Raw genomic sequence first — 95,441 nt, 5'->3', positions numbered from 1 at the left:
GGAGAAGGATTCGAACCTTCGAAGGCAGAGCCGTCAGATTTACAGTCTGATCCCTTTGGCCGCTCGGGAACCCCTCCCCAAGTGCGAGGCGCATACTATCAGATCCAGAGGCTTTGTGAACCCCTTGATGAGGCATCTGGCAGTAAAAAATGACTGTTCGTCGATTTTTTGATACATCCAGCTCAAAATTCAAGCTTATCAGCAAGTTGTGCGCTGCTTTTCTGCACAAAACAGCATCCGTGCAAGTTGGCGATCGCGCTGAAGAGAAGGGAAATAGCAGAAGACCGCCAGCGTCGGCGGTCTTCCCGGGCATCACATCTAGCGCTGGAACGGGTAGACCGAACCCAGTTTCAGGATCTGGGTCAGCTCGTCCAGTGCGCTGCGGGACTCCTGCACCAGTGCCGGATCCCTCAGATCGTCGAGGGTCAGGCGGTCGCGGTAGTGGCGATCGACCCAGCCATCGAGGCGGGCAAACTGGCTGTCGTTGATAAGGCAGGCCGGATTGACCGCAGCGAGTTCCTGATCGTTCATGGCAACCCGCAGTCGCAGGCAGGCCGGGCCGCCGCCATTGCGCATGCTCTGTTTCACATCCATATAGTGGACCGCCTTGATCGGGGTCTCCTGCGTCAGCAGCTTGCCAAGATAGGCCGACACCGCCGGATTGTCGCGGCACTCGGTGGGGGCGATGATGGCCATCTCACCGCTCGGCAGGGTGAGGATCTGGGTGTTGAACAGGTAGGATTTCACCGCATCCAGCACGGATACCTCGGCAGTTGGCACTTCGATAAAGTGCAAATCCCTCTCGCCAAACTTGCCGCGGATTTCAGTCAGCACCGCTTCGGTGTTGAGGAACGCTTGCTGGTGGAAGAAGAGCACGTTCTGGTTACCCACCGCGATCACGTCGTTGTGGAATACCCCCTGATCGATCACCTCTGGGTTTTGCTGAATAAACACCACGCTCTCCTCGCCAAGGCCATGCAGGCGGGCGATGGCCTGGCTTGCCTCCAGAGTCTGGCGGGCCGGATAGCGCTTCGGCGCCGGGCGGGAGTAGTCAAAAGCGCTGCGGCCATAGACAAACAGCTCGACCCCCGCCTCGCCATAGGCACGGCAGAGGCGGGTGTGGTTGGCCGCCCCCTCGTCGCCGAAGTGGTCATTCTCCGGCAGATGGAGGTGGTGGCTGAAGTGGCGATCATTGTTGAACACGGCTCGCAGGATGCGACCTGTGACGTCGGGCTCCAGGGAGCGGTGAAACTTGTTGGTCAGGTTGGCGGGGGTGAAGTGAATGCGGCCATCCTGGGTATCGGCACTGGGGGAGACGGTGGCGGCGTTGGCAGTCCACATGCTGGAAGCCGAATAGCAGGCAGCCAGTACGGCGGGAGCCTGTTTGGCGGCCTGTTCCAGCACCCGGGCATCGTTGCCGGTGAAGCCGAGGCGGCGCAGGGTGGCAAGATCGGGGCGCTCTTGTGGCGCCAGTACACCCTGGGTCATGCCAAGCTCGGTCAGCGCCTTCATCTTGCGCAGCCCCTGTTTGGCGGCCTCTTTCGGATTGGAGGCTTCCTGGGCATTGCTCTGGGAGGCAACGTTGCCGTAGGAGAGGCCTGCATAGTTATGAGTCGGGCCGACCAGACCGTCGAAATTGACCTCGAAGTGCTTCATTGAGTACATCCTTTCGATTTTTATGATGGGTAGCGGTTCCTTCCGCGCACAATGCGTCGGGGTTGGGCCATTATAAAGAGATTTTATGTTTTTGTAACAAGCTGGTAACCAGCAGACGTTTTTATGTCGTTTCAGATATAAAAAGAGGGGCGGTATGGCAGAAAATTGAAAAAGCGGTTGCGTCCGGCCTGTTGCCTTCGCATTAATAAATAAAGAAGCAATAAAAGAAGCCGTGTGGTTCGGGCTGGTCAGGCAAATTTGCTCACAAGATTGCTTTTTCGCGCCAAATCTCTTATACAGCCCCACAAAACCGCACACCAACCCCGTCGGGTGCAATGAGGATAATAGTTACAGCATGGGCAAATCACTGGTCATAGTGGAGTCTCCGGCCAAGGCCAAGACGATCAACAAATATCTGGGCAAGGACTACGTGGTGAAATCCAGCGTTGGTCATGTTCGCGATCTGCCCACCAGCGGCAGCGCCAGCACCGAGCCCAAGAAACCCGTCATTCGCGGCATCAAGTTGAGCGAAGCTGAAAAGGCAGCCAAGGATCGCAAGGCCCTGTTTGCCCGGATGGGTATCAATCCGACCGCTGGCTGGCAGGCTAACTACCAGATTTTGCCCGGCAAGGAGAAGGTGGTCAGCGAGTTGCAAAGTCTGGCCGAGAAAGCCGACACCATCTATCTCGCAACCGACTTGGATAGAGAAGGAGAGGCGATCGCCTGGCACCTGCGCGAGATCATTGGTGGCGACGACAGCCGCTACAAGCGCGTGGTGTTCAACGAGATCACCAAGAGCGCCATCAAGGAGGCGTTCGCCCAGCCGTCCGAACTCAATATTGACCGCGTTAATGCCCAGCAGGCTCGTCGTTTCCTCGACCGAGTGGTGGGTTATATGGTCTCTCCACTGCTGTGGAAGAAGCTGGCGCGCGGTCTTTCCGCCGGTCGAGTGCAATCCGTTGCGGTGCGTCTTATCGTCGATAAAGAGCGCGAAATCAAGGCGTTCGTACCGGTCGAGTTCTGGGATCTCAATGCCGACCTGCTGACTGCCGACAAGAGCGATCTGCGGATGGAAGTGGTCAGCCGCAACGGGGCTGACTTCAAGCCGGTGACCCAAGCCGAGACCTTTGCCGCTGTCGCAGCCCTGGAAGGGGTCGACTACAAGGTCGTTAACCGGGAAGACAAGCCGACCGGCTCCAAGCCGTCCGCGCCGTTTATCACCTCCACCCTGCAGCAGGCGGCCTCTACCCGTCTGAGCTTCGGGGTCAAGAAGACCATGATGATGGCCCAGCGTCTCTATGAAGCGGGTTACATCACCTATATGCGTACCGACTCCACCAACCTCAGCAAAGAGGCGGTTGAAGCGGTGCGTGAATATATCGGCGAGCAGTATGGCGCGGCCTATCTGCCAGCCGAGCCGAATCTGTATGGCGCCAAGGCCAATGCCCAGGAAGCGCACGAAGCGATCCGTCCCTCCAACGTACAGGTGACTGCTGAGATGCTGGAAGGGATGGAGCCGGATGCCATGCGTCTGTACGATCTCATCTGGCGTCAGTTCGTTGCCTGCCAGATGACCCCCGCTCAGTACGACTCTTCCACCCTGACCGTCAAGGCGGGTGAGTTCGAGCTCAAGGCCCGTGGTCGTACCCTGCGCTTCGCCGGTTGGACCAAGGCGCTGCCGCCGATGGGTCGCAAGGGTGAAGATAGCCAGCTGCCTGCGGTCACCGTGGGCGAGGTGCTGAAACTGGTCAAGCTGGATCCGCGCCAGCACTTTACCAAGCCGCCTGCCCGTTTTACCGAAGCTGCGCTGGTGCGCGAGCTGGAAAAACGCGGCATCGGCCGTCCCTCTACCTACGCCTCCATCATCTCCACCATCGTTGATCGTGGTTATGTGCGGGTCGAGAGCCGCCGTTTCTTCGCCGAGAAGATGGGTGAGATCGTCACCGATCGTCTGGTGGAGAACTTCGTCGAGCTGATGAACTACGAGTTCACCGCCAAGATGGAAGACAAGCTCGATGGCATCGCTGAAGGGAGCCTGGAGTGGAAGAAGGTGCTGGACAGCTTCTACGCCGAGTTTACCCAGGAGCTGGAGAAGGCCGACAAGGCGCCCGAAGAGGGCGGCATGCGTGCCAACCAGATGGTGATGACCGACATCGACTGCCCGGATTGTGGCCGCAAGATGGGTATTCGTACCGCCACCACCGGCGTCTTCCTCGGCTGCTCCGGCTATGCACTGCCGCCGAAAGAGCGCTGCAAGAAGACCATCAACCTGGTCTCTGCCGATGAGTTTGTCTCCGCCACTGACGGCGAAGAGGCGGAAACCGAGGCGCTGCGTGCCAAGCACCGTTGCGGTGTCTGTGGCACAGCGATGGATGCCTACATCATCGATGACAGCCGCAAGCTGCACGTCTGTGGTCGCAACCCGGACTGCGATGGCTACGAAATCGAGAAGGGCCAGTTCAAGCTCAAGGGCTACGAAGGGCCGAGTATCGAGTGCGACCGCTGCGGCAGCGAGATGCAGCTCAAGAACGGCCGTTTCGGCAAGTACATGGGCTGCACCAACGAGACCTGCAAGAACACCCGCAAGATCCTGAAAAACGGCGACATCGCGCCGCCGAAGGAGGATCCGGTGCCGCTGCCGGAGCTCAAGTGCACCCAGTCCGATGCACACTTCGTGCTGCGTGACGGTGCTGCCGGTCTGTTTCTGGCGGCCAGCAACTTCCCCAAATCCCGCGAGACCCGCGCACCGCTGGTGGAAGAGCTCAAGCGCTTCAAGGATCGCATCTCCGCCAAGCACAAGTATCTGGCCGGTGCCCCGCTCACCGATCCGGACGGCAACCCCGCCATCGTGCGCTTCAGTCGCAAGACCAAGGAGCAGTACGTGATGAGCGAGGTCAACGGCAAGGCGACCGGTTGGACCGCTCACTACGACAACGGTACCTGGCAAGAGAGTTTGCCAAAGGCTAAAAAAGCCTGATGAAAAGAGGCCCCGACAAGGGGCCTCTTTGCTTATGGATAGCGGTATACTGAGACAGCTGCAAGGAGTGCAGCTGTCGTCAATCGCGAAGTAGACAAGGAGGTTGAGATGGAGATTAACGAGATCCGGCCGGGCATGAGCTGCATGACCCGTGAAGGAGCGGCCTATGTGCTGGAAGTGGACCGACAGAGCTTGCTGGTGCTGCTGCAGCGCGCGGATGAGACCATACCGGTGCAGGTGCGCAGCGACGAGATCCTGGCGCCGCTGGAGTGATCCGTCTGTGATCCCCTCAAAACGGCAGTAGAAAAAGCAGCTCGGCCAGATCGGGCTGCCATTGCCACTCCTTCATTCTGACCCGCCCACCGATCACCACGACCCCTTCTTGCTGCAGGCGTCCCGTCTGTTCGGCAAAGCCTGGCGATCCTTTCGGTAACGAGATAGTGCCCGCTGCGCTCAGCACCCGATGCCACGGCAGTACCTTGTCGGTTTCCCGCAGCACCTTGCCCACCAGTCTTGCCCGTCCGGGCAGCCCGGCCAGATCGGCCACCTGACCATAACTGACCACTCGGCCTGCCGGGATCAGGGCGATGATCGCTTCGATACGGGCCGTTTTGTTCAATGGGGATGGACTTGGTTCAATGCTCATAGACCCGATTCGTCAAAAACAACAGAAGCGCCATTGTGGCGCTTCTGTCATGGGGCTGGCAATGATTCAGCCGAAGGTCTGGCTAAGCCCCTTCAGTTGCTTGGCCCGTTCCAGCAGAGCCTGACTTGAGTGGTCGACATCCAGCATCTTCTGACTGTTGGCGTGGGAGTACTCGGAGATCTGGTGGATGCTGCGGCTGATCTCCTCTACTACCGCTTGTTGCTGCTCAGCAGCGGTGGCGATCTGGGTGGAGTGTTCGGTGACCAGCTCTATCTCTGCCAGCACGGTATGGAGGCTGCTGGCGCCCTGGCGGGTCATCTCGGCACATGCGCGGGTCTGTTGCAGGTTCTCTTGCATCATCCCCTTCCAGCGTCCCAGAGTGTGCTGGATCTGCTTGATGCTGCCCTGGATCTGCTCGGTCGCCTTGTGGGTGCGGGTCGACAGGGTACGCACCTCGTCGGCCACCACTGCAAAACCACGGCCCTGCTCCCCGGCGCGAGCGGCTTCGATGGCCGCGTTGAGGGCCAGCAGGTTAGTCTGCTCGGCGATGCCCTGGATCTCGCCCATCACACTGCCAATCCGTTCGGATTCACTGGCGAGCTCTACCGCCGAGTTGAACGCCAGCTCTGCCTGTTTGGCGAGCTGTTCGATCTGCTGCTCGGTCTGGTTCAACTGCTGGTTGGTTTGTTCACAACGATTGCGAGCTTCGTTGACCTGACCGTTGGAGTCCTGAATGTTGCGGGCGATCTCGTGAGCTGTGTTGGCCATCTGAGTCATAGCCGTAGCCATCTGCTGGGTCTGGGCATCTTGCTCGTTGATATCGAGACAGGCTTGATGAGAGGCCTGCTTCAGATTGATGGCCAGGGTTTGCAGAGGTGCCGTGGCATCGTTGATCCGTCCCAACACGGTTCGGATGCGGGCTTGAAGCATCTTGATATGAAAATCGGCAATGGCGCCGGGGTTGTCACCGGAGTAGACCAGCCGGGTCAGACTGTCATATTCACGGCCCAGCTGCTGCAGATAGTGGGGCAGGGCAAAGAGCTCGCGCCAGTAGGCTCCGCCAATAAGCAACAGGGGCAGCAGCATCAGCAGGACGGTCATGGCCCCTTGGCTGGCGAAGGTCCAGCCCATCAGGCCGAGCAGCAGCAGGGTAATGGCCGGGGTGCGTACTTTGGCAAGAGAGGGTAGGTTGCTGCTGTTGCCGCGCTCTGCCTTGAGCAGGGCTTGGTAGGTCTGAGCGGCGATGCGCTTGAATTGGGGCTCGGGTTTGCAGCGTACCGACTGGTAGCCGCTGATCCTGTTGCCTTCATAGATGGGGGTCACATAGGCATCTACCCAGTAGTAACGACCATCCTTGCAGCGATTCTTGACGATGCCGCGCCAGGGTTTGCCCTCCTTGAGGCGGGCCCAGAGATCGGCGAAGGCGGCCTTGGGCATGTCGGGGTGGCGTACCAGATTGTGGTTGTGACCGACCAGCTCGTCGGTGCTATAGCCGGCGATGGTGCAAAAAGCCGGATTGGCATAAGTGATCACCCCGCGCAGGTCAGTGGTGGAGACCAGTTGTACGTCGGCAGGAAACTCCACTTCTCTATCCAGGGTATGGACGTCTCTGCGGGCCATAGGAATACGCTCCGATGCTCTTGTTGACAATGTTGTCGTTGTTATTGTGGCAGATCTGGAGGTGGCCGCAGGCTCGCGCCAGCAGGCGCCAGACCATTTTCATAGGGGGCTGAATTTTGCCAATAATGGCGGATGAATGGTAGGGGGTTGTGAGATTTTGTTGGCTAATTGTAAAAAAGGCGGCCAATTGGCCGCCAAAGTAGAGACAACATTACCTCTGTGGCATCCGGTAGCACACCTGCAACTGATCGAGGATCTGCAGCTGGCCCGGCAGGCGGGCGGCGAAGTGCTCCCAGCCCTTGTGGGCGGGCTCGCTCCAGGCCACCTCGGCCGTGGCCAGCATGCGCGGGAACAACATGTAGTCGAGACGATCGCGGCTGGTGATCAATTCTGACCACAAGGGGCTCAGTACCCCGAGGATGTTATCGTTGGCATGGAAATCGGCTGGCGCAGGATCGCAAGCATAGACCTGCTCCAGATTGAGGGTTCCCGCCCAGTAGAGGCCGGGTTCATGAATATCGGCGCTCCAGGCGAGATCGAGATAGAGGAACTGGGCGGGCGCCATCACCACCGGATAGCCGGCCGCGGCGGCGTCCAGCCCCGCCTGGAAGCTGGTCCAGGCACAGACGGCAGCTTTGTGGCTCACCTTGTCGCCATGCAGGATCTCCTCCCAGCCGATCATCTGTTTGCCTCTGGCGGCCAGATAGCGCTGGCAGTGGCGCAGCAGATGGCCCTGCAGCTCGCGGCAGTCGGCGTAGCCCTGCTCGACCATCAGCTGCTGGCAGGCGGGGCTGTCGGTCCAGACCCCGGTCGGCACCTCGTCACCCCCCATGTGGATCTGCGGGCCGGGGAAGAGCTCGCACACCTCGTCCAGCACGGCCTCCAGGAAGCGGTAGGTGCCGGGCAGGGCGGGGTTGAGCACGTTGTCATCGAAATGCTGAACCGAGCGGTAGCGGGAGTGATCCGCCGTTTCGATCAGCAACTCGGGCAGCGCCTTGATGGCGGCGTGGCAGTGGCCCGGAATGTCGATCTCGGGAATGACGGTGATGCCGAGCTCACTGGCATAGCTCACCAGCTCCTTCATCTCGCTCTGGGTGTAGTAGCCGCCATAGGGTTCGGCACCGCCGCTGAGCTGGGGGTCGATCGCCAGATTATGGCCGCGCCAGGCACCCACGTCGGTCAATGCCGGGAAGGCCTTTATCTCGAGTCGCCACCCCTCGTCATCGGTCAGGTGCCAGTGGAAGCGGTTGAACTTGTAGAGGCTCATCAGTTTGAGCAGACGCTTGATGGTTGCCGGAGTGTGGAAGTGGCGGGCGCAGTCGAGAAAAATGCCGCGAAAACCAAAGCGTGGGGCATCCTCCAGCGTGATGCAGGGCAGGCTCTCCCCATGTTGCAGATACCACTGAGCCAGCGTGACCAGCCCATGACGCCAGCCCGCTTCGTCGGCGGCGGCAATCAGCACCTCCTGCGGCGTGATGGTGAGTTGGTAGGCTTCGGGGGCCAGTTTGGCCTCGGTCAGCCGGATTTCAGCGTCGTGATCCTGCTCCAGTGCCAGCGACGTCAGCTCGTTGAAGTGGGCCAGCAGCTTCGGCACATCGTGAGGGGCGCTGACATGAGCCCGCTCGGCCAGCCGGAAGTTCCCCTCCAGCAGTACCAGATGGGCCGGTTGCGGCACTATACCGGGCAGGGACTCGACATCCGGCAGATCGGGGCGGGTTACCGGCGGGTTCTCCAGTCCGAGATCCTGCGCCGCCAGCGTCACCGGTAGCAGCTGGGCACCTGTGGTCGCCTCCGGCAAGCTGAGAAATAAGCCCTGCGGCATGTCGGAGAGCTTCTTGATGGGCGTCTGGCGGCAGCAAAAGCGCAGCTCGCAGCTGCCAGTGTTTGGGACAATCACCTTGTAGCTGCCGCTCTGGCGCTCCAGCTCGCCCCCTTGCAAGGAGTCGGGGTCGATATGGCGAGCCAGACAGAAGTGCAGCTTCCACCGGGTATCCGGCATGCGGGAGAGGGTGAAAGTGAACCAGACATCCTCGCCGTCACGTCGGGCGACCTGGGTGTGGATCAGGGGTGTAGACATGGAAAATCCTCTGATTGGGCAAACAGGATGGCGCCATCGAGCGCATCTGCCTGGGGGGGGATCAGGTTGAGCTGGCCGAGACGGGGGGCAAGGCGTGTGCCAATCCCCCCCAGCAGGGCGATCTGTCTGGCACCGAGCTGGGTCATCCCCTCCAGCAGGATCCGCAGTTGTTCGCAGGTTTCGTCCAGCAGCTGATTGGCGAGCTCGTCGCCATCGCTGGCGGCATCGAATACCCAGGGGGCAAAGTGGCCATAGTCCGCTGGAATGGCGCGGGTGGCCCAGCGTACCACCTCGGCCTGATCCCGCTTGAAGCGATCCATCAAGCGGATGGCGAGGGTGCTGGGGGGCAGAATGCCATCATGGCAGAGCAGGGATTGCTGGATGGCGCGCAGCCCCAGCCAGGCGCCGCTGCCTATGTCCGAAATGGGGAAGCCGCGGCCGGAGCAGGTGCGGATCTGCCCCTCCTGATAGACCAGCCCCACCGAGCCGGTACCGGCGATGAGGATGGCCCCCTCACGGCCGCCAAAGGCGCCGAGGCAGGCACCGAAGGCATCGGAGGTGAGCCTGACGCTGGCAAAGGGGAAGGGCATCTCGAGCAGGGCGTGATAGCAGTCGGCCAGCTCGGCGGAGGCGAGCGCCAGCCCAACCCCCATCTGCTGTTCACTCTCGATAGCGATCCCGGCGGCAAGGCGGGCGCTGGCGATGGCGGCCAGCACATTGGCGTGGGCATGGGGGATGCCCAGCTCCAGATTGGATCCGGCTGCGCGCCCCTCTCCGAGCAGCTTGCCCGCCCGATCCCGAATGCGGGCGCGGGTGTGGGTGCCCCCGCCGTCGACCCCGACCCAGAACTCAATCATGGCGACCTCCCTGCTCATGTCGATCACTCTGCGCACTCTGCCAGCTGATGGCCAGGGCAAACCAGGCTGCGTGGGGGATCCACTGCTCGCCCCAGCGCCAGTTCTGATCCAGCCGATCCTTGTACTCCTCCGGAATAAAGGCCACCTCATTTTCGTCATCGAATCCGGCGGTGATGCCGTTGCAGATCCCCCCCTGCGCATTGGGATACCCGGCGGTATAGGCGGGGTTGTTGATGCCGTGGCCCGCCAGCATGCAGGCGTTGAAGGGGTTTTGCCCGAGGATCCAGTCGAGTTGGCGCTGGCCATAAGTGAGCAGCGGCTGGCTCTGGCGGGGGAAGTGGCGGGCGCCAGCAAAGGCCATGGTCGCCAGAGAGGCGAGGCGGGCATTCTCCCCCTGCCACCAGTAACCGGATTCGTTGTTGTGGGGCATAAAGAAGCTGACGCGCGGCGCTTCATCCACCCCTTTGACATATTGGCGGGCGAGGGAGAAGGGGTTGCCCGCGCGGGCGCAGAGCGCCAGCTCGGCGGCCAGCGCCTGCTCCACTACGGTTTGTACCCTGGCCTTGTATTCCTGATCCGGCTCTACGCCCAGATATTCCAGCAGCGCCAGCACCGGCAGGCCCGCCTCGGCGGCGTGATAGTAGGGGCGCGAGCCATCCTCGTTGGCCGACCAGTAGTGACCCAGCTCAGGATGAGGGCGCTGGCGGGCACAGAGCTTGCTGGCACGGACTCTCGCTTCATTCAGCCACTCGTTGCCGAAGGTGCGGGTCAGCTCTACCGCTGCCAGCAGGGCGCAGTAGTCGTCGATGATGTTCTCGACCCCGTCATCAAGGTAGGCAAGGTTGTGTTCGCACAGATGCAGGTAGCCGCGTTTGGCGGCCTCGGCATAGCGGCTGGCATCGAAGTCGCCGCTGACGCTCTCGCGGGCGGCGCGGGCCAGCGCGGCGATGGCCATGCCGCCCCCCTGGCGAAAACCCGCCTGCCAGTTGGCAGACTTGAGCCCCTGCTGGGTGGCATAGGCGCATAGCTCGCGCTGCTCCGGGTCCTTGCTCCACTTGTCGAACAGGGTCATGTAGAAGAAGCCCGACTCATCCTGCATCCGGCAGAGGAAATCGGCGCCGTGCAGCGCCTCGTCATTGAGCCGCTTGCAGAGGTTCACCCCGTCGATATCGCGGCGCGGGGCCAGCAGTTCGCGGCATTTGAGCAGAGCCCACACCACCATGGGGGTCTGCTGGGGGTTGAGGTAGTTGGCGTAGGAGAGGTGGCTCAGGTACTTGCTCATGTCGCCGCTGGCATCGAACCAGCCGCCGTGCACATCTTTGTGCTGGTCGGTGCCAAACAGGCGGGCGTTGCGGTCGGCCCGATCGAATATGCCGCTGGCACGCTGCCCCTTGAAGTAGTGGATGACATCGGAGAGGCAGCGGCTGGCCAGCAGATCCTGGCCGATGGCAAAGCGGGTCGAGCGGACAATGCCTTGGGCAGTGATCGCCTCCAGCCGATAGTCGCCGGGCTCCTTGAAGGCGGAGAAGTCGGCACGCCAGTAAGCGCGCCCTTGCCAGCCTGGGACGCTGCCAGCCGGTTGCAGCGGGGTTTCAAACAGGATCTGGCCATCATCGAGGCGTTGCAGCCTGACATAGCCGCCGAGATCAGGGGCGGGGGAGGTTTGCAACAGGGCGATCTTGTGTCCGTCGCACTCGTAGCCCACCTGATTGATCAAGAGTTCCATCAAGGTATTACTCCTGTGGTTCACCGCCGGGCGGTGAGGCACATCACGGGGCTGTGGCCGCCCCGTATCGAGGCATGGCCGGACAGGGTTGTCCGGCCGATCTAAGTCTCACCTTCACTCGTAGAGATAGCAGCGCACGAAGTGGTTGTCGGCAAGCCTGGTGATGGGGGGCAGCGCCTCCTTGCAGCGGGGCATCGCCTGATTGCAGCGCCCGGCAAAGGGGCAACCGCAGGATTCCGGCGTCCAGAGCGGGATCTCCCCCTTGCGGCCCCCCTCCAGCTCGGCGTGGATACTCTTCTCGGGGTCGGGCACAGCCGAGATGAGCAGCTGGGTGTAGGGGTGCTGCGGGTGGTGCAGGATCTCATCCACCTCGCCCCACTCCACCATGTGTCCCACATACATGACTGCCAGATCTTCCGCCACATAGCGGGCGGTGGCGATGTCGTGGGTGATGTAGAGCATGGAGACGCCGAGCTCGTTCTTCATCTGCTCCATCAAGTTGAGGATGCCGATGCGAATGGAGACGTCGAGCATGGAGGTGGGTTCGTCCGCCAGCACCACTTCCGCCTCCACCGCCAGATTGCGGGCGATGTTGACCCGCTGGCGCTGGCCGCCGGAGAGCTGGTGCGGATACTTGGCCGCGGTCGCCTTGGCAGGAGTCAGGCCGACCTTCTCCAGCAGGGCGTAGACCATGTCGGGCAGCTCTTTCTTGTCGATCACCTTGCTGTGCAGCAGCAGGGGGCGGGCGATGTGGTGATAGATGGTGTGGGTCGGGTTGAGCGAACCGAACGGATCTTGCCACACCATCTGCACGCTCTGGCGATAGTCCAGCAGGGCGGTGCCCTTGTTGAACTCCTCCAGATCGTGGCCGCGATAGAGAATGCGCCCGGCACTGAGCTTGTACATCTTGGCGATGATCTTGGCGATGGTGCTCTTGCCGGAGCCCGACTCCCCGACCACCGCCAGGGCGCGGCCCCGGTGCAGGTTGAAGGTGATGTCGGAGAGCGCCCGCATCTTGCCACTCTTGATGGCATTGGAGTTGATGGGGAAGTCCTTGTAGAGGTGCTGGACTTCGATGATGGGTGCATCGGTTTTGGCGATTTGCATGACAGACATCCTTAACAGCCAGCGGCCTTGTCCAGATAGATCACGGAATCTTGTTGCAGCCCCTGCTCTTCATAGAGGTGGCAGGCGGTCTGTTGCCCGGGGCGGATCTCGGCCAATCTGGTGTACTCCTGACGGCAGCGATCGTGCACCTTGCCGCAGCGGGCCTGAAAGCGGCAGCCGACCGGCACCTCCAGCAGGTTGAGTGGTGTGCCCGGGATCCCCTCCAGCACCTTCTTCGGCCCGTGCAGGGGCGGGAAGGAGTTGCCGAGCCCTCTGGTATAGGGGTGCAGCGGCGCGGTCAGGATCGCCTTGGAAGGAGCCACCTCCACCAGTTCACCGGCATACATGATGCCGATGCGATCGCAGAACTCCACCATCAGGGAGAGGTCGTGGGTGATGAACAGGATGGAGAAGTTGAACTTCTCTTTCAGGGCATAGACCTTCTGCAGGATCTCCCGCTGCACCACCACATCGAGCGCCGTGGTCGGCTCATCCATGATGAGCAGCTCGGGGTTGAGCGCCATGGCGATGGCAATCACCAGCCGCTGACGCATGCCGCCGGAGAACTGGTGCGGGTAATCCTTGAGCCGGCTCGGGTGGATATCGACGATGGTGAGCAACTCCTGCGCGCGCTTGATCGCCTCGTAACGGGTCATGCCGGGGTTGTGGGCCAGCAGCACGTCGCAGAACTGCTCCTCCATCCGCAGCACAGGGTTCAGGGCGTTCATGGCGGACTGGAACACCACCGACACCTGTTGCCAGCGGTAGGAGCGCAGCCGCTCGTCGTTGTAGTGGAGGATGTTCTCCCCCTTGAACAGGATCTCGCCGCCGCTGATGTAGGCGGGCGGCTTGTGCAGCCGGGCCACCGAGAAGGCGACGGTGGATTTGCCGCAGCCCGACTCACCAGCGAGACCGAAGATCTCGCCCTGTCTGATATCGAAGCTCACCGAGTTGACGGCGCGCACGTCGCCATTTTCGGTGATGTAGTCAACGCAAAGATTGCGTACTGACAGCAGGGGATGCTTGTTCATGCTGTCTTCTCCTGTGCGGCAGAGAGTGGTGTTGCGACCGGGGTGGCAAGTTTCTTCCAGCGGCTCAACCCTTTGTGGGAGCGCAGCTGCGGGTTGGCAATCTCGTCGATGGCGAAGTTGAGCAGAGCCAGACCGGCACCCAGGGTGGCGATGGCAAAGCAGGGAGCCAGGATCTCCCACCAGGCGCCGACCAGAATGGCGCTGGAGGTCTGGGCGTTGTAGAGCATGATGCCCCAGCTCACCACGGTCGGGTCGCCAAGCCCCAGGAACTCCAGCGTCGCTTCGGTGACGATGGCGTAGATGATGGAACCGATAAAGCTCACCCCGATGATGGAGATGAGGTTGGGCAGGATCTCCACCAGAATGATGCGCCAGGCCGGCTCCCCCAGCACTTCGGCGGCGATGACGAACTCCTTCTCGCGCAGCGCCAGGGTCTGGGCCCGGATGACCCGCGCGCCATAGGCCCACGAGGTCAACCCTATTATCACGGCAATCACCGCCGGTGACGCCTCCCCGATAAAGCTCGCCAGCACCAGTAGCAAGGGGAGGTTGGGTATCACCAGCACCACGTTCATCAGGAAGGTGAGGCACTCGTCCACCAGACCACCGAAGTAACCGGCGGTGATGCCGATGGCGACGGCCAGGGTGCAAACCAGCAGGCCTGCGCTGAAGCCCACCAGCAGCGAAATACGGGCGCCGTTGGTGAACTGGGCCCAGATGTCGTGGCCCATGCGGGTGGAACCCATCACGAACTCGGCACTGGGCGGCTGGTGCGGGCGAGCCACCCGTTTGGTCGGCTCGTTGCTGGCCAGAATGGGGGCAAAGAGGGCCATCAGTACGAAGGCAACCACGATGGCGAGGCCACAGGCAGCCTTCTTGTTGCCCAGCAGGATTTTGAGGATTGTGGGCATACGCATCTTGTTGTCCGGTAACAGAATTTTGAGCATGGTCGGCATACGCATCTTATTTGCCTCCTGTACGCAGACGGGGATCCAGGAAGACGTAGAGCACGTCGGCCAGGAAGTTGAAGCTGAGCATGGTGATGGTCATGATGAGCAGCTGCCCCTGAATGAGCGGGTAGTCGCGGGCCAGAATGCCCTGATAGAGGGTCAGGCCCAAGCCGGGATAGTTGAAGATAACTTCGGTGATGAGAGAGCCACCGATGACGAAGCCGAGCGCCATGGAGAGGGCGGTGACGCTGGGCAGAATGGCGTTGCGGGCGCCGTAGTTGAAGATCACCCGGTTGCTGGAGAGCCCCTTGGCCTTGGCCATGGTGATGTAATCCTCACCGAGCAGGTTGATCATGTTGTTGCGCATGGTGATGAGAAAGCCCCCCACCTGTACCACGGCCAGGGTCAGCACCGGCATGATGGCGTGGGTCATGATGCTCTTGATGTGCTCCCAGCCCCAGTCAGCCTTGATCTCCGGGCTGTAGGCGTAGCCGATGGGCAGCCATTCGAGGCTGACCCCGAACAGGAACAGGGCGAGCAGGGAGACCACCACCGGCGGAATGGCCTGCATCACCAGGGTGAGCGGGGAGAGAATGCTGTCCATCCGGCCGCCGCGATACCAGGCGGCGAAGATGCCGACGATGGAACCGATGGAGAAGCTCAGGATGGTGGAGGTGCCGACCAGAAACAGGGTCCAGCCGATGGCACGGCCCAGCACGTCAGAGACCTGCTGCGGGTAGAAGCGCACCGAGGTGCCGAGATCCCAGGTGAAGACACTCTTCACATAGGTGAGAAACTGGGTGCCGATGGGGCCGTCGACAAAGCCGAAGGTGGCTTTGAGGGCTTCCAGGGCGGCGGGTTCCATCATGGCGCCAGCGCGGGCAAACATCACGGAGACAGGATCCCCTGGCATGGCACGGGGTAACAGGAAGTTGATGGTGGCGGCTACCAGAAAGGCAACCAGATAGAAGGAAAAGCGTCTCAGTATGAATCCCATGATAGTACCTTTTACTGCAAGTCTGCCCCGCGTCGGGTATAGCTACCCCAACCCCGGCAAAGTCGGGCAAGAAGGGGATTAACGGGGAAGATGGCCCCCCGCAGGGGGCCGGGATTGTTTAGCTGTTTGGCTTGAGGGACAACACGTGCAGCAGACGCTCAGGGGTGTCCGGGTGGAGCTGAGGTTTGGCTACCGGGTTATCAGCACTGAACCAGCCGTTGAAGCGCTTGGTGCTGTACTCGTACCAGGTCGGGTTGTTGAAGACCGGAATGATGGTCTGGTTGGCACCGACACGATCCTGGATGGCGAACATGATCTCCTTCTGCTTGGCCGCATCGGCGGTCTGGGTGAAGTCATCGATCAGCTTGTCGAGCTCGGGGTCCTTGTAACGGGGCGCAGCGAAGCGGTTGCCACGGTCACCCATGTTGCGGGAGTGGAACGCGGTCTCGAAGTACTTGTGCGGGTTGGCACCGGCAAAGTAACCCTGCAGGGCGACATCGAAGTCACCGGTGATCAGGTTCTCGGTCCAGACGGTCGCTTCCGGGGTGGCGGTCTTGGCGTTCAGGCCCAGCGCCTGCAGCCCTTCTACACCGATCTGTACTGTGTTGACCCAGTCGGTCCAGCCGTTCGGTACCAGTACCTTGAACTCGATCTTTTTGCAGCTCGGGGTGTCGAGGAACTTGTCGCCGTCACAATCCTTGTAGCCTGCCTCTTTCAGCAGGGCCTTGGCCCCTTCCAGATCGAACTTGTTGTACTTGCCGTACTTCTTGTCCACTTCCGGGTTGTTCCAGGAGTCAAAGGCTTTGCCCAGACCTGACGGGTACTCGTTGACGGTGGGGTAGCCGTAGCCCGCGATATCCACCATGGACTGGCGGTCCATCGCCATGGAGAAGGCGCGGCGGAAGTTGATGTCGTTGAAGGCTTCGTTATTGCCCGGGTTCTTGGTCTGGAAGTTGACGTTGAACGCCACGGTACCGGAGGCCGGGAACCAGTATTTGTTGTTCTTCGGATCGTTGCCGACGTAGAGGCGTTCGATATCCGGCACGAAGGAGCCGAACCAGTCGATGTCACCCTTCATGACAGCCGCCAGCACCTGGTCGTTGGTGGCCATCTGCGGCATGCGGATACAGTCGATAGCGAGGTTGGCGTTATCCCAATAGTGCGGGTTGCGGCACTGGGTGTAGAGCTGGGCGGAGAAGTTGTCCACTTCGGTGAAGGGGCCAGTACCAACCGGCTTGTCGTTGGTGAAGGCAACCGGATCTTTCACCGATTTCCACTGATGCTCCGGCACTATGGGTACCAGCACCAGATCATTCACCACGTTGGTGTTGACCTCGGTCAGGTCGAATTTGACCTTGTTGGGGGCCAGCTTCTCGACGCTCTTGATCTGGGTCCAGATTGAGCGCTCATCCAGCGCCTTGTTGGCCTTGACCAGATTGAAAGAGAAGATGATGTCATCGGCATCAAAGGCTTCGCCGTCAGACCACTTCACGCCGTCACGCAGATCGAAGGTGACGGATTTCAGGTCATCGCTGAACGCATAGTTGGTGGCCAGACGATAGACGGGTTTGCCCCCTTGCATATCGTTGAAGATCACCAGCGGCTCATAGATGAAGTGACGGGTGGTGTGCAGCAAGCCCGCTTGCAGGAAGGGGTTGAAGTTCTTGACCCAGGCGGTTTCCTGCTGTGCGACCATGGTCAACACGGTTTTGTTTTCTGCGGCCATGGCGTTACCGGCGGCACCGGCAAGCATCATGGTTCCCAGCATTACAGCGGTAGAGATTTTGGATACTTTGGCAAGCATATGTTTTCCTTTCTTATTTTTTGGCATTCCCGAGGGTTCGCCTTGTTTTGTGTGAGCACCGGTTTCGCATGCTGATGAAATCGGCCCTCTGTGTTGGTCAGGTGTCTAACCTTTGTCGTTCTGTTTTCCAACGCCCTAAGCAAACCAGAATTAACAGGAAAACAACAACTATTGATTTCGTTGTTTTCGTAAAAATTGACGGTGTTACGTCAATCTCGTCAAAATCGATTTTTATCTTTTTAAAATCATAGCTTTTCGTTATTTGCTTTCGCGTAAAAAGTGGCTGTGAAAATGGCGTGTATGACAAATTTGTGAATTGGATCCGCTCTCGGTTTCGGGGTCGTGCGGGGCTTTGTTTTGCATAAAAAGAAACCAGATTGCCAATTGTGATCCGGCGCCCGTTTAGGGCGCCGTGTCACGGCTTGCGGTTGGCGAGTTGACGCAGGGTCTGGGCGCTGTGCTGTAACTGCTGGCGCTGGTGGTCATTGAGCGGGCAGTGGCCCAGCACATACTCGGTGGTGGCCACGACCGTCTTCCAGCGTGGCGACTTGGGCAGGGTGTCCAGACTCAGGTATTTGTCGAGGGTGCGGGTCTGCGGGCTGGATCTGTCCATATAGACCCGCCACAGCTTGCTCTTCTCCGCCAGCACGATTTTGCCCTTGCCGGTCCCCTGCTGCCAGGCATCCAGGGTGAGCTGCATGGTCTCTACCAGCGCCCGACGCAGCGGCTCGTCATCCTGCTGGCGAATGAGGTCGTCGGCCAGCGAACGGAACTCGCCACCCAGGCGGCTCAGCTCGCCCAGCAGCTGTTCATCTTCGATGATGGCTTGCCGCGAGAGGTTCTTGAGGGCGTTCTCCAGCGCCATTACCCGGTTCTCATCCTGACGCAGCTCGGTACTCAGAGTGAGGGCGAAAGCGGCCTGTCCTCCGAGTGCGATGGGCAGGGCACGGGCGTTGAGCACATCTTTTTGCCCGGCCACCAGAAACTCCAGATTGTGTTCCCGCTCGCTGGCAAGGTCGGGCCACTGCTGTTGCAGCGGGGTGGCGAGCCACTCATTGAGGGGCTGCCCCTCCATGGCTTCCGGCTCCTGCCCCAGCAGGCGTGCCATCACCCGGGAGGCAAACAGCACTGTGCCCTGCTCGTCGATAAAGATCATGGGGTCGGCCCCTTCGCCGAGCAGGGCCAGCAGGCGCTGCTGATCCTGATGCAGTCGTTCCTGCAGGGTGAGGCGATGTTCGATCTCCTGCTTCAATAGCCGGTTCTCTACCAGCGAGGCGCGTCCGGCCTTGGCCTCCAGCAGTGCCTTGACCCGGGCAAACAGCTCTTCTTTGCAGAAGGGTTTGACCAGATAGTCGTTGGCTCCGGCCCCGAAGCCCTCCTCGATATCCTTGGGCTGGTTGAGGGCGGTGAGCAGCAGCACCGGCAGCATATCTTTCGGGTGTTGCTGGCGCAGGCGACGGCAGACGTCAAAACCGGAAAGGGTCGGCATCATCACATCGAGCAGGATGAGGTCCACCTGCACCTCGGCCAGCTTGGCCAGCGCATCGTGGCCGTCACTGCTGGGCAGGATGCGGTAGCCGCAGGGCTGCAGCAGATGGCGCAGGATGTGCAGGTTGATGGGCTCGTCATCCACCACCAGAATGAGCGGAGCATCCTCGGGGGGAGGGGGCAGATCGTCGCTCTCCCAGTTCGGCAGGATCAGCGGTTGCTGGCGCACCAGCTGATGCTCGATCTGGCGGCTGTCGAGAGTCAGATTGGCCGCTTTGCCGGTGGCAAGGGGCAGGGTAAAGGCGAAGGTCGAGCCAACGCTCGGCTCGCTCTCGACAAACAGCTCGCCCCCCATCAGGTGCACCAGCTGGCGGGTGATGGAGAGACCAAGGCCGGCCCCCTGCTTGCTTACCTCCGGGCTCATCTGCACCAGCGGCTCGAAGATGTGTTCCAGATGATCGGGGGCAATGCCGATGCCGGTGTCGGTGACCTTGATGCGCAGGAAGTTGTTCTCGACGATGGCACTGAGCACCACCTTGCCCTGCGGCGTGTACTTGATGGCGTTACCCACCAGGTTGTAGAGCACCTGTTCGAGTCGTTGCTCGTCGGCCAGCACCGGCGGTAGTTCGGCCGGGCTGATATCCACCAGGGTGAGGGGTTTGGCCTGCACCAGATGCTGGCAGAGGTCCAGCACCAGCCGGATAACCCCCTTGGATGAGACGGGCTGGGAGTGGATCTCCAGCTGGCCGTAGCGCATCTGGTGGTAGTCCAGCAGATCGTCAACCAGACGGGCCAGGCCGTCTGCACTCTTGATGATGAGGCCGAGCTGCTTTTGCTGCCCTTCGGTCAAATCCTGCTGGCTGGCGAGCATCGACTCGGCCATCCCCTTGATGCCGTGAATGGGGGTACGCAGCTCGTGGGAGGTGTTGGCCAGCAGTTCATCCTTGAGCTTGTCCGCTTGCTGCAGGCTGAGGTTCTGCTTGTGGGTCAGCTTGACCTGCTGTTGCAGCTCCTGGGTCTGCTGTTCGATCAGTTCGATCTTGTCCTTCACCGAGCGCTGCATATGGCGAAACGCCTCGGCCAGCCGGTCGATATCATCGCCGGTGCGCTCGATGGCGATGGGGTGATCCAGCGCGCCGTCGGCCACCTGCTCGGCCGCTTCGGTCAGGGAGCGCAGCGGCGCCGTGATGGAGTGAGAGAGCCAGCGGGAGAAGAGGATCAGCAGCAGCACCGAGCCCGCGCCCAGCACAATCACCAGAGTCTCCAGCTGGCGGATCGGGGCATAGGCTTCCCGGGTGGAGATCTCGGCGATAAAGGCCCACTCGGTATCGAACACCTTTACCTGGGTGTAGGCGGCCAGCACCTCGTCATCCTGATAGGAGTGGAACAGCCCGACCCCCTGCTCGCCGGAGAGCGTCTTGGTGATGAGGGGCGTTTGCAGCGGCCGGAAGTTGGGGCTGAAGCTGTTCTCGACGCTGAACTCCGGCGCCAGCCAGGCATCGGCGCGCATCCGCTTGTCGGGGCCGATCAGGATGGTCTCGCCGGTCTCGCCCAGCCCCTCCCGCTCCGCCATGATCTGGTTGAGCTTGTCCGGCAGCAGCTCGAAAATCACCACACCGCGCACATAGTCGTACTGCATCACGGGGGCTGCCATGTAGGCGACCACCTGCCCGGTCAGCTCGTTGCGGCCAAAATCGGTGAACTCGAAGATCTGCTGCGGTTTCTGGCCGCCATCAAGGCGGCGTTTGATCTTGGCGAAGGTCTGGCCCAAGCCACTGCCCTGGTAGGGGCCGGAGAGCAGATTGGTGGCAAAGTTAGGGTGCTTGGTGACCGAATAGACCACATCACCGTTAAGGTCCACCAGAAAGATGTCGCTGTAGTTGGACTTGCGCACCATGTCGGCATAGCCGCGATGAAAACGCTGGTGCACCCGGCCATACATCTCGTCGGCGAGGATAAGCGCCGTGATGGAGGGTTCGATCTCTACCTGACTGTCCGGTTTGCGCAGTTGATCCCAGGAGCCGGGCAGATAGCGGGCCTGGGCGCGGCTGCGGGCCTCCTGCGGCGTGGTGCCCAGCTTCTCGAAGGCGCCGGTAAAGCCATAGAAACGGCCGATACTGTTGCCGGCAAAATCCTGCTGGGAGAAGTTGATGATCTGCTCTTTGAGGTTGTTGAAGTAATCCTCGAGCTGACTCTTCTTGATATTACGAACGGAGACCAGATGGTTGGAGGTCTGGGTGGTGAGATCCTTGCCGTGGCTGTATAGGAAGAAGAGGGTGATGACCAAAAAGGGCACCATGCCCAACATGAAAAAAGCCAGCATTAACTGCGGCCTGAGCCCACGAAGCGTGAAGATCCATTTCATCTTGTGATTTTCAATTGAGAATCCGGTTATTAAGCCGCTCAAGTCTCGAACGAAAGCGTAATCATTTCAACGACTTTATCCCAAATTCGCTTGGTGGGTCACAGCTGGCTGGAGAAAAATGCAGCAAGGCGTTTAAACCCTGAGCAAACAGTCTGCATCAAGGCTTAAATTGCGAAAAAGGGGTTGTGCTGGCGCTCGTGGTACGTATAATGCGCCTCGTTGTCAGGCAACTGGCACGAAAGCAGTAACGCGGGAATAGCTCAGTTGGTAGAGCACGACCTTGCCAAGGTCGGGGTCGCGAGTTCGAGTCTCGTTTCCCGCTCCAATTTTCCATCGCACCAACGATGGAACTCAATTTCAAGACAATCAGTCTTGTCAGCATGGCGCGTTAGCAAAGCGGTTATGCAGCGGATTGCAAATCCGTTTAGTCCGGTTCGACTCCGGAACGTGCCTCCATATTCTCTCTGTTTATCTCAATCACCACTCTTCGAGTCTGAGCCTTGGTCAGTATCCTTGCTGTACCAGTAACTGTTCGCAGCCAGCCTGTTTCCACTCGCGCTCGAGATAGTGGCTCACATCCGCCATTTTTTGCCCCCGATATTGAAACTGCACCTCGGCACTGTGCTGGTTGAGATCCGCAATCCGTTGCTTCAGTGTGCCGCATTGCCACAGGCTGACCGTGGGCACGCCCCGTTCGGCCAGCACGATGGCATCTTCCCGATTCAGTTGCCACTCCTCCAGTTGTGCCCGTGTCAGGGCAACCATCAGCACCAGCAGTGCCACTTCCGGCAGTTTCATGCGTGTCTCCCTACTGCATGTTTTTCCCCTGATAACTGTGGCAAAGCGCACGATTTTTGCAAGTTTGTTAACTGTTGGTTAATGACGTAACCCGTTTTCAGTATTTCCCGTTTTTCACCATTTTTTTATAAAAAAATGCGTTGGTGATGTAGTAATCCTACATGGAGTGGGGTAATCTTTGCTCAGTGGTCTTACCAGTAAGGAGTTACATCATGTTTCATCCCTTTTCCCTGACTCAGATTATTCTTCGTCGCATTTATGTATTGCTGGTGGGCATTCTGGCTTTCCCCGTGATGCTGTTTCGCAGCGATCGTGCCCGCTTCTACAGCTATTTGCACCGGATCTGGAACAAAACCAGCACCAAACCGGTGTGGCTCAAAATGAGCGAGCGTGGCGAGCGGATCTTCTACTAAACCCCATTCGCACCATGTGCAAAAAGAGACAGCCAAAGCTGTCTCTTTTTTTATCTGCTTGCCGCAACTCCTGGTCCCCATTTGTTTGTTGTTTGTTTCTTGCAAGTTGCATCCAGCCCTGCCTGTTGGCGGTGCTTTTTTATGTCTGACGCATCTCTTTTGATGGAAGCAGTGAAGAAGATTAACGGGATGAAAGCATCAAACGGCACTCTTTTTTGTTCATAAAATGGTGGTCGGCAAGAAATTTTCAATGATGAAATAGCTGTTTAAAATCAATTGATTGAGTGTTTGCCTTTGGGTTTTTTAACTCTTTTGGTGTTTTTTTTTGAAAGGGAATATCCCGTTTGCCGGTTCTATTGCAGGTACCCGGTTGCGACAAATCGGGGATATCAGCAACATCCAACGACATCAAAAGGAACATGAACATGAATGTTAAAAAAAGCACTGCTATCGCCTCCGCCATGACCGGTCTGCTGGCGCTGGGCGCCCAATTTATCGCGGCGCCAGCCATGGCTGCCGATGAAAAGGAGAAGTGCTACGGCGTGGTCAAGGCCAGCAAAAATGACTGTGCGACCAAGAGCAGCTCCTGCGCCGGTACCGCCAAGGAAGATGCTCAGGGTGATGCCTTTGTGGTGATGCCCAAAGGGCTGTGCGAGAAGCTGGTCGGCGGTTCGCTGCAACCCAAGTAAGAGACATCGGGCAGGGGATGGCCAATGGGTCGCTCCCTGCATCTTCTCTGGTTGGCGAAAGCGAGTCTTGCGATGAACCCTTTGATTGGTATCGGATTACGCACTCCCCATTACGATGAGATCCGGCAAACCCTGCCGGCAGTCGGTTGGCTGGAGGTGCATAGTGAAAATTACTTCGAACGGCACAGCCAGGGTTTTCAGGTGCTCGCCGAGCTGGCGCAACACTACCCCGTCAGTCTTCACGGCGTTGGCATGTCCCTCGGTTCTGCCGATCCGCTCGATCCGCACCATCTGCAGCAGTTGTCGACACTGGCTGCGGCGATCAAACCGGTACGGATCTCCGAACATCTCAGCTGGGGCAGCATTGGCGGGCGTTACTTCAACGATCTGCTGCCGGTGCCCTATAACCGCGCCTCTCTGCGCAACATGAGCGACAAGATCCAGCAGGTACAACAGACCCTGGGTTGCCGCATGTTGATTGAAAATCCCTCCTCCTATCTGCAACTGCCCGGGGAGATGAGCGAGTGGGAATTTCTGGCCGAGCTGCAGCAGCGCAGCGAGTGCGGCATCCTGCTCGATCTCAACAATCTCTATGTCAGTGCCTTTAACCACGGTTTCTCTTGCGATGAGTATCTGGCGGCGATCGATCTCGCCACCGTCGGGGAGATCCATCTGGCCGGTTATACCGAGAAGCTGCTGCCGGAAGGCTCCCTCTATATCGATACCCACAGCGCCCCTGTGGTGGAGCCGGTCTGGGAACTCTATCGCCAGATCTGCCGCAAGCAGGCCATTCCCACCCTGATTGAGTGGGACCTCGAGATCCCGCCGCTGCCGGTCTTGCTGGCAGAGGCGGCGAAGGCCGGCGCCATTCTGGATGAGGCGCGTGCCATGAGTGCACCACGGGAGGTGGCCCATGGCTGAACTGGCACAGCTGCAACAGCACTTTGCCGATGGTCTGCTGGGGGCGCCTGACGCCATTTCCCCTCACATCAGCTCCCGGCTCTTTTCTGCCGAATCTGTGCTGCAGGTCTATCGCAACCACTTCATCCTGAGCCTTGGCGAGGTGCTGGCGAGCAGTTATCCCGCCGTCAAGGCTATGGTCGGGGATGACTTTTTTGCAGCGGCGGCCCGTGGCTTCGTATTGGCCGAGCCGCTCAGGGAAGGGAGCGTCATGCATTATGGCGCCGGATTTGGCCAATGGTTGGCCCGCTTGCCGACTACAACCGGGCTGCCCTGGCTGGAGGCGCTGGCTCAGTTCGAATGGCAGCTTGAGCGTGCCAGTCTGCTGCCGCTGGAATCACGCTGCTGGCCAGCCGAGCGTCTGGCCGCATTATCGCCGCAACAATGGGAGCGGCTGCGGCTGTTGCCAGCCACGGATCTGCTGCTGGTTGCCAGCGATTATCCGGTGCTGGCCCTGTGGCAGATGGCGCTGCACTGTGGTGAAGCGGTGGAGGTGCTTGATGCCCCCGTCTGGTTGGCACTGAAGAAACAGCCGGATTGCCGGGTTGCCCCCTTGCCCCTGACGGCGGGTGAGTGGGCGCTGCTACAGGATTGTCTCGCTGGTACGGCGCTGGTCGATCTGCTTGCGGCCGACCCTGCGGCCAGTGAACATCTCACTCGCCTGATAACCCTTGGTCTGCTGGTGGATATGGAGGTAATGCCATGATGGCAAACAAATGGCTGGCGCTGGCCAGCTCGAGTGGTGATTTGCCGCGTTGGAGCAGTGCTGGTGTGCTGTTGTTGGCGCGGCTTTGGGTCGCCTCGGTTTTTATCACTTCAGGCTGGCTCAAGCTGACGGCGTGGGATTCCACCCTCTATCTGTTTGAATCCGAGTATCAGGTGCCCCTGCTGCCCTGGTTGTGGGCTGCTTATCTGGGTACGGCGACCGAGCTGCTGTTGCCGCTCTTCCTGCTGGCGGGGCTTTTTACTCGCCCGGCCGCCTTGCTGCTGTTTGGCTTCAATATCATGGCGGTGATCTCCTACCCGACCCTCTGGGCGGGTGGCTTTTACGATCACCAGCTGTGGGGCTGGATGCTGCTGATCCTTATCATCTGGGGCGGCGGTGTGCTGAGCCTGGATCACTGGCTGACACGTCGCAGCCATTGATTTATCAGTGATTTCCCCAATGACAAAGAGCGCCACAAGGCGCTCTTTGTCATAATGACGGCCGGCGAAATTTCCCATGAGAGAAAAGGAGCAGCCAATGATCATTCGTCAGGCAAGGGCCGCAGATATTCCCACACTGGTGGCGCTGCGCATGGAGCTGTTTTGTGAGGTCGGTGAGTTGGTGACGCCACAGGCAGACCCGGCCTTGTGGCAGGCCACCCTTGACTACTTTACCCGGGCGATGAGTGAAGAGAGGGCTCTATCCTGGCTGGCTGAGGCCGATACGCAGGAGGGCGGCAAACAGATCGTGGCGGCAGGGACGCTGGCATTGTTTGAACGGCCGCCCTATCCCGGCAATCTGGCGGGGATGGAGGGGTATCTGCTCAACATGTATACGCGGACACAATGGCGCCAGCAGGGGATCGCCACGGCGCTGCTCGATGCCATAACGGCCTTTGCCAGATCGCGTCAGCTGGGAAAGGTGTGGCTCCATGCCAGCGAGCAGGGGCGTCCACTCTATGAGCGGATCGGCTTTGTCGCCAATCCGGCCTATCTGGAGTGGGATCTGGCACCTTAATCGATGGGACCCCGTTATCCCTCTGCTTTCTCGTCTAAAGTTCATGCAGATGTGATGTAGTTGTAAACAGGTAACAGAGGGGCAGGGCAAGATGTTCAACTTCAAACTCAAAGCGGAATTACAAGCGTGTCAAATGCAGTTGGCCCAGGCCCAGGCATTTATTGATGCAGTAAAAGTCGGTGTCGCTACCATCAGTTTCACACCAAGTGGCGAGATCCTCGAGGCGAACCCGCTGTTTCTGAGTGTGGTGGGCTATAGCGAGCAGGAGGTGATTGGTAAACACCACCGGATCTTTTGTGATGCCCACTACGCCCAGTCATCCTCCTATGCCCAGTTTTGGGAACAGTTGCGTCAGGGGCATTCCCACAGTGGCATCTACCAGCGCATTGACAAACATGGCAGGGAGTTGTGGCTGGAGGCTACCTACTTCCCGGTCAAGGTTGAGGGCAAGGTGGTCAGGGTCGTCAAGATAGCCTCCGATATCACCGAGAGTTATCAGCAGTTGAGTCGTCAGAAAGCGATCATCTCGGCACTCGATCGGGCACTCGCCATTATCGAGTTCACCCCCAAGGGGGAGATTGTGACGGCCAATCAGAATTTCCTCTCCTGCGTCGGTTACTCCCTTTCGCAGCTCAAGGGGCAGCATCACAGGCTGTTTTGCGATGAGAGCTTCTATCACGAGCAACCTCACTTCTGGGACGATCTGGCCCACGGCCAGCTCAAGTCGGGGCTGTTCAGTCGTCGTGACAGCCACGGCAACGAGATCTGGCTGGAGGCTACCTACAACCCCATCAAGGATGAGAGCGGCAAGGTGGTCAAGGTGATCAAGTTTGCCAGTGAGGTGACAGAGCGGATCAAGCGCGCCCAGGCAGTGAGCGAGGCGGCCAACATAGCCCAGACCATTTCGCAGGAGACCACCCGCTTTGCCGAAACCGGGTCTGAACTGCTGGCGGCATCGGTTGCCATCTCCAGCGCCATTTCCGAACAGGTGAGCCGCACTTCCGGTCTGATTGGCCAGCTCAATGAGCAGTCGAAAAGCATTGAAGCCATCGTATCGACCATCAGCAGTATTGCCGAGCAGACCAATCTGCTGGCCCTTAACGCCGCCATTGAGGCAGCCCGGGCCGGCGATCAGGGGCGCGGTTTTGCGGTGGTGGCCGACGAAGTACGTCAGCTGGCTGCGCGCACCTCCCTCTCGACCGGCGAGATCGCCAGCGTGGTTCAGAAAAACCGCGAACTGACGGCCCAGATCACCGGCAACATCAATGAGGTGGCCACCAGTGCCCAGCGTGGCAAGGAGCAGATCGGCGAGGTGAGTGGCGTGATGTCACAGATAGAGCAGGGCGCCATCAATGTGACCGAGACAGTCTCCAATCTGGCCATCGGCTCCTGACGGTTATTGGTTGTTGAACGAGGCACCGAATGGATGATTATTCCATCGGTGCTTATTTATTGCTCACTTGGCACGCCAATCTGAACTCTTCCTGTATCACCCCGCCATTGTGAATTGTCCTCTTCTGGCCCCTTGATTAGGCTTGCCGCCTCATTTATTTCAGAGTAGGAACAGAACACGATGGCATTACAACAGAAGGGGCGGGCAATGGCCCTGCTGGTTATGGTCGCGAGCATGGGTCTGGGCGGCTGTATGGGGCAGATGGGGCTTTCTGGCATGGTCACCAAGGGCAACCTGAGCGTGGTGGATAACCGCTACGCTCGTGCCGGGGTCTTTATGCTGCTCGCCCCTGTCTACGGTCTGGCCGCGACCGCTGACCTGTTCGTCTTCAATACCATTGAGTTCTGGTCTGGCAAGAACCCCATCACCGGCAAATCTCCGGCTGTGGTGGACATGAAGGCCAATCCGGTGATCAAGGTGAACCAGCATCTGGATCCGGCCCTCAAGACGGTGCCGCTGGCCATGCTGCCACAAGGGGTGCGTGAGGTAGAGATCAGCTACCCGGACGAGCATACCGCCCAGATGGAGGTGCACTATCTGGATGGCCGCCGCAGCATGATGCGTGGCGAGAAGCGTGGCGAGTTGATGGATATCTACTTCGATGGCCGCTTTGTCTCTACCCTGAGCCGTGCGGAGCTGGAGCAGATGAGCGAGAACGCCCGCACGGCGGCCTGATCATCAGTGCCTATGCCGACAGGAACGCCCCGCCACTGCGGGGCGTTTTGCATTGGGTTTAGTCCGGCTGCTTGCGATGGGGCGGGGTGAGGATCAGCCCCAGCAGGCGGCGCAGGTGGGTGAGCTGTTCGGTCAGCTGGACGTTGAGCCAGAGGTAACCATTGATGGCTGCCTCTGCGTTGGGCGGCAGCGATACCTGGGTTGCTACCTCGTGCAGGCGGGCGATGGCGGCATCCGCGCCACGCCCGTCACCGGTTTGCATCATCAGGGCAAGCTGGTTGATCGCCTCCTCGGTGGCCAGATGGCAGGCTTGCAGCGCAGCCGTGCTCTGCATCAGAAAGTGGCTCTCCCGATCGTTCCAGTAGGTGTTGGCCAGCATCTCAAGAGTGCAGAGGGTGTTGCGCATGGTGACCTGCACCGCATCAAACAGGGCGACGCTGTGGCGTGTCTCCTTGGCTGCAGGTGCCAGCAGGGCCCGCAGTTTGCCGGTCTGTGCCAACAGCTGGGAGAGATTGTGTTTGAGCCGCGGGCGCTCCAGCACATTGGGGGAGAGGTGAGTGTGATAGAGCCGCCCCGACTGCTGCAGGATTTGGTGCAACTGCAGGCGCCAGTGGCTATAGGCCCGCTGGGGATAGATGCTGCAAAAGAGCAGCGCCAGCAGGGAGCCCAGTATCACGTCGGCACTGCGCCACAGCGCCGTCTCTATATCCCCCGGCATGGCCCCCATGGTGACTCCCAGGGTGATGCCGATCAGCAGCCCCACATAGGGGCGCTTGCCGAGGGCCAGATAGCCGCAGAGGAACATGATGCAGCCGCACCAGATCAGGGTAAGCGGTAGCGAGTAGATCTCGAGATAAAGCGCCACGACCCCGCAACTGGCGCCGAAGATGGTGCCCACCACCCGCTGCAGGGCGCGGGAGAGCACATTGCCCCAGAACGAGATGGGGCCCATCACCACCACCAAGGTTATCAGCGGCCAGGTGCTCTCCGGCAGTTTCAGCTCGCGGGTCAGCAGAAAGGTGAGCATAAAGGCGAGCGCAATGCGCAGGCCATGGACGATCCGGTAGCGGCCATAGACCAGCAGATCGAGTCGGGAGAGGGGGGCATCAAGACGCACGGTCTGCCTCCTATCAGGTGGGGGACGGGGCGCCGTGCATCCGGCCAACGCCCCGTCGGGATTTAGGCCAGTCGTCCCTGCAGGGGGTGGATCCAGACCCGCTCGCCAACGGCGATCCCGGGTTGATCCGGTACGATTTCAATCAGGCAGTTGGCATCGGCCATGGAGCTGAGAATGCCGGAGCCCTGTGGCCCTGTGGTGCGCACCCTCAGCTGGCCATTACGGTCCTGATGGAAGATGCCGCGCAGAAACTCGGTGCGCCCCGGGCGGCTCTTCATCTTCTCGTCTGCCAGTGCCGAGAGGCGCAGCGGCTGCCACCGCTTGCCTTGCAAGAGGGCGATGGCGGGCTCGACAAACTGCAGCACGCAGATCATCGCCGCCACCGGATTGCCCGGCAGGCCGAAGAAGGGGGTCTGCCCCAGCTTGCCAAAGGCGAGCGGGCGGCCCGGCCGCATCTGGATGCGCCAGAAATCGATCTGGCCGAGCTCCGCCAGCACCAGCTTGATAAAGTCGGCGTTGCCCACCGAGACCCCGCCGGAGCTCAGCACCAGATCGGCGCTGGCGGCGGCCTGCTCAAGCTGCTGGCGCAGGATGGTCTTGTCATCGGGAATGATGCCAAGGTCCATCACCTCGCAACCGGCGGCGCGGATAAGGGCCATCAGGGTAAAGCGGTTGCTGTCGAAGATATGGCCGGGGGCGAGCTGCTCGCCCGGCGCCTGCACCTCGTCGCCGGTACTGAACAGCGCCACTTTCAGCGGGGTGCGCACCGTGAGACAGGCTTGACCGAGTGATGCCGCCAGCCCCAGCTGGGGGGCACCAAGCCAGGTCCCGGCCGGGATGGCGACCGCACCCTTGGCGAGATCTTCCCCGGCGAGGCGCACATTCTGTCCCGCCCGGATCGGGGCGGTGACCGTGACCCACTCCCCTTCAATCAGCGTCTCTTCCCGCATCACCACAGTATCTACCCCGGGTGGCAGCGGAGCGCCGGTCATGATCTGCACCGCCTGACCGGCCAGCACAGGCTCGTGGCGCTGCTGGCCCGCCAGCACTTCCCCCACCAGTTGCCAGCGACCGGCGGCGAGATCGTCGCTGCGAAGGCCAATGCCATCCATCGCCGAGTTGGCGTGGGGCGGCACATTGATGGGGCTTATCAGATCGGCGGCCAGCACGGCGCCGTGGCACTGGGCCAGCGGTTTGTCGCTGCAGGCCGTGTTCGGGGTGAGGGCCGCCAGAATGGCATTGCGGGCCGCCTCGACCGAGAGAAAGCCCTTGCCCGCCTCCGGCTCCTTGCTCTGGCAGCCGTCAAGCCAGCGGCAGACGAAGTCGGCGATAGCCGCCAGATCGTTGATATCGAGTCGGGGCAGGCTTGTCTGCTGTTGTTCGCCACTCTGTTGGGGCTGATCGCTGGCCAGCGCGATGATGTCGCCGTCTTCGGGGAAGAGCAGCGGCTTGCCAATTTCGGCGCGGTGCAGCTCGATTTTCGGGAAGTGTTCGTGCTTGAACCCCTCTACCAGCAGCAGGTCGAGTTCACTCTGATCAAAGCTTGCCAGCAGCTGGCGAAAGTCGGCTTCGGCCAGTTCCGTCTCAATGATACGGGCATGACGACGACGGGAGGCGACCATCATCTGCTTGGCACCCGCCTTGCGCAGGCGATAGCTGTCTTTGCCCGGCTGGTCGATATCAAAGTCGTGGTGGGCGTGCTTGAGCACCCCGATGCGCAGGCCACGATCCACCAGCAGGGGGATCAACTGCTCCAGCAAGGTGGTCTTGCCGGTGCCGCTCCAGGCGGCGAAGCCTAGCAGGGGAAGAGTGGGGGCCGGGGTCATGAGGTGACTCCTTGTTGGGGGTCGATAGCCGGGGCAAGCAGACGGGCCTCGTAGGCGGCCAGTTCGGCAGGGCTATTGAGATTGATAAAGGCATCCGGCTGATCGGCAAAGCTCACCACCGCCATATTGTGGCGGGCAAACCAGATATCGATTTTGCGCTCTCCCTCTGCCAGCGCGGCGGTGAGGGAGGGGAGCAGGGATTTGTGCAGCAGGGCTACCACGGGTTGCAGCCAGTCGCCATCGTGGGCAACTACCAGCTCGGTATCCGGGGTCAGGGCGGCGCGAAAGCGGCTCATCAGATCCAGCGGCAGGGCGGGGCCATCGCAGGGGACAAACAGCACCCAGTCGTGACGGGCGGCAGCAAGACCTGCTTGCATGCCCGCCAGCGGGCCGAGATAGTCGTTGTTGTCATCGCTGATGACCTGGGCCAGCGCCTGATAGCGGGCCTGACTGCGGTTGGCGTTGATCAGCACCTCATCCACCTGGGGGCGCAGGCGCGCCAGAACGTGGTCGATAAGAGGGCGTCCCGCCAGTGCTACCCATCCCTTGTCTTCGCCCCCCATCCGGGTGGCGCGGCCTCCTGCCAGGATCACTGCTGATACGGCAACGGGATCAGAGTGGCTGTCGCTTTTTGAAGTCATGTCGCTCGATGATTTTTAAAGGGGTCGTCTCTTGCAGCTGGCCACGGGCGAGGGTCCATTGCCGCTCGCACAGGTCGGTCAGGGCGTTGCTCTGGTGGCTGATGACGACCAGGCCGCTGCCATGTTCCCGCAGATCTTGCGCCAATGCGGCCATCAGGGCAACCGAATGTGTGTCCAGATTGGCGGTGGGTTCATCCATCAGCAGAAAGGCCGGTTGCAGCGCCCAGGCGCGGGCCATTGCCAGCCGTTGCCGTTCGCCACCCGAGAGAATGCTGATGTGCTCCCGCGCCAGCCCCTCCAGCTCGACCCGGCGTAGCGCCTCGAACACCCGGATCTCGCTGCCGAGCTGTTTATCGAGCGCCCAGGCCACGTTGTCGTGAACTGTGCGATCGAACAGATAGGGGGTCTGGTGCAGATAGGTGACCCGGCCCGGCCCCAGATCCCGCTTGAGCAGCCGGTTGAGCCGCTGCTGCCAGCGTCCCGGCAGATTGGTGTGGCCGCGGGTGGGGGCCAGCAGCCCCGCCAGGATCTTGAGCAAAGTGGTCTTGCCTACCCCGTTGGCTCCGTGCAGCCAGATGGCATCCCCCGGTGCGATGGCGAGCCGGTCAATCTCGAACAGCTGGCGCTCGCCAAAGCGCATCGTCAGCTGGTGGGCGGTCAGGGCCATGGGGTACTCCTGTTGGTACACAGTGGGGGCATGGTCAGTTCTTCAGATAGCTGTGGCCGCGACAGGCCGTCAGCAGCAGGTTGAGCAAGAGGGCGAGGGTGAGCAGCACTATGCCGAGCGCCACCCCTTGGGTGAAGGCCCCTTTCTGGGTCTCCAGCGCGATGGCGGTGGGGATATTGCGGGTAAAGTGCAGGATATTGCCCCCCACCATCATGGAGCAGCCCACCTCTGTGACGATGCGGCTGAAGGCGCCGATGATGGCGGCCAGCAGACCAAAACGGCACTCGTGCATCAGGCCGATCAGCGCCTTGGGCCAGGAGACCCCCAGGGTCAGGGCGGTCTCCCAGGCGCGCCGGTCACTCTGGACAAACGCCGCATGAGCCATGGTGGCGATCACCGGAAAGGCGATCAGCATCTGCCCCACCACCATCGCCTGCTGGGTAAAAAGCAGCTTCCAGTCGCCAAAGGGGCCGGCCCGCGACAGCAGCATATAGAGCAAGAGGCCAATCACCACGGTCGGCACCGATTGCAGGGTATTGATGCAGGAGAGCCAGAGCCAGCGGCCGGGCAGCGGCAGATAGGCCAGGGCAAAGCCCAGCAGCAAGGCGGGCAGCAGCACCAACAGCAGGGCGATGCAGGAGACGGAGAAGGAGACCCCCACCACCTGCCACAGTTCGGTGTCACCACTGAACAGCAGGGCGAGAGCCGCCAATGTCGTGTCGATCAATGTCGGCATCAGACCTCTCTCTCATCGTGCAGGGCGAGGGCCGTCAATACGGTCGTGTCGAGCAGGGTCGGCATCAGGCGCCTCCCTCAGCGAACCGGGGGAGGGCCATCAAGGTCATCGCAGGGGTTGCCATTATTTCCCGTTGGCATCCGCTACAAACAGCGCCTGACCCGCCACCTTGAAGTCGCCGATCAGCTTCTGGCCATGCTCGGAGATCAGCCAGTTCTTCAGGGTGCGGGCCCCTTCGGTGTTGAGATCCGGGTAGCGCTTGGGGTTGACCAGGATCACCTGATAGGGGTTGAACAGGCGCTTGTCACCCTCCAGCAGTACGGCGAGATCCAGCTTGCTCTGGTAGGCGAGCCAGGTGCCGCGGTCGGTCAGGGTGTAGGCACCCAGCTCCGAGGCCATGGTCAGGGTCGGGCCCATCCCCTGGCCGATGGATTTGTAACCGGCAAACTCGGGTTTGACGTCAGCCGCCTGCCACAGGGTCTTCTCCTTGATGTGGGTACCGGACTCGTCACCGCGGGAGATAAAGGTCTGGCCCTGCTCCTTGATGGCTTGCAGCCCCTTGGCCGCGTCGTGCAGTTTGCCGAGACCCGCCGGATCTTTGGCCGGGCCGACGATGACGAAGTCGTTGTACATCAGGTGTACCGGCTCGATGCCAAAGCCCGCATCGACGAACTTCTTCTCGGCAGAGGGGGCGTGGGTCATCACCAGATCCGCGTCGCCGTTTTCGCCCATCTTCAGGCTCTGGCCGGTACCAGCCGCCATTACCTGCACCGGATAACCAGTCTCCTTGGTGAACTGGGGCAGCAGCCAGCCCAGCAGACCGGACTGCTCGGTGCTGGTGGTGGTGGCGAGGCGGATCGGCGCTTTTGTGGCATTAGTATCCGCTTCGGCGTGGGCAGCACCGGCGATCAGCAGGCTGGTGGCGAGGGAGAGGGCAAAACGTTTGAGGCTGGTTTTTATCGTCATCGTGATGCAACTTTTTCAGGGTGGCTGAGGAGAGGGCAAGAGTAAGCAAGCAGGGTGCCAAACCGTTCCTTTGCCGCTGCATTCACGGTTTGCCGTTTAAAAACAGAAGCTTATTAGAATCAATTAGGTGAGCTTGTTATCGCTTTTAATAATTGGTGTTGGTGCTTTTGATACGGTAAGGACAAAATGTCCCACTAAGGTTCCGGTTATCGGGACATTCACCGACCGTACGTGCATCCGAGGTACTTTTTTCCATGACACTCCCTCCCAGCCGCTGGTCTGCCCTCTCCCTGCTTATCGTTGACGATGAGCCCGGCATGCGCAGCTTTCTGGCCAAGGCGCTGGCCAAGCGTTTTGCCCAGATTGAGACTGCCGCCAGTGTGGAGGAGGCGGAAGCCCTGCGCTGCCGCCTTCACTTTGACCTTATCATCGCCGACATCCGGCTGCCGGGGCGCTCCGGTATCGAGTGGCACGAAGCCATCGACCCGGCCACCCGCCGCAGCGACATCATCTTCATGACCGGTTTTGGCGATATGGAGACCGCCCTCAAGGCGCTGCGCCTCGGCGCCAGCGACTTTATCCTCAAGCCCTTCAACCTCGATCAAATGGTGCAGGCGGTGGACAGAGTCATCGAGCGCCGCCAGATGGAGCGGGAGAACCTGCTGCTGCGCCGGGAGGTGAGCAAGCTCTTCCCGCCCACCCTGATCGGCGACAGTGCCAAGACCCGCGAGCTCAAGACGCTCATCGCCAGAGTGGCTCCCTCCAACGCCGCCGTGCTGGTGGAGGGGGAGTCCGGCACCGGCAAGGAGCTGGTGGCCCGCGCCCTGCATCAACTCTCTGGCCGGATGGGGGCCTTTGTGCCCCTCAACTGCGCCTCCATCGCGCCGGAGCTGCTGGAAAGCGAGCTGTTCGGCCATGTGCAGGGGGCCTTTACCGGCGCCCGCAAGGGGCGTGACGGCCTGTTTCGGGTCGCCCATCAGGGCACCCTGTTTCTCGACGAGATCGGCGAGATGCCGCTCGCCATGCAGGCCTCCCTGCTGCGGGCACTGGAGCAGAAGGCCATCCGCCCGGTCGGTGCCGAGCGCGAATTGGCGGTGGATGTGCGCATCGTCGCCGCCACCAACCGCAACCTCAAGGAAGAGGTGGAGGCGGGCCGCTTTCGCGAAGATCTCTTCTATCGCCTCAACGTGGTGGCGCTGCCGGTCGCCCCGTTGCGGGAGCGGATCGACGATATCCCCGCGCTGGTACACCACTTCACCCGCCAGCTCACCGCCGAGATGGGGATGGGTTCCTTGAGCTGGACCCACGAGGATGTGGTGGCGATGCAGGCCTACCCCTGGCCCGGCAACGTGCGGGAGCTGCGCAACCTCATCGAGCGCTGCCTGCTGCTGGGCAAGCCCCCGGCGGATTACTGGCAGAGCAGCAAGCCTGCCGAACAGGGGACGAGCGAGGAGGGTTATCCGCTGGCGTGGCCGCTGGCGGAGGTGGAAAAAGCCCACATCCTGCAGGTGGTGGCGAGCCATGATGGCAACAAGTCTGCCGCCTCCCGGGTGCTCGGGGTGGCGCGCAAGACGCTGGATCGCAAATTCAAAGAGTGGGCCATCGAATGAGGAAGGCTGATCGGATGGGGTGGCGATGAAACTGACCCTGCTCTCCCGCTGCATGCGCGCCCTGTTGCCCCGTTGCGTGCGCACCAAGGTGCGCTGGCGCCTGCTGCTGCTCACCTCGGTACCCATCATGCTCACCCTGGTGGGCATGATTGCGCTCACCCTCTACTGGACCCTCACCTACAGCTGGCAGAACCTGCTCACCACGGTGCGCAGCGATCTCGGGGTGGCCCATCACGCCATCACGGTGCAGCAGCAGCGCCAGACCGAGCATCTCGAGCATCTGCGCGATGCCTGGGCCTTTCAGCTGCGGCTGCGGGAATCGCCGGATCAGCTGCATGACTGGGTGATGCCGCTGGCGGCCAACTATGGTCTCGATTTTCTGCGCTTGCGCCGTGGCCCCGAGCTGGATCAGCTGACGGCGCAGGAGCGCGCCGCCCTCACGGCCGGGCGCAGCGTCAGCCACTTCGTGGTCTGGTCGCAGCAGGAGATGCTCGCCCTCTCCCCGCAACTGGCCAAGCGGGCCGTGTTGTGGCAGCGGGATGGCACCAAAGCGGTGGAGAACCGGGGGCTGATCAGCCTGTCACTGACCCCTGTGATGGGTCGCGACGGCTCCCTTTGGGCCGTGCTGGAGGGGGGCGAGCTTGTCAACGGCAGCACCCGGCTGGTGGATGAGCTCAAGGGGCAGGTGTTTGCCAAAAACACCCTGCCGGATGGCAGCGTTGGCACAGTTACCCTGTTTCTCGACGATCTTAGGGTGAGCACCAACGTACCGGTCAGCAGTAGCCGTCAGGTGGGCCGGGCGGTGGGCACCCGGGTCTCGCCACCGGTGCGCGAGCAGGTACTGGGGCGGGGGGAGATGTGGGTTGACCGCGCCTTCGTTCACGACGCTTGGTATGTTTCGGGCTACGAGCCGCTTTTGGGCGCCAGGGGCGAGCGGATCGGCATGCTCTATGTGGGCTTTCTCGAGTGGCCCATTATCCGCACCTACCTCACCAATCTGGTGGAGCTGGGCTCCGGCGTGGTGCTGCTGTTACTGCTCTCCGGCCTGCTGGTCTATCGCGGCGCACGGGATCTCTTCTCCCCCATCGAGCGGATGCACAAGGTGGTGCGGCAGGTGCAGGCCGGGGAGTCGGCTCGCATCGGCCCGCTGGCGCTCGACCCTGACCACGAGCTGGCCCAGCTCGGTCGCCAGTTTGACGCCATGCTGGACAGGCAAGAGGCGCATCAGCAGCAGATGGCCCGTAGCGCCGATGAGCTGGAGCAGAAGGTGGCCGAGCGCACCCAAAGTCTCGAGCTCAAGACTGCCGAGCTGGAAGATCATATCCATATGCTGACCGAGGCGCGCCAGCAGCTGCTTATCAGCGAGAAGCTGGCGGCCCTTGGCGAGCTCTCCGCCGGGGTTGCCCACGAGATCAACAACCCCCTGGCGGTGATCCTCGGCAATGTGGAGCTGATGAAGCTGGAGCTGGGGGAGGCGGCCGAGCCGGTCAGCGAGGAGCTGGCGCTGGTGTTGGCCCAGATCGAGCGCATCCGCGCCATCACCCGCAGCCTGCTGCAATACTCTCGCCCCGGCGACTATGAGACGGCGCCGGTGTGGCAGCACCTCAATCCCATCATCGAGGAGAGCCTGACCCTGGTGCGCTCCGCCCTGCGTCAGCAGCAGGTGGAGCTGGTGGCCGATCTCAGGGCCCAGCAGCCCATCGAGGCGGATCGCCAGCAGCTGCTGCAGGTGCTGATCAACCTCTTGGTCAACGCCAGCCACGCGCTGGGGGAGCAGGGGGAGATCCGGGTCGAGAGCCGCGACTGGGTCGATGAACTGGGTCAGCTGCGCGGGGCCGAGGTGCGGGTGATCGACAACGGCAGCGGCATCGAGGCGGCCATTATCGACAAGATCTTCGACCCCTTCTTCACCACCCGCGCCACCGGCACCGGGCTGGGGCTGGCTCTGAGTCACCGCATCATCAGTCGCTGGGGCGGCGAGCTGCTGGTGGACTCCACCCCGGGGCAGGGGAGCTGCTTTACCGTGCGGCTGCGCAGCCACGCCCTGCTGCCCAGCGGCAGCGAGCCCGCGAAACTGGAAGGGTGGCGCATCGCCCTCAATGCCGAAGGGCGTGAGACAAGCGATTGATGCTGCTTAAAAAAGGCCCGTTACAAAAACAGCCCGTCAACATGGTTGGCGGGCTGTTTTGTCTGTGGGTGAGGGTTCTTTACTGCGGGCTCCACACCAGCTTGCCGCTCTGGCTCAGGTCATAGCCGCCGAGGCGGGCCGCCAGTTCGCGCCCCTCGGGGGATTGCAGCCAGCCGATCAGCTGTTGCAGCAGGGTGCGAAAGAAGACCCCCTGCGGCATCACCAGATCGAAGCACTCCTGCGACAAGGGCATAAAGCCGAGGCCAAACTCAGTGGCGGTGCTCTGGGCGCCGGGCCCCACATCCGCATCGCCACGGCTGATGGCGGCGGCCAGCTCCCGTTCGCTGTTGACCTCGAGAGTGCGCTCCAGCCGTGTCAGCGACTCCCCTTGCGTTTGCAGCCACTCCTGCAGGGCGCGCTGGCTGCCGGCGCCTTCCTGACGCATGGCCCAGCGCCAGTCGAGTGCCTCTTTCGCCTCTTTGGGTTGCAACCCCTGCCGCAGCACCAGCCCCTGCACCCGCCGAAATCCATGAACGATCACCCATTGCCGGTGGCCCTGATACTGCTGCACCAGCGCCGGGTGGCGCAGGTGGGCCTCCTCGGCCTGCCCCCAGTGGATGGCGCAGAGATCCACATGGCCGCGTGCCAGCATCGCCAGCCCCTGCCGGGTGCCGCACGGGGTGTAGCCCACCAGTGCCTGGGTGCCGAGCTGCCGGGCCAAGCGGCTGCTGGCGTAGTGCAGCAGCACGTCGTCCGAGCCTGCCAGCAGCAGCCGGTCGTTCATCACCCCCTCGTGGCAGCTGCCGAGCAGCCAGCGATCGAGCAGGGAGCGGGGAAACAGCCACTTGCCGGTCGCCTTGGTGGCGGGGATGCGCGCCTCGTTGGCGAGCTGGTAGACCTTCTTCTCGTTGAGATCGAGATACTCCGCCACCTGCTTCACGTTCATAAATTCGTTCATGGCTTAGTCCCGCATCCCGCGACCGGTCGAACCGGGCGCCAGCACCGGCGGCTTCTCGTCCAGCACCATATGGTCGTGGCCGCTGAATACCTCGAAATGGCGCCCCTTGGCGCGGGCAATCATGGTGATGCCGAGCTGGCGGGCCAGATCCAGCCCCATCTGGGTTACGCCGGAGCGCGACAGCAGCACAGGAATGCCCATCTGCGCCACCTTGATCACCATCTCCGAGGTGAGTCGCCCGGTGGTGTAGAAAATCTTGTCGTGGCCACTCTCGCCGCGCATCCATAGCTCGCCCGCCAGGGTATCCACCGCATTGTGGCGCCCCACATCTTCGACAAAGGAGAGGATTTCGCTGCCGCGACAGATGGCGCAGCCATGCACAGCACCCGCCATCTTGTAGGTTTCGTTATGGGCCGACAGGGCTTTCAGCAGGGCGTAGAGGGTGCTCTGTTTAAGCTCGGGCGCCGCCAAGACCACCCCTTCGAGCTTCTTCATCACGCTGCCATACATGGTGCCCTGACCGCAGCCGGAGGTGACCGTCTTCTTCTCCAGTGACTTGTCGAGATCTTCGGCCTGCTGACTGCTCACCACGGCGGCGGCCTCGCTCTCCCAGTCGACGATGACCGACTCGATGGCCGCAATATCCTCGATAAAGCCCTGATTTTTCAAATAGCCCAGCACCAGTGCCTCGGGGCGGGCCCCCAGCGTCATCAGGGTTACTATCTCCTTCCAGTTGAGGTAGACAGTCAGTGGCCGCTCACAGGCGATTTGGCGGGTGTTCATTGTGCCCTGTTCATCCATCACCTCGACGGCCATGGTGAGCTGGGCGGCAGCATTGCTTTTGATAAAGGTCGGTGTCATGGGCCCCTCGCGACCGGTTGCCGGGATCTAAGGGGAGGGATACAGCAAGTTTTGTTCCAGATTAGTAGAATACGTTGTAAAGTCAGGGTGTATATGCTCGCTAATGATATTGAATGATGTTCAAAGAGGTATTATGGAGTTGATATATAACATCATCAAAGAAAACCCTGATTATTTTACTTGGGTTTTTTGCTTGATTAATGTTCTTTGGGGTTTGTTTATGTATTTTAATAAACAGAGCCATGAAAAAGCCATAGAGAAAATCAAACATGGCTTTTCTTTAGATATTGAGAGAAGAAGGGCTGTCTTTGAGTTAAAAGTAAATCAATATGAAATGTATGTCTCTCGCCTTGATGATTTCGGGAGAAAGTTCCAAGTTAATATGCGAGAGGTTATGGAACCTGTATATAATAAATACTTCAAAGATTACTTAGATGCTTCTCTCTCTGAAAACAAAGATAAAGAACGAGAGGTTATATGTTGGCTTAACTCCAAAATATCAGAGGTTATGCGCTCTGGCGCAGATGATTTATTGATGTTATATGCAGAATCCAACAAGCTTAAATTAACTGCTTCTGACGAAATGCTTGCAACTTTCTCCAGATTAGAAGCTTTGACAAAAGCTACAGTAGATAAGTCACATGAGTTCATGTCAAATTTCTTAGATATCATCATAAACAAAAATAATGATTTGGCTATAAAGCTTCAGAGTGAACTATCAGAATTGGCAATAGAAACACAATCGACATCTAAAGAGTTAATGAGTCAGATGCGCAAAGAATTACAGAGCATATAAGTTAGGTTGTCTATGATCTAAGTTTAATCACCGAAAAAGAGATGTCTACATTACGAATTTATATCTTGTATGATAGGTTTAATCGTAGGTTGGTGCTGAACGAAGTGAAGCCCAACGTTTACCGCGAACACCTTATCAAGGCAATAATCTGATAATTCAGCGTTATTCGATTATTGCCATTCCCTCGATCAGATACACAGGCTGATTGGTTTTACTCCGCATGTTGGGCTTCGCTGCGCTCTGCACCAACCTACGCCCGCGCCAACCCATACTCCGCATGACAGGCCAACCCGCATTAAAGCCTCCATCCACCACCAAACCTGCCTTGGCCCCACTCTTGCTATGTCTTATCCCATTAATGGCTGTGGCCGCCATAAATCTCCTGCTCTGATCTGCCTCGAACAGGGTGGATCACGGGGGAGGGCGGCCCGGCAGAGACCTTCTGATGGGAGCCGTGACAGTGCAAGACACCACCAATACCTTGCCCCCGCAGCGCTGGCTGCAACTGGAGTTAAAGGCCATCGACAGCCAGGTTGGCCGCTGGCAGAGCCGCCGTTTCGAGATTGCGGCGCTTCATCCCGCCGAGCCCGAGGCTGCAGGTGCCTTGCCCCTTACCCTGTTTCGCGATGAGCGGGGGGATTATCGCTTCAATTTGAGCTCCGGCTCGCCCCGCCTCTTTGTCACCGGAAGCCGCGTGGACAATGGCTTTGTGGCCGATGGCCTGACCCTGAGCCAGACCGTGGCCGCCGCCTATATGGATGGCGAGCGGCAGGTGCTCTCCTGCCCGCTGCCCGAGGCGCTGCAAGCCTGGGTGGAGGCCTTTATCGGCCGCCACGGCGAGCTGCTGGAGGCCCGCCGCAAGGGCAAAAAGGGCAAGGGACGGGCGCAGGATCAGCTGGGCCTCGATACGGCTGTAGCGACATCAAGAGATACGTTAGATCAAGCCAGCTGCGGCGCCGTTAAAGCCACCGGCCCCGATGGCCGCGAGCGTGGCAGCGACAGCGGAAATCGTACCCATGAGTGAGTTCCTTAAGCGTTGGTCGTCTCGCAAGAGTGAGGCGCGCAAGCATCAGGTATTGCAGCCACGGGAAGAGGTTATCCCCGAGGCAGTTGCCGCCCCTATCGAAGACAGCAGCGAAGCTGAAACTCCAGATACATCGCTGGATAGCCCCGTAGTCAGCACTGACAAGGGGAGCAGTGAACCGCGTGCCATTGAGGGGGCCGAGAGTGGCGAACCGCCGCTAACAACAGCCCCGCAGGGCAAGGCCAAACTCCCCGACAAGGAGGCGCTGCGGGCCATGTTTCGCAGCCACAAGCCGGATGGGCTCGACGACTACACCCAGGATTTCAGCCAGCCCGAATTGTTGCCTGCGGCCCTGACCGCCGGGCTGCGCAACTGGCTGGTGGATCAGGTGATCGCCCCGGAGAACGAATCGGCCAATCCGGCCAGCGGGTCTGCTGAACCGGTGGCGCTTGCCAGCGAACCTGCCGCCGAGCCGCACGAGCTGGCTGATAACCATTCTCAAACCCACACCGACGATCGGGACATTTTGGTTTCCTGCGGTGGACAAAATGTCCCAACCAAAGGTGGGGGAATGGCACCCTCAGGATCCTGACTCCCTGTCAGTCACTTTTTTTCCGGGGGAGTTGGCTCGCCTCTTGCTCTCTCGGCTTACCAACAAGCGCCCATCCCATGAGGTGGCGCGCACAGGAGCGTATGTGAGCACTGAACAAACATTGCCAAATCTGAGCCCAAATCTGGCCCCAAATCTAGCCCGCGAGGCGGGGGCGGCCGCGTATAACGCGCGCGCTCGCGCCTATGCGCTGCAGCATACGGTCAAGACCGACAACCTGATCCCGGCCACTGTCTCCTACCAGAGTCAGGGGCGCTTGTTGCTGGTCGGCCCGGAGGATCGCATTCGCCGCGCCGCCAGCCTGCTGCCCGCCGGGGTGAAGCCCATTCTGCTGGTGAGCGAATCGGTTCACGATGCCGAGGCGGCCGATCTCGAAACCATTTTCGATGCCACCGCATCCCTCGCGGCCCTGACCCTCCGCGAACCGAGCCTGACAGGGTATCTCGGGCAGTTCCAGCTCACCGGCCTTAACGGACAGGGCGAGCGGGTTAATCTGGCGGCGCTTTGCTTCCCACAACAAGGCTTTCCACAACAAGCGGCTGCTGTCAGTGAACAGCCACGCGAACCGCGCTTTGATCTGGTGGCCGATCTGGGCCGCGTCCCGCTCTTTGCGCTGGAGCGCCCGCCGGTCGGTTATCTGCATCTCTTTGATGACCAAGGGCTGGCCGAACGGCTTGCCGAGATCTGCGCACTGACCGGCATCTTCGACAAACCGCGCTATTTTCGTCTCGACCCCGAGGCCTGCGCCTTTACCGCCCGCGGCGTGCCCGGTTGCAGCCGCTGCCTCGATGTCTGCCCGACCGATGCCCTCAAGCCCATCAATGGTCGCATCCAGATCGATCCCCATCTCTGTCAGGGCTTTGGCAGCTGTGCCTCTGCCTGTCCGACCGGGGCGATTGCCTATCACCAGCCCGATGCCAACACCAGCGGCGACTACCTGCTGCGCTTGCTCAAGCACTACCGAGAGGCGGGCGGCGAAGCGCCGCAGCTGCTGATCGCCGGTGAAAACGAGCGCGAATGGGTGGAAGCCGAACTCACCCGCCTGCCCGCCAACTGGCTGCCAGTCTGGGTGGAGGAGAGCGCGAGTTTAGGCATCGAGAGCTGGTTCGCCGCACTCGCCTATGGCGCCAGTGCGGTGCGCATTGCGCTCGGCGACGATGCCCCCGAAAGCGTCCGTGCGCTGGTTGAGCGGGAGCTGGCGAGCGCCGCCGTGCTGCTGGCGGGCGCCGGCCTTGCTGCCGATCGCATTGCTCTGTTTGACGCAGATGCTGGTGAGCCTGTTTCCGGCCAGTCGGCCGTTGCCCTGCTGGACAAGCCGCTCAAGGGGGACAAGCGGGAGAACCTGTTTGCTGCCTTCGATGCCCTCTGGCAGGCCAATGACGGGAGCCGCGAGCCGCTGGCAGTGCCTCATGGCGCTCCATACGGCAGTGTGGAACTCAAAGAGTCTGACTGCACCCTCTGCATGGGTTGCGTGGCGGTCTGCCCGAGTCGCGCCCTGCATGCGGTGGGTCATGCCCCCGGCCTCAACTTTATCGAGCAGGATTGTATCCAGTGCGGCATGTGCGAAAAGGCGTGCCCTGAGCAGGCCATCGTGCTGGTGCCCCGCTTGCAGCCTGTGCCCGAGGCGCGCCGCGCGGTGCAGAGCCTCAAGGCCGAAGAGGCCGCCTGCTGCATTCGCTGCTCCAAGCCGTTCGCGCCGGCCTCGATGATCCGCCGCATCCAGCAAAAACTGGCCGGTCACTCCCACTTCCAGAACGAGGCCGCCCAGCGGCTGCTGATGTGTGAGGACTGTCGGGTCAAGGATGTGTTTGCGGCGCTGGCGGCGGATCCCGTCTCCCAGCTCAAGGTATGAGGGGCCAGTGATGAGTGAACAACATAACGAAAAGGCCGGCGAACTGACCATGACCGAACTGGAACAGAGCAGCGCCGATCTCTACGCCCTGCTGGCAAGCCTCTGGCGCGCCGCTCCCCGTGGCGAACAGCTCGCCTGGCTGCAAGGGTTGCAGGCTATGCCGGGCCCCTTTGCCAGAGGGCTGGGGTTGGTGCAGCTGGCGGCCAGCAGCCACCACGAAAACGAGCTTGCCGAGGAGTATCAGGATCTCTTTATCGGGCTGGGGCGCGGGGAGATCGTGCCGTTTGCCTCCTGGTATCTCACCGGCTCATTGATGGAGCTGCCGCTGGCGGTGCTGCGCGCAGATCTGCAGTCCCTCGGCTTCGAGCGCCAGAGCGGAGTGTGCGAGCCGGAAGATCATCTCGCCGCCCTCTGTGAGGTGATGGCGGTGTTGATTGCCGAGCAGCACCCGGATCGCAACCGCTTCTATGAACGCCACCTTGCCCCCTGGGTACTCGCCTGCTGCCGCGATCAGCAACAGGCGAAAGGGGGCAGCTTCTACCGGGCGGTCGGCGCCCTTGCCGAAGATTTCTTCAAGCTGGAAAACGAATTGCGCCTGCCGTTTGGCGCCTGCGTGGTGCCGGGCTGAATGCCCCGAACCACCCACAACAAAACGAACAGACGAGATATCCCATTGGACGCGAAGCTGGCGCGCAGGCGCCGGACATTACAAAAACAGAGGTCACAAGAATGAGCGATGAACAGCTGAAAGACCCGTCCCGCCGCAATCTGATCAAGGGAGTTGGCGTGGTCGCCACCATAGGCGTATTGGCCGGTGCCACCGGTCGGGTGGTGGGCAAAGAGGTGCTGACCCACGACACCAAGCCTGATCAGGGCTATCGGGAGACCCCCCATGTTCACGACTTTTATCGCACCCTGCGCGGCACCGACTGAGCCGGATCAGTGAAGGAGAACTCATGAAACTGACAAAACGTGCCGAGCAGCCCCAGGCGGGCGAGCAGGGCAATCAGGCCATTCGCGGTCAGGGGCTGACCCGTCGCGCCTTTATGGTCAACTCCGGCCTGGTGGCCGGTGGCGCCGTGGCCGCCGGTTGGCTGGCACCAGCCATGATGCAGCGGGCCGAGGCCAAAACCGTGGCGGCCGAGGTGCCGGTCGAGGTGAAGCGCACCATCTGTTCCCACTGCTCGGTGGGCTGCGGTGTCTATGCCGAGGTACAAAACGGCGTCTGGACCGGTCAGGAGCCTGCCTTTGATCACCCCTTCAACCTTGGCGGTCACTGTGCCAAGGGGGCGGCTCTGCGCGAGCACGGTCACGGCGAGCGTCGCCTCAAGTATCCGATGAAGCTGGTGGGCGGCAAGTGGCAGCGCATCAGCTGGGATCAGGCCATCGAAGAGGTGGGCAATGAAGTGCTGCGCCTGCGCAAGGAGTCCGGCCCCGACAGCGTCTACTGGCTTGGCTCCGCCAAGCACTCCAACGAGCAGGCCTACCTGTTTCGCAAGATGGCGTCGCTTTGGGGCACCAACAACGTGGATCATCAGGCGCGGATCTGCCACTCCACCACGGTCGCTGGCGTAGCCAACACCTGGGGCTACGGCGCCATGACCAACAGCCTGAACGACATGCACAACAGCAAGTCGATCATGTTTATCGGCTCCAACCCGGCGGAGGCCCACCCGGTCGCCATGCAGCACATCCTGCTGGCGAAAGAGCGCAACGGCTGCAAGATTTTGGTGGTCGACCCGCGCCGCACCCGCACCGCCGCCAAGGCGGACATGTATCTCTCATTGCGTCCGGGCACCGACGTCGCCTTTATCTGGGGCATGCTCTGGCACATCTTCAAGAACGGCTGGGAAGACAAAGAGTTCATCCGCACCCGCGTCTACGGCATGGACGAGGTGCAAAAAGAGGTGGCGCGCTGGACTCCGGCCGAAGTGGAGCGGGTGACCGGCCTCAACGAACAGCAGGTCTATGGCGCGGCCAAACTGCTGGCCGACAACCGCCCCGGCTGCGTGGTCTGGTGCATGGGTGGCACCCAGCACACCACCGGCAACAACAACACCCGCGCTTACTGCATCCTCGAACTGGCCCTCGGTAACGTGGGCAAGAGCGGGGCGGGCACCAACATCTTCCGCGGTCACGACAACGTGCAGGGCGCCACCGACTTTGGCGTCACCTCCGATTCCCTGCCCGGTTACTACGGGCTGGAAGAGGGCTCCTGGAAGCACTGGGCCCGGGTGTGGGACGTCGATTACGAGTGGATCAAGGCCCGCTTTGACAACAAGTCCTACAACGGCAAGCTGCCGATGAACAACAACGGCATTCCGGTCTCCCGCTGGGTGGACGGGGTGCTGGAGAACGCCGATCTGATCGAGCAGGGCTCCAACATCCGCGCCATGTTCTACTGGGGCCATGCGGTCAACTCCCAGACTCGCGGCCCGGAAATGAAGAAGGCGATGCAAAAGCTCGACATGATGGTGATTGTCGACCCGTATCCCACCGTCGCCTCGGTGATGAACGATCGCACCGACGGCGTCTACCTGCTGCCGGCCACCACCCAGTTCGAGACCTATGGTTCCGTCACCGCCACCAACCGCTCCATGCAGTGGCGTGACAAGGTGATAGAACCCCTGTTCGAATCCAAGGTCGACCACGAGATCATGTATCTGCTGAGCAAGAAGCTCGGTTTTGCCGACCAGCTGTTCAAGCACATCAAGGTAGAGAACAACCAGCCGCTCTTGGAAGACATCACCCGCGAATACAACCGCGGCATGTGGAGTGTGGGCTACACCGGCCAGAGCCCGGAGCGGCTCAAGGCGCACCAGCAGAACTGGCACACCTTCCACAAGACCAACCTCAAGGCCGAGGGCGGCCCGGTCAGCGGTGAAGTGTACGGTCTGCCGTGGCCCTGCTGGGGCACCCCGGAGATGAAACATCCCGGCAGCCATATCCTCTACGACACCAGCATTCCGGTCTCGGAAGGGGGCGGCGGTTTCCGCGCCCGCTTCGGCATCGAGTATCAGGGCGTCTCGCTGCTCGCCGAAGACTCCTGGCCGAAAGGGTGCGAGGTGGAAGACGGTTATCCCGAGATCACTGCCGACCTGATGAAACAGCTCGGCTGGTGGGATGAGCTGACCGAGGCCGAGAAGAAGGAGGCCGAGGGCAAGAACTGGAAGACCGATCTCTCCGGCGGTATCCAGCGGGTCGCCATCAAGCACGGCTTCGTCCCCTACGGTAACGCCAAGGCACGCTGCGTGGTGTGGACCTTCCCGGATCAGGTGCCCAAGCACCGCGAGCCGCTCTACACCCCGCGCCGGGATCTGCTGGCCGATTACGCCACCTGGCCTGATTCGAAGAGCCTGTGGCGCCTGCCGACCCAGTACGCCTCGGTGCAGGAGAAGGATGTCAGCAAGGAGTTCCCGATCATCCTCACCTCCGGCCGTCTGGTGGAGTACGAGGGGGGCGGTGACGAGACTCGCTCCAACCCCTGGCTCGCCGAGTTGCAGCAGGAGATGTTCGTCGAGATGAGCCCGGCGGATGCCAACGACGTCGGCGTGCGCGACGGTCAGGATGTGTGGGTCGAGGGGCCGGAAGGGGGCCGGGTCAAGGTGAAGGCGCTGGTGACCCCAAGGGTCAAGGCGGGGCTCGCCTTTATGCCGTTCCACTTCGGCGGCCACTTCGAGGGCAAGGATCTGCGATCCAAATATCCGGAAGGGTCTGACCCCTATGTGCTGGGGGAATCGGTCAACATAGTCACCACCTATGGTTATGACCCGGTCACCCAGATGCAGGAGACCAAGGTCACCCTGTGCCGTTTTCGCAAAGTAGGAGCCTGATCCCATGGCCAGAATGAAATTCATGTGTGACACCAAGCGCTGCATCGAGTGCAACGGCTGTGTGACGGCGTGCAAGAACGAGAACGATGATGCCCTGGAGTGGGGCATCCAGCGCCGCCGGGTAGTGACCCTCAACGACGGCCTGCCGGGGGAGACCTCTATCTCGGTGGCCTGCATGCACTGCACAGATGCCCCCTGCATGGCGGTCTGCCCGGCCGACTGCTTCTATCACACCGACGACGGCATAGTGCTGCACAACAAGGATCTCTGCATCGGTTGCGGCTACTGCCTATTTGCCTGCCCGTTCGGGGCACCCCAGTTCCCGAAAACCGCTGCCTTTGGCGATCGGGGCAAGATGGACAAGTGCACCTTCTGTGCCGGCGGCCCGGAAGAGGATCACAGCGAAGCGGAGCGCCAGAAGTACGGTGCCAACCGCATCGCCGAGGGCAAGCTGCCCATGTGTGCCGAGCTCTGCTCCACCAAGGCACTGCTGGCAGGGGATGCGCAGGTCATCTCCGACATCTTCCGCGAGCGGGTTGCCTATCGCGGTGCCAAGGACGCGGCTTGGGGTAATGGCGATGAGCTGTTCCACGATGCCAGCAAGCTGAACAAGCAGGGAGGGGTGGCATGAAAACCTGGCTAATGGCCCTGTTTGCTGCCCTGCTGCTGGTGAGTACCGCAAGTTTCGCCGATGCCGAGAAAGAGGCGGTCGGCTTTGCCGGCGCCGATTACTGGCGGGCGGTGAAGGATGGGCAGGAGGGGGTGACCACCTCCCGCTCGCCGGAGCACGGGGTGCTGATCTCGGTGCCGGGCCAGCTCTGGTTCGAGGTGAAGACCAAGTGGGTGTCGCCGCTCGGCGCCATCGCCATTTTCGGGTCGCTCGCCATGTGTGGCCTGATGTATCTGGTGGTGGGGCAGACCAAGCTCTCCAAACCGCGTACCGGGCGCAAGCTCAAGCGCTGGAGCAGGCTGGATCGGGCGCTGCACTGGACCACGGCGGCCATGTTTCTGACCCTGTCCGGGTCGGGGCTGGCCATCATCTACGGCAAGTACTTCATCAAGCCGGTGGTGAGCCTCGGGGTGTGGGAGAACTGGATCTGGTTTGCCAAGGTGTTCCACAACTACGTGGGGCCGCTCTTCTTCCTCTGCCTGATGGGGGTGCTCATCAAGTGGTTCCGCCACAACATTGTCAACATGGTGGATGTGCAGTGGTTCATGAAGTTTGGCGGCATGCTCGGCAAGCACAAGGGGAGTCACCCCTCGGCGGGCTTCTCCAACGGCGGCGAGAAGGCGATCTTCTGGTTGCTCATCTGGTTTGGCGGCATTGTGGTGGCGACCGGGTTGTTCCTCGACTTCCCAATCTTCGGCCAGCTGCGCCGCCAGATGGAGTGGGCCAGCTTCATCCATATCGTAGGCGCCTTGATCCTTATCTGCGGCTTTATTTTCCATATCTACATGGGCCTGTTCCAGTTGGAAGGGGCGCTGGAGGGGATGGTGACCGGCGAGGTGGACGAGACCTGGGCCAAGGAGCACCACGACCTCTGGTATGAAGAGGTGAAGCACACCCTCGATGAGCCCAAGTAGGGCAAATCAAGCTGATGGTCGACAAAGAGTAAAAGAGAAGGGGCGCAGCGGCGCCCCTTTTGATGGGGGGTCGATGGTGATGGCAAATTGATTGAGCGATACCGCAAACGGCGATGGTTTTTTGGGCCACCTTGAGCAACAGTAACAGGGGTTCCATTCACACAAGGGATGACAAATGATGAGAAAAGCATGGCTGGCAGCGGTATGTGCATCTGCGCTCTTCGGTGGTATTGCGGGCGTGGTGCAGGCGGCTGACGGGATCAAGACCCAGCAGGTGCAGTTCAAGAAGGGGGAGTCAGGGGCAACCATCAACGGCACCATTCAAGGTAGTCAAACCCTCGATTACAAGCTGACGGCCAACAAGGGCCAGAGCATGGTGGTGATCCTGACCGGCAAGCCCTACTTCAATATTCTGCCGCCGGGCAGCAAGGGGGAGGCGATGTTTATCGGCTCTCGTGACGGGAACAACTTTGAGGCAACCCTGCCCGCCAAGGGCACTTATACCATTCGGGTCTACCAGATGGGGGCGGCCGAGAGCAGCAAGGCCAAGACACCGTTCAAGCTGGAGGTGGGCATCAGCGGCTAATGCCAGCAGCTGACAAGCATCACAGAGGTGGCGGCCACAAAGGGCCGCCACCGTTGTTTTATCCCCTCTGTTTTTGCCTCGCCAAGGTTAATAGTCCCCCCGGGAAAGCCGTTCGAAGTAGCGCTGATAACGTCCGCTGGCGATGGCCTGCTGCAACTGCTGATTGAACTGATCCCGCAGTTTGGCTGAATCCGGCATCTTGCGCGGGAACATCACGAAGCTGTCGTTGCGCAGAAAAGGGGTCTGACTGTGGGTGATGAGTGCCGCGCTGGCGGGGTCGAGCTGGCTCTGCAACTCGGCCAAACCGACTCGCAGCTCTTGCGGATAGAGGTCGATCCGCCCGCGCAGCAGCTTGCCGAAATTCTGTTTCACGTCGGTGACTTTCTGTTGGGTTACCTTGCCATCGGCCACCATCTTGTCCAGCTCGGGCCCGTAGCTATAGGCGATATCGCCCCCCAACCGCATGCCGATGATCTGCTCAAGGCGCTCGGCTTGCAGTTGCCGTGATTTGAGGGAGAAGAAGACAAACTGCTCCTGCAGCACCGCTTCGCTGAACAGAAAATCCAGCTCCCGCTCCGGTTTGTGCATCCAGACGGCGGTGGCGTCGTAGAGCTGGCTGTTGGCCGCCAGCGAATAGACCCGGCCCCAGGGGGCGAAGTGGAACTTCACCTCATAGCCCGCCTCCTTGAACAGATCGCTGATGAGGTGGGCCACTGGCCCGTGCTGTTTTGACTGCTCGGAGACGAAAGGGGGCCATTCACCCACGATGATGTTGAGTATCCGGCCCGGTGCGGCGAGAGCCGACTGGCAGGTCAGAAACAACCACAGAGCAAGCAGCGGGATCAGGCGCATGGCTGAAAGAAGGGGACGCAGGCTGGCAGAGGCGAGGGCATCAGATCACTCCCGGCTGTGATGCGGTGAAAGGGGCTGGGTTGCCCGCAATGCTAACATGAGTCTCATTCCTTGCCGTGGATATTTGTCTCGCCGGGGTCGCCGGGCGCCTATTTTGGCCGCAGGGTATGCCCAAGCTCACAAAACCGATCGAGTAAACGTCATATGATTGATTTCATTATGAGTCTTGCTCTCCTGCCGAACGGCAATTTCACGTAAATCAAAGAGAATGACTATGGCTACCGGACAATATCTGCTGTGGAAAGATGCACAGGGACAGGATTTTCGCCCCGTTGCACTGACCGGCACTGATCTGCTTAACAATCGATACCTCAACAAGGGCACGGCCTTCACCGAACAGGAGCGGGCCGATTTTGATCTCGATGGTTTGCTGCCGCCTCAGGTGCAAACTTTTGAAGCCCAGCTCGAGCGAGTGTATGAGGGGTTCAAAAGCGCTTGCAGCGATATCGAGAAGTACCAGAACCTGCGTGCCCTGCAGGATCGCAATGAGACTCTCTTTTATGCCCTGTTGTCACGCCATGTGGAGGAGATGACTCCCTACATCTATACCCCGACCGTGGGCAAGGCGTGTCAGGAGTTCAGCCACCGCTTCCAGAAGCCGCGCGGCCTCTACATCACCCCGGACAACGTGGATGACATGGGCAGTCAGGCCCGCCACTTCGATGCCAAATCGATCCGCATCATAGTCGTCACCGACAGCCAGGGCATTCTGGGGATCGGCGACCAGGGTGTTGGCGGCATGGGCATCCCCATCGGCAAGCTGGCGCTCTATACCCTGGGTGCCGGTATTCACCCCGCCTGCTGCATGCCCATCGCGCTGGATGTGGGCACCGACAACCAGAAACTGCTCGATGACCCCATGTATCTGGGCCGCCCCCATAAGCGCATTCGCGGCAAGGAGTACGAAGAGTTCATCGACAAGTTCGTGCAGGGGGTCAAGCGCCACTTCCCCAATGCCGTGCTGCAGTGGGAAGACTTCAGCAAATCCAATGCCTTCAACAATCTGGCCCGCTACCAGCAGTCACTGCCGTCATTCAACGATGATATTCAGGGCACCGGTGCCGTGGTGCTGGCCGGTATCATAGGCGCGGTCAAGGTCAAGGGGGAGACCCTGGGCCAGCAGAACTATCTGGTCTACGGCGCTGGCGCCGGCGGGGTTGGTGTCGCGGATCAGATCTGCGCGGGGATGATCCGCGAGGGGATGGATCCGCAGGCGGCCCGCGATCGCATCTACATTCTGGATACCCAGGGGCTGGTGTGCGACAACCGGGACGGGCTCGACGAGTACAAGCGTCGCTACGCCAAGCCGGGTCTGCTGCTGGCGGGTTGGGATACCGAGGTGCCCGGCAAGGCCAATCTGGCCGATGTGCTGCGTCATGTGCCCATTACCGTGCTGCTGGGTACCAGCGGCTCGGGCGGTGCCTTCCAGGAAGAGCACATCCAGCTGATGCTGCAGCATTGCGAGCGCCCCATGGTGTTCCCGCTCTCCAACCCCACCGCCAACTGTGAAGCGCTGCCGGAAGATATCTACCGTTGGAGCAATGGCAAAGCCATTGTTGCGACTGGCAGCCCGTTCAAGGATGTGAGCTACGAGGGGCAGGAGTTCCGAGTCGGGCAGGGCAATAACGTCTTTATCTTCCCCGGTGTAGGTCTGGCGGCCATCGTCAGCCAGATCCGCGAGATCACACCCGATATCTTCACCACCGCCGCCTTTGCGCTGGCCGAGTGCGTAAGCGAAGAGGATCTGGCTAAAGGGGCCGTCTATCCCCGCATTCGCGAGCTGCGCAGCATCTCGGTGCATGTGGCTACCGCCGTGCTCAAGGATATCGTGCGCCGGGATCCGTCCCACCCGTTGATCGGTCAGGATCTGCAGCAGCATATCCTCAACCACATGTGGGAGCCGGTTTACCTGCCCTATCGTCGGGTATAACCGTGTATTCACCGCCCGGATAACGGATCGGTAAAGATGACAAGGGGGTAGCGCTGCTACCCCCTTTCGTTTACCCCGTGGCATTCACTAAGTTCGCAATGGTCGCCAGTGCCCTTGCTGATTGCGACAGGCGGTATCCTGCCACTGCTGGCTCGCCTTGCCGATATAGAGTTGCTCGCGATAGTCGCGACACCACTCCCCGCTGGTATGGCGGAAGGTGCGTAGCGGGGTGACGCTACCCGAGTGACGGTTGGCTGGATTGAACCAGGTGAGGCTCTGCCCTTTGGTGCGGGTTTCCAGCGCCTTGGCGAGGGCCTGATTGGCCAGTTGAACATCTGCCTTATCCATCTGATGGTAAAGCGGCGGGGTGTCGACCGTGGCGCAGCCAGTGAGGCCGAGCAGGAAGAGTGGTAACAGATTGCGCATCATGGTTGCCCCTGTTGGCGAAAACCGTTGTTGAGCAGCGCCCGCTCCTGCTCATCGGTAAGCACTTCCTGGCGATCATCGACCGAGCCGTCACCTCTTAGTTTGTTGCCGTTGGCATCGACAGCATCCATACCGTTGTCATCGACCGTGCCATCACCTCTTAGTTTGTTGCCGTTGGCATCGACGGCATCTACGCCGTTGTCATCGACCGTGCCGTTACCTCTGAGCTTGTTGCCATTGGCATCGACGGCATCCACGCCGTTGTCATCGATGGTGCCATCACCTCTGAGCTTGTTGCCATTGGCATCGACCGCATCCACACCGTTGTCATCGACTGTGCCATCGCCTCTGAGCTTGTTGCCATTGGCATCGACGGCATCTACGCCGTTGTCATCAACGCCATTGCCAAACCCGCGGCCACCCCCATGGCGTTCTCCCCCTGCATGTTTTTCTCCACCAGCATGCCGTTCACCTCCACCATGCTGCTCTCCGCCGGCATGCTCGCCTTGGCCGCCACTGTCATCGTTGCCCCCATCGCTGTCGCTGCCACCGCTGCTGTTGCTGCCACCGTCGTTGTCGCTGCCACCGCTGCTGTCGCTGCCACCGCCGCTGTCGCTGCCACCGTCGCTGTCGCTGCCTCCGCCGTTGTTGCTGCCTCCACCACTGCTGCCCCCGCTGCCACCATCGCCATCTTTGTTGTGAACGATCAGCTCATTGGCGATGTAGCTGTGGCTGCCATCGAGCAGCAGATTGAAGAGTGCGGTAGTGGGAGATGCCTCGATCCAGCAGAGTGACTCAACCAGCAGTAATTCCGGCTGGGGTTGCAGGGCCAGATTGCCCGTCACCATGGCAGGTGCCGGGCGACACATTATCTGCATGCCGGTAAATAGCGGCAGCACCGCCAGTTGCGGGTTTTCGGTTCGGGTCATGGCCGGTGAGATGGCCGCCCAGCCCCGGGTGGTCAGCAGAGGGTGCTCTGCGGTAAAGAACGGGGGCAGATTATTGATCCCGTAGAGTCTGCGCTTGCCCAGTATGACCCGTTCGACCGCCAGGATCCGGTTACTGCCGCCGTGCTGATCCAGCACCCGTTCACCGACCCGCAGCGTCTCTATGGGACGGGTGGAACCATCGGCCATCGTGATGCGAGTGCCGGCGATAAAGCAGGACTTGGCATAGGCCTGATTCATTTGCCACTCATTGTGGGCGAAATCATAACTGAACGGGTTCGCAAACAGGGCGAGTGCGATGGCCGAGCCAATAAGCAATCTGCGCTGGCTGGCCTTGAATGAGGGCTGTGACATGGGGACTCCTTGTCCATCTTGATTCACAGGATCCAGTATAGAGCGCCCCCAAGCGGCGGCATTTTTGACTATGAACACAATAAACATGATGGAAAAACGATTGGCGTTCGTCACAATAATGCGTAAAATCGCATACTCGATGCTTGTAGCAACGAATCCCGCCTAAAAAGCCAGTTTCATGCCCTTCCCAAGCAGTAAAAGGTAACAAGTGACGCATTTGTGTTCATTTTGTGCCTTGGAAAAGTCTTGTGATAACTGAAAAGTGATAAATATCCCCATCAGTTATCAAAAAATTAAGGACATCCATGTTTTCCTTAGTCAAGCAAAGTGTCGCCGGGCTGCAAATCCTGTTTGTCGCCTTCGGTGCCATGGTTCTGGTGCCCCTGCTCACCGGACTGAACCCCTCCATGGCCCTGCTTGGCGCCGGTGTGGGCACCCTGTTGTTCCAGCTCTGCACCCGCCGCCAGGTACCGATTTTCCTCGGTTCCAGCTTTGCCTTTATCGCTCCCATCATCTACGCCACCCAGACCTGGGGATTGCCATCCACCATGTTTGGCCTGTTTGCCGCCGGTTTCATGTATTTCATTCTGGCTGCGCTGATCCGGGCAAAAGGGATGGGTTTTGTGCACAAATTGCTGCCCCCGGTGGTGATTGGCCCGGTGATCATGGTGATCGGTCTTTCTGTGGCGCAGGTTGCCTGCAACATGGCGATGGGCCGCGCCGGTAGTGAGCAGGTGGTTCCTGCGGGGACTGCGCTGACGCTGGCCGGTATCTCGCTGGCGGTCACCCTGATTGCAGCTGTGTTCTGCAAGGGGTGGATCAAGCTGATCCCCATCCTGTGCGGCGTGATTGCCGGTTATGTCTCGGCGGTCTTCATGGGCCAGGTGAGTTTCGATGGCATGGTGAACGCCCCCTGGTTGGCGCTGCCCCACTTCGAAACCCCGGAGATCAACTGGGCTGCTGCGTTGTTCATGTTGCCGGTAGCCATCGCCCCCTGTATCGAGCATATCGGTGGCGTGTTGGCGATTGGTGGCGTGACTGGCAAGGATTACACCAAGGATCCGGGTTTGCACCGTACGCTGGCCGGTGACGGCATCGGCGTCTGCTTCGCCGGTTTCATCGGTGGCCCACCCGTGACCACCTACGCCGAAGTGACCGGTGCCGTGATGATCACTCGCAACTTCAATCCGGTCACCATGACCTGGGCTGCGGTGTTTGCCATCATTCTGGCCTTCTTCGGCAAGTTCAATGCGTTGCTCACCTCCATCCCGATGCCGGTGATGGGCGGTATCATGCTGCTGCTGTTCGGATCCATCGCCGCCATCGGTCTCAAGACGCTGGTGGAATCCAAGGTGGATCTGGGGCTATCACGCAATATCGCCATCGTCGCCGTGACTCTGACCGTCGGTGTCGGTGCGCTGGAGATGAAGATTGGCGACTTCGCGCTGGCCGGTGTTGGCCTGGCCTCTGTTGCCGCCATCCTGCTCAACCTGATCCTGCCTGCGCACTCCGAAGAAGGTGTGATGGACGCGGCCAAGGACTGAGTTTCACCAGACGTTGATTGTTGATTTGGAGAAGGCCACCTTGCGGTGGCCTTCTCATTTTCGGGTATCTAGCGCCACTTTTCGGCTCGGCGGAGCTCATCTGGAATCTAATTTGGAAGCAGATGAGGGGGTTAGCATTCTCATTTGACGTATCTCTTTTCGTGACCTTAGCTAAAGGACAGGTTTGGCTCTGAGGTCTCCTCGAGCAGTATGGGAAAATGGATGTTGGCGTTTTCTATCATTTCTCTCCCAGACCCCTGTCATAAAACGATGCGCTTTTTCTTTGCCACGGCGCTGTTGTATGGCAGAGGCTTATCCGCCCCACTCCACACTCCCCTCATGCTGCCCTGGCATGTTTCCTCCTCGATTTGTTGTGAGCCTCCCTCGCCGGTTGCGTTTCGTTGCGCAAAGGCAAAATCCGGATCTGTTTGCTGCTGCACATGGGTGGGCGGCGAGCCGTGAAAGCCGGCATGACCCCAGTGGGTCAGACGTGCACCGCCATCGGTAACGGCGGATGTTCAGGGATGAATGGCAAGCAAAGCGAGGTTGCAATGAACTATCAACTGCTGTGGAAAAGTGCAATTTTTTCAGTCTCTTCCATGATGGCGATAAGCGCGGTTCAGGCTGCGCCACTGAACGTGATGACCGAGGATTACCCGCCATTCAACATGCAGGGGGAGGGGGGCAAGATTGTCGGGCTGTCGACCGAGGTGGTCGAAGAGCTGTTCAAGCGTGCCGGGGTCGAATACAAGCTGACCCTGATGCCCTGGAAACGGGCGTACGAAGATACCCTTGGCACCCCCAATACCGCCCTCTACTCCACGACCCGCACTCCGGAGCGGGAAGCACTGTTCAAGTGGGTCGGGCCGCTGGTCAATAACAACTGGGTGTTTTTCTCCAGTTCGACCGCCAATATCACGGTCAAGTCGCTGGAAGATGCCAAGCAGTATTCGGTGGGTGGCTATAACGGTGATGCGGCCGCCGAATATCTCAAGGCCCAGGGATTTGCCAAGTTGCAGCTGGCGGCCAACGATACCGCCAACGTGAAGAAACTGGAGGCGGGCCGCATCGATCTTTGGGCAACCGGCCAGTATCTGGCGCCTTATCTGGCCAGCAAGGAGAAGGTGACCTCACCCAAGCCGGTCTTCGTGTTCAAGGAAACCCAGATGAGCTTGGCGTTTAACAAGGACACGCCCGATGAGCTCATCACCAAGCTCAACGAGATCCTCGCTGCCATGAAGGCGGATGGCACCATCGACAAGATCAATGCCAAGTACCAGTAACAGTACCAATAGCAAGTGCCGCTCAATGGCACTGCGCCGGCTGCCGTAAAACCGGGAGGAAACCATGGATTGGAAAAGTCTGACGTTCAGGATTGCCGTGTTGACCTCCCTGTCGGTGAGTCTGCTACTGGTGTTGTTTGGCGCTTACAACTACAACGCGGTCAGGGCGGAGAGCTACAGCAAACAGAGTGCGCTGGTCGAACAGGCCATCGGCCGGCTGCAGCTCTCCCTGCCCGGCCCGCTGTGGAATTATGAATCGGCCTTCATCGAGGCATCGCTCAAGTCCGAGCTGGCGGCCGATATCCTGAGTGCTTTGCTGGTGGTCAACAAGGACAAGCTGGTAGCCGGGTTTGCCCGTGACTCGGCGGGGGACATTGCCCCCGTGACAGCCATGCCTGCCGATGTGTCTGCCTACGGAGGGTATGATCTGGTCTATGACGACAGCGGTCAGAAAAACACAGTGGCCCGATTGCTGGTGCAAACCAGTGATGCCGCCATTCAGGCCCAACTGCGCCAGCAGTTGATCACCACCGTCTGGCAGATCCTGGTGCTCGATCTCTGCATCATCGCCCTGTTGATGGTGCTGATTCATCGCAATGTGCTCAGGCCGCTTCATCAGATGAATCAGGCGGTGTTCGATCTGGCCAAAGGAGAGGGGGATCTGACCCGGCGTCTGAAGATCAGCCGTCAGGATGAGATGGGCGCGCTGGCCACCAACATCAATCACTTTATTGCCAAGCTTCAGGAGATGGTGGCCGAAATCAACGAGCTCTCTGCTGGCGTGCTGCAGACCGCGGAACGTTGTGACACCCTTGCGGCGGATACTCGGGGCGCCAGTGATGCCCAGCAACTGGAGCTGGATCAGGTCGCGACTGCCATTACCGAGATGAGCCAGGCGGTGCAGGAGGTGGCAGGTAATGCAGTGAAGACTGCTACGGCGACCGATGAGGCCAACCTTTATGTCGAGCAGGGCTACAATCTGGCCGGTCATGCCAATCAGGCGATTCATCAGCTGGTGGGAGAGGTGGAACGGGTGGCGGGGCTGATGCGCTCCCTCTCTACCGAGAGCAGCAGCATCGGCAATATTATCGAAGTGATCAATGGTATTGCCGAGCAGACCAATCTGCTGGCGCTCAATGCCGCCATCGAGGCGGCGAGGGCTGGGGATCAGGGGCGCGGTTTTGCGGTGGTGGCCGATGAAGTGCGAACCCTCTCGGGGCGCACTCGTCAGTCGACCGAAGAGATCAGTGCCAGCATCAAACGGCTGCAACAGGCGACCCAGAATGTCGGTGCCGGGATGCAGTTGAGCCAGGAGCAGGCCTCTCGTGCGGGAGCCGAAGCCGCCGATGTACAGGTATCGGTGGAGAAAATTAAAAACCAGGTCAGTCTGATCCGCGAGATGAACATGTATATTGCCCAAGCCTCGGAAGAGCAACACTCGGTAGCAGAGGCGGTGAGCCATAGCGTGAACCGGATTGCCACCCTTAATAGCGAGAGCGCGGCCAGGGTGGTGCAAGTGGCTGAAGCCAGCAGCGATTTGCGCCAGCTCTCCGGTCAGCTCGATACCCTGCTCAAGCTGTTTCGGGTCTAGAGAGCACATACGCCCTGCGGGGGATCCTCGGTGCGAGCGGTGGTCGCGATCACGCGCGCAACGGGGGTCGTGGTGTTCTCATATTCTGCCATGCAATCCCGGATCGATATTTTCCCTTTACGGGCCCATGCATGACAGTCTGGAGAGCTGTTGTCTACTCACGACACAGCTTGCACCAGGGACCGGTGAGCTCGCAGTACCCGGTCTCGTCGCCATGCTGCCAGCCAAGCCGATGATAGAAGGCCACGGCCGCCGTATTGCGGGTTGCCACCTTGAGTGATGCCGTGCGGGGATTATTTGCCAGACCATGTTCGAGCAGCGCTCGCCCAATCCCCTGACCATGCCAGTCGCTCGCAACGTACAAATGATGCACAAAGTGATCGGGTTGCCATACGGCGATAAATCCGCAGAGCGTCCCCCCTCGCTCAGCCACCCATATCTCTTCTCCCCGGGTCTGCTCGATAAAGTCATCCAGGTGAAACAGGGAGGGGTCTACCCAGTGAAAGGTTTGTCTGCGGCCTTGTAAAAACAGCTTGGCCAGCGGGGTGATATCACGTTCTTCCATGCGCCTGATCATCATGCTCTCCCAAGGGCGGTCACTGTTCCCTGTTGCACGCGGGCAAGGTTATCTGGGGCAAATGACAAGGGTGTGATTAAGGGCTGTCCAATACATTTGTCATGGGGCTATACTGCCGAAGTCCCCTGTATGGATGGCGTGAGGATTGTTGATTTATGGACAATAAACAGATTGAAGGCAACATTTTTGTTCCGGCTCATATCGATGACGTGTGGCACGCCTGGACGACAGAGAGTGGTCTGCGCAGTTTTCTGGCTCCCGAGTGTTTGATGGTAGCCGAACCGAATGGCCCCTTCGAAATCTACTTCAGGCCGGATGCTCCACTGGGTGAACGGGGCAGTGAAGGGTGCAGGGTCATGGCCGTCATGCCCTATGATTTGCTCAGCTTTAGCTGGAATTTTCCGCCCAGTCTGCCCCATATTCGTCAGCAGAAGACTCAGGTTTGTCTGCGCTTTGTGCCGGAAGGGCAGGGCACTCGCCTCTACTTCCTGCAAACCGGTTGGGCCAATGATCCTGACTGGAATCAGGGGTATGCCTACTTTAGGGAAGAGTGGCTGGAGACCAGCCTGCCACGGCTGCAGTACCGCTTTACCCACGGCCCCATCGACTGGAACAACCCGCCCGACAAGGCACAGCTGAAGGCGTTGTCCCAGTAGTTTCGGGGCACAGAGATAAAAAAAAACCGGCCAAAAGGCCGGTTGAAACAGTTCAGGCTTCGCAATGTCCCCCTCACCTAACTGCTTGTATCGGCTTAATAAACTGTAGTAGACATGACCAGATTTGACCACTGCGCTATTTAACTAGCCCGTGGTCACGTATGGTCATGCATGGTCACAACAATGGTCACAGCCATGACCAGAAATGTGACCCATCACAATTTCCCGACCAGCGCGGCGGCCTCCTGATTCCCTGCATTGATGTAGGTTCGGGTCTGCTGCAAGCTGGCATGGCCCATCAGTTCCGCCAGTATCCGCAGGTCTCCCCCCTCATTGGCTAGTAGTGTCCCGAAGGTATGCCGCAGCACATGGGGCCGTGCCTCGAACCCGAGCTTGGCCGCTACCCGCTTCATCTGCTTGCGTAGCGCAGTCGCGTCCTTGTGCCAGCGGTTCCCTTGGCCATTGCGCCAAAGCGCACCAGAGACGCTACCGTGCTGCTTAATCTCTTCCTGTACCTTCGGATGCACCGGCACCCAGCGTTCGCGCCAAAGCGTCTCGCTGCCCTTCCTGTGGCGTAAGCGGCACATCAACGCCGTGCCCATCTGCTTGAGGTCATCCACCTCTACCAGTCGGGCCTCGCAATACCGTGCGCCGGTATAGACCATGAAGGTCGCAATGGCCCTGGCTTCATCCGTCAGCCCCTCCAACAGCTTGGCCAGTTCAGGCTTGGTCAGAAATTCGGCGCAGTGCTTGCCTTCGGTCGGCACCTTGATCCCCTTGGGCGCGAGGTCAAACTCACGGCACCCGTACAGGTAGACCGTGCGGGCCTGCCTGCACATCCGCGCCTTGGTTGCTTGGGCCATCCCGACCAGTCCCTTGGCGTAGTCATCCATCGTCCGCTGGTTCACATCAACCAAACGAAACTGGCCCCAAAAAGGGGCCAGCTTCGAGACGATATGAGTGGTCGATCTTGACCGTTCCTTATCGGATAGGTAGCAAAGGGCGGCGTCCTTCATGGTCGCCAACTCTTTGCCATCAATCTTCTTCGTCTTCATGTCCAGCACCTCTTCCCTTACTTGGCCGGTACAACACGTTATGTGGGTCTGCATCCTTGGCTAGGTGAGCGAACTCTTCACCCCAGTTCTTCGGCAACCCACCACTGATCTCGACATACACATTGTCAGCCACGCTACCGATGGCACGGCGGGCCTTGAATATCAGGTCGGATCGGTTGTCCACGCCCCACTTGGTGCGGATAGCCTTGGCTTGAGTCTTGATTGTATTAATCGAGACCCCGATCCGTTGAGCCATCTGGTCGTAGTTAAATCCTTCAATAAATAATTGAAGGATAACGTGTTGGCGTGGAGTCAGGTCGCTGAGTTCTCGTAGCGATTCATTGTCGTGCGATGGTGCAATACCAAATGATGCAAGTTGCAGTTGTAATTCAGCGAGGTTCGATTTAAGCGATTCGATTACATCAAGTGTCTTCTGATGTTCGTTTTGTAAGTTATTAAACTTCTTTTCCAAAATGCGGTTCTGTAGCTCCAGGCCTTGAAACTGATGCAAGATCCGCTCAATCTCTAAACTATCCATATTAATCTCCATTTGCCTTGCGAGCCGCGAGTCTAGCCTCGCACTCACTCTCCACTTGGCTGATAGCATCCTCGATTTTCACGCCTGACTTCACCCGCTGGGCGACAAGCACCCACCAGTTTGGGTTCTTAACGAGACTTTTTCTGTGTGCAGGAGCCATCCTAATCCAGTTCAACCTAATCCTATATGCCGGTCTAGCTTTCATATGGTTGTCTCCACTGCACCAGTTCTGCTCGGGGAATGGCGAGGGTATGATGTTTTTAGCACTTCATTGACAACAAAAAGGACTGTTTTTTCTATCTGCCCGATTGAGCCTGATGTTACATCATAATGGGTACATCCTTTAACACTTGTTGAACCAAAGCCGAAAGTGATCACCTTGATACCAAGGGTGGACACATTAGCTAGGGTGTTATGAGTACAGGAATTCAATAAGTTAGAAAGTGCCCCACGCGCATATGGAATGCCATCACATAACATTAAAAGTATCTTGCGCTTCTGCTTACACTTCCCAATCTGATTGGCCGCAAACTCAATAGCGCGGTTGTCGATGTTATTGGCTCCGTACACACCCACTAAATAGGGCAACCTTTCGATCACATCTCGGGCGTTTCTGATCCTCACCCCGAACCCTAGCAAATTAAACATCACCAACGGGTCGGATGAGATATACCCTGGGGCACTCGTCAACGCGCAGCCGAGGCCGTACACCTCGTCCGCATTGAGTGTGTGCCCCAGCCGGTAACGCTCATACGCCTTGATGGCCAGCCTCTCAACCACCTTGCCCGAGCGCCCGCCCTTCAACTTCCGTCCGGTCTGGTCGGCGTTCTGGAACTTGAAGCAGGACAGTTGGGGGTGGCGTTTGTCGTTGGCAAATGCGAACACCTGATCCACATCGGCCTTTGGGTAGAGGGTGTAGTTGTGCAGGGCCATGGTGGTGTGACCCAGGATCGACAGTGGCACACCCAGCGAGTCGAGCGCATCACCCAACATCAGCGCCGTCTTGGTGGCCCACTCAATCCGTTCGCCCCTCATGCTGGAACTCATATCAATCAGCAGGGTGACGGCGGTATCAAGCTCGGGGTCTTTGGTGCGCTGCCGGTAAACGTCATCCTCGCCTTGGTAGGCCCGCACCAAGTCGTTGGCATCGAGCAAGCCATGGACACGGCCACCCAGCCAGCGGCTGTCATCAACGCCTATCAGCGCACGTTTGAGGATGCTCTTGGCATGGGAACCCATCGGACTGATAGCGACCTTCTCCTTGGCCGAGAAGGCTACGCCGCAGATGTGGGCGTCATCGTGCTTGTACTCGAACAGCTGGAGGTTGAACTTGGGCAAGCCCACCTCACGGCTGGCCATGCCGCTCAGGATGGCCGCCTCGTCAATGAGCGGCGCTTGCTGTTCTCCTTGGCCACCAGACGCCCCGCCATCCTCTTGGCCCTCGTCACCTTCTCCGTCCTCACCAAGGCCCTTGGGCTGCCCTTCCTGCCCATCCTCGCCCTCGTCCTTGTCATCCCCTTCGCTTGGCTCCTGCTCGGGCTCAGGCGCTTTCTGTGGCTCCGGCTCAATTTTGAGCCGCTCACACAGTTCGTCAACGAGCGCCGCTATCTCTTGGGTACTCTTGGCCGCCATCGAGCGGGTCGCAAACTCGCTGGCCAGTGGCCGGTAGTGCTCCGGTATCATGGCAACCAGCTCCCGCTGTACGTCACCACCGTGGCCCATCATCTGCGAGGCCGTCCACTTGACCGCCCCGAAGATCAGCCGCCCCCAGTCGAGCAGATGCGGCGGCACCTTGGCCAGTGCATCAAGCTGGAGTTGCGCCGACACATGACGCATGGCGTTCAAGCTACTCCACGCCCCAGGGTACTGCTGCTGGTAGGCCGCCTCGATCCGTGGGTCTTCCAGATAGTTGATCTGGTCGGCCTTGGTCTTGTCGTGTTGCCGGAAAAACTCAAAGTCAGTAAACAGCGAGTGCGCAGTCTCATGGTCGGTATAGCCACGCATCATCGCTACCTTGTCGTCACTTACCTTGCCCGCAGCTATCTCGGGCAGGCGGATCAGGGAGCCGTCATTCCACGCCTCACTCCCTGCAAACTCTACGCGCACCTGCGATCTGCCCAACACGCGGGCTATCGCGTTGCACTCAATTACCAGATCGGTCGAGTTCATTTTCATATCTCCATGACATAAAAAAGGGGGCCGCCTTGGCCCCCGTTGCTACCGCTCGGTTACATTCGTTTCGCCTTACCAATGGAACGGGTGTAGTACCCGTCCCCCCAGTCGAAGGATGACCGGCCACACGGGCAGGTTAGAAATGTCGCTTTAACCCATCACATCCTCCTTAGATGCTTAACCGTTGTGCGATGCCCGTCATCTTGACGCGCTCATGTGCAGGCATGGCATTGAAGACCACCAACTCCATGGCCTCCCATACTCCGTCCTGCGGCAACACGCCTGCATGTCGTGACATGAACATCATCCGGTTGGCCATCGTGACCAACTGACGGTACGAGATCGGAGTGAGCACCTCACGCCTGCCGAACGCTTCCCGATGCTCCTTGGCATACAGGCACAGCTTCTCGCAGATGTGGGTAGGCAGGCTGGTCTCACGCTCCAGCAAGGCCGCCTCCTTGGGCCACTCCATGTATTCAAACTCGATGAAGGTCTGGAACCGGTTGAGGAATGCGGCGGACTGCTCACGCGCCCCTCGGTACAGGCCGACATCATCACCTTGGCCACAGGTATTCGCTGCGGCCACTATCCAGCACTGCGGATGCACCGGTACACGGCGACCGTTATCACCGGTCAGCACCAGTTCATCCCCCTCCAGCACCGCCTGCATGACGTAGGCGAGGTCGGGCCGGATGAAGTCCAGTTCATCGAGCAGCACTACCCCAACGTGCGGGAGAGCACGGGGCAGCACACCCTCAATGAACCGGCTCACGGTCGTGCCGCCATCGTTGAGCAACTCGGTCTTGCCAACGAGGTCAGCACGGGTCATTTCCGAATCGAAGTTGATCCGCACCAGCGGCAAGCTGCACCGTGCGCAGATCTCCCTGATAGCCGCCGTCTTTCCGGTGCCGGTATGACCGAACAGCCATGAGCGAAAGCCCATAGCCATGGCGGTCAAGACATCGTGAAAGACGGGGGTGACTTCGTAGAAGGGATTGATCTGGGGGACGGAGTGCGGGGCTTGGTCAGCCCATTCAATGGTGGGTATCGGGACACGTAGCGTGGTATCGAACATGTCCTTGGCCAGACGGTAACGCAGCATACCCTTGCACCCGTCTATCTCCACCGCCACCCCAGCGCCCAAGTCCTCCTTGGGCTTCTGCTTCACACCGATGAACTCGAAGAACGAGTCACGGTCGCCAGCGTCTGGGGCTTTGGGCTTGCCGGTGAACATCATGCAAGCTGCCAGCGAGGCGAGATCCTGCTGGCTTATCGGTGTCTCCAGCCCGTGGGCAACCATCCAGTTGGACGCCAAATGAGCCAGCTCCTGCCACGATTTGTTGACGTGCTTGCTGGCTTCAATGATTAACGAGGCGACTGCGGCTGGTTCTTTTTTTGATTCATTTGAGGTTGTCATGCGGCTTTCCTCACATCCGTAAATGATCCGACCAATGTTGAAAACTCTTTGACCGTTTGAAAGGCAACAAAAATGACTTAGGGTATCGTCAATTACCGGACACACCCGTAACAGGCATATCAAGCAGGCTTAACACGGCGCGGGCACCATCCTTGATACTGCTGCCGTTCTTAATCATCTTGGCCCCCAACATCACGTTGCCCTGCCAACCGAACCAACCCTTGTCCCAGTCGGCTTTACGCAGGTGAGTGAGCCCGTTCAACCCCTCCTGTTCCATCAGCACCTTGGCTACCCAGACCAGCACCATCAGGCCCACGGCAGTGCCGAGCACCGAGCCTTCACGCAGCTTGGCCACGTTATCCCCTGAACCGGCTGCGGTTGTGACCGGCACCCGCTTCATGATCAACGCCCAGATCTTGAGGGCTTCAACCTTGTCCTCGGCGCTCCACGCTTCACCATCACGCTTGTTCATCAGCACGTTGTTGGCATCAATGAGCGTCTTGAACGGGTACAGGTACTCACTGCGGCCACCACAGGTGGTGCGCTCGAAGTCGATAAGCCCAGGGAACACGGCGTTGGCCACGGCCCGAGCCACTTGGCTGCCATCCTTGCGGTGGTTGTAGAGGTTGTTGATCGAGGCGTTCGGCTTGACCGCCTTGCTGTTGAGGTCAGAGAACAGCTGCTGCCGTTCGTCCAAGGTGAGGCCGGTATACAACTGGATGATTACTGACTCACCCGCAAGCGCGGCATCAGCCTCCACCTTGTTGACGATGGCACTCGCCCGATGTTGGCCATCAGCCAGCAAGATCTTGGCTCCCATGTCGATGGCGAGTGTGCCCATGTGGTCGCCGGTAAACTCGGCCTTACCCTCGACACACCCAGTCAGGGCTGGCAGGGCGTATCCTGCTTGGCCCATGTAGTCCACAAGGTCAGTCACCCGAGACTTGTTCACTTCACGTTGGGCTCGCTCGATAGCGGCAAAGCCGGTCTGGATCTGCAACAGACGGGCGAGTACCCGATAGGGCATGGTCACGGCGTAGTAAGCACGGCCACCCTGCAACCCACGCAAGGCGGGCACGTTGAATACCCACTCGTCCCCCTTGGCCTCCGCCTCCTTCGGGGCGTTCGCTTCGCTCACCCCCTCAGTCGGCTGCGTAAGTGCGCCCACTGCCTCCATAAAGCTCTTGGATTGCAGCTCGTCCAACTGACCCAGGGCGGTGTGCTTGGCTTGCCCCTTGAACACCAAGAGGTTCGCCTTGACGGTGGACAGCACGGCGTCATAGCCCTTCTGCGCCACTTCCTGCTTGAGGTGGTCGATGTCCTCGTTCAGCAGGTTCGACAGGTGCATACGCAAGCTCTGCTCGGTGGTGCGTCCTGTCACCGAGCCAAAGCAAACGTGCTCACTCGCCGTTCGGCTCCACCCCATGACATCCTTGGTGGCACCCCGACCGGTCAGTCTGACCTTGGCCTTGTTGAAGTCCTTGAGGATCTCGAACAGGTCGGTGATGTTGGCGTACAGGGTGGTTTCTACTTTTGCGTTCATAGCATTCTCCAGATGTGAAAAGGGCCAGTCCCCAAAGGAACCGGCCCCATTAAGAGGGCCGACCGGATTGGTCAGCCCAAGATTTTAAGAGACCCTTTAGGGTCTCTTTTTTGCGCGAATGAAGCGTGAGAAAGTTAATGAGAAGGAGTCAGAGAAAACCAAGGGGTATCTTTCAGACGTTCTGATGTGAAGCAGCTCTTGTGAGTGGTCTTGATTGTCGATGGGAGTGAGAAAAATACCTCACGATCTCATTCGCCACCCACACGCCCTTGTGGAACACAACGCCGTTGCCGATCATGCGATAGGCATCGCTGTCGGGTGCGTCAAAGGTGAAGAAGTCAGGCAGCCCCATCAACCTTGCGTACTCACGAACCGTGTAAGGACGCGGCTTGCGGGTCACTGGGTCTATCACCAGTCGTGTGCCCTTGTCCTTGGCATAGTGGGCTAGGCAGGTGGGTGCGATGTCACCCTTAAAGGGGTCGCTGATGATTGGCTTGTCACGGTACTGCCCGTTGAGGCGGGCATAGACCGAGGGCGGGATGACTATCTCGGGGTCACGTTCTAACAGAGACATCAGGCTTGGCACCTTGCCCTTGTCGGGGGCGTTCCATGTGAACGGGCGGCGACTGCCCATGATGATCAGCCGGTCACGGCGTTGGGGAACCATGTGCTCGGCCCGCACTGGGTTGAACGTGGTCACGTAGTAGTCCGGCAACTGGGTCATTGCTTCCATGACCACCGGAAACTTGGTCATCCCAGGTACGTTCTCGACCACGTACACCTCGGGCCGCATCAACGCAATGTGGCGGAAGAAGTGGAGGAACAAGTCGTCACCCGTGCGGGTGCCCTTGATGTCGGCAATGTTGCTGTACTTGGTACAGGGGTAGGTGCCGATGATGACATCCGCCTCACCTTGGCCAGTCACACACAGCTGGGTCACGTCCACGTTCTCAACGTGGTCGCCCAAGTTGGCAGCCTGCACCTTGCAGGCCAGCGGATCTAACTCGAACGAGCGGGCGATGGGCAGGCCACCGAAGATAAGGCCGGTGTCCATAAGGCCCGCGCCTGAGAAGTATGAGTGAACAGTTGGTTTGAACATGATGTTTCTCCGTAAAACAAAAAGCCCCTCATGTGAGGGGCGTTGGGGGTAGTGACCATATTCCCGAGGCTGGGAAAATGGTTAGTGGTTGATGACGGGGGCGCTGGCGATGGTCTCTTTGAACTTGGCCAGCCCGACCCGTTGGACAACGAGGTCTAACGCATACTGCGCCGCTTGCTTGGGGCTCACCCGCTTGTGTCGGAAGTGGTAGAGCAGCTGGTACTTGGCGCTGTTCACGTTGGTGGTGATTGCCCGCCCACTGGCATAGTGGGTAAGCGTCCCATCGTTGACGATGCAGTACAGCAGCTCGCCTTGAACGACCAGCCTTGCGGGCAGGCCGGTGACTGTCATGGGCTCACCGGTCTTGGCATTCACGCTGTTGATGGTGACTCGCTTCATGTCACACCTCGATGGTCACGGTGGCGAGGAACTTGGATGTGTCCACTTCCACGTTGGCGGGCAGCTTGGCCACGTTAAGGTGGCCGGTGCCCTTGGTCAGGTCGCTGGCAATGCGGGCCAGCATTTGGGGGAACAGCGTTGAGTTGCTGTATGCCCCGTAACGTGGGTGATAGTGGAACGCATTCATGTCGCAGTGCTGACGGCCCAGCTTGGGGATCTTCACGTACCCGTCATTCACCTTGGCGCGAAAGGTTATCTTGGCCATGGTCACACCTCCTGTTTGTCTTCGTAGTAGTGGGTGATTTGCCCTGTCTCGATGTCGATGGAGCGAAACGCGGGCGCTTGTGGGTAGGACTTGTAGAGGTCGGCCAGCTCGGCACGGAATGCCTCAACGTTCGGGGCGATAACGTGGTACGTATCCCCCTCTGCATAGGTGAACGTCTCCAGCTTCTTGGTGTTGATCCAGACGCCGAAGTACCACGCATCTTGGTCGGTGTCGTATTGCTGCCAGCCATCGGCAGATGTGAGCCGTTCATCGTAGTAGTAGCGGTCAACGTGGTGACTGCCACGGTCTATCCGGCAGCCATTCCCGTTGGTCTCAATGGGAATGCGGCCTGCCTTACGGGCCTTCTTGAGGCGGCGCAAGGTGTGTCGTGCTGTTGCCTTGGCTCTCGGGTTACGGCCACTTTCCACGTAATCCAGTATCCCCTCGGCATCGTTGGCACTGTTGTGTTCCAGCTTGTGCAGCAGGGCGGTGACTTCACGGCGGCCCAGCTTGGCGATGTCATAGAACTTACGCATGTTGTCTCTCCTTGAAACAGAAACCCCGCTGTTAGGCGGGGCGGTAGATGTCGATGTAGAGGTAGCCATAGCTACGCCTTGGGCTGGCCTCACACACCCAGCCCTTGTGTTCGAGGCGGAATACCTCGTCCATGTCGGTGCATATCTGGTATGCCTTGGCCATCTTGGTTAGCTGCTTGAGGAAGTGCGGCAACACCTTGTCGCACTCGGCCCGCCACTCTTCACTTGGCTCACCGTAGACACCGGCACGGTCGCCCAGGAAGTCCACGTTTCCCCGATGCAGGATGGCCCGAGCCCCCAGCTTGGGCAGGTTCGGGGTGCCCAGTCCCCATGTGTGTCCCTCGAAGATGCTCATCACTCTTTCCTCGCTGTCATGGTGTAGCGCCTGCCCCTTACGCACTGGGTAAAGCGCACCACGCTTGTCTTGTTGTAGTCGGCCAGTTGCTCACGGATACCCATGCACTTGGCCACCTCGTTGGCATCAATAAGGCGCTCTATCAGCGCCTCGATTGACATCACTGCGGTCTCGACAACCTTGCCCTTGAAGCGGGCGGTGACTCTGACTTTCATGTGTGGCTCCCCCAGTTCGGTTGCTCATTGGTGCCGTGGTTGAAGTAGGCACCGACGATGGTGCGTTTCCATTCACCCACGGGGTAGCCATGCTCGTTGCACTGGCGCTCCCACCACGCAAAGCCAATCTCACGGGGCAGGTTGCCCATCATGTCGTTCGGGTTCACGTAGAGGGTGGTTTTGAACATCGTTGGCACGGGCTTGATGTGCGGTGGACTGGTGCGCTTGCCGGTCTCGTCATAGTCGTACTCCCAACCACGCACTTTCAGGTTGACGTTGACGATCTCTTGCAGGCTTTCGTGTGCTCGCAGGGCTTCGGCTACTGCGGCTTGGCTGAATGAATCATTGAACTCGATCATGGTGTTCCTCCTTGAAACGAAAAAAGGCAGCCACATTAGGGCTGCCTCACGGGGGATGTGTGAGCGTTATCTCTCGCGTTATTGCTTGGCATCCTTGATGGTTGCCAGTGCCTCGCTCACGATGGATTCATTGAGCGCCACCATGTCGATGGTGATCTCGGGTTGGTCTGGACGATCCACAGGTGTCGGTTGCACTGGCTCAAGATGGCCAATCATGGATGCAGCCGTGGGCTGCGGTGGCAGCTCGGCAGCATCTGCGTTGAACGGGGCAACGATGCAGGTCAGGGCGATCATGGACAGTGCGATCATGTTGAGTGCGAAGAGGCTCATGGTGCGTACCTTTTGGTTTGGGCATAAAAAAAGCCCCCACGCTGTCGCGTGAGGGCCGGTGTATTGCGGGTGTGGATTACTTGGCTTGGGTGAGTTCGACGAACAGCATCCCAACGCTGGACAGGAAGGACTTGTCTGACGCGGCGCGTTCGCGGAGCAGGTCGAGCAGTTGCTCGTTGCTCAACGCATCCGCGTTGGCGTCAGCGGCTTTGGCCGATGCCTGCTTCGCAGCCTTGGCGGCCTTGAGGGCTTCCACAGGGTTGACCAACGAAGTTGGTTTAGCGCGTGGCTTGAGGTCTTCCAACTCCTTCAGGAGTTGGACGCTCGGAGCGCGTGGCTTGCGGCCTTCGGCCTCGGCCTTGGCGATACGGGCACGGAGCACAGCCTTGGCCTCGGTGACGGAGACCTTGCCATCTACGATGGCAGCGTGGAGTTCTTGGGCAGTCATAGCGGTAGTAGCGACGGTGTTCATAGCGACCTCCGTGGTCGAAGTAAATCCGGTCGGACTATCCGAGCCGGTCGCCCCAAGATTTAATACCCCCTTTAGGGGGTAGTCAGGCAGTTCGCTAAGTTATGGGGATCTGTATGGGGCTATTTGTGGGGTGGGGTAATATCGAAAATAGCGTTGAATCTCTTGATTTCAATAGATAAAAGCCATCATTGAGAGAGGGGGTGTTTCCTATGATAGGAAACGTATTGGTCTTTATAATCAATTGGTTAACGATGGGTTGGGCCCGATAAAAGAAAAAATAAGCCCGCGAACACAAAAAAAGGGGGGGGGAGAGGGTCGGAAAAAAGGAGGGGGGGGAGGACGACCCCGCCGCCGCGCAGTTAGAAGTCGTCACCGGGCCCCGCTTACATTCGCAGCACTTTTCCAAAACGTCCTACTACAGCCAAGTAGCAGGTTCCTTGTGCCTTGGTTACCTCGCCACCGGCAGGTCCTCCCAGCGGGTGGTGTAGCAGGGGCTCAGGTGCTCTTGTCGCATCATCCACTCAGGCGACCCCGTGCCTTGGCTGGCAAAGCCTACTCGCCCCAATCCCTTGGCTTTGATCTGGTCCATCACTGCCATCAGCGCGTCCGATTGAGCGGAGGACGGGGCAAACAGATCTGCCTGTTGCTGCCCCTTGGGGGTGAACTCACTCAGCATGACGCCCCCCTTCTGATAGCGGTAACCGTCGCGCCAAATCTGCGCTAGCAGCACGTTCACTTGCTGCAGCAGCAACCGGGTGTCATCGCTAGGGCAGACCAGCCGGACGCCAGCCTGCTCACTGTAGTAAGGCGCTCGTTCGTCAAAGGGGCTAGTTCGCACGAACAGGTGCACCCGCTGGCAACACATCCCCTCGGCCCGCAGCTTCTCGGCTGCGCGAGCCATAAAGCCTGACAACGCTTGGGCCATTTCTCCACGGTCAGTCACGCGCTCACCAAAGGAACGGCTCGAGAGGATCTGCTGCTTCGCCGTCGGTTCAACTGTCAGCTCTGCGCAAGGCAGGCCACGCAGCTCCTGTACGATCCGCTCGACCACCACGCCGTATTGGGCGCGTAACCCTTTGGCATCGCTAGCCACCAGGTCAGCCACGGTGTTGATGCCTTGTGCCACCAACTTGGCTCCCAAGCGCCGTCCTATGCCCCACACCTCGTCCACCGGGGTGATAGCCATCAGCCGGGCACGGCGCAGCTCGTCACGCAAGTCCACTACGCCGCCAGTGGCAGGCCACTTCTTGGCTGCATAGTTGGCCAGCTTGGCGAGGGTCTTGGTGGGGCCGATCCCAACCCCTACCGTTAGGCCGGTCCACTGCCACACTCGCTGCCGGATCTGTTGTCCATAGGCTGTCAGGTCACCGGCAAACGCCTCCGACAGTGACAGGAATGCTTCATCAATGGAGTAGACCTCAAGCTCAGGGGACATGGTCTCCAACGTGCTCATCACCCTGCCAGACATGTCTCCATAGAGCGCGTAGTTGGAGCTGAATGCCACCCCGCCATGCGCCTCGAACTGATCGCGGATCTTGAAGTAGGGCCCGGCCATCTTGATACCCATCGCCTTGGCCTCGGGGCTGCGCGACACCACGCATCCATCGTTGTTGGAGAGCACCACGATTGGGCGGCCACGCAGCTCAGGGCGAAACAGCCGCTCACAGCTGGCGTAGAAGTTGTTTACATCAACGAGCGCTATAGCCATCACGCTGCCTCAGATTGCCAATCACATGGGTGACCACTCCGAACAACTCCAGGGAGAGGCTCATACAAGGGTCGATAGGCGCGAACGCCGGATTGGCTGGCAACAGCCGCAACCTCGGCTTGAGCTGCAAGGTCTTTACCGTGAAGCCGCCATCGAGTAGTGCAATCACCACATCACCATGGCGCGGGGTGAGGCTCTTATCGACCACCAGCAAGTCACCGGGAAAGATGCCGACCCCGGTCATGCTCTCCCCCTCGGCACGCAGATAGAAGGTGGCTGCAGGGTGCGCCACGCAGTGGGTATTGAGGTCTAACTTCCCTTCCAGATAGTCGCTGGCTGGGCTGGGAAAGCCGCAAGAGGCGCGGTGCAAGAACAGCGGGATGGTCACCTCGGCGGGTGATGGGTCTGGGGTTAACAGCTTCATGGTAAAATACCTGTATTTATATACAGGCATTATAGCGCACCACCTTTGAACCAGCGCAAGTCCCGCATGCCAGTGATGGCGTACCATGGCGCCAACAAATAACAAAGAGGTCAGTATGAGTCACAATCTGTGTGCCCTACCGAAAGAGCAGCAAGAACGGGTCGAGGTCGAGAAGGCAGCCGCATATGCGGTATGGAAGGAGCGCAACGGTCACTTGGCCAGCGCAGAAAGCGAAGCGAACCAACATCAAGGTGAACTGGGTCGCTACTTCCTCGAACAAGTAGCGAAATACAAGAAACTAAGATAACGCTCGGTCTTTAAAGGTCGCGTATATGTGAGACTCGATAGGGTTTTTCCATTCCTTAAGTGGTAGCCTAGTCGTTATTAACCAATAACTTAACAGAAGAATGGAACAACTTAACCGAGCCCTTGCCTTACACCAGTTACTATTGGACTTCCGTTACCCTGTTCCACGCTCCGTCATACTCGAACGACTTGCGTGCTCAGCCAGCACTTTCAAACGGCTGCTGGAATTGCTGCGAGACCGTTATCAGGCGCCAATAATCTGGGACCCGACCGCTCGTGGTTATCGTTACGATACCGATGATGGTCGATTTACCTTGCCGGGCGTCTGGCTTACCGAATCGGAAGCCTTTGCGCTCTTGATGGCCAATCGCCTGCTGCAAGATGTGCAACCGGGTCTGCAGCAGCAGGGGGTGGCTCAGTTGCAGGCACGTATCGGAGATTTGCTGGGTCCCCAGTGGCAGAATGAAGCTGATCGCCTGCGTGTGGAAAGCATCGGGCGCCAATACGTGCCCCCAGAGCTATTCCTACCTCTGGTACAAGCGCTGTTTTCCAGGCGTCAACTCCACTTTCTCTATCATCCCACACAACATCAGTCCGAAGAGCGTCAAGTATCGCCACAGCGTCTCTGCTGGTATCGGGACAACTGGTATCTGCTTGCCTGGTGCCATGGACGAGAGGCCTTGCGCCTCTTTGCCTTGAGTCGAATAGTCGAACCCAAAGCGCTGGATGAAGCCGCCTGCGAATGTGGGACACCAGAGCTGGATGCACTCTTTGCAAATGGCTATGGCATCTTCGCCGGAGCTGATTTGCAACAGGCCGAACTGCGCTTTGACCCATCTGCTACCCCTTGGGTCAGAGATGTGCAGTGGCACCGGGAGCAGCTCCAGACCATAGAGCCAAGCGGTCATATTCGTCTCACTTTCCCCTATGCCGATCAACGCGAACTGGTACGCGACCTGATGCGCTTTAGTGGCGAGGTTGAGGTGCTTGCGCCACTTGAACTACGTCAGAGTGTGATAGCGGCCATGGAAGCCGGATTAAAAAAACACGAGGCAGTGGCACCACTGGCTCAGCCGGTGAGCCAGTGAGAGGGGAATAATGACAGTCGAGAGTCACACTTGAGTGCCGGAGGCGACCCCGCAATGGATGGAGTAAATGAGCCTGTTCTGTTTTCAAACCTAGACCCACAGGCTGCGGTTCTCTGGGCCAAGAGTGGCGAGGATCAAGGCCACCCTTTGCTGGCTCACATGCTAGATGTCGCGGCGGTAGCAGAAGCTATCCTCGAGCTTGAACCCGCCACTACCCATCAACACCTGGCCAGTCAATTTGGTATGTCGGTTGAGGGGGCTCCCCGTTGGCTGGCGACGCTTTCTGGTTTGCATGATGTGGGCAAGGCCATCCCGGGATTCCAAGCAAAATGGGAGCAAGGGCAGACACTTGCCAAGGCTCAAGGACTGACCTTTGCCAGTACATCGCTGCGCAGTAATCGCCATGACTGTGCCTCGACCGCCATTTTGAAGAAATGGCTACCGGTACACACAGGTGCCGAGACCCCTTGGTGCCTGAATGTGGCTGAGGCGGTTGGAGCTCATCACGGTTACCCGTTGACCACAAAGGAGGTTGGGGATGGCTTGCCGCTGCGTGAAGATAAGGCATGGCAGCAAGCCCGGCAGGCATTGCTCGATACCTACTGGAAGGTGCTGACCCCATCAGGAGTGATTACCGCTGACGAACTGGCGCTACCTGCCATCAATTGGCTGGCAGGGCTGACTTCTATTTCCGACTGGATCGGCTCTAACCCCGAGTGGTTTCCCCTCGGTATTCGTCACGACGATCTCAGGCAACACTACCTCCATGCCAAAAGACTGGCTCATAAGGCGCTGACGGCGATCGGCTGGCGTTCCTTTTCACCTTTGCTCGCAGAACCCGTCCCACTTGATAGGCAACTTGGCCAAATGTTGGCTGCCGATAAGCCTGTCATACCACGAGCCCTGCAGAGCCAGGGTATAGAGCTGTTACAAGCGAGCCAAGGGCCCGCTTTGCTGCTGGTGGAGGCCCCCATGGGGGAGGGCAAGACAGAGCTCGCCTTTATGGCGCATCTGCACTTGCAGCGTACGAATGGCCATCGCGGCTTCTATCTGGCCTTGCCAACCCAGGCCACCGGCAATGCACTGTTTGCCCGTGCTCGCCAGTTTATGGATGCTTTTGCACACGGTTCGGCGCCCGATCTGCAACTGATCCACGGTGGCGCCGCTCGTCACGAGATGATGGCAGCGCTCAAGGACGTGTGGGGTGAAGATGGCAAGCAGAGTGAGGGAGTAGAAGCCGCCCGCTGGTTCTCCCGTCGCAAGCGACCGCTGATCGCTCCCTATGGAGTGGGCACCATCGATCAGGCGCTCTTCTCTGTGCTGAATGTCAAACATCACTTCGTGCGGCTCTGGGGGCTGGCCAATCGAGTGGTGGTGCTCGATGAAGTTCATGCCTACGACACCTATACCGAAGGGCTGATTGAAGCGCTGCTGCGCTGGCTAAAAGGCCTGGGCTGCTCAGTTATCCTGATGAGTGCCACCCTGCCAACCAAGCGTCGTGATGGTTTGCTCAAGGCATGGCGGGTTGACCCTGCAGTGCTGCCAGAGCTTGCCTATCCGCGGTTGGTGCTTGCCGATGACAGGGGCCTCGACTGGGATGACCAGATAGAAAGCCGAATGATGGAGCCCGTCCGGTTGGCCGGATGCGGTACTACACCCGAGGAGTTGCTCTGCGTAGCACTTGAGGCCCTGACCCACGGCGGTTGCGGCGCCATCATCGTCAATACGGTCGAGCGGGCGCAGCAGCTCTATAGCCTGCTCAAGGCCAAGGCGCCGGAAGATCTCACCCTGCAGATTTTTCATGCCCGTTTCCCGTCCGATGAACGGGCACAGCGAGAAGCTGCCGTGCTCTCCACCTTTGGAAAAGAGGGGAAGCGTCCGGCCCGGGCCCTGTTGGTGGCAACCCAAGTTGTCGAGCAATCTTTGGACATTGATTTTGACTTTTTAATCAGCGATCTCGCCCCGGTCGATCTGCTATTGCAGCGGGTGGGGCGCTTGCATCGCCATCAGCGCCCAGCCCGCCCCGAGCCTCATCGTCAGCCGGTGTTGACAGTAGCCGGACTCTTACCCGGTGAATTACCCGATTTGGCGACCACCCGTTGGCGCTTTGTCTACGATCCCTACCTGCTCGCCATGACCTGGGTGCGGCTCCTCGGCGAAACCAGCTTGCAACTGCCCCAGGATATCGATCGGCTGGTTCAGGCCGTCTATGGCGATGGGGAGTTGCCCGATTCGGTGAGTGAGGCGCTACGCCAATATATCGAGGAATACAGCTACGCCACTTATCTGGCTGCAGAGCAACACCAGCGGCAGCTGGCCCGCAATATTGTTATCAGGGCCGATGCAGATCCGGGTACTGCCTATTCGAACAAGCCCAGAGGTTACGAAGAGGGGGAGGGCGAGGACAAAGGCTTAATTAACTGCACCCGGCTGGGCAAACCCAGCGTCACCGTGATCCCGCTCTTTGTCTCTGACAAGGGGGTGGCCTTGACGCCTGATGCTGAGCCCTTCGCGCTCGATGCACCGCTTTCAACTGAACTGGCCTGCCAACTCTGCGCCCGCCAGCTCAACCTCTCCAATCAAGCCCTGGTTAAGGCCATCAAGCAGCAACCCGACGTGCAAGCCTTTGCTCAGAGCCCGCTGCTTCGCTACAGCTACCCGCTGTTGCTCGATAGCGACGGCAGGGCGCAACTGGATGGCAGGCTAGTGGTTTGGCTCGATGGGGAGTTGGGGCTTATCTACCGGAACAGGGAATAACCAAAGGAGTGACAATGACAATGCGTTTTAATCTGCTCGACGAGCCTTGGCTGCCGGTCAGGATGCTAAGCGGAGAGGTCAGGGAGCTGGGCCTGCTAGCCCTCTTTGAGCAGGCGCCGCAGATAGTGGCCCTGGCAGAGACGGCGCCCCCCTCCTTAATGGCCCAATATCGCCTGCTGCTTGCCATTACCCACAGAGCCCTGAACGCACAGACGCCTAACTGGGGTCAACGGGACCTGCGCCACTGGTTTAGCCATGGGCTGCCCACCGAGACCATCACCGCCTACTTGGAAAAGTGGCGCGATCGTTTCTGGCTGTTTCACCCCGTGCATCCCTTTATGCAGGTGGCGGCGCTGGCCACGGCGGGCGAGACCTGCGAGAAGTTCAAACCCTGGGCACAGATTGATCTGGCCTGCGTCAGCGGCAATGCGCCTGTGGTGTTTAACCACTCGGTGGACACCGCGCCTGACGCCATCTCACCGGCTCACGCCATTCGAACCCTGCTCGGTTTTTTACAGTGCACACCGGGTGGTCTGGTCAAGGTGTTTCGTGATGCCGACAAGGCTGGCCCGCTGGCTAATACGGCGGCCGCATTGCCACTGGGTGAGTCCCTAACGCAGACCCTTATCCTGAGCCTGCATCCCGCCTCGCCTGACCATGAAGACTTGCCGAGCTGGGAGCGACCCGCGCTCACTGTTACCAATCTGAAATCGCCTCCTCTACTTGCCACTGGCCCCAACGATCGCTTCACCCGCCAGACCCGCGCCGTGCTGTTTCAACGAGAGGAGGATGGTGCTATCCGCTGGTTACGCTTTGCCGCCGGGCAGGGATTGGACGAAGATCCTCACGCTCCTGATCCCATGGCTAACTTTCGGGAGGGCAGCAATGGGCTCGTGCGCCTCACCTTTAGTGAAGGGCGAGCACTCTGGCGTGATCTGCCTGCCCTGCTGCCCGATGGGGGCTCGCGCCCGGCAGCCATCATTGAGAATGCCACCCGCTTAAACGAATCGCTGGGTAAAGTGCATCTTCGTCTGTTGGTAGCAGGTCTTGCCAGCGATCAGGCCAAGTTGCTGCGTTGGCGAGTCGAGCAACTAGAGTTGCCGCAGGCTCTGCTGGATCAACCCGAGGTGACCCGAGCGGCCCGCCTGATGCTGGAGATGGCCGAGACTCTGTTTGCGTCGTTTAAAGGAGCCGCAGTGCAGCTGATTGCGGATACCCTGCCAGACAGTCAGCAGAAAGATACCCGCAGCCGGGCTCGCACCCTGTTTGATGCTGGCCCCGCTACACCGCTCTTCTTTGCCCGCGCCGAGCGCGCCCTGATGGCAACCCTAGCTCTTATCGAACAAGACCCCGATGCCGCGGAGAGGCAATGGCAGCAAGTGCTGAAAGAGGCCGCTATTGCTGCTTGGGAAGCACAACTGACCTGCTTGGGAGGAGGAGCCAGCGTGTGGCGTGCCAATGCCAAGGTTCAGTCTCGCTTGTGGTTTGCCATTCGGGAGCAACTGACAGCCCTTAACGAAACAGGAGAAGTTCAATGAGTGATCAGCCCTTTGTTGATTATCTGCAGCGACTCGCACAGAGCAACCGTGGGGCGTTGGCCGAACTGCGCCGCAGTCTCACCTTTGCCCCTGGCACGGCGCCGCGCGTCTTTCCCTACGTTGAGCCCTTTATCGCAGCAGACGAGCATCCTGATTCTGCCCGTCGTCAGTCGCACTACCTGGTGGCGGGGCTGTTTGCACTTCATCCAGAGCATTGCGAGGCGACCTTGGCCAAGGCGATGGGGGCTCTCTATCGCAAGCAAGAACAAAGCCCATCCATAGAGGGGCGTTTTATCGCGCTGCTTGAGTGTGATGGCGAGACCTTGGCCGAGCCGTTACGCCACTGTGTCACCTTGTTGAGATCCCATGGTATGGCCATTGATTATCAGCGGCTGCTTTGGGATCTCACCGACTGGCTTAACCCGGCCTACCCCGATCGACTCGATCAATTGCGTCGCCGGTGGGCCACTGATTTCTACCGTGTAGCAGCCCACATCGCTTCAAACGACTAAATCTTCAAGGAGAGAAACTATGACCCTGTTTGTTGAACTGCATCTGATCCAGAACTTCGCCCCTTCCAATTTGAACCGTGATGATACCGGAGCACCCAAGGATGCAATCTTTGGTGGCCAACGCCGTGCCCGGGTCAGTAGTCAGTGTTTCAAGCGCGCCATTCGTCTTTATAGCCGTGACCAGCAGCTTATCCCTACCGAGTATCGTGCTCTTCGCACCAAGAAACTGCAGGCGTTGTTGCTGGAAAGACTGGCTGATCGAGATCAGGAGGAAGCGAGCGGTAAGATTGAGGCCGCCTTGGCGGCTGCAGGGCTCAAGCTCAAGGATGATGGCAAGACCGAGTATCTGCTGTTTTTGGGCGAACGCGAGATTGCCGGTTTTGCCGCTCTGATAGAAGAACACTGGGATGCACTTATCATTCCGGCGGCGGGTGAGAAAAAGGGGAAAAAAGAGAGCAAGGCAGCCATTCCAGCTGAGTTGGCCAAGCAGGCCAAGGCGCTACTCGATGGTGGCAAGGCGGTGGATGTTGCCCTCTTTGGCCGAATGCTGGCCGACTTGCCTCAGGTGAATCAGGATGCTGCCTGTCAGGTAGCCCATGCCATAAGCACTCACAGGGTCGAGCGCGACTTTGACTACTTTACTGCTGTCGATGACGTGGGTGGCCCTGACGAAACCGGTGCAGGCATGATTGGCCAGGTCGAGTTCAACTCCGCTACCTTCTACCGCTATGCCGCGCTTGATGTGAGCAAGTTGTTGCAGAACCTGCAAGATGACAAGGAGCTGACAGCATCGGCCATTGAGTCTTTGATCCAGTCGATGGTCCGAGCCATACCGACTGGCAAACAAAACAGCTTCGCTGCCCACAACCTGCCTGAGTTTATCGGGGTTAGCCTGCGTAAAAGCCCTCTCAATCTGGCCAATGCCTTCGAGCGTCCGATCCAGCCGCGCCACGACAAGAGCCTCACCGAACAGTCTGTGGCGGCGCTTGGTGAGTACGAGAGCAAGCTGGCCCCCGTCTACGGAGATGCAACCGATCGCTGGGCCCATATCGATCTCACTGGCAAGTGGCAGCTCGAGAACAGTCAGGCCCGCAGCTCGGTAAGCGACTTGGCTGCTTGGGTACGCGATGTCGTCGAGACCCAGTGGGGAGAGTAACATGCCGACACTGCTACTGCGGCTGCAAGGGCCTATGCAATCCTGGGGGACTACTAGCCGCTTTGATGAACGCGACACCCAGCTGGAGCCTTCCAAATCGGGAGTGCTCGGGCTAATCTGCGCCGCCCTGGGGCGGGATCGAAGCGAGTCTGTCGATGATCTTGCGGCCCTTCAGATGGGGGTGAGGGTGGATAGGGAAGGGGTTGTGTTGCGCGATTATCAGACGGCCACCGGTATCGTTAACGCGGCTGGCAAGGTCGATATGAAGCGCACCGTGGTCAGCCCACGCTACTACTTGAGCGATGCCGCTTTTCTGGTTGGTTTTGAAGGAGAACGAGCTCTGCTCGATCAAATCCATCAGGCACTGAAAACGCCCCATTGGCCTCTTAGCTTGGGCCGCAAGGGGTGTTTGCCGTCACCGCCAGTGTATCTGCCTGATGGTGTGCGAGATAGCGCTTTGCTGGAAGCTCTGCGCGACTATCCCGAGTTGATCAAGGGGGCTGGTCTGCAAGTGCGTCGCTTGTTGTTGGAGGCGACAGAAGGGACGGTTCGCCTCGATCAACCGATAGCCCCTTTTGCAGATCGCCGCTTTGGCCCCCGTTTTGTGCTCACTGAGCAACTGGAGCCTGAGGAGGTGTCATGTCCCTGAATCAATTGCATCTGAGTCGATTGATCTTGAACCCAAGAAGCAAGGAGGCACGTCGTGACCTGGCCAATCCCTACGAGCTTCATCGTACCTTGGCCAGGGCTTTTGCTCCCGACGAAGAGACCGCGCCTGCACGCTTCTTGTGGCGTCTCGAGTCAACAGCCAATTGGCAACAGCCTCAACTGCTGGTGCAATCTCAAACCGAAGGGAACTGGGGGCCGTTACGCGATCTGCCTTACTACCTGCAAGGGGAAGTTCAAGAGAAGCGCTTTGCCCCCGAGCAATGGCTTGAACAAGGTCGTTCCTATCGCTTTCGCCTGCAGGCTAATCCGACGGTAACCCGTGATGGCAAACGCAGGGGGCTGTGTAGCGAGGAAGAGCAGTTGGCTTGGCTTGCTCGGCAAGGAGAGCGTCACGGTTTTAGTCTTGTCCATGCACTGGTCAGTAGCTCTGTGATGCAGCATGGGCGGAAGGGAACAAGCCGTCTTAGTGTCTTGACTGCGACCTTCGAGGGTTACTTGCAGGTTGTCGAGCCTGATGTCTTGCGAGCCGCCCTGTGTGCCGGTATCGGCCCAGCCAAGTCGCTGGGTTGCGGCTTGCTTTCTTTGGGGAAAGCCTGATGCTCCCCCCTCTAAAGCCACTCCCAATCAAGGATCGTCGGGCCATGCTGTTTCTTAAATATGGCCAGCTCGATGTGATCGACGGCGCCTTTGTGCTGGTGGACAAAGAGGGGGTACGCACTCACATACCCATTGGTACTGTCGCCTGTCTGATGCTAGAGCCCGGCACTCGGGTCTCTCACGCAGCCGTCAAGCTGGCAGCAATGGCTGGTACTCTGCTGGTTTGGGTAGGGGAGGCCGGGGTGAGGCTCTATGCTGCAGGTCAACCGGGAGGTGCCCGATCCGACCGGCTACTCTTTCAGGCCAAACTTGCACTGGATGAAGATCTGCGTCTCAAAGTAGTACGCAAGATGTTTGAGCTGCGCTTTGGCGAGCCACCGCCCAGCCGTCGTTCAGTAGATCAGTTGCGTGGGTTCGAAGGGGCCAGGGTGCGTGAGACCTACAAACTGTTGGCTGCTCGATATGGGGTTAAGTGGCAGGGGAGACGCTATGATCCCAAGGATTGGGAGAAGGGCGACCTGCCCAATCAATGTATTAGCGCCGCCACATCCTGCCTCTATGGCATCACTGAGGCGGCCATCCTGGCTGCCGGGTATGCCCCCGCCATCGGCTTTATCCATAGTGGCAAGCCGCTCTCGTTTGTCTACGACATAGCCGACATCATCAAATTTGAAACCGTGGTGCCCCAGGCGTTTGAGATCGCAGCTAGGGGCGATGCCAACCCTGATCGCGCAGTACGCTTGGCTTGTCGCGACAGTTTTAACAAACTGCGCACCTTGGAAAAGCTGATCCCGCTAATTGAAGAGGTGCTTGCTGCAGGGGGGATCACCCCGCCTGAGCCTCCCAAGGATGCTCAGCCGCCCGCCATTCCCGAACCGATCGGCATGGGGGACGCCGGTCACAGGAGTCAGTGATGAGCATGTTGGTCGTCGTGACCGAAGATGTGCCCCCACGTTTGCGTGGTCGGCTGGCTATCTGGTTGCTGGAGGTCCGTGCAGGTGTGTATGTGGGAGATGTCTCGCGCCGTGCACGAGAGATGATCTGGCAGCAGTGTGAGGCATTGGTTGAGCAGGGCAATATCGTGATGGCATGGTCTGCTAACAACGACTCAGGGTTTGACTTTCAAACCTTGGGAGCAAATAGAAGGATGCCGGTGGACTTGGATGGCTGCCGGTTAGTCTCATTTCTACCCTTTGAAAATCAATAGGTTATCGTTCATTAACAATCTGGATTAGTTGGTGGCTTTTTTATGGTTTGAAAAAGCCATTTAAATCAATAACATCCATTAAGTCTGCTCCCCGCGCACGCGGGGATGAACCGAGACATGGGAGCCATTCACAGAGGCGTTATTGCTGCTCCCCGCGCACGCGGGGATGAACCGTTTGGCAATATCTTTTGCATTTTTAAGTTCCACTGCTCCCCGCGCACGCGGGGATGAACCGCCTGTTGCAGGCCCATGATATCGAGGCCGGAACTGCTCCCCGCGCACGCGGGGATGAACCGGCCCACGACATCTTCACCTTTCCGCTCGCCCACTGCTCCCCGCGCACGCGGGGATGAACCGTTGGACAGCCAAGTGTAATCGGTCTGGCCGCTCTGCTCCCCGCGCACGCGGGGATGAACCGCGGCCGGTCTGTTTGGCGCAGCCCCCGCTGCCCTGCTCCCCGCGCACGCGGGGATGAACCGCGAGTGTTGCGCTTACCACGTACCCTATCGAACTGCTCCCCGCGCACGCGGGGATGAACCGTTAATGGTTTCGGCCAACAGCAGGGGCAAGAACTGCTCCCCGCGCACGCGGGGATGAACCGAACCGCTCATGTGCGTGGATGTATTCGACGATCTGCTCCCCGCGCACGCGGGGATGAACCGCTGTCCGATAACTTCACTGTGTCGATCTGCGACTGCTCCCCGCGCACGCGGGGATGAACCGCCATCCCCAGCACGGCGTCCCAGACGCGCACACTGCTCCCCGCGCACGCGGGGATGAACCGAAAAAGGTATCACCATGGCGAAGGCCCAAGAACTGCTCCCCGCGCACGCGGGGATGAACCGATGCCATCTTAGAGTCCGGCCGCTACGTCGCCCTGCTCCCCGCGCACGCGGGGATGAACCGGTACTCACCACAACGCGCTCGACGACGCGATCCTGCTCCCCGCGCACGCGGGGATGAACCGCCGTGCATGGTGATGCCGGAAGAGTTCCCGGACCTGCTCCCCGCGCACGCGGGGATGAACCGTCGGCGGCCACGTTCTCGGCGTGCCTCACGCTCTGCTCCCCGCGCACGCGGGGATGAACCGCACCTGCACAGAACGCCACGCAGACCAACCAGCTGCTCCCCGCGCACGCGGGGATGAACCGGTGAACGAGCTGCTGGACGAGCTGCCGGACGACTGCTCCCCGCGCACGCGGGGATGAACCGACCCAGACCCGCCGCGTGATGAAGGTGCAGCCCTGCTCCCCGCGCACGCGGGGATGAACCGGTGGTGCTTCATGGCGCGCAGTTCGACGCGGCCTGCTCCCCGCGCACGCGGGGATGAACCGCGTCTACGGTATCGCCTGCGGCAACTGCTTTTCTGCTCCCCGCGCACGCGGGGATGAACCGGGGTCAACAACAGCCGGATGATCTCCTATATCCTGCTCCCCGCGCACGCGGGGATGAACCGCGCTCGGCGACCACGTTGCGGAGATTGCATTGCTGCTCCCCGCGCACGCGGGGATGAACCGCTCCCTCATCTGAGGGCCTTCGACAATACAGTCTGCTCCCCGCGCACGCGGGGATGAACCGGAGCAGATATGAGCTTCACAATACCCGTATGGCTGCTCCCCGCGCACGCGGGGATGAAGAACGCGAGGCCCGTGAGCGCATCGAGACGCTTGGCTGCTCCCCGCGCACGCGGGGATGAACCGCCTGGCCAGCGCGACCTGCGCCGCATGCCGCACTGCTCCCCGCGCACGCGGGGATGAACCGCGCATACAGCGTGCTTTTCGCACCAGAGATGACTGCTCCCCGCGCACGCGGGGATGAACCGTTACATATCTTGGGACACTGGATTAGACTGCCCTGCTCCCCGCGCACGCGGGGATGAACCGTGCATTGTGGAGCGGATTGATGACCAATAACGCTGCTCCCCGCGCACGCGGGGATGAACCGATGAGGCCGCGCGCTTCGTTTCGTGTCATTTCCTGCTCCCCGCGCACGCGGGGATGAACCGTTAATGGTTTCGGCCAACAGCAGGGGCAAGAACTGCTCCCCGCGCACGCGGGGATGAACCGCATGAGAACGGCATCCAGCCGTATAGTGCCGACTGCTCCCCGCGCACGCGGGGATGAACCGGCCAATCATTGATTCCTCCTTGATGACTTCAACTGCTCCCCGCGCACGCGGGGATGAACCGCGCTGCGCCTTGACGATGCCGAGCGCCAAGTGCTGCTCCCCGCGCACGCGGGGATGAACCGCCATCGCATAACAAGGGTTCCGGCAGCAATGGCTGCTCCCCGCGCACGCGGGGATGAACCGTGGACTCCTACCGCGACAATCGCAGCTGGGGCCTGCTCCCCGCGCACGCGGGGATGAACCGCTGCTGCAGGGTCACAACGTCTACGGGCCAGACCTGCTCCCCGCGCACGCGGGGATGAACCGCGCCATCATGACATACTGAACGGATAGCATGGCTGCTCCCCGCGCACGCGGGGATGAACCGTTCTGGCTCTCATCGATGATGACCAGGCTCTTCTGCTCCCCGCGCACGCGGGGATGAACCGTGTTGGTGGTGCATGGTATTGGCATGAATTCACTGCTCCCCGCGCACGCGGGGATGAACCGGCTGCTTCACGCTACGGAATCCGCTACGACCACTGCTCCCCGCGCACGCGGGGATGAACCGGCGATGTATGTCGGTCTGTGCAGTACCGAAGCCTGCTCCCCGCGCACGCGGGGATGAACCGGCATGGTGTTGTTGCGGGAGTGAGCGAAGCAACTGCTCCCCGCGCACGCGGGGATGAACCGCAAGGTCAGTCTTTTTCATGCCAATGTTCTTACTGCTCCCCGCGCACGCGGGGATGAACCGGTGAACAGCGGCAGAGCGGCCAGTCTCGATCTCTGCTCCCCGCGCACGCGGGGATGAACCGATTGCGAAAAACAACTCGGATGCGACGATCGACTGCTCCCCGCGCACGCGGGGATGAACCGCGTGGCGGTGGCTCTGGCCCTGGTCGTTCTTGCCTGCTCCCCGCGCACGCGGGGATGAACCGTCCGATGCAGCGCCGGTACGAACCTGTCTCGCCTGCCCCCCGCGCACGCGGGGATGAACCGATCGACATCACCCGCACTTCGACCATCAGCCACTGCTCCCCGCGCACGCGGGGATGAACCGTACATGGAACTGAGCCCGGCAAAGGCTCTCCGCTGCTCCCCGCGCACGCGGGGATGAACCGCTGTCCATCGTGCTCGATTCGCTCCGCTCCGACTGCTCCCCGCGCACGCGGGGATGAACCGCGCGGCGTCAAAACCCCGAAGATTGTGGAAGCCTGCTCCCCGCGTACGCGGGGATGAACCGTGATTTCGGGCGGCGAGTGCTGGGTTGATGGTCTGCTCCCCGCGCACGCGGGGATGAACCGAAGCGTTTGCCCGGCAGGGCGTTGAGCTGTTCCTGCTCCCCGCGCACGCGGGGATGAACCGGCTCGGCCCCGGCACATCGGCGGCGCTGACGTCTGCTCCCCGCGCACGCGGGGATGAACCGGCCAATATGGCACTAGTTCGACCGGTACTGTTCTGCTCCCCGCGCACGCGGGGATGAACCGAGCAGACGCCCCGATTTGATGGTGGTCAGGGCCTGCTCCCCGCGCACGCGGGGATGAACCGTATTAGTACCGGTAGAAACAGCAGGGCCGGTACTGCTCCCCGCGCACGCGGGGATGAACCGGCGACATGCCACGCCATCAGCCCCTCCTGCTCCTGCTCCCCGCGCACGCGGGGATGAACCGCGTGGCGGTGGCTCTGGCCCTGGTCGTTCTTGCCTGCTCCCCGCGCACGCGGGGATGAACCGTCGGCGATGATGTCATTGCTCGCTTTGTCAATCTGCTCCCCGCGCACGCGGGGATGAACCGTACATGGAACTGAGCCCGGCAAAGGCTCTCCGCTGCTCCCCGCGCACGCGGGGATGAACCGCGGTACAGGCTCGCGCTAGTGAGATGGGTGTTCTGCTCCCCGCGCACGCGGGGATGAACCGCTGTCCATCGTGCTCGATTCGCTCCGCTCCGACTGCTCCCCGCGCACGCGGGGATGAACCGTCTGTAGGCGGTGCCATCAACCTTGGCTCAAACTGCTCCCCGCGCACGCGGGGATGAACCGCTCCATGCCATCCCGGTTGTCTCTATGTGGGACTGCTCCCCGCGCACGCGGGGATGAACCGGTGTGAGCAGTCGGTTTTCAGATCGATGACATCTGCTCCCCGCGCACGCGGGGATGAACCGTCAGCGCAGCTTGGGCGTGCAGAGACCCCGACCTGCTCCCCGCGCACGCGGGGATGAACCGTCGATGATGGGGTTGATGTAGATATCATCCAGCTGCTCCCCGCGCACGCGGGGATGAACCGAGTACGGTCACGCAGTTGTGAGTTAGGGTCCACTGCTCCCCGCGCACGCGGGGATGAACCGAGTCTGGCGAGTTTTCATTTGTGCTGTTCAAGCTGCTCCCCGCGCACGCGGGGATGAACCGCGGTCGAGGATGCCATCAACCGCCGGTTGCAGCTGCTCCCCGCGCACGTGGGGATGAACCGTGGGCATTCCGCCAAGTGCTGTCGATGTTTGGCTGCTCCCCGCGCACGTAGGGATGAACCGTTTGGCGGTAGGATTGATATATCCAGCCTGCGCTGCTCCCCGCGCACGCGGGGATGAACCGATGCAGGACGCCACCGGCACCGCCTCCAAAGACTGCTCCCCGCGTACGCGGGGATGAACCGCCTCGGTACTCGGGATCGGATGACAGACCCCACTACTCCCCGCGCACGCGGGGATGAACCGTACGTGGCCAAGAAGATTGACTGCTTCGCCATCCGCTCCCCGCACCCGTGGGGATGAACCGTATGTGAAGGGCCAGCCATACAGGGAGTGGCACCTGCTCCCCGCGCACGCGGGGATGAACCGTATGTAGATGTTGAGCTTGATCCCGTGCGGCGCCCTTCCCCACACTCGTTGGGATGGAGACCAGCTACAACTCTAAGTGCTCAAATGTCTACCGGCTAATCAACGATGGCCACAGTGCGGAGGACGCATCCCGAATGCTTGGCCTACCGCTGCGAACGGTTAACGACATCCTGGGGATCGAGGAATAAACAAAGGGGCTCACGGCCCCTTTGTTATTGGTTCATCCAGTGTAACCACTATCTCGACAGACTCACCGAAGTGAAGGCGGGCGAGTCTGATTAGTTCTGCCACATCTGGGTAGTTGTCACGGACGTACTGACGCCGTTCCTCCAGTGACATTTCAGCGGACACGCGGCCCCCCTTTTTTCAATTCACTTGGCCACCCCTCAAGAGTCGTAAACCCTTAAAGTTTAAGCCGTTTAAGAATCCTTCCAACTTTTACTTCGCCCCTGCGTGCGAAGCAAACGCAGAGGGGCGTGCTAAAGCCGCTTGAGCCTCTTAAAAAGTGAATTGAGGGTAGCATTTTTTTGACCAAAAGACAAAGACGATTGTTTGTTTTGTTGTGTCCATCACACCCTTTAGACCTTTGGCTATGCTGTATAAAAATACACTAGCCCGTTTATGTTCTTTGAGATTGCAACGGGGTGAGTGTGTGGTATGTTTTTTATGCCTTGGTGTGAGAGGGAACTATGCCGAAAAAAACCAAACTGACGAACGAGCAACTTGATTGGCTCCGTTCGTTACCGCCAGAGAGCTTACCAGTACAGGCCGAGCGAGTAGGTGTGTGTGTTGACACCCTCAAAAGGATCTTGGTGCGCGAAGGCATCAGAGAGTTTGACGGCGCGAAGTTTGTCGCCCCTCTCAAGGTCAACTATTGGACTCGTCCATGCCTGTTCTGCAAGAAGTGCGTGAAGCGCCCGAAGTGGCAATTCATCTGCGACAGGTGTGCGAGGTCGATGAAGCAACGGGATAACTAACAAGGATCGTTATGTTGAAACAGCAGGCCCGCAGTGCCCTTGAGGGGTACTTCGATGTCACGCTCACCCAGTTGGCCGAGCGGCATCCATTCACTTATGCGGGCATCAATGAAGTTGGCCGAGCGGCATCCATTCACCTACGCGGGCGTCAACGAAGATGGCTGCGTGGACATCTTCATCTACTACGTTGAGCCCAACGAAGAGGTCATTCACCTCGACTTGGCTATCTTGAGCCACGCGCATGGTCTCAGTGGTGTGACCCTCAAGCATTGCATTCTCGTCTCCAATCAAGGCCCGAGTTTGCGTTACGAGTTCTTCACCAACTTGGCCCAAGCAAGACTCCCCATCCTGCCACATCACCCGCTTGGGATGATGATGCCGGTCGTGTCCGTGCCGGTGGCCTCATTGCAGGAGATCCCAGCATGAGCACCACCCTTGAGCACTGGAAGCGCCTTGTCACCCAGAAGCACCTGTTCTATCGCCCGTCCTTCACCTTCCAGTGGACGGATGAACTGGACGCCCGCCTGAAAGAGTGCATCGAGGAAGGTCTGTCGTATGGCCGCATCAACATTCTCTTGGGCCTGTCACCTGATGACGCCGTTATCGGGCGGCGGTGGTGGTGTGAACGAGCGAATGACCGGAGGGGCTGACCTAGTGGGGACGCCCCTTCTTCATGTCGAGGCCAAGCGCGTGGAGCGCCTCAACTTCTTGGAGGCGATGGCGCAAGCAGAGCGCAGCTTGGCCAAAAGCAGAGGGCCGGAAGTGCCGGTGGTCATCAACCGGCGCAACCGAATGACAACAGACGACAGCCTAGTCGTGATGCGCCTCAAGCACTGGCGCATTCTCTACTTGGCTCTCTTACATCTTGAAGGGATTCATCATGTTTGAAGTCACAGCGAATACCGTGGAAGACCAACTGGAGGAGGGGGTGTTCCGCGCATTGGTTTCGGTCAAAGGCGATCAGATAGTGACCAACTCTCGCATCATTGCGGAGGCTTTTGGGAGAAGTCACAAGAACGTACTTAGGGCCATCCGGCAGCTTAGCTGTAGTGATGAGTTTAGGTCGCTCAATTTTGAGCCGCTTGATTTCATTGATAAAAATGGCGACATACAACCTCAGTACCTGATTACTCGCAACGGCTGTGTGTTCCTTATCATGGGCTTTACAGGAGCCAAAGCAGGCGCATTCAAAGAGGCGTTCATCAACGCCTTCGACTGGATGGAAACCATGATCCGCAAGCGTGACGAGTTGAATCGGCGCATCAACGAGCACACTCTCGGCGCAATGGACTCGGCAAACGAGGGGAGTTTCCACGGGCGCGGGTTGGCAAAGCGCAGGATTGATAAGCGCACCTTGGCTCTCGAAGAGTTCCAACTCCGAGGGGAGGCGCAACATAGCCTCTCGTTAACATTGGGGGCGCAATGAACCGCGACCACTATCGCACACCGAGACCGGTGTTCCAGTACATGGCGGCCCGCTATCCGTTGGTTGTGGACGTTGCGGCCAGTGTCATCAATACCCAGTTGCCCATCTTCATAGACGAGCGCCACAACGCCTTGGCTACGCCGTGGACGTGGTTCGCTATGCCTGGGGAGTATGCGTGGTGCAATCCGCCGTACAGCAACATTGGCCCATGGGTGGACGCAGCGAACGAGGCCAGAGCGGAAGGCATCGGGACGGTCATGCTGGTCATGCTCGACCAATCAACCGGCTGGTTTAAGAAAGCGAAGGCGACTTGTCAGGAGGTGGTGGTTGTAACAGGCGGGCGCTTGTCCTTCCTGCACCCCGAGACCGGCGAACCGGCGCGAGGCAACAACAAGGGCAGCATGTTCTTGGTGTGGCACCTCTTCGGTCGGGGCGCTATGCAGACGAGCTACGTGGAGCGGGACGCCCTCATGGCTTGCAATGACGCTCCATTGCTACCGGTGAAGGCCGTCTCTTCGTTCTAATAGAAAGCCCCTCAATCGAGGGGCTTTTTGTTGGCATGGTCAATCCCAATTTTCTTCTTTCACTTGGCCAACCTCGGTTCGCCGGACTCCCTTCATCTTGGCTCTCGCTACCTCCACCATCGGTTGTGTGTAGCGCATGACGGTCTTTTTATCTCGGTGGCCCGTGAACATCATTACATCCGAGACGGTTAGGCCGAAAAAGTTCTGAGCCCTGGTGATAAAGCCGTGCCGGAAGTTGTGAGGGTGGACATGATCTCCAAGTCCTGCCTTCTCGCGGGATCTAATGAACATGACACTGATGCCATTAGGGCGACTAAATCGGCAGAGTCGCTCGGTATCCTTACGACCACTCTCCAAATGCTCTTTGATGACTTGCTCCAGCAAGAGTCTGCAATCATCGGTAAAGGTTCTCATTCGTTCGTCATGTGTTTTCGCATCGGGGAAGTCTGCAATGTTATCCTCCAGCCGCACATCGCAGGGACGCAAACTCCAGATCTCTGCTCGCCGCCAGCCGCTCTCCATCAAGAGTCGAATTATCCAGCGGTTCTTTTCCCTTGTGGCTTCTAGTAGCGCCTTGTAATCCGAGGCGGTAATAGGGCGCTTAACCGAAGTGATTTCGCCCTTTACCTTGAGGTTGGCAAGCGGGTTAGACTCCACTCGTTTGAGCAACGACTTGAGGTAGATTACCTCACGGCGGATCGTATTCCAGTGTCGTGTCTTCAATGCCTTCTCTATGTATTTATCCACATCGCTTTGGGTCAGTCGCTCTGGGATGCTCTTACCGAATGTTGGCTTGAGGTGCTTATAGTGACCCTCTTCGCGCTCGATAGTCGATGGCCCAACAGCTCTTAGTAGGTGTGCTTTGTGCAGGTCATCAACAGTCACTGACTCTGGCACGTTACAAACAACTGCGTTCCTTGACTCAACCTTATCGGCCCACACTCTTGCTTCCTCCATGGAAGGGAATGTCTTCTGTAATCTCTCTGATTTTGAACCGTTTTTCACCAAAATACGAACTCTGATCGTTCCACTTTTCAGTGTGTCGAAACTTGCCATGATGTCTCTCCTTGTTCATCAATAACCCGAAAAGCAAATCAAATTGTTCGGGTGACTGTTTTAATGTACATAAGGGGTGATACCGAGACAACATTTAGGTTGCTGCGACCATGAGATTGGTCACATGTGGTCATGAGGGTGGGTTAGCGAAGTTACAAGTGACTGCTTTTGAAGCAAAAAAAACCGGCCAAAAGGCCGGTTGAAACAGTTCAGGCTTGTCAGGTGACAAACGTATCCAGCGGATGAGAGTCGCTTTCCACTCCTTGTGAAGTACAACCCTCTTGGTTACGTGCCACTACTATATGCCATCCACACTGAATCGATGCTGAACCACGGATGTTTCAGTTTCACTCCACCTTACAATCAGATGGTAATCCCCATCGACTGGCGCAGGTAAGCGCCAGCGCCGAGCAGGCCAGGCCCTTCATGGGTGATCAGGAATACCGGAATATCCTTGAGGTAGGATTTGAAACGGCCCTTGTCTTCAAAGGCAACCCGGAAACCGGAACTGGTGAAGAACTCCTGGAAGCGCGGCACTATCCCACCCGCAATATAGACGCCGCCAAAGGTGCCCATATTGAGCGCCAGGTTGCCGGCAAAGCGGCCCATCAGCACGCAGAACAGGCTCAGGGTGCGGCGGCAATCCAGACACTCGCCCGCCAGCGCACGTTCGGTAATGTCTTTAGGGGCGAACGGCTCCGGCTCACGACCATCGGATTTCACCAGCCCGCGATAGAGATTGACCAAGCCCGGGCCGGATAAGAAACGCTCGGCCGAGACATGGCCCAGTTCGCCTCGCATTACTTGCAGCACCGCATCTTCCTCTTCGGTGTTGGCGGCAAAATCCACATGACCCCCTTCGCCCGGCAGGCTCAACCACTGATCGCCCGCCTTGACCAGATGCGCAACCCCAAGGCCGGTGCCCGCTCCATAGATGGCGATGGGTTTGCCAGCTACCGGTGCGGCGCCGCCCAGCTGGATGCGATCCGATTCGGCCAATACCGGTACCGCCATCGAGACCGCGGTAAAGTCGTTGATTACTTGCAGGCGCGCCAGCCCGAGATTGCTCTGCATCTCGCTGATGGAGAACTCCCAGCTGTGGTTGGTCATGGCGACCCAGTCACCATTGATGGGGCAGGCGATGGCGATGCAGGCTTCAGCCACCTCGACCTTGTGTTCCTCCAGATAGAGGCGAACCACGGCTTCAAGGCTGGGATGGGCCAGACCTGAGTAGGTCTTTGCCTGAGAGATAGTACCGGTGGCCAGCTCACACAGGGCCAGACGTGCATTGGTACCGCCGACATCGCCGACCAGCGCATGGGTATGCTGCATAACAACTCCTTCGTTACAGGATGGGGACGACTGTGGTGTCCCGAGATTATTGTTGGATTATGACGGCCCATTCTATCCGAGCTCAGGCTCACTCACCCGCCGGATCGATACAAACGTGCGCCTGCTCACAGTGTTGTTGCTTTGCAACATTTGTAAGCGGTTTCACAGTGAGGTGACGTTTTGTAACGAAAAGTACGAAATAATTAGAGATGAGTCATACTTTGTACGGCAGGCGTTAGTTGCGATAAGCGCTTGTCTTGTATAGTCATCAGCTTGATTGGAAACCTGCTTAGCCGTAGATTTAGTGCAAAGACACTGAAGCTAAATTACAAAAACGTCTGGTGGTGATGATGAATACCCTTGATAAAATTACGAACAACCTGGAAAGTTTCAGTAAATCAGAACGCAAGGTTGCCGAGGTGATCCTGGCGTCTCCCCAGACCGCCATCCACTCCAGCATCGCCGCCCTGGCCAAAATGGCCGACGTCAGTGAACCGACCGTCAACCGTTTTTGCCGTCGCCTCGATACCAAAGGCTTCCCCGATTTCAAACTCCATCTGGCCCAGAGCCTGGCCAATGGCACTCCTTACGTCAATCGTCATGTGGAAGCAGAAGACGGCCCCGATACCTACACGGCCAAAATCTTCGAATCCACCATGGCTTGTCTGGATGCAGCCAAGAACAGCCTGGATATCTCGGCCATCAACCGCTGTGTCGATATCCTGACCCAGTCCAAGAAGATAAGCTTCTTTGGTCTTGGTGCCTCCTCAGCCGTTGCCCGCGATGCCCAGAACAAGTTCTTCCGCTTCAATATTCCGGTGGTGAGCTTTGACGATATCGTCATGATGCGCATGAGCTGCATCAACAGCAGCGAAGGGGACGTGGTGGTGCTGATCTCCCATACCGGCCGCACCAAGGCGCTGGTCGAGATCGCCGCGCTGGCGCGCGAGAACGACGCCACAGTGATCGGCATGACCGCCAAGGATTCCCCACTGGCGCGCGAGTGCAACCTGGTGCTCTCCATGGATGTGCCGGAAGATACCGATGTCTACATGCCGATGGCTTCCCGCATCGCGCAGCTGGCGCTGGTGGATGTGCTGGCAACCGGATTTACCCTGCGCCGGGGGATGAAATTTCGTGAAAACCTGAAGAAGGTAAAAGAGGGATTGCGCGAATCCCGCTTTGAAACACCACACTCTTCCTGAATCGTCGGGGGCTTTGGCCCCCGACTGTCTATGCCACCCTCCTTGGTGTAGTCTTGATGTGGTATTGTAACTTAATAACAAAAACCACCCGGATGGTTTGCAAGCGGGTGCATCGAGCCATCGGTTTGATGGGGCAGAATCTCAAGTTATCTCAACTTCATATTGGAGTCTTTCATGCCTAGACGTACAAAGATTGTAACCACACTTGGTCCGGCCACCGACCGCGAAGGGATCCTCGAAGGGATTATCCGCGCTGGCGCCGACATGGTGCGGATGAACTTCTCTCACGGCACTCCTGAAGATCATATCCAGCGCGCCAATCAGGTGCGTGACATTGCTGCCAAGCTCGGCCGCCACGTTGCCATCATGGGTGACCTGCAAGGCCCGAAAATCCGTGTATCCACCTTCAAGGATGGCAAGATCTATCTCGCCATCGGTGACAAGTTCGTGCTGGATGCAGCCCTGGGCAAGGGTGAAGGCTGTCAGGAGCAGGTTGGTATCGACTACAAGAGCCTGCCAAATGATGTGGTGCCGGGTGACATCCTGCTGCTGGACGATGGCCGTGTACAACTGAAAGTCGAGAGCGTGGAAGGCACCCGCATCCATACCACTGTGACCGTGGCGGGCCCTCTCTCCAACAACAAGGGCATCAACAAGAAAGGGGGCGGTCTCTCCGCGCCAGCCCTGACCGAGAAAGACAAGGAAGATATCAAGACAGCCGCGCTGATGAACGTGGATTATCTGGCCGTCTCCTTCCCGCGCTGCGGTGATGATCTGCGTTACGCCCGCGAACTGGCTCGCGAAGCTGGCTCCAATGCCAAGATCGTGGCCAAGGTCGAGCGCGCCGAGACCGTCGCCACCGATGAGGCGATGGAAGATATCATCCTCGGCTCTGATGCCGTGATGGTCGCCCGTGGCGATCTGGGCGTCGAGATCGGTGACCCCGAGCTGGTTGGTGTACAGAAGAAGCTGATCCGTCACTCCCGTCGTCTCAACCGTGTGGTGATCACCGCCACCCAGATGATGGAATCGATGATCAATGCGCCGCTGCCGACTCGTGCCGAAGTGATGGACGTCGCCAACGCCGTGCTGGATGGTACCGATGCGGTGATGCTCTCTGCCGAAACCGCTGCCGGTCAGTTCCCCATCGAAACGGTCACCTCCATGGCAAGCGTCTGTGTCGGTGCCGAAAAGCACCCGAGCCTGAACGTCTCCAACCACCGCATGAGCTACACCTTCA

General features: G+C 59.5%; 86 protein-coding genes, 2 tRNA genes, 1 pseudogene and 1 CRISPR repeat array (1 of these 90 only partly in view). Of the genes and pseudogenes, 46 read left to right on the top strand and 43 right to left on the bottom strand.

What is annotated here, in order from left to right:
* Nucleotides 1-318: 318 nt before the first annotated feature.
* Nucleotides 319-1,656 (bottom strand): N-succinylarginine dihydrolase, encoded by a 1,338-nt coding sequence (astB, locus tag G5221_RS05305; protein WP_421262936.1) that lies wholly within the window; start codon nt 1,654-1,656, stop codon nt 319-321.
* A gap of 355 nt (nt 1,657-2,011) precedes the next feature.
* Here astB and topA point away from each other — a divergent pair, with 355 nt between their 5' ends.
* The gene (topA, locus tag G5221_RS05300; protein WP_421260613.1) at nt 2,012-4,633 is read left to right on the top strand and encodes a type I DNA topoisomerase; all 2,622 of its coding nucleotides are present in this window, start codon (nt 2,012-2,014) and stop codon (nt 4,631-4,633) included.
* Nucleotides 4,634-4,741: 108 nt separating this feature from the next.
* Nucleotides 4,742-4,906 (top strand): hypothetical protein, encoded by a 165-nt coding sequence (locus G5221_RS05295; protein ID WP_005334891.1) that lies wholly within the window; start codon nt 4,742-4,744, stop codon nt 4,904-4,906.
* A gap of 16 nt (nt 4,907-4,922) precedes the next feature.
* Here the strand turns inward: G5221_RS05295 and G5221_RS05290 are convergent, their stop codons facing one another.
* The 11 genes from G5221_RS05290 to G5221_RS05240 form a co-directional block, all read right to left on the bottom strand.
* Nucleotides 4,923-5,279 carry an MGMT family protein gene (locus tag G5221_RS05290; protein ID WP_216953104.1) on the bottom strand — a complete coding sequence of 119 codons (357 nt, stop codon included), beginning with the start codon at nt 5,277-5,279 and terminating at the stop codon, nt 4,923-4,925.
* Between the two features lie 66 nt (nt 5,280-5,345).
* Entirely contained in the window at nt 5,346-6,899 is a 1,554-nt protein-coding gene (locus tag G5221_RS05285; RefSeq protein WP_421262935.1) for a methyl-accepting chemotaxis protein, read from the bottom strand.
* 211 nt (nt 6,900-7,110) lie between these two features.
* A complete protein-coding gene (locus tag G5221_RS05280; RefSeq protein WP_421262934.1) occupies nt 7,111-8,976 on the bottom strand; it encodes a beta-N-acetylhexosaminidase in 1,866 nt (621 codons plus the stop codon).
* Nucleotides 8,961-9,833: a BadF/BadG/BcrA/BcrD ATPase family protein gene (locus G5221_RS05275; protein ID WP_236293410.1), complete on the bottom strand. Its 873-nt coding sequence runs from the start codon at nt 9,831-9,833 to the stop codon at nt 8,961-8,963. The genes G5221_RS05280 and G5221_RS05275 overlap by 16 nt, the downstream gene beginning before the upstream one ends.
* Nucleotides 9,826-11,559, bottom strand: a complete 1,734-nt coding sequence (locus G5221_RS05270) for a glycoside hydrolase family 9 protein (protein ID WP_421262933.1) — start codon at nt 11,557-11,559, stop codon at nt 9,826-9,828. The genes G5221_RS05275 and G5221_RS05270 overlap by 8 nt, the downstream gene beginning before the upstream one ends.
* Before the next feature lie 114 nt (nt 11,560-11,673).
* Entirely contained in the window at nt 11,674-12,666 is a 993-nt protein-coding gene (locus G5221_RS05265; protein WP_139410701.1) for an ABC transporter ATP-binding protein, read from the bottom strand.
* An 11-nt stretch (nt 12,667-12,677) separates the two neighbouring features.
* A complete protein-coding gene (locus G5221_RS05260) occupies nt 12,678-13,697 on the bottom strand; it encodes an ABC transporter ATP-binding protein (RefSeq protein ID WP_005334876.1) in 1,020 nt (339 codons plus the stop codon).
* Entirely contained in the window at nt 13,694-14,614 is a 921-nt protein-coding gene (locus tag G5221_RS05255) for an ABC transporter permease (RefSeq protein ID WP_005353820.1), read from the bottom strand. The genes G5221_RS05260 and G5221_RS05255 overlap by 4 nt, the downstream gene beginning before the upstream one ends.
* 46 nt (nt 14,615-14,660) lie before the next feature.
* Entirely contained in the window at nt 14,661-15,644 is a 984-nt protein-coding gene (locus tag G5221_RS05250; protein ID WP_005353818.1) for an ABC transporter permease, read from the bottom strand.
* 118 nt (nt 15,645-15,762) lie between these two features.
* Nucleotides 15,763-17,448 carry an ABC transporter substrate-binding protein gene (locus G5221_RS05245; protein WP_005353816.1) on the bottom strand — a complete coding sequence of 562 codons (1,686 nt, stop codon included), beginning with the start codon at nt 17,446-17,448 and terminating at the stop codon, nt 15,763-15,765.
* Nucleotides 17,449-17,863: 415 nt separating this feature from the next.
* A complete protein-coding gene (locus tag G5221_RS05240; protein ID WP_227342161.1) occupies nt 17,864-21,301 on the bottom strand; it encodes an ATP-binding protein in 3,438 nt (1,145 codons plus the stop codon).
* A gap of 249 nt (nt 21,302-21,550) precedes the next feature.
* Here G5221_RS05240 and G5221_RS05235 point away from each other — a divergent pair.
* Nucleotides 21,551-21,626 (top strand) — tRNA-Gly (locus G5221_RS05235).
* Nucleotides 21,627-21,683: 57 nt separating this feature from the next.
* Nucleotides 21,684-21,757 (top strand) — tRNA-Cys (locus tag G5221_RS05230).
* Between the two features lie 48 nt (nt 21,758-21,805).
* Here G5221_RS05230 and G5221_RS05225 read toward each other — a convergent pair.
* Nucleotides 21,806-22,099, bottom strand: coding sequence for a hypothetical protein (locus G5221_RS05225; protein ID WP_219264285.1), 294 nt, complete (start codon nt 22,097-22,099; stop codon nt 21,806-21,808).
* A gap of 212 nt (nt 22,100-22,311) precedes the next feature.
* Here G5221_RS05225 and G5221_RS05220 point away from each other — a divergent pair, with 212 nt between their 5' ends.
* From G5221_RS05220 to G5221_RS05185, 8 genes are all read left to right on the top strand, one after another.
* Nucleotides 22,312-22,512, top strand: a complete 201-nt coding sequence (locus G5221_RS05220; protein ID WP_005334863.1) for a YbfA family protein — start codon at nt 22,312-22,314, stop codon at nt 22,510-22,512.
* 425 nt (nt 22,513-22,937) lie between these two features.
* On the top strand, nt 22,938-23,201 hold the full coding sequence (locus tag G5221_RS05215) for a DUF2282 domain-containing protein (protein ID WP_005334862.1): 264 nt from the start codon (nt 22,938-22,940) through the stop codon (nt 23,199-23,201).
* Between the two features lie 72 nt (nt 23,202-23,273).
* On the top strand, nt 23,274-24,122 hold the full coding sequence (locus G5221_RS05210) for a DUF692 domain-containing protein (RefSeq protein ID WP_227342163.1): 849 nt from the start codon (nt 23,274-23,276) through the stop codon (nt 24,120-24,122).
* Entirely contained in the window at nt 24,115-24,867 is a 753-nt protein-coding gene (locus tag G5221_RS05205; protein WP_216953114.1) for a DNA-binding domain-containing protein, read from the top strand. The genes G5221_RS05210 and G5221_RS05205 overlap by 8 nt, the downstream gene beginning before the upstream one ends.
* Entirely contained in the window at nt 24,864-25,307 is a 444-nt protein-coding gene (locus G5221_RS05200; RefSeq protein ID WP_158112124.1) for a DoxX family protein, read from the top strand. The genes G5221_RS05205 and G5221_RS05200 overlap by 4 nt, the downstream gene beginning before the upstream one ends.
* Before the next feature lie 97 nt (nt 25,308-25,404).
* The gene (locus G5221_RS05195; protein WP_227342164.1) at nt 25,405-25,884 is read left to right on the top strand and encodes a GNAT family N-acetyltransferase; all 480 of its coding nucleotides are present in this window, start codon (nt 25,405-25,407) and stop codon (nt 25,882-25,884) included.
* Between the two features lie 91 nt (nt 25,885-25,975).
* Nucleotides 25,976-27,277, top strand: a complete 1,302-nt coding sequence (locus G5221_RS05190; RefSeq protein ID WP_088868722.1) for a methyl-accepting chemotaxis protein — start codon at nt 25,976-25,978, stop codon at nt 27,275-27,277.
* A 180-nt stretch (nt 27,278-27,457) separates the two neighbouring features.
* Entirely contained in the window at nt 27,458-28,012 is a 555-nt protein-coding gene (locus G5221_RS05185) for a DUF3332 domain-containing protein (RefSeq protein ID WP_266134266.1), read from the top strand.
* A gap of 58 nt (nt 28,013-28,070) precedes the next feature.
* On the opposite strand, the gene G5221_RS05180 is transcribed toward G5221_RS05185, so the two are convergent.
* From G5221_RS05180 to G5221_RS05155, 6 genes are all read right to left on the bottom strand, one after another.
* Nucleotides 28,071-29,129: an FUSC family protein gene (locus G5221_RS05180; RefSeq protein ID WP_042054492.1), complete on the bottom strand. Its 1,059-nt coding sequence runs from the start codon at nt 29,127-29,129 to the stop codon at nt 28,071-28,073.
* Nucleotides 29,130-29,191: 62 nt separating this feature from the next.
* Nucleotides 29,192-30,955: a bifunctional molybdopterin-guanine dinucleotide biosynthesis adaptor protein MobB/molybdopterin molybdotransferase MoeA gene (locus tag G5221_RS05175; RefSeq protein ID WP_266134265.1), complete on the bottom strand. Its 1,764-nt coding sequence runs from the start codon at nt 30,953-30,955 to the stop codon at nt 29,192-29,194.
* Nucleotides 30,952-31,596, bottom strand: a complete 645-nt coding sequence (gene mobA, locus G5221_RS05170; protein ID WP_266134264.1) for a molybdenum cofactor guanylyltransferase MobA — start codon at nt 31,594-31,596, stop codon at nt 30,952-30,954. Before mobA ends, G5221_RS05175 begins: the two co-directional genes overlap by 4 nt.
* The gene (locus G5221_RS05165; protein WP_005362120.1) at nt 31,568-32,263 is read right to left on the bottom strand and encodes an energy-coupling factor ABC transporter ATP-binding protein; all 696 of its coding nucleotides are present in this window, start codon (nt 32,261-32,263) and stop codon (nt 31,568-31,570) included. Before G5221_RS05165 ends, mobA begins: the two co-directional genes overlap by 29 nt.
* A 34-nt stretch (nt 32,264-32,297) precedes the next feature.
* Nucleotides 32,298-32,999, bottom strand: a complete 702-nt coding sequence (locus G5221_RS05160) for an ABC transporter permease (RefSeq protein ID WP_019446238.1) — start codon at nt 32,997-32,999, stop codon at nt 32,298-32,300.
* Nucleotides 33,000-33,122: 123 nt separating this feature from the next.
* On the bottom strand, nt 33,123-33,965 hold the full coding sequence (locus G5221_RS05155) for a substrate-binding domain-containing protein (RefSeq protein WP_266134263.1): 843 nt from the start codon (nt 33,963-33,965) through the stop codon (nt 33,123-33,125).
* Nucleotides 33,966-34,219: 254 nt separating this feature from the next.
* Between G5221_RS05155 and G5221_RS05150 the strand changes: the two genes are divergently transcribed.
* Nucleotides 34,220-35,575: a sigma-54-dependent transcriptional regulator gene (locus G5221_RS05150; RefSeq protein ID WP_266134262.1), complete on the top strand. Its 1,356-nt coding sequence runs from the start codon at nt 34,220-34,222 to the stop codon at nt 35,573-35,575.
* Between the two features lie 25 nt (nt 35,576-35,600).
* Nucleotides 35,601-37,703 carry a sensor histidine kinase gene (locus G5221_RS05145; protein WP_266134261.1) on the top strand — a complete coding sequence of 701 codons (2,103 nt, stop codon included), beginning with the start codon at nt 35,601-35,603 and terminating at the stop codon, nt 37,701-37,703.
* A 79-nt stretch (nt 37,704-37,782) separates the two neighbouring features.
* Here the strand turns inward: G5221_RS05145 and G5221_RS05140 are convergent, their stop codons facing one another.
* Both G5221_RS05140 and G5221_RS05135 read right to left on the bottom strand, forming a co-directional pair.
* Nucleotides 37,783-38,649, bottom strand: coding sequence for a helix-turn-helix transcriptional regulator (locus G5221_RS05140; RefSeq protein WP_081849330.1), 867 nt, complete (start codon nt 38,647-38,649; stop codon nt 37,783-37,785).
* A 15-nt stretch (nt 38,650-38,664) separates the two neighbouring features.
* Nucleotides 38,665-39,522 carry a formate dehydrogenase accessory sulfurtransferase FdhD gene (locus G5221_RS05135; RefSeq protein WP_266134260.1) on the bottom strand — a complete coding sequence of 286 codons (858 nt, stop codon included), beginning with the start codon at nt 39,520-39,522 and terminating at the stop codon, nt 38,665-38,667.
* Between the two features lie 133 nt (nt 39,523-39,655).
* Here G5221_RS05135 and G5221_RS05130 point away from each other — a divergent pair, with 133 nt between their 5' ends.
* From G5221_RS05130 to G5221_RS05085, 10 genes are all read left to right on the top strand, one after another.
* Nucleotides 39,656-40,318 carry a hypothetical protein gene (locus G5221_RS05130; protein ID WP_421262932.1) on the top strand — a complete coding sequence of 221 codons (663 nt, stop codon included), beginning with the start codon at nt 39,656-39,658 and terminating at the stop codon, nt 40,316-40,318.
* A gap of 445 nt (nt 40,319-40,763) precedes the next feature.
* A complete protein-coding gene (locus tag G5221_RS05125; protein WP_266134259.1) occupies nt 40,764-41,342 on the top strand; it encodes a DUF3305 domain-containing protein in 579 nt (192 codons plus the stop codon).
* On the top strand, nt 41,335-41,934 hold the full coding sequence (locus tag G5221_RS05120; RefSeq protein ID WP_266134258.1) for a DUF3306 domain-containing protein: 600 nt from the start codon (nt 41,335-41,337) through the stop codon (nt 41,932-41,934). The genes G5221_RS05125 and G5221_RS05120 overlap by 8 nt, the downstream gene beginning before the upstream one ends.
* A 103-nt stretch (nt 41,935-42,037) precedes the next feature.
* Nucleotides 42,038-43,804, top strand: coding sequence for a 4Fe-4S binding protein (locus G5221_RS05115; RefSeq protein WP_266134257.1), 1,767 nt, complete (start codon nt 42,038-42,040; stop codon nt 43,802-43,804).
* 10 nt (nt 43,805-43,814) lie between these two features.
* Nucleotides 43,815-44,432, top strand: a complete 618-nt coding sequence (locus G5221_RS05110) for a TorD/DmsD family molecular chaperone (protein ID WP_139395094.1) — start codon at nt 43,815-43,817, stop codon at nt 44,430-44,432.
* Nucleotides 44,433-44,533: 101 nt separating this feature from the next.
* Nucleotides 44,534-44,737: a transcriptional initiation protein Tat gene (locus G5221_RS05105; RefSeq protein WP_139395093.1), complete on the top strand. Its 204-nt coding sequence runs from the start codon at nt 44,534-44,536 to the stop codon at nt 44,735-44,737.
* A 23-nt stretch (nt 44,738-44,760) separates the two neighbouring features.
* Nucleotides 44,761-47,637, top strand: coding sequence for a formate dehydrogenase subunit alpha (locus tag G5221_RS05100; RefSeq protein ID WP_421262931.1), 2,877 nt, complete (start codon nt 44,761-44,763; stop codon nt 47,635-47,637).
* Nucleotides 47,638-47,641: 4 nt separating this feature from the next.
* Entirely contained in the window at nt 47,642-48,268 is a 627-nt protein-coding gene (gene fdh3B, locus G5221_RS05095; protein ID WP_421262930.1) for a formate dehydrogenase FDH3 subunit beta, read from the top strand.
* Nucleotides 48,265-49,221: a formate dehydrogenase subunit gamma gene (locus tag G5221_RS05090; RefSeq protein WP_421171675.1), complete on the top strand. Its 957-nt coding sequence runs from the start codon at nt 48,265-48,267 to the stop codon at nt 49,219-49,221. Before fdh3B ends, G5221_RS05090 begins: the two co-directional genes overlap by 4 nt.
* A gap of 175 nt (nt 49,222-49,396) precedes the next feature.
* A complete protein-coding gene (locus G5221_RS05085) occupies nt 49,397-49,807 on the top strand; it encodes a DNA breaking-rejoining protein (protein ID WP_421171677.1) in 411 nt (136 codons plus the stop codon).
* An 87-nt stretch (nt 49,808-49,894) separates the two neighbouring features.
* Here the strand turns inward: G5221_RS05085 and G5221_RS05080 are convergent, their stop codons facing one another.
* Entirely contained in the window at nt 49,895-50,659 is a 765-nt protein-coding gene (locus G5221_RS05080) for a substrate-binding periplasmic protein (protein WP_421262929.1), read from the bottom strand.
* A gap of 274 nt (nt 50,660-50,933) precedes the next feature.
* Here G5221_RS05080 and G5221_RS05075 point away from each other — a divergent pair, with 274 nt between their 5' ends.
* Nucleotides 50,934-52,649 (top strand): NAD-dependent malic enzyme, encoded by a 1,716-nt coding sequence (locus G5221_RS05075; RefSeq protein WP_421262928.1) that lies wholly within the window; start codon nt 50,934-50,936, stop codon nt 52,647-52,649.
* A gap of 87 nt (nt 52,650-52,736) precedes the next feature.
* Here the strand turns inward: G5221_RS05075 and G5221_RS05070 are convergent, their stop codons facing one another.
* Entirely contained in the window at nt 52,737-53,078 is a 342-nt protein-coding gene (locus G5221_RS05070) for an RT0821/Lpp0805 family surface protein (RefSeq protein WP_410170575.1), read from the bottom strand.
* Complete coding sequence (locus G5221_RS05065; RefSeq protein WP_266134252.1) at nt 53,075-54,376, bottom strand: hypothetical protein; 1,302 nt, start codon at nt 54,374-54,376, stop codon at nt 53,075-53,077. Before G5221_RS05065 ends, G5221_RS05070 begins: the two co-directional genes overlap by 4 nt.
* A gap of 305 nt (nt 54,377-54,681) precedes the next feature.
* On the opposite strand from G5221_RS05065, the gene G5221_RS05060 reads away from it, so the two are divergent.
* The 3 genes from G5221_RS05060 to G5221_RS05050 all read left to right on the top strand — a co-directional run bounded on the left by G5221_RS05060 (nt 54,682) and on the right by G5221_RS05050 (nt 58,794).
* On the top strand, nt 54,682-55,920 hold the full coding sequence (locus G5221_RS05060; protein WP_005334784.1) for a uracil-xanthine permease family protein: 1,239 nt from the start codon (nt 54,682-54,684) through the stop codon (nt 55,918-55,920).
* Nucleotides 55,921-56,471: 551 nt separating this feature from the next.
* Nucleotides 56,472-57,203, top strand: a complete 732-nt coding sequence (locus tag G5221_RS05055) for a substrate-binding periplasmic protein (RefSeq protein ID WP_201981361.1) — start codon at nt 56,472-56,474, stop codon at nt 57,201-57,203.
* 64 nt (nt 57,204-57,267) lie between these two features.
* Nucleotides 57,268-58,794 carry a methyl-accepting chemotaxis protein gene (locus tag G5221_RS05050; protein WP_266134251.1) on the top strand — a complete coding sequence of 509 codons (1,527 nt, stop codon included), beginning with the start codon at nt 57,268-57,270 and terminating at the stop codon, nt 58,792-58,794.
* Nucleotides 58,795-58,948: 154 nt separating this feature from the next.
* Here G5221_RS05050 and G5221_RS05045 read toward each other — a convergent pair whose 3' ends face one another.
* Complete coding sequence (locus G5221_RS05045; RefSeq protein ID WP_266134392.1) at nt 58,949-59,371, bottom strand: GNAT family N-acetyltransferase; 423 nt, start codon at nt 59,369-59,371, stop codon at nt 58,949-58,951.
* A 155-nt stretch (nt 59,372-59,526) separates the two neighbouring features.
* On the opposite strand from G5221_RS05045, the gene G5221_RS05040 reads away from it, so the two are divergent.
* Nucleotides 59,527-60,027, top strand: coding sequence for an SRPBCC family protein (locus G5221_RS05040; RefSeq protein WP_216953138.1), 501 nt, complete (start codon nt 59,527-59,529; stop codon nt 60,025-60,027).
* A 215-nt stretch (nt 60,028-60,242) separates the two neighbouring features.
* Here G5221_RS05040 and G5221_RS05035 read toward each other — a convergent pair whose 3' ends face one another.
* The 16 genes from G5221_RS05035 to umuD all read right to left on the bottom strand — a co-directional run bounded on the left by G5221_RS05035 (nt 60,243) and on the right by umuD (nt 72,914).
* A complete protein-coding gene (locus G5221_RS05035) occupies nt 60,243-61,082 on the bottom strand; it encodes a tyrosine-type recombinase/integrase (RefSeq protein WP_064341948.1) in 840 nt (279 codons plus the stop codon).
* Nucleotides 61,063-61,620 carry a helix-turn-helix transcriptional regulator gene (locus G5221_RS05030; protein WP_168797119.1) on the bottom strand — a complete coding sequence of 186 codons (558 nt, stop codon included), beginning with the start codon at nt 61,618-61,620 and terminating at the stop codon, nt 61,063-61,065. The genes G5221_RS05035 and G5221_RS05030 overlap by 20 nt, the downstream gene beginning before the upstream one ends.
* Nucleotides 61,621-61,821: 201 nt before the next feature.
* Nucleotides 61,822-63,789, bottom strand: coding sequence for a cobaltochelatase CobT-related protein (locus G5221_RS05025; RefSeq protein ID WP_421262927.1), 1,968 nt, complete (start codon nt 63,787-63,789; stop codon nt 61,822-61,824).
* 172 nt (nt 63,790-63,961) lie between these two features.
* Nucleotides 63,962-65,209, bottom strand: a complete 1,248-nt coding sequence (locus tag G5221_RS05020) for an AAA family ATPase (protein ID WP_136501379.1) — start codon at nt 65,207-65,209, stop codon at nt 63,962-63,964.
* An 88-nt stretch (nt 65,210-65,297) separates the two neighbouring features.
* Nucleotides 65,298-66,752 carry a DNA sulfur modification protein DndB gene (locus tag G5221_RS05015; RefSeq protein ID WP_421262926.1) on the bottom strand — a complete coding sequence of 485 codons (1,455 nt, stop codon included), beginning with the start codon at nt 66,750-66,752 and terminating at the stop codon, nt 65,298-65,300.
* 172 nt (nt 66,753-66,924) lie between these two features.
* Complete coding sequence (locus G5221_RS05010; protein WP_064341942.1) at nt 66,925-67,851, bottom strand: DNA cytosine methyltransferase; 927 nt, start codon at nt 67,849-67,851, stop codon at nt 66,925-66,927.
* An 81-nt stretch (nt 67,852-67,932) separates the two neighbouring features.
* Complete coding sequence (locus G5221_RS05005; RefSeq protein ID WP_421262925.1) at nt 67,933-68,250, bottom strand: hypothetical protein; 318 nt, start codon at nt 68,248-68,250, stop codon at nt 67,933-67,935.
* 1 nt (nt 68,251) lies between these two features.
* Entirely contained in the window at nt 68,252-68,515 is a 264-nt protein-coding gene (locus G5221_RS05000) for a hypothetical protein (RefSeq protein ID WP_136501382.1), read from the bottom strand.
* Between the two features lie 2 nt (nt 68,516-68,517).
* Nucleotides 68,518-69,051, bottom strand: coding sequence for a hypothetical protein (locus G5221_RS04995; RefSeq protein WP_421262924.1), 534 nt, complete (start codon nt 69,049-69,051; stop codon nt 68,518-68,520).
* Nucleotides 69,052-69,082: 31 nt separating this feature from the next.
* Entirely contained in the window at nt 69,083-69,406 is a 324-nt protein-coding gene (locus G5221_RS04990) for a type IV toxin-antitoxin system YeeU family antitoxin (RefSeq protein WP_421262923.1), read from the bottom strand.
* A complete protein-coding gene (locus tag G5221_RS04985) occupies nt 69,406-69,621 on the bottom strand; it encodes a hypothetical protein (RefSeq protein WP_069554008.1) in 216 nt (71 codons plus the stop codon). Before G5221_RS04985 ends, G5221_RS04990 begins: the two co-directional genes overlap by 1 nt.
* Nucleotides 69,618-69,980: a hypothetical protein gene (locus G5221_RS04980; protein WP_258720301.1), complete on the bottom strand. Its 363-nt coding sequence runs from the start codon at nt 69,978-69,980 to the stop codon at nt 69,618-69,620. Before G5221_RS04980 ends, G5221_RS04985 begins: the two co-directional genes overlap by 4 nt.
* A gap of 78 nt (nt 69,981-70,058) precedes the next feature.
* On the bottom strand, nt 70,059-70,310 hold the full coding sequence (locus tag G5221_RS04975) for a hypothetical protein (protein ID WP_421262922.1): 252 nt from the start codon (nt 70,308-70,310) through the stop codon (nt 70,059-70,061).
* A 76-nt stretch (nt 70,311-70,386) separates the two neighbouring features.
* Nucleotides 70,387-70,782: a hypothetical protein gene (locus tag G5221_RS04970; RefSeq protein ID WP_421262921.1), complete on the bottom strand. Its 396-nt coding sequence runs from the start codon at nt 70,780-70,782 to the stop codon at nt 70,387-70,389.
* Between the two features lie 448 nt (nt 70,783-71,230).
* Entirely contained in the window at nt 71,231-72,490 is a 1,260-nt protein-coding gene (gene umuC / locus G5221_RS04965; protein ID WP_421262920.1) for a translesion error-prone DNA polymerase V subunit UmuC, read from the bottom strand.
* Nucleotides 72,471-72,914: a translesion error-prone DNA polymerase V autoproteolytic subunit gene (gene umuD / locus G5221_RS04960; protein WP_025327594.1), complete on the bottom strand. Its 444-nt coding sequence runs from the start codon at nt 72,912-72,914 to the stop codon at nt 72,471-72,473. The genes umuC and umuD overlap by 20 nt, the downstream gene beginning before the upstream one ends.
* Before the next feature lie 115 nt (nt 72,915-73,029).
* Here umuD and G5221_RS04955 point away from each other — a divergent pair, with 115 nt between their 5' ends.
* The 15 genes from G5221_RS04955 (at nt 73,030) to G5221_RS04885 (ending at nt 90,608) form a co-directional block, all read left to right on the top strand.
* The gene (locus G5221_RS04955; RefSeq protein ID WP_064341176.1) at nt 73,030-73,221 is read left to right on the top strand and encodes a DUF3283 family protein; all 192 of its coding nucleotides are present in this window, start codon (nt 73,030-73,032) and stop codon (nt 73,219-73,221) included.
* Between the two features lie 100 nt (nt 73,222-73,321).
* A complete protein-coding gene (locus G5221_RS04950) occupies nt 73,322-74,308 on the top strand; it encodes a helix-turn-helix transcriptional regulator (protein ID WP_144714582.1) in 987 nt (328 codons plus the stop codon).
* A gap of 54 nt (nt 74,309-74,362) precedes the next feature.
* A complete protein-coding gene (gene cas3, locus G5221_RS04945; protein WP_421262919.1) occupies nt 74,363-77,065 on the top strand; it encodes a CRISPR-associated helicase Cas3' in 2,703 nt (900 codons plus the stop codon).
* Between the two features lie 14 nt (nt 77,066-77,079).
* Nucleotides 77,080-78,603, top strand: a complete 1,524-nt coding sequence (gene casA / locus G5221_RS04940; protein ID WP_236303067.1) for a type I-E CRISPR-associated protein Cse1/CasA — start codon at nt 77,080-77,082, stop codon at nt 78,601-78,603.
* Entirely contained in the window at nt 78,600-79,115 is a 516-nt protein-coding gene (casB, locus tag G5221_RS04935; RefSeq protein ID WP_064341172.1) for a type I-E CRISPR-associated protein Cse2/CasB, read from the top strand. Before casA ends, casB begins: the two co-directional genes overlap by 4 nt.
* A gap of 19 nt (nt 79,116-79,134) precedes the next feature.
* Nucleotides 79,135-80,271 carry a type I-E CRISPR-associated protein Cas7/Cse4/CasC gene (gene cas7e / locus G5221_RS04930; RefSeq protein ID WP_064341171.1) on the top strand — a complete coding sequence of 379 codons (1,137 nt, stop codon included), beginning with the start codon at nt 79,135-79,137 and terminating at the stop codon, nt 80,269-80,271.
* 1 nt (nt 80,272) lies between these two features.
* On the top strand, nt 80,273-80,920 hold the full coding sequence (gene cas5e / locus G5221_RS04925; protein ID WP_064341170.1) for a type I-E CRISPR-associated protein Cas5/CasD: 648 nt from the start codon (nt 80,273-80,275) through the stop codon (nt 80,918-80,920).
* Entirely contained in the window at nt 80,911-81,537 is a 627-nt protein-coding gene (gene cas6e, locus G5221_RS04920) for a type I-E CRISPR-associated protein Cas6/Cse3/CasE (protein ID WP_421262918.1), read from the top strand. Before cas5e ends, cas6e begins: the two co-directional genes overlap by 10 nt.
* On the top strand, nt 81,537-82,451 hold the full coding sequence (gene cas1e, locus G5221_RS04915) for a type I-E CRISPR-associated endonuclease Cas1e (protein ID WP_421262917.1): 915 nt from the start codon (nt 81,537-81,539) through the stop codon (nt 82,449-82,451). Before cas6e ends, cas1e begins: the two co-directional genes overlap by 1 nt.
* Nucleotides 82,451-82,744 (top strand): type I-E CRISPR-associated endoribonuclease Cas2e, encoded by a 294-nt coding sequence (gene cas2e / locus G5221_RS04910; RefSeq protein ID WP_136501392.1) that lies wholly within the window; start codon nt 82,451-82,453, stop codon nt 82,742-82,744. Before cas1e ends, cas2e begins: the two co-directional genes overlap by 1 nt.
* 84 nt (nt 82,745-82,828) lie before the next feature.
* A CRISPR array of direct repeats spans nt 82,829-87,681; the repeat unit is 29 nt; unit sequence CTGCTCCCCGCGCACGCGGGGATGAACCG.
* Nucleotides 87,682-88,766: 1,085 nt separating this feature from the next.
* A complete protein-coding gene (locus G5221_RS04905) occupies nt 88,767-89,084 on the top strand; it encodes a hypothetical protein (RefSeq protein WP_416034196.1) in 318 nt (105 codons plus the stop codon).
* Nucleotides 89,081-89,308, top strand: a complete 228-nt coding sequence (locus G5221_RS04900; protein ID WP_236269202.1) for a GcrA family cell cycle regulator — start codon at nt 89,081-89,083, stop codon at nt 89,306-89,308. The genes G5221_RS04905 and G5221_RS04900 overlap by 4 nt, the downstream gene beginning before the upstream one ends.
* On the top strand, nt 89,280-89,546 hold the full coding sequence (locus G5221_RS04895; RefSeq protein ID WP_421262916.1) for a hypothetical protein: 267 nt from the start codon (nt 89,280-89,282) through the stop codon (nt 89,544-89,546). Before G5221_RS04900 ends, G5221_RS04895 begins: the two co-directional genes overlap by 29 nt.
* The gene (locus G5221_RS04890; protein ID WP_421262915.1) at nt 89,539-90,084 is read left to right on the top strand and encodes a Rha family transcriptional regulator; all 546 of its coding nucleotides are present in this window, start codon (nt 89,539-89,541) and stop codon (nt 90,082-90,084) included. Before G5221_RS04895 ends, G5221_RS04890 begins: the two co-directional genes overlap by 8 nt.
* On the top strand, nt 90,081-90,608 hold the full coding sequence (locus G5221_RS04885) for a phage N-6-adenine-methyltransferase (protein ID WP_421262914.1): 528 nt from the start codon (nt 90,081-90,083) through the stop codon (nt 90,606-90,608). The genes G5221_RS04890 and G5221_RS04885 overlap by 4 nt, the downstream gene beginning before the upstream one ends.
* A 39-nt stretch (nt 90,609-90,647) precedes the next feature.
* Here G5221_RS04885 and G5221_RS04880 read toward each other — a convergent pair whose 3' ends face one another.
* Together G5221_RS04880 and glk are read right to left on the bottom strand one after the other, a co-directional pair.
* On the bottom strand, nt 90,648-91,664 hold the full coding sequence (locus G5221_RS04880) for a tyrosine-type recombinase/integrase (RefSeq protein WP_100653273.1): 1,017 nt from the start codon (nt 91,662-91,664) through the stop codon (nt 90,648-90,650).
* 363 nt (nt 91,665-92,027) lie between these two features.
* Nucleotides 92,028-92,999: pseudogene (glk, locus tag G5221_RS04875) on the bottom strand (glucokinase); the annotation flags it as partial.
* A 344-nt stretch (nt 93,000-93,343) separates the two neighbouring features.
* Between glk and G5221_RS04870 the strand changes: the two are divergent.
* Both G5221_RS04870 and pyk read left to right on the top strand, forming a co-directional pair.
* Complete coding sequence (locus G5221_RS04870) at nt 93,344-94,201, top strand: MurR/RpiR family transcriptional regulator (protein WP_005347620.1); 858 nt, start codon at nt 93,344-93,346, stop codon at nt 94,199-94,201.
* A gap of 174 nt (nt 94,202-94,375) precedes the next feature.
* Nucleotides 94,376-95,441: the 5' portion of a pyruvate kinase gene (pyk, locus tag G5221_RS04865; RefSeq protein WP_266134250.1), read on the top strand. 374 nt of this gene lie beyond the right edge of the window; only the first 1,066 of its 1,440 coding nucleotides appear in the window; the start codon lies at nt 94,376-94,378; its stop codon lies beyond the right edge, outside the window.

It is taken from the genome of Aeromonas sp. 602200 (genome assembly GCF_049173895.1).
In the GTDB taxonomy this organism is placed as follows: domain Bacteria; phylum Pseudomonadota; class Gammaproteobacteria; order Enterobacterales; family Aeromonadaceae; genus Aeromonas; species Aeromonas veronii_A.
This window is presented reverse-complemented; position numbering and strand designations above follow the sequence as displayed.

What these genes read in the sequence shown, in the direction of transcription:
- astB (WP_421262936.1), bottom strand. Translation starts at nt 1,656, where the DNA reads ATGAAGCACTTCGAGGTCAATTTCGACGGTCTGGTCGGCCCGACTCAT.
- topA (WP_421260613.1), top strand. Translation starts at nt 2,012, where the DNA reads ATGGGCAAATCACTGGTCATAGTGGAGTCTCCGGCCAAGGCCAAGACG.
- G5221_RS05295 (WP_005334891.1), top strand. Translation starts at nt 4,742, where the DNA reads ATGGAGATTAACGAGATCCGGCCGGGCATGAGCTGCATGACCCGTGAA.
- G5221_RS05290 (WP_216953104.1), bottom strand. Translation starts at nt 5,279, where the DNA reads ATGAGCATTGAACCAAGTCCATCCCCATTGAACAAAACGGCCCGTATC.
- G5221_RS05285 (WP_421262935.1), bottom strand. Translation starts at nt 6,899, where the DNA reads ATGGCCCGCAGAGACGTCCATACCCTGGATAGAGAAGTGGAGTTTCCT.
- G5221_RS05280 (WP_421262934.1), bottom strand. Translation starts at nt 8,976, where the DNA reads ATGTCTACACCCCTGATCCACACCCAGGTCGCCCGACGTGACGGCGAG.
- G5221_RS05275 (WP_236293410.1), bottom strand. Translation starts at nt 9,833, where the DNA reads ATGATTGAGTTCTGGGTCGGGGTCGACGGCGGGGGCACCCACACCCGC.
- G5221_RS05270 (WP_421262933.1), bottom strand. Translation starts at nt 11,559, where the DNA reads ATGGAACTCTTGATCAATCAGGTGGGCTACGAGTGCGACGGACACAAG.
- G5221_RS05265 (WP_139410701.1), bottom strand. Translation starts at nt 12,666, where the DNA reads ATGCAAATCGCCAAAACCGATGCACCCATCATCGAAGTCCAGCACCTC.
- G5221_RS05260 (WP_005334876.1), bottom strand. Translation starts at nt 13,697, where the DNA reads ATGAACAAGCATCCCCTGCTGTCAGTACGCAATCTTTGCGTTGACTAC.
- G5221_RS05255 (WP_005353820.1), bottom strand. Translation starts at nt 14,614, where the DNA reads ATGCGTATGCCCACAATCCTCAAAATCCTGCTGGGCAACAAGAAGGCT.
- G5221_RS05250 (WP_005353818.1), bottom strand. Translation starts at nt 15,644, where the DNA reads ATGGGATTCATACTGAGACGCTTTTCCTTCTATCTGGTTGCCTTTCTG.
- G5221_RS05245 (WP_005353816.1), bottom strand. Translation starts at nt 17,448, where the DNA reads ATGCTTGCCAAAGTATCCAAAATCTCTACCGCTGTAATGCTGGGAACC.
- G5221_RS05240 (WP_227342161.1), bottom strand. Translation starts at nt 21,301, where the DNA reads ATGAAATGGATCTTCACGCTTCGTGGGCTCAGGCCGCAGTTAATGCTG.
- G5221_RS05225 (WP_219264285.1), bottom strand. Translation starts at nt 22,099, where the DNA reads ATGAAACTGCCGGAAGTGGCACTGCTGGTGCTGATGGTTGCCCTGACA.
- G5221_RS05220 (WP_005334863.1), top strand. Translation starts at nt 22,312, where the DNA reads ATGTTTCATCCCTTTTCCCTGACTCAGATTATTCTTCGTCGCATTTAT.
- G5221_RS05215 (WP_005334862.1), top strand. Translation starts at nt 22,938, where the DNA reads ATGAATGTTAAAAAAAGCACTGCTATCGCCTCCGCCATGACCGGTCTG.
- G5221_RS05210 (WP_227342163.1), top strand. Translation starts at nt 23,274, where the DNA reads ATGAACCCTTTGATTGGTATCGGATTACGCACTCCCCATTACGATGAG.
- G5221_RS05205 (WP_216953114.1), top strand. Translation starts at nt 24,115, where the DNA reads ATGGCTGAACTGGCACAGCTGCAACAGCACTTTGCCGATGGTCTGCTG.
- G5221_RS05200 (WP_158112124.1), top strand. Translation starts at nt 24,864, where the DNA reads ATGATGGCAAACAAATGGCTGGCGCTGGCCAGCTCGAGTGGTGATTTG.
- G5221_RS05195 (WP_227342164.1), top strand. Translation starts at nt 25,405, where the DNA reads ATGATCATTCGTCAGGCAAGGGCCGCAGATATTCCCACACTGGTGGCG.
- G5221_RS05190 (WP_088868722.1), top strand. Translation starts at nt 25,976, where the DNA reads ATGTTCAACTTCAAACTCAAAGCGGAATTACAAGCGTGTCAAATGCAG.
- G5221_RS05185 (WP_266134266.1), top strand. Translation starts at nt 27,458, where the DNA reads ATGGCATTACAACAGAAGGGGCGGGCAATGGCCCTGCTGGTTATGGTC.
- G5221_RS05175 (WP_266134265.1), bottom strand. Translation starts at nt 30,955, where the DNA reads ATGACCCCGGCCCCCACTCTTCCCCTGCTAGGCTTCGCCGCCTGGAGC.
- mobA (WP_266134264.1), bottom strand. Translation starts at nt 31,596, where the DNA reads ATGACTTCAAAAAGCGACAGCCACTCTGATCCCGTTGCCGTATCAGCA.
- G5221_RS05165 (WP_005362120.1), bottom strand. Translation starts at nt 32,263, where the DNA reads ATGGCCCTGACCGCCCACCAGCTGACGATGCGCTTTGGCGAGCGCCAG.
- G5221_RS05160 (WP_019446238.1), bottom strand. Translation starts at nt 32,999, where the DNA reads ATGCCGACATTGATCGACACGACATTGGCGGCTCTCGCCCTGCTGTTC.
- G5221_RS05155 (WP_266134263.1), bottom strand. Translation starts at nt 33,965, where the DNA reads ATGACGATAAAAACCAGCCTCAAACGTTTTGCCCTCTCCCTCGCCACC.
- G5221_RS05150 (WP_266134262.1), top strand. Translation starts at nt 34,220, where the DNA reads ATGACACTCCCTCCCAGCCGCTGGTCTGCCCTCTCCCTGCTTATCGTT.
- G5221_RS05145 (WP_266134261.1), top strand. Translation starts at nt 35,601, where the DNA reads ATGAAACTGACCCTGCTCTCCCGCTGCATGCGCGCCCTGTTGCCCCGT.
- G5221_RS05140 (WP_081849330.1), bottom strand. Translation starts at nt 38,649, where the DNA reads ATGAACGTGAAGCAGGTGGCGGAGTATCTCGATCTCAACGAGAAGAAG.
- G5221_RS05135 (WP_266134260.1), bottom strand. Translation starts at nt 39,522, where the DNA reads ATGACACCGACCTTTATCAAAAGCAATGCTGCCGCCCAGCTCACCATG.
- G5221_RS05130 (WP_421262932.1), top strand. Translation starts at nt 39,656, where the DNA reads ATGGAGTTGATATATAACATCATCAAAGAAAACCCTGATTATTTTACT.
- G5221_RS05125 (WP_266134259.1), top strand. Translation starts at nt 40,764, where the DNA reads ATGGGAGCCGTGACAGTGCAAGACACCACCAATACCTTGCCCCCGCAG.
- G5221_RS05120 (WP_266134258.1), top strand. Translation starts at nt 41,335, where the DNA reads ATGAGTGAGTTCCTTAAGCGTTGGTCGTCTCGCAAGAGTGAGGCGCGC.
- G5221_RS05110 (WP_139395094.1), top strand. Translation starts at nt 43,815, where the DNA reads ATGAGTGAACAACATAACGAAAAGGCCGGCGAACTGACCATGACCGAA.
- G5221_RS05105 (WP_139395093.1), top strand. Translation starts at nt 44,534, where the DNA reads ATGAGCGATGAACAGCTGAAAGACCCGTCCCGCCGCAATCTGATCAAG.
- G5221_RS05100 (WP_421262931.1), top strand. Translation starts at nt 44,761, where the DNA reads ATGAAACTGACAAAACGTGCCGAGCAGCCCCAGGCGGGCGAGCAGGGC.
- fdh3B (WP_421262930.1), top strand. Translation starts at nt 47,642, where the DNA reads ATGGCCAGAATGAAATTCATGTGTGACACCAAGCGCTGCATCGAGTGC.
- G5221_RS05090 (WP_421171675.1), top strand. Translation starts at nt 48,265, where the DNA reads ATGAAAACCTGGCTAATGGCCCTGTTTGCTGCCCTGCTGCTGGTGAGT.
- G5221_RS05085 (WP_421171677.1), top strand. Translation starts at nt 49,397, where the DNA reads ATGATGAGAAAAGCATGGCTGGCAGCGGTATGTGCATCTGCGCTCTTC.
- G5221_RS05080 (WP_421262929.1), bottom strand. Translation starts at nt 50,659, where the DNA reads ATGCGCCTGATCCCGCTGCTTGCTCTGTGGTTGTTTCTGACCTGCCAG.
- G5221_RS05075 (WP_421262928.1), top strand. Translation starts at nt 50,934, where the DNA reads ATGGCTACCGGACAATATCTGCTGTGGAAAGATGCACAGGGACAGGAT.
- G5221_RS05070 (WP_410170575.1), bottom strand. Translation starts at nt 53,078, where the DNA reads ATGATGCGCAATCTGTTACCACTCTTCCTGCTCGGCCTCACTGGCTGC.
- G5221_RS05065 (WP_266134252.1), bottom strand. Translation starts at nt 54,376, where the DNA reads ATGTCACAGCCCTCATTCAAGGCCAGCCAGCGCAGATTGCTTATTGGC.
- G5221_RS05060 (WP_005334784.1), top strand. Translation starts at nt 54,682, where the DNA reads ATGTTTTCCTTAGTCAAGCAAAGTGTCGCCGGGCTGCAAATCCTGTTT.
- G5221_RS05055 (WP_201981361.1), top strand. Translation starts at nt 56,472, where the DNA reads ATGAACTATCAACTGCTGTGGAAAAGTGCAATTTTTTCAGTCTCTTCC.
- G5221_RS05050 (WP_266134251.1), top strand. Translation starts at nt 57,268, where the DNA reads ATGGATTGGAAAAGTCTGACGTTCAGGATTGCCGTGTTGACCTCCCTG.
- G5221_RS05045 (WP_266134392.1), bottom strand. Translation starts at nt 59,371, where the DNA reads ATGATCAGGCGCATGGAAGAACGTGATATCACCCCGCTGGCCAAGCTG.
- G5221_RS05040 (WP_216953138.1), top strand. Translation starts at nt 59,527, where the DNA reads ATGGACAATAAACAGATTGAAGGCAACATTTTTGTTCCGGCTCATATC.
- G5221_RS05035 (WP_064341948.1), bottom strand. Translation starts at nt 61,082, where the DNA reads ATGAAGACGAAGAAGATTGATGGCAAAGAGTTGGCGACCATGAAGGAC.
- G5221_RS05030 (WP_168797119.1), bottom strand. Translation starts at nt 61,620, where the DNA reads ATGGATAGTTTAGAGATTGAGCGGATCTTGCATCAGTTTCAAGGCCTG.
- G5221_RS05025 (WP_421262927.1), bottom strand. Translation starts at nt 63,789, where the DNA reads ATGAACTCGACCGATCTGGTAATTGAGTGCAACGCGATAGCCCGCGTG.
- G5221_RS05020 (WP_136501379.1), bottom strand. Translation starts at nt 65,209, where the DNA reads ATGACAACCTCAAATGAATCAAAAAAAGAACCAGCCGCAGTCGCCTCG.
- G5221_RS05015 (WP_421262926.1), bottom strand. Translation starts at nt 66,752, where the DNA reads ATGAACGCAAAAGTAGAAACCACCCTGTACGCCAACATCACCGACCTG.
- G5221_RS05010 (WP_064341942.1), bottom strand. Translation starts at nt 67,851, where the DNA reads ATGTTCAAACCAACTGTTCACTCATACTTCTCAGGCGCGGGCCTTATG.
- G5221_RS05005 (WP_421262925.1), bottom strand. Translation starts at nt 68,250, where the DNA reads ATGAAGCGAGTCACCATCAACAGCGTGAATGCCAAGACCGGTGAGCCC.
- G5221_RS05000 (WP_136501382.1), bottom strand. Translation starts at nt 68,515, where the DNA reads ATGGCCAAGATAACCTTTCGCGCCAAGGTGAATGACGGGTACGTGAAG.
- G5221_RS04995 (WP_421262924.1), bottom strand. Translation starts at nt 69,051, where the DNA reads ATGCGTAAGTTCTATGACATCGCCAAGCTGGGCCGCCGTGAAGTCACC.
- G5221_RS04990 (WP_421262923.1), bottom strand. Translation starts at nt 69,406, where the DNA reads ATGAGCATCTTCGAGGGACACACATGGGGACTGGGCACCCCGAACCTG.
- G5221_RS04985 (WP_069554008.1), bottom strand. Translation starts at nt 69,621, where the DNA reads ATGAAAGTCAGAGTCACCGCCCGCTTCAAGGGCAAGGTTGTCGAGACC.
- G5221_RS04980 (WP_258720301.1), bottom strand. Translation starts at nt 69,980, where the DNA reads ATGATCGAGTTCAATGATTCATTCAGCCAAGCCGCAGTAGCCGAAGCC.
- G5221_RS04975 (WP_421262922.1), bottom strand. Translation starts at nt 70,310, where the DNA reads ATGAGCCTCTTCGCACTCAACATGATCGCACTGTCCATGATCGCCCTG.
- G5221_RS04970 (WP_421262921.1), bottom strand. Translation starts at nt 70,782, where the DNA reads ATGAACACCGTCGCTACTACCGCTATGACTGCCCAAGAACTCCACGCT.
- umuC (WP_421262920.1), bottom strand. Translation starts at nt 72,490, where the DNA reads ATGGCTATAGCGCTCGTTGATGTAAACAACTTCTACGCCAGCTGTGAG.
- umuD (WP_025327594.1), bottom strand. Translation starts at nt 72,914, where the DNA reads ATGAAGCTGTTAACCCCAGACCCATCACCCGCCGAGGTGACCATCCCG.
- G5221_RS04955 (WP_064341176.1), top strand. Translation starts at nt 73,030, where the DNA reads ATGAGTCACAATCTGTGTGCCCTACCGAAAGAGCAGCAAGAACGGGTC.
- G5221_RS04950 (WP_144714582.1), top strand. Translation starts at nt 73,322, where the DNA reads ATGGAACAACTTAACCGAGCCCTTGCCTTACACCAGTTACTATTGGAC.
- cas3 (WP_421262919.1), top strand. Translation starts at nt 74,363, where the DNA reads ATGGATGGAGTAAATGAGCCTGTTCTGTTTTCAAACCTAGACCCACAG.
- casA (WP_236303067.1), top strand. Translation starts at nt 77,080, where the DNA reads ATGACAATGCGTTTTAATCTGCTCGACGAGCCTTGGCTGCCGGTCAGG.
- casB (WP_064341172.1), top strand. Translation starts at nt 78,600, where the DNA reads ATGAGTGATCAGCCCTTTGTTGATTATCTGCAGCGACTCGCACAGAGC.
- cas7e (WP_064341171.1), top strand. Translation starts at nt 79,135, where the DNA reads ATGACCCTGTTTGTTGAACTGCATCTGATCCAGAACTTCGCCCCTTCC.
- cas5e (WP_064341170.1), top strand. Translation starts at nt 80,273, where the DNA reads ATGCCGACACTGCTACTGCGGCTGCAAGGGCCTATGCAATCCTGGGGG.
- cas6e (WP_421262918.1), top strand. Translation starts at nt 80,911, where the DNA reads ATGTCCCTGAATCAATTGCATCTGAGTCGATTGATCTTGAACCCAAGA.
- cas1e (WP_421262917.1), top strand. Translation starts at nt 81,537, where the DNA reads ATGCTCCCCCCTCTAAAGCCACTCCCAATCAAGGATCGTCGGGCCATG.
- cas2e (WP_136501392.1), top strand. Translation starts at nt 82,451, where the DNA reads ATGAGCATGTTGGTCGTCGTGACCGAAGATGTGCCCCCACGTTTGCGT.
- G5221_RS04905 (WP_416034196.1), top strand. Translation starts at nt 88,767, where the DNA reads ATGAAGTTGGCCGAGCGGCATCCATTCACCTACGCGGGCGTCAACGAA.
- G5221_RS04900 (WP_236269202.1), top strand. Translation starts at nt 89,081, where the DNA reads ATGAGCACCACCCTTGAGCACTGGAAGCGCCTTGTCACCCAGAAGCAC.
- G5221_RS04890 (WP_421262915.1), top strand. Translation starts at nt 89,539, where the DNA reads ATGTTTGAAGTCACAGCGAATACCGTGGAAGACCAACTGGAGGAGGGG.
- G5221_RS04885 (WP_421262914.1), top strand. Translation starts at nt 90,081, where the DNA reads ATGAACCGCGACCACTATCGCACACCGAGACCGGTGTTCCAGTACATG.
- G5221_RS04880 (WP_100653273.1), bottom strand. Translation starts at nt 91,664, where the DNA reads ATGGCAAGTTTCGACACACTGAAAAGTGGAACGATCAGAGTTCGTATT.
- G5221_RS04870 (WP_005347620.1), top strand. Translation starts at nt 93,344, where the DNA reads ATGATGAATACCCTTGATAAAATTACGAACAACCTGGAAAGTTTCAGT.